General features: G+C 69.2%; 101 protein-coding genes, 2 tRNA genes, 1 other RNA gene, 1 pseudogene and 1 riboswitch (1 of these 106 running past the window's edge). Of the genes and pseudogenes, 45 read left to right on the top strand and 60 right to left on the bottom strand.

Annotation, left to right across the window (positions count from 1 at the left end; translation table 11 throughout):
• Both ACO2RJ_RS02290 and ACO2RJ_RS02285 read right to left on the bottom strand, forming a co-directional pair.
• Window positions 1–2,210, bottom strand: the 5' portion of a protein-coding gene (locus ACO2RJ_RS02290; RefSeq protein ID WP_423266393.1) for an ATP-binding protein. The gene continues 403 nt to the left of window position 1, outside the view; only the first 2,210 of its 2,613 coding nucleotides appear in the window; it begins with the start codon at window positions 2,208–2,210; the stop codon falls past the left edge of the window.
• Window positions 2,207–4,354: a two-component system response regulator gene (locus tag ACO2RJ_RS02285; protein WP_423266392.1), complete on the bottom strand. Its 2,148-nt coding sequence runs from the start codon at window positions 4,352–4,354 to the stop codon at window positions 2,207–2,209. Before ACO2RJ_RS02285 ends, ACO2RJ_RS02290 begins: the two co-directional genes overlap by 4 nt.
• 262 nt (window positions 4,355–4,616) lie before the next feature.
• On the opposite strand from ACO2RJ_RS02285, the gene ACO2RJ_RS02280 reads away from it, so the two are divergent.
• The 4 genes from ACO2RJ_RS02280 (at window position 4,617) to ACO2RJ_RS02265 (ending at window position 7,852) form a co-directional block, all read left to right on the top strand.
• Window positions 4,617–5,867 carry a TIGR03862 family flavoprotein gene (locus ACO2RJ_RS02280; protein WP_423266391.1) on the top strand — a complete coding sequence of 417 codons (1,251 nt, stop codon included), beginning with the start codon at window positions 4,617–4,619 and terminating at the stop codon, window positions 5,865–5,867.
• A 139-nt stretch (window positions 5,868–6,006) separates the two neighbouring features.
• A complete protein-coding gene (locus ACO2RJ_RS02275) occupies window positions 6,007–6,468 on the top strand; it encodes a VOC family protein (protein WP_423266390.1) in 462 nt (153 codons plus the stop codon).
• Window positions 6,465–7,547 carry an exo-alpha-sialidase gene (locus ACO2RJ_RS02270; protein ID WP_423266389.1) on the top strand — a complete coding sequence of 361 codons (1,083 nt, stop codon included), beginning with the start codon at window positions 6,465–6,467 and terminating at the stop codon, window positions 7,545–7,547. The genes ACO2RJ_RS02275 and ACO2RJ_RS02270 overlap by 4 nt, the downstream gene beginning before the upstream one ends.
• A 14-nt stretch (window positions 7,548–7,561) precedes the next feature.
• The gene (locus ACO2RJ_RS02265; RefSeq protein ID WP_423266388.1) at window positions 7,562–7,852 is read left to right on the top strand and encodes a MoaD/ThiS family protein; all 291 of its coding nucleotides are present in this window, start codon (window positions 7,562–7,564) and stop codon (window positions 7,850–7,852) included.
• A gap of 15 nt (window positions 7,853–7,867) precedes the next feature.
• Here ACO2RJ_RS02265 and ACO2RJ_RS02260 read toward each other — a convergent pair whose 3' ends face one another.
• The 16 genes from ACO2RJ_RS02260 to ACO2RJ_RS02185 form a co-directional block, all read right to left on the bottom strand.
• Window positions 7,868–8,119 carry a YARHG domain-containing protein gene (locus tag ACO2RJ_RS02260; protein WP_423268889.1) on the bottom strand — a complete coding sequence of 84 codons (252 nt, stop codon included), beginning with the start codon at window positions 8,117–8,119 and terminating at the stop codon, window positions 7,868–7,870.
• Window positions 8,120–8,296: 177 nt separating this feature from the next.
• The gene (locus tag ACO2RJ_RS02255) at window positions 8,297–9,652 is read right to left on the bottom strand and encodes a glutamate--tRNA ligase (protein WP_423266387.1); all 1,356 of its coding nucleotides are present in this window, start codon (window positions 9,650–9,652) and stop codon (window positions 8,297–8,299) included.
• The gene (locus ACO2RJ_RS02250; RefSeq protein ID WP_423266386.1) at window positions 9,642–11,318 is read right to left on the bottom strand and encodes an NAD+ synthase; all 1,677 of its coding nucleotides are present in this window, start codon (window positions 11,316–11,318) and stop codon (window positions 9,642–9,644) included. Before ACO2RJ_RS02250 ends, ACO2RJ_RS02255 begins: the two co-directional genes overlap by 11 nt.
• Window positions 11,319–11,409: 91 nt before the next feature.
• The gene (locus ACO2RJ_RS02245; protein WP_423266385.1) at window positions 11,410–12,795 is read right to left on the bottom strand and encodes a class II 3-deoxy-7-phosphoheptulonate synthase; all 1,386 of its coding nucleotides are present in this window, start codon (window positions 12,793–12,795) and stop codon (window positions 11,410–11,412) included.
• A 118-nt stretch (window positions 12,796–12,913) separates the two neighbouring features.
• Window positions 12,914–14,365, bottom strand: coding sequence for an MFS transporter (locus tag ACO2RJ_RS02240; RefSeq protein ID WP_423266384.1), 1,452 nt, complete (start codon window positions 14,363–14,365; stop codon window positions 12,914–12,916).
• A complete protein-coding gene (locus ACO2RJ_RS02235; RefSeq protein WP_423266383.1) occupies window positions 14,365–15,189 on the bottom strand; it encodes a CatB-related O-acetyltransferase in 825 nt (274 codons plus the stop codon). The genes ACO2RJ_RS02240 and ACO2RJ_RS02235 overlap by 1 nt, the downstream gene beginning before the upstream one ends.
• A 25-nt stretch (window positions 15,190–15,214) precedes the next feature.
• Window positions 15,215–16,579, bottom strand: coding sequence for a glutathione-disulfide reductase (gene gor / locus ACO2RJ_RS02230; RefSeq protein ID WP_423266382.1), 1,365 nt, complete (start codon window positions 16,577–16,579; stop codon window positions 15,215–15,217).
• A 136-nt stretch (window positions 16,580–16,715) separates the two neighbouring features.
• Window positions 16,716–17,228, bottom strand: a complete 513-nt coding sequence (locus ACO2RJ_RS02225; RefSeq protein ID WP_423266381.1) for a DUF2059 domain-containing protein — start codon at window positions 17,226–17,228, stop codon at window positions 16,716–16,718.
• Window positions 17,225–17,959: a ribose-5-phosphate isomerase RpiA gene (gene rpiA / locus ACO2RJ_RS02220; protein ID WP_423266380.1), complete on the bottom strand. Its 735-nt coding sequence runs from the start codon at window positions 17,957–17,959 to the stop codon at window positions 17,225–17,227. Before rpiA ends, ACO2RJ_RS02225 begins: the two co-directional genes overlap by 4 nt.
• Window positions 17,960–17,969: 10 nt before the next feature.
• On the bottom strand, window positions 17,970–19,424 hold the full coding sequence (locus ACO2RJ_RS02215; protein WP_423266379.1) for an NAD-dependent succinate-semialdehyde dehydrogenase: 1,455 nt from the start codon (window positions 19,422–19,424) through the stop codon (window positions 17,970–17,972).
• Window positions 19,425–19,519: 95 nt separating this feature from the next.
• On the bottom strand, window positions 19,520–19,705 hold the full coding sequence (locus tag ACO2RJ_RS02210; RefSeq protein WP_423266378.1) for a DUF2065 domain-containing protein: 186 nt from the start codon (window positions 19,703–19,705) through the stop codon (window positions 19,520–19,522).
• Window positions 19,702–20,616: a protease modulator HflC gene (gene hflC / locus ACO2RJ_RS02205; protein WP_423266377.1), complete on the bottom strand. Its 915-nt coding sequence runs from the start codon at window positions 20,614–20,616 to the stop codon at window positions 19,702–19,704. The genes ACO2RJ_RS02210 and hflC overlap by 4 nt, the downstream gene beginning before the upstream one ends.
• Window positions 20,613–21,878 (bottom strand): protease modulator HflK, encoded by a 1,266-nt coding sequence (gene hflK, locus ACO2RJ_RS02200; protein ID WP_423266376.1) that lies wholly within the window; start codon window positions 21,876–21,878, stop codon window positions 20,613–20,615. Before hflK ends, hflC begins: the two co-directional genes overlap by 4 nt.
• A 173-nt stretch (window positions 21,879–22,051) precedes the next feature.
• Entirely contained in the window at window positions 22,052–22,570 is a 519-nt protein-coding gene (locus ACO2RJ_RS02195) for a dihydrofolate reductase (protein ID WP_423266375.1), read from the bottom strand.
• Window positions 22,567–22,938, bottom strand: a complete 372-nt coding sequence (locus ACO2RJ_RS02190; protein ID WP_423266374.1) for a hypothetical protein — start codon at window positions 22,936–22,938, stop codon at window positions 22,567–22,569. Before ACO2RJ_RS02190 ends, ACO2RJ_RS02195 begins: the two co-directional genes overlap by 4 nt.
• Window positions 22,939–23,109: 171 nt before the next feature.
• On the bottom strand, window positions 23,110–23,904 hold the full coding sequence (locus tag ACO2RJ_RS02185; RefSeq protein WP_423266373.1) for a thymidylate synthase: 795 nt from the start codon (window positions 23,902–23,904) through the stop codon (window positions 23,110–23,112).
• Between the two features lie 177 nt (window positions 23,905–24,081).
• On the opposite strand from ACO2RJ_RS02185, the gene ACO2RJ_RS02180 reads away from it, so the two are divergent.
• The 7 genes from ACO2RJ_RS02180 (at window position 24,082) to ACO2RJ_RS02150 (ending at window position 27,958) form a co-directional block, all read left to right on the top strand.
• Window positions 24,082–24,345 carry a PepSY domain-containing protein gene (locus tag ACO2RJ_RS02180; RefSeq protein ID WP_423266372.1) on the top strand — a complete coding sequence of 88 codons (264 nt, stop codon included), beginning with the start codon at window positions 24,082–24,084 and terminating at the stop codon, window positions 24,343–24,345.
• Window positions 24,346–24,367: 22 nt separating this feature from the next.
• Window positions 24,368–24,726: a transfer-messenger RNA gene (gene ssrA / locus ACO2RJ_RS02175) on the top strand.
• A gap of 94 nt (window positions 24,727–24,820) precedes the next feature.
• Window positions 24,821–25,225, top strand: a complete 405-nt coding sequence (locus ACO2RJ_RS02170; protein ID WP_423266371.1) for a thioredoxin family protein — start codon at window positions 24,821–24,823, stop codon at window positions 25,223–25,225.
• A gap of 109 nt (window positions 25,226–25,334) precedes the next feature.
• A complete protein-coding gene (locus ACO2RJ_RS02165; RefSeq protein ID WP_423266370.1) occupies window positions 25,335–25,820 on the top strand; it encodes an SspB family protein in 486 nt (161 codons plus the stop codon).
• Window positions 25,821–25,923: 103 nt separating this feature from the next.
• Entirely contained in the window at window positions 25,924–27,315 is a 1,392-nt protein-coding gene (fumC, locus tag ACO2RJ_RS02160; protein WP_423266369.1) for a class II fumarate hydratase, read from the top strand.
• A gap of 50 nt (window positions 27,316–27,365) precedes the next feature.
• A complete protein-coding gene (locus ACO2RJ_RS02155; protein WP_423266368.1) occupies window positions 27,366–27,578 on the top strand; it encodes a DUF4169 family protein in 213 nt (70 codons plus the stop codon).
• A gap of 146 nt (window positions 27,579–27,724) precedes the next feature.
• Window positions 27,725–27,958, top strand: a complete 234-nt coding sequence (locus ACO2RJ_RS02150) for a ribbon-helix-helix domain-containing protein (RefSeq protein ID WP_423268888.1) — start codon at window positions 27,725–27,727, stop codon at window positions 27,956–27,958.
• A gap of 105 nt (window positions 27,959–28,063) precedes the next feature.
• Here ACO2RJ_RS02150 and ACO2RJ_RS02145 read toward each other — a convergent pair whose 3' ends face one another.
• Together ACO2RJ_RS02145 and ACO2RJ_RS02140 are read right to left on the bottom strand one after the other, a co-directional pair.
• Window positions 28,064–31,780, bottom strand: coding sequence for an AsmA-like C-terminal region-containing protein (locus ACO2RJ_RS02145; RefSeq protein WP_423266367.1), 3,717 nt, complete (start codon window positions 31,778–31,780; stop codon window positions 28,064–28,066).
• A 135-nt stretch (window positions 31,781–31,915) separates the two neighbouring features.
• Window positions 31,916–33,328 carry an FAD-binding oxidoreductase gene (locus tag ACO2RJ_RS02140; RefSeq protein ID WP_423266366.1) on the bottom strand — a complete coding sequence of 471 codons (1,413 nt, stop codon included), beginning with the start codon at window positions 33,326–33,328 and terminating at the stop codon, window positions 31,916–31,918.
• A gap of 135 nt (window positions 33,329–33,463) precedes the next feature.
• Here ACO2RJ_RS02140 and ACO2RJ_RS02135 point away from each other — a divergent pair, with 135 nt between their 5' ends.
• Window positions 33,464–33,943: a thioesterase family protein gene (locus ACO2RJ_RS02135; protein ID WP_423266365.1), complete on the top strand. Its 480-nt coding sequence runs from the start codon at window positions 33,464–33,466 to the stop codon at window positions 33,941–33,943.
• 57 nt (window positions 33,944–34,000) lie between these two features.
• Here ACO2RJ_RS02135 and ACO2RJ_RS02130 read toward each other — a convergent pair whose 3' ends face one another.
• Window positions 34,001–34,372, bottom strand: a complete 372-nt coding sequence (locus tag ACO2RJ_RS02130) for a DUF1236 domain-containing protein (protein WP_423266364.1) — start codon at window positions 34,370–34,372, stop codon at window positions 34,001–34,003.
• Between the two features lie 312 nt (window positions 34,373–34,684).
• Between ACO2RJ_RS02130 and ACO2RJ_RS02125 the strand changes: the two genes are divergently transcribed.
• From ACO2RJ_RS02125 to ACO2RJ_RS02085, 9 genes are all read left to right on the top strand, one after another.
• Complete coding sequence (locus ACO2RJ_RS02125; protein ID WP_423266363.1) at window positions 34,685–35,290, top strand: TadE/TadG family type IV pilus assembly protein; 606 nt, start codon at window positions 34,685–34,687, stop codon at window positions 35,288–35,290.
• A gap of 83 nt (window positions 35,291–35,373) precedes the next feature.
• Entirely contained in the window at window positions 35,374–35,964 is a 591-nt protein-coding gene (locus ACO2RJ_RS02120) for a TadE/TadG family type IV pilus assembly protein (RefSeq protein WP_423266362.1), read from the top strand.
• A gap of 57 nt (window positions 35,965–36,021) precedes the next feature.
• Entirely contained in the window at window positions 36,022–37,389 is a 1,368-nt protein-coding gene (locus tag ACO2RJ_RS02115) for a TadE/TadG family type IV pilus assembly protein (RefSeq protein WP_423266361.1), read from the top strand.
• Window positions 37,390–37,600: 211 nt separating this feature from the next.
• Window positions 37,601–39,964, top strand: a complete 2,364-nt coding sequence (locus tag ACO2RJ_RS02110) for an ATP-dependent helicase (protein WP_423266360.1) — start codon at window positions 37,601–37,603, stop codon at window positions 39,962–39,964.
• Window positions 39,965–40,056: 92 nt separating this feature from the next.
• The gene (locus tag ACO2RJ_RS02105) at window positions 40,057–40,890 is read left to right on the top strand and encodes an SHOCT domain-containing protein (protein ID WP_423266359.1); all 834 of its coding nucleotides are present in this window, start codon (window positions 40,057–40,059) and stop codon (window positions 40,888–40,890) included.
• A gap of 172 nt (window positions 40,891–41,062) precedes the next feature.
• Window positions 41,063–41,932, top strand: a complete 870-nt coding sequence (locus tag ACO2RJ_RS02100; protein WP_423266358.1) for a 50S ribosomal protein L11 methyltransferase — start codon at window positions 41,063–41,065, stop codon at window positions 41,930–41,932.
• A 106-nt stretch (window positions 41,933–42,038) separates the two neighbouring features.
• Window positions 42,039–43,859 carry an aminopeptidase P family protein gene (locus tag ACO2RJ_RS02095; RefSeq protein ID WP_423268887.1) on the top strand — a complete coding sequence of 607 codons (1,821 nt, stop codon included), beginning with the start codon at window positions 42,039–42,041 and terminating at the stop codon, window positions 43,857–43,859.
• Window positions 43,860–43,899: 40 nt separating this feature from the next.
• The gene (locus ACO2RJ_RS02090; RefSeq protein ID WP_423266357.1) at window positions 43,900–44,289 is read left to right on the top strand and encodes a DUF423 domain-containing protein; all 390 of its coding nucleotides are present in this window, start codon (window positions 43,900–43,902) and stop codon (window positions 44,287–44,289) included.
• A 263-nt stretch (window positions 44,290–44,552) separates the two neighbouring features.
• Complete coding sequence (locus ACO2RJ_RS02085; RefSeq protein WP_423266356.1) at window positions 44,553–46,040, top strand: DEAD/DEAH box helicase; 1,488 nt, start codon at window positions 44,553–44,555, stop codon at window positions 46,038–46,040.
• Between the two features lie 14 nt (window positions 46,041–46,054).
• Here the strand turns inward: ACO2RJ_RS02085 and ACO2RJ_RS02080 are convergent, their stop codons facing one another.
• From ACO2RJ_RS02080 to nhaA, 3 genes are all read right to left on the bottom strand, one after another.
• Entirely contained in the window at window positions 46,055–46,987 is a 933-nt protein-coding gene (locus ACO2RJ_RS02080) for an alpha/beta hydrolase (RefSeq protein WP_423266355.1), read from the bottom strand.
• A 116-nt stretch (window positions 46,988–47,103) separates the two neighbouring features.
• Window positions 47,104–48,054 carry an alpha/beta hydrolase gene (locus ACO2RJ_RS02075; protein ID WP_423266354.1) on the bottom strand — a complete coding sequence of 317 codons (951 nt, stop codon included), beginning with the start codon at window positions 48,052–48,054 and terminating at the stop codon, window positions 47,104–47,106.
• Window positions 48,055–48,262: 208 nt separating this feature from the next.
• The gene (gene nhaA, locus ACO2RJ_RS02070) at window positions 48,263–49,462 is read right to left on the bottom strand and encodes a Na+/H+ antiporter NhaA (protein WP_423266353.1); all 1,200 of its coding nucleotides are present in this window, start codon (window positions 49,460–49,462) and stop codon (window positions 48,263–48,265) included.
• A gap of 814 nt (window positions 49,463–50,276) precedes the next feature.
• Window positions 50,277–50,476, top strand: a riboswitch (cobalamin riboswitch).
• A 194-nt stretch (window positions 50,477–50,670) separates the two neighbouring features.
• On the opposite strand from nhaA, the gene ACO2RJ_RS02065 reads away from it, so the two are divergent.
• From ACO2RJ_RS02065 to ACO2RJ_RS02045, 5 genes are read left to right on the top strand one after another with little or no spacing between them, the layout of a single operon-like run.
• Window positions 50,671–52,626: a TonB-dependent receptor plug domain-containing protein gene (locus ACO2RJ_RS02065; protein WP_423266352.1), complete on the top strand. Its 1,956-nt coding sequence runs from the start codon at window positions 50,671–50,673 to the stop codon at window positions 52,624–52,626.
• Window positions 52,627–52,685: 59 nt separating this feature from the next.
• Window positions 52,686–53,282, top strand: coding sequence for a DUF7676 family protein (locus tag ACO2RJ_RS02060; RefSeq protein ID WP_423266351.1), 597 nt, complete (start codon window positions 52,686–52,688; stop codon window positions 53,280–53,282).
• The gene (locus tag ACO2RJ_RS02055; protein ID WP_423266350.1) at window positions 53,275–54,114 is read left to right on the top strand and encodes an ABC transporter substrate-binding protein; all 840 of its coding nucleotides are present in this window, start codon (window positions 53,275–53,277) and stop codon (window positions 54,112–54,114) included. The genes ACO2RJ_RS02060 and ACO2RJ_RS02055 overlap by 8 nt, the downstream gene beginning before the upstream one ends.
• Window positions 54,111–55,106: a FecCD family ABC transporter permease gene (locus tag ACO2RJ_RS02050; protein ID WP_423266349.1), complete on the top strand. Its 996-nt coding sequence runs from the start codon at window positions 54,111–54,113 to the stop codon at window positions 55,104–55,106. The genes ACO2RJ_RS02055 and ACO2RJ_RS02050 overlap by 4 nt, the downstream gene beginning before the upstream one ends.
• The gene (locus tag ACO2RJ_RS02045; protein ID WP_423268886.1) at window positions 55,106–55,900 is read left to right on the top strand and encodes an ABC transporter ATP-binding protein; all 795 of its coding nucleotides are present in this window, start codon (window positions 55,106–55,108) and stop codon (window positions 55,898–55,900) included. Before ACO2RJ_RS02050 ends, ACO2RJ_RS02045 begins: the two co-directional genes overlap by 1 nt.
• A 398-nt stretch (window positions 55,901–56,298) precedes the next feature.
• Here the strand turns inward: ACO2RJ_RS02045 and ACO2RJ_RS02040 are convergent.
• The 3 genes from ACO2RJ_RS02040 to ACO2RJ_RS02030 form a co-directional block, all read right to left on the bottom strand.
• Window positions 56,299–56,383: transfer RNA gene (locus tag ACO2RJ_RS02040), tRNA-Leu, on the bottom strand.
• A gap of 97 nt (window positions 56,384–56,480) precedes the next feature.
• Window positions 56,481–56,693, bottom strand: a complete 213-nt coding sequence (locus ACO2RJ_RS02035) for a hypothetical protein (RefSeq protein WP_423266348.1) — start codon at window positions 56,691–56,693, stop codon at window positions 56,481–56,483.
• Between the two features lie 173 nt (window positions 56,694–56,866).
• Window positions 56,867–57,601 (bottom strand): competence/damage-inducible protein A, encoded by a 735-nt coding sequence (locus ACO2RJ_RS02030; protein WP_423266347.1) that lies wholly within the window; start codon window positions 57,599–57,601, stop codon window positions 56,867–56,869.
• A 217-nt stretch (window positions 57,602–57,818) separates the two neighbouring features.
• On the opposite strand from ACO2RJ_RS02030, the gene ACO2RJ_RS02025 reads away from it, so the two are divergent.
• Window positions 57,819–58,664 carry an AAA family ATPase gene (locus ACO2RJ_RS02025; RefSeq protein ID WP_423266346.1) on the top strand — a complete coding sequence of 282 codons (846 nt, stop codon included), beginning with the start codon at window positions 57,819–57,821 and terminating at the stop codon, window positions 58,662–58,664.
• A 179-nt stretch (window positions 58,665–58,843) separates the two neighbouring features.
• Here ACO2RJ_RS02025 and ACO2RJ_RS02020 read toward each other — a convergent pair whose 3' ends face one another.
• Window positions 58,844–59,383 carry a PolC-type DNA polymerase III gene (locus tag ACO2RJ_RS02020; protein ID WP_423266345.1) on the bottom strand — a complete coding sequence of 180 codons (540 nt, stop codon included), beginning with the start codon at window positions 59,381–59,383 and terminating at the stop codon, window positions 58,844–58,846.
• 120 nt (window positions 59,384–59,503) lie between these two features.
• Between ACO2RJ_RS02020 and aroC the strand changes: the two genes are divergently transcribed.
• On the top strand, window positions 59,504–60,589 hold the full coding sequence (aroC, locus tag ACO2RJ_RS02015) for a chorismate synthase (protein ID WP_423266344.1): 1,086 nt from the start codon (window positions 59,504–59,506) through the stop codon (window positions 60,587–60,589).
• A 176-nt stretch (window positions 60,590–60,765) separates the two neighbouring features.
• Here aroC and ACO2RJ_RS02010 read toward each other — a convergent pair whose 3' ends face one another.
• From ACO2RJ_RS02010 to ACO2RJ_RS02000, 3 genes are read right to left on the bottom strand one after another with little or no spacing between them, the layout of a single operon-like run.
• Window positions 60,766–61,788 carry a YcjF family protein gene (locus ACO2RJ_RS02010; protein WP_423266343.1) on the bottom strand — a complete coding sequence of 341 codons (1,023 nt, stop codon included), beginning with the start codon at window positions 61,786–61,788 and terminating at the stop codon, window positions 60,766–60,768.
• Window positions 61,785–63,260, bottom strand: coding sequence for a YcjX family protein (locus tag ACO2RJ_RS02005; RefSeq protein ID WP_423266342.1), 1,476 nt, complete (start codon window positions 63,258–63,260; stop codon window positions 61,785–61,787). The genes ACO2RJ_RS02010 and ACO2RJ_RS02005 overlap by 4 nt, the downstream gene beginning before the upstream one ends.
• On the bottom strand, window positions 63,257–63,787 hold the full coding sequence (locus tag ACO2RJ_RS02000) for a SixA phosphatase family protein (RefSeq protein WP_423266341.1): 531 nt from the start codon (window positions 63,785–63,787) through the stop codon (window positions 63,257–63,259). Before ACO2RJ_RS02000 ends, ACO2RJ_RS02005 begins: the two co-directional genes overlap by 4 nt.
• A gap of 341 nt (window positions 63,788–64,128) precedes the next feature.
• Between ACO2RJ_RS02000 and ACO2RJ_RS01995 the strand changes: the two genes are divergently transcribed.
• The 3 genes from ACO2RJ_RS01995 (at window position 64,129) to ACO2RJ_RS01985 (ending at window position 66,253) form a co-directional block, all read left to right on the top strand.
• On the top strand, window positions 64,129–64,503 hold the full coding sequence (locus tag ACO2RJ_RS01995; protein WP_423266340.1) for an Hpt domain-containing protein: 375 nt from the start codon (window positions 64,129–64,131) through the stop codon (window positions 64,501–64,503).
• A gap of 235 nt (window positions 64,504–64,738) precedes the next feature.
• On the top strand, window positions 64,739–65,059 hold the full coding sequence (locus ACO2RJ_RS01990; protein WP_423266339.1) for a 2Fe-2S iron-sulfur cluster-binding protein: 321 nt from the start codon (window positions 64,739–64,741) through the stop codon (window positions 65,057–65,059).
• 165 nt (window positions 65,060–65,224) lie between these two features.
• Window positions 65,225–66,253, top strand: coding sequence for an NAD(P)/FAD-dependent oxidoreductase (locus ACO2RJ_RS01985; protein ID WP_423266338.1), 1,029 nt, complete (start codon window positions 65,225–65,227; stop codon window positions 66,251–66,253).
• Window positions 66,254–66,275: 22 nt separating this feature from the next.
• Here ACO2RJ_RS01985 and ACO2RJ_RS01980 read toward each other — a convergent pair whose 3' ends face one another.
• Together ACO2RJ_RS01980 and ACO2RJ_RS01975 are read right to left on the bottom strand one after the other, a co-directional pair.
• Entirely contained in the window at window positions 66,276–67,532 is a 1,257-nt protein-coding gene (locus ACO2RJ_RS01980) for a GNAT family N-acetyltransferase (RefSeq protein WP_423266337.1), read from the bottom strand.
• A 104-nt stretch (window positions 67,533–67,636) separates the two neighbouring features.
• A complete protein-coding gene (locus ACO2RJ_RS01975; protein ID WP_423266336.1) occupies window positions 67,637–68,815 on the bottom strand; it encodes a vWA domain-containing protein in 1,179 nt (392 codons plus the stop codon).
• Window positions 68,816–69,099: 284 nt separating this feature from the next.
• Here ACO2RJ_RS01975 and ACO2RJ_RS01970 point away from each other — a divergent pair, with 284 nt between their 5' ends.
• Window positions 69,100–76,305, top strand: coding sequence for a hypothetical protein (locus tag ACO2RJ_RS01970; RefSeq protein WP_423266335.1), 7,206 nt, complete (start codon window positions 69,100–69,102; stop codon window positions 76,303–76,305).
• A gap of 97 nt (window positions 76,306–76,402) precedes the next feature.
• Here the strand turns inward: ACO2RJ_RS01970 and ACO2RJ_RS01965 are convergent, their stop codons facing one another.
• From ACO2RJ_RS01965 to ACO2RJ_RS01940, 6 genes are all read right to left on the bottom strand, one after another.
• Window positions 76,403–76,897: a DUF6644 family protein gene (locus tag ACO2RJ_RS01965; RefSeq protein ID WP_423266334.1), complete on the bottom strand. Its 495-nt coding sequence runs from the start codon at window positions 76,895–76,897 to the stop codon at window positions 76,403–76,405.
• Window positions 76,898–76,911: 14 nt separating this feature from the next.
• Entirely contained in the window at window positions 76,912–77,259 is a 348-nt protein-coding gene (locus ACO2RJ_RS01960) for a DUF6152 family protein (RefSeq protein WP_423266333.1), read from the bottom strand.
• Window positions 77,260–77,372: 113 nt separating this feature from the next.
• Window positions 77,373–78,011 carry an ABC-type transport auxiliary lipoprotein family protein gene (locus ACO2RJ_RS01955; protein ID WP_423266332.1) on the bottom strand — a complete coding sequence of 213 codons (639 nt, stop codon included), beginning with the start codon at window positions 78,009–78,011 and terminating at the stop codon, window positions 77,373–77,375.
• Window positions 78,008–79,588: an MlaD family protein gene (locus ACO2RJ_RS01950; protein ID WP_423266331.1), complete on the bottom strand. Its 1,581-nt coding sequence runs from the start codon at window positions 79,586–79,588 to the stop codon at window positions 78,008–78,010. The genes ACO2RJ_RS01955 and ACO2RJ_RS01950 overlap by 4 nt, the downstream gene beginning before the upstream one ends.
• 24 nt (window positions 79,589–79,612) lie before the next feature.
• Window positions 79,613–80,434, bottom strand: coding sequence for an ABC transporter ATP-binding protein (locus tag ACO2RJ_RS01945; protein ID WP_423266330.1), 822 nt, complete (start codon window positions 80,432–80,434; stop codon window positions 79,613–79,615).
• A gap of 2 nt (window positions 80,435–80,436) precedes the next feature.
• On the bottom strand, window positions 80,437–81,582 hold the full coding sequence (locus ACO2RJ_RS01940) for an ABC transporter permease (protein WP_423266329.1): 1,146 nt from the start codon (window positions 81,580–81,582) through the stop codon (window positions 80,437–80,439).
• A gap of 111 nt (window positions 81,583–81,693) precedes the next feature.
• Here ACO2RJ_RS01940 and dgcN point away from each other — a divergent pair, with 111 nt between their 5' ends.
• From dgcN to ACO2RJ_RS01925, 3 genes are all read left to right on the top strand, one after another.
• Window positions 81,694–82,701 carry an N-acetyltransferase DgcN gene (gene dgcN / locus ACO2RJ_RS01935; RefSeq protein ID WP_423266328.1) on the top strand — a complete coding sequence of 336 codons (1,008 nt, stop codon included), beginning with the start codon at window positions 81,694–81,696 and terminating at the stop codon, window positions 82,699–82,701.
• Between the two features lie 47 nt (window positions 82,702–82,748).
• The gene (gene dgcA / locus ACO2RJ_RS01930; protein WP_423266327.1) at window positions 82,749–83,738 is read left to right on the top strand and encodes an N-acetyl-D-Glu racemase DgcA; all 990 of its coding nucleotides are present in this window, start codon (window positions 82,749–82,751) and stop codon (window positions 83,736–83,738) included.
• A 106-nt stretch (window positions 83,739–83,844) separates the two neighbouring features.
• On the top strand, window positions 83,845–84,669 hold the full coding sequence (locus ACO2RJ_RS01925; RefSeq protein WP_423266326.1) for a hypothetical protein: 825 nt from the start codon (window positions 83,845–83,847) through the stop codon (window positions 84,667–84,669).
• A gap of 9 nt (window positions 84,670–84,678) precedes the next feature.
• On the opposite strand, the gene ACO2RJ_RS01920 is transcribed toward ACO2RJ_RS01925, so the two are convergent.
• Complete coding sequence (locus ACO2RJ_RS01920) at window positions 84,679–85,707, bottom strand: glycosyltransferase family 4 protein (RefSeq protein ID WP_423266325.1); 1,029 nt, start codon at window positions 85,705–85,707, stop codon at window positions 84,679–84,681.
• A gap of 33 nt (window positions 85,708–85,740) precedes the next feature.
• Window positions 85,741–86,568 carry a UDP-2,3-diacylglucosamine diphosphatase gene (locus tag ACO2RJ_RS01915; protein WP_423266324.1) on the bottom strand — a complete coding sequence of 276 codons (828 nt, stop codon included), beginning with the start codon at window positions 86,566–86,568 and terminating at the stop codon, window positions 85,741–85,743.
• Between the two features lie 220 nt (window positions 86,569–86,788).
• Between ACO2RJ_RS01915 and ACO2RJ_RS01910 the strand changes: the two genes are divergently transcribed.
• Together ACO2RJ_RS01910 and ACO2RJ_RS01905 are read left to right on the top strand one after the other, a co-directional pair.
• On the top strand, window positions 86,789–87,274 hold the full coding sequence (locus ACO2RJ_RS01910) for a DUF2852 domain-containing protein (protein WP_423266323.1): 486 nt from the start codon (window positions 86,789–86,791) through the stop codon (window positions 87,272–87,274).
• Between the two features lie 149 nt (window positions 87,275–87,423).
• Window positions 87,424–88,203, top strand: coding sequence for an SDR family oxidoreductase (locus tag ACO2RJ_RS01905; protein WP_423266322.1), 780 nt, complete (start codon window positions 87,424–87,426; stop codon window positions 88,201–88,203).
• A 76-nt stretch (window positions 88,204–88,279) separates the two neighbouring features.
• Here ACO2RJ_RS01905 and ACO2RJ_RS01900 read toward each other — a convergent pair whose 3' ends face one another.
• On the bottom strand, window positions 88,280–89,632 hold the full coding sequence (locus ACO2RJ_RS01900) for an OmpP1/FadL family transporter (RefSeq protein ID WP_423266321.1): 1,353 nt from the start codon (window positions 89,630–89,632) through the stop codon (window positions 88,280–88,282).
• A 302-nt stretch (window positions 89,633–89,934) separates the two neighbouring features.
• On the opposite strand from ACO2RJ_RS01900, the gene ACO2RJ_RS01895 reads away from it, so the two are divergent.
• Together ACO2RJ_RS01895 and ACO2RJ_RS01890 are read left to right on the top strand one after the other, a co-directional pair.
• Entirely contained in the window at window positions 89,935–90,840 is a 906-nt protein-coding gene (locus ACO2RJ_RS01895; RefSeq protein WP_423266320.1) for a fumarylacetoacetate hydrolase family protein, read from the top strand.
• Between the two features lie 101 nt (window positions 90,841–90,941).
• Complete coding sequence (locus ACO2RJ_RS01890) at window positions 90,942–92,978, top strand: hypothetical protein (RefSeq protein WP_423266319.1); 2,037 nt, start codon at window positions 90,942–90,944, stop codon at window positions 92,976–92,978.
• Between the two features lie 41 nt (window positions 92,979–93,019).
• Here the strand turns inward: ACO2RJ_RS01890 and ACO2RJ_RS01885 are convergent, their stop codons facing one another.
• Genes ACO2RJ_RS01885 through ACO2RJ_RS01875 form a run of 3 tightly spaced genes read right to left on the bottom strand, consistent with a single transcriptional unit; the run spans window position 93,020 to window position 95,519 of the window.
• Window positions 93,020–93,628, bottom strand: a complete 609-nt coding sequence (locus ACO2RJ_RS01885; RefSeq protein WP_423266318.1) for a helix-turn-helix domain-containing protein — start codon at window positions 93,626–93,628, stop codon at window positions 93,020–93,022.
• A gap of 51 nt (window positions 93,629–93,679) precedes the next feature.
• The gene (gene thiD / locus ACO2RJ_RS01880; protein ID WP_423266317.1) at window positions 93,680–94,534 is read right to left on the bottom strand and encodes a bifunctional hydroxymethylpyrimidine kinase/phosphomethylpyrimidine kinase; all 855 of its coding nucleotides are present in this window, start codon (window positions 94,532–94,534) and stop codon (window positions 93,680–93,682) included.
• 43 nt (window positions 94,535–94,577) lie between these two features.
• A complete protein-coding gene (locus ACO2RJ_RS01875; protein ID WP_423266316.1) occupies window positions 94,578–95,519 on the bottom strand; it encodes a DMT family transporter in 942 nt (313 codons plus the stop codon).
• 185 nt (window positions 95,520–95,704) lie between these two features.
• Between ACO2RJ_RS01875 and ACO2RJ_RS01870 the strand changes: the two genes are divergently transcribed.
• The gene (locus ACO2RJ_RS01870; protein WP_423266315.1) at window positions 95,705–96,142 is read left to right on the top strand and encodes an acyl-CoA thioesterase; all 438 of its coding nucleotides are present in this window, start codon (window positions 95,705–95,707) and stop codon (window positions 96,140–96,142) included.
• A 6-nt stretch (window positions 96,143–96,148) separates the two neighbouring features.
• Here ACO2RJ_RS01870 and ACO2RJ_RS01865 read toward each other — a convergent pair whose 3' ends face one another.
• The 9 genes and pseudogenes from ACO2RJ_RS01865 to ACO2RJ_RS01825 all read right to left on the bottom strand — a co-directional run bounded on the left by ACO2RJ_RS01865 (window position 96,149) and on the right by ACO2RJ_RS01825 (window position 105,549).
• A complete protein-coding gene (locus ACO2RJ_RS01865) occupies window positions 96,149–96,880 on the bottom strand; it encodes a phosphatase PAP2 family protein (RefSeq protein ID WP_423266314.1) in 732 nt (243 codons plus the stop codon).
• A gap of 174 nt (window positions 96,881–97,054) precedes the next feature.
• Window positions 97,055–97,315, bottom strand: a pseudogene (locus ACO2RJ_RS01860) (formate dehydrogenase subunit delta); the annotation flags it as partial.
• A gap of 2 nt (window positions 97,316–97,317) precedes the next feature.
• Window positions 97,318–98,163, bottom strand: a complete 846-nt coding sequence (gene fdhD / locus ACO2RJ_RS01855) for a formate dehydrogenase accessory sulfurtransferase FdhD (protein ID WP_423266313.1) — start codon at window positions 98,161–98,163, stop codon at window positions 97,318–97,320.
• Window positions 98,163–98,585, bottom strand: coding sequence for a hypothetical protein (locus tag ACO2RJ_RS01850; RefSeq protein WP_423266312.1), 423 nt, complete (start codon window positions 98,583–98,585; stop codon window positions 98,163–98,165). Before ACO2RJ_RS01850 ends, fdhD begins: the two co-directional genes overlap by 1 nt.
• A gap of 63 nt (window positions 98,586–98,648) precedes the next feature.
• Window positions 98,649–101,489, bottom strand: coding sequence for a formate dehydrogenase subunit alpha (gene fdhF / locus ACO2RJ_RS01845; protein WP_423266311.1), 2,841 nt, complete (start codon window positions 101,487–101,489; stop codon window positions 98,649–98,651).
• A gap of 10 nt (window positions 101,490–101,499) precedes the next feature.
• A complete protein-coding gene (locus tag ACO2RJ_RS01840) occupies window positions 101,500–103,065 on the bottom strand; it encodes a formate dehydrogenase beta subunit (protein WP_423266310.1) in 1,566 nt (521 codons plus the stop codon).
• Window positions 103,062–103,568: a formate dehydrogenase subunit gamma gene (locus tag ACO2RJ_RS01835; RefSeq protein ID WP_423266309.1), complete on the bottom strand. Its 507-nt coding sequence runs from the start codon at window positions 103,566–103,568 to the stop codon at window positions 103,062–103,064. The genes ACO2RJ_RS01840 and ACO2RJ_RS01835 overlap by 4 nt, the downstream gene beginning before the upstream one ends.
• A gap of 101 nt (window positions 103,569–103,669) precedes the next feature.
• Entirely contained in the window at window positions 103,670–104,587 is a 918-nt protein-coding gene (locus ACO2RJ_RS01830; protein ID WP_423266308.1) for a LysR family transcriptional regulator, read from the bottom strand.
• 164 nt (window positions 104,588–104,751) lie between these two features.
• Complete coding sequence (locus ACO2RJ_RS01825) at window positions 104,752–105,549, bottom strand: DUF4394 domain-containing protein (RefSeq protein ID WP_423266307.1); 798 nt, start codon at window positions 105,547–105,549, stop codon at window positions 104,752–104,754.
• A gap of 226 nt (window positions 105,550–105,775) precedes the next feature.
• Here ACO2RJ_RS01825 and ACO2RJ_RS01820 point away from each other — a divergent pair, with 226 nt between their 5' ends.
• The 3 genes from ACO2RJ_RS01820 to ACO2RJ_RS01810 all read left to right on the top strand — a co-directional run bounded on the left by ACO2RJ_RS01820 (window position 105,776) and on the right by ACO2RJ_RS01810 (window position 107,386).
• On the top strand, window positions 105,776–106,489 hold the full coding sequence (locus ACO2RJ_RS01820; RefSeq protein WP_423266306.1) for a glutathione S-transferase N-terminal domain-containing protein: 714 nt from the start codon (window positions 105,776–105,778) through the stop codon (window positions 106,487–106,489).
• Between the two features lie 136 nt (window positions 106,490–106,625).
• On the top strand, window positions 106,626–106,922 hold the full coding sequence (locus tag ACO2RJ_RS01815) for a DUF883 family protein (RefSeq protein ID WP_423266305.1): 297 nt from the start codon (window positions 106,626–106,628) through the stop codon (window positions 106,920–106,922).
• Window positions 106,922–107,386, top strand: a complete 465-nt coding sequence (locus ACO2RJ_RS01810) for a phage holin family protein (protein WP_423266304.1) — start codon at window positions 106,922–106,924, stop codon at window positions 107,384–107,386. The genes ACO2RJ_RS01815 and ACO2RJ_RS01810 overlap by 1 nt, the downstream gene beginning before the upstream one ends.
• Before the next feature lie 71 nt (window positions 107,387–107,457).
• Here ACO2RJ_RS01810 and ACO2RJ_RS01805 read toward each other — a convergent pair whose 3' ends face one another.
• Both ACO2RJ_RS01805 and ACO2RJ_RS01800 read right to left on the bottom strand, forming a co-directional pair.
• On the bottom strand, window positions 107,458–107,772 hold the full coding sequence (locus ACO2RJ_RS01805) for a hypothetical protein (protein ID WP_423266303.1): 315 nt from the start codon (window positions 107,770–107,772) through the stop codon (window positions 107,458–107,460).
• A 152-nt stretch (window positions 107,773–107,924) separates the two neighbouring features.
• Window positions 107,925–108,344, bottom strand: a complete 420-nt coding sequence (locus ACO2RJ_RS01800) for a DUF2147 domain-containing protein (RefSeq protein WP_423266302.1) — start codon at window positions 108,342–108,344, stop codon at window positions 107,925–107,927.
• A gap of 411 nt (window positions 108,345–108,755) precedes the next feature.
• Here ACO2RJ_RS01800 and ACO2RJ_RS01795 point away from each other — a divergent pair, with 411 nt between their 5' ends.
• On the top strand, window positions 108,756–109,022 hold the full coding sequence (locus ACO2RJ_RS01795) for a sel1 repeat family protein (protein ID WP_423266301.1): 267 nt from the start codon (window positions 108,756–108,758) through the stop codon (window positions 109,020–109,022).
• A gap of 97 nt (window positions 109,023–109,119) precedes the next feature.
• A tRNA-Ser gene (locus tag ACO2RJ_RS01790) sits at window positions 109,120–109,211 on the top strand.
• Between the two features lie 78 nt (window positions 109,212–109,289).
• On the opposite strand, the gene ACO2RJ_RS01785 is transcribed toward ACO2RJ_RS01790, so the two are convergent.
• The 4 genes from ACO2RJ_RS01785 to ACO2RJ_RS01770 all read right to left on the bottom strand — a co-directional run bounded on the left by ACO2RJ_RS01785 (window position 109,290) and on the right by ACO2RJ_RS01770 (window position 111,599).
• Window positions 109,290–109,538, bottom strand: coding sequence for a hypothetical protein (locus tag ACO2RJ_RS01785; protein WP_423266300.1), 249 nt, complete (start codon window positions 109,536–109,538; stop codon window positions 109,290–109,292).
• Window positions 109,539–109,758: 220 nt separating this feature from the next.
• Window positions 109,759–110,208: a hypothetical protein gene (locus tag ACO2RJ_RS01780; RefSeq protein ID WP_423266299.1), complete on the bottom strand. Its 450-nt coding sequence runs from the start codon at window positions 110,206–110,208 to the stop codon at window positions 109,759–109,761.
• Window positions 110,205–110,519, bottom strand: coding sequence for a hypothetical protein (locus ACO2RJ_RS01775; protein ID WP_423266298.1), 315 nt, complete (start codon window positions 110,517–110,519; stop codon window positions 110,205–110,207). The genes ACO2RJ_RS01780 and ACO2RJ_RS01775 overlap by 4 nt, the downstream gene beginning before the upstream one ends.
• 444 nt (window positions 110,520–110,963) lie before the next feature.
• Complete coding sequence (locus ACO2RJ_RS01770; protein WP_423266297.1) at window positions 110,964–111,599, bottom strand: hypothetical protein; 636 nt, start codon at window positions 111,597–111,599, stop codon at window positions 110,964–110,966.
• Between the last annotated feature and the right edge of the window lie 245 nt (window positions 111,600–111,844).

Below are 111,844 nucleotides of genomic sequence, written 5' to 3'. Positions count from 1 at the left end.
ACGATATCGTCATCGACGACCTCCGCGGCGATCTCGGCGTCCGTGTCTCCGGGCTGGGCGGGGGCCTCGGAGGGAAGGTTTCCGAGGCCGACGATCTCGTCGATGATGGCGATCAGACGATCCGGCTCGATCGGCTTGTGCAGGCAGGCGTCCATCCCCGCCTCTTCGCACCGGGCGCGCGCCTCGGGCGTCGCGTCCGCGGTGAGCGCCACGATCGGAACGCGCTTCTTGCCGATCGAGGCGAAGCGATAGAGCTTCGTGCATTCGATGCCGTCGAGCACCGGCATGTTGACGTCCATGAGGACGAGGTCGAAGGCGCGTTCGGTCAGCGCGTCGAGCGCAAGCTCGCCATTGTCCGCGAGGCGGACCTCGTGCCCGGCACGCTCGAGCACTTTCGAGATCACCTTCTGATTGGTCCGGTTGTCCTCCGCCACGAGGATGGAGAGGCGGCGCGCGGCCGTCACCGGGGCCGTGGAAGGCGCCTGGCGCGCGCCGATCGCGGCGGCGGAGACAGCCGCGAAGCGAAGCGCCCGCTGCAGCGCCTCCCGGTCGGGATCCGGCCGGAGCGTCGCCGTGCAGGCGAGCCTCAGGTCGAGATCGGGGAGGCCGTCGTCCATATGCGTGTCGATCAGCGCGGCTTCGAAGGCGTCCCTCTCGGTCGCCGCTCGAAGCGCCGCGATCAACGCCTCGCCGTCGGGGACCGCGCCGCGGCCGTCGGCGACCACCACGAACCGGGACCGGGGTCCGGGAGCGCCGGCCTTCAGAACGCCGACCGCCTGGCGCACGCCGACCGCGGCGGCGGCCGTCACCCCGGCCTCGCCGAGCGTAGCGACGAGCGCCTCGGCGCGCTCGGTGGAGGCGGCGAGAGCGAGCACCCGCGCCGGCGCGGGGCCTCTGGAGAGGTCCTCGGTCGATGCGGCCGGAAGCTCGAGCTCAAACCAGAAGGTGCTGCCGAATCCGGGCGTGCTCTCCACGCCGATCCGGCCGCCCATCAGCTCGACGGACTGCTTGCAGATCGCCAGCCCGAGGCCGGTGCCGCCATGGCTGTTGATCACCGTCTCGTCGGCTTGGGTGAAGCTTTCGAAGATGCGTGACCGCGCCGCGGGCGCCACGCCGACTCCGGTGTCGGCCACCTCGAACCGCAGCCGCTGCCGCCCGTCGGCGGATGATCCGAGCGCGTCGACGGCGATCGAGATACCGCCGGTCTCGGTGAATTTGACGGCGTTGCCGGCGAGGTTGATCAGCACGTCGCGGATCTGGCGCGCGTCGCCCCGCAAGGCGTAGGGCGTCCGCGGCGTGACATGGACGCCGAGCCTCAGATTCTTGGCGCGGGCCTGGTTCACCAGCATGTCGCGCGCTTCGACCACCAGAGCGTGCAGATCGAAGTCGCCGATCTGCACCGGCATGCGGCCCGCTTCCAGTCGGCTGAACTTCAGCAGCTCGTCGATCAGCCCGAGCAGCGCGCGCCCGGCGTCGCCCGCGGTTCGCGCCATGTCGCGCTGCTCGTCGTCGAGCCGGGTCCCTTCCAGGAGCTCCGTCATGCCGATGACGGCGTTGAGCGGCGTCCGGAGCTCATGGCTGACGCTCGCGAGGAACAGGCTCTTCGCCCGGCTCGCCTGTTCCGCGGCGCTTTTCGCCCGTGACAGCTTGCTGATCAGCGTTCCGGCATAGGCCGGCAACACGACGAGGCTGGACAGGAGGCCGATCGAGAGCGGCAGATTCTGAGACCAGAACGCCGTCGTCGCGATCACCGCGGAAAAGCCGGCGATCGCGGCGACCGCCGTCGCGCCCAGCGCCTGGACGCCGAAGCGGAAGCCGTTGCCGAAGATGATCCAGAGATAGAACGGGAACAGGACGGCGGTCACGTCGCCGCCGAGATGGAGGCCGTAGGAGAGCAGCCAGCAGTCGACGAGCATGCCGGCGAGCCGCCGCGCCCGCTGGCGCCCCGGCCGCAGCCAGAGATGGGCGAAGAACAGGCCGGCGCAGCTCGCGTAAACGATGGCGAGGATGTGGGCGGGCTCGCTCGCGGACGGGTTCATCGACGTGTAGGCGAGGATGAGCAGGCTCGCCCACACGCGGTTCAGAACGATCTCATGCTCGCCATTGGCGCTGCGCGGGATCGCGGAGAGCATGCCTTTCAGCACGAGCCTCCAGCCGCTTTGACGCGGCACAGGCTGCTCCCCCGTCCAGTCGCCGAGCTTGTCGCTCATGCCGTCCGCACCAGCAGCGTCTCGCGCCGCACGAGATCGACGAAGTCGGTCGAGGACATCGGTCGGCCGAAATAGAAGCCCTGCACTTCGTCGCAGCCTTCGCCTCTGAGATGGGCGACCTGGGCCGCGGTCTCGACGCCTTCGGCGATCACGTCGAGATCGAGGCTGTGTCCGAGATTGACGATGGCGCGCACGATCGCGGCGTCGTTCACGTCGTTCTTCAGGTTGTCGATGAAGCTGCGGTCGATCTTGAGGCGGTCGACGGGGAAGTTCTTGACGTAGGCCAACGACGAATAGCCGGTGCCGAAATCGTCGATCGAGAACGTCACGCCGCGCTCCTGAAGGGCGCGCAGCTGGGCCACGACGCTCCCGGTGTCCTGCAGAAGGATCGTCTCGGTGAGCTCCAGCTCGAGGCGGTTGGGGTCGAGCCCGGACTCCTCCAGCGCGTCGAGCACGACTTGCTGGATGTCGACCTTGCGGAACTGGACGCCGGACAGATTGACCGCGATCCGCAGCGGCGGCAGGCCGGCCCGCGGCCAGCTCGCCGCCTGGGCGCAGGCCTCTCGAAGCACCCATTCGTTTATGGGAACGATCAGGCCGCTCTCCTCCGCGCGCGGGAGGAACTCACCGGGGGCGATCAGATCGCCGTTCTCGCGCCGCCAGCGGATCAACGCCTCCGCCCCGACGATGCGGCCGTTGGCCAGGGAGACCTGCGGCTGGTAATGCAGGATGAATTCGGAGCGCGCGAGCGCCCGGCGCAGATCGCTTTCGAGGACGGTGAGCGCCCGGACGCTGACGTCCATGTCGGCGGCGAAGGATCGCGCGCCGTCGCGTCCGTCGGCCTTCGCGCGGTACATCGCGAGGTCGGCGTTCTTCAAGAGCTCGTCGAAGTCGAAGCCGTCGTCCGGAAACATCGCGATGCCGATCGACGCGGACGTCGCGATGTCCTCGCCGTCGAAGCGGAAGGGCTCCGCGAGGGTCTCGCGGACGCGCTTCGCAAGCTCCATCGTGTCTTCGGCCGAGCCGACATTCGCTTGCAGGATCGCGAATTCGTCGCCGCCCAGTCGGGCCACCGTGTCGGTCTCCCGCACGGTCGCGCGCAACCGGTCCGAGACGGCGCGCAGCAGCCTGTCGCCGACATGGTGGCCCAGGACGTCGTTGATGCCCTTGAAGCGGTCGAGGTCGAACAGATGGAGGGCGAACTTCCGCTCGGCCCGTCGGGCGTGCGCGATCTCGTGCCGCACGCGCTCATGCAGCAGCGCCCGGTTCGGCAGATCGGTGAGGATGTCGTGATGCGCGAGGTGGCGGAGATGGCCCTCGGCGTTCTTGCGGTCGGTGATGTCGAGCGAGGTGGTCAGCACCGCGACGACAGGCCCCTCAACGCCGCGGAGCGGCGCCTTGGTCGTCAGAAAATAGCGGCGCTCGCCCGCATGGTCGACGATCTCCTCCTCGAAGCTGGGGAGGGGAACGCCGCTCTCCATGATCAGCCGGTCGAGCGCCGCGCTGCGGCCGCCATGTTCGGGGCCGAAGATCTCGTTCGCGGTGCGGCCGAGCAGCGACGCCGGCTCGACGCCCTTCATCGAGGCCTGATAGGCGTTCACGAAGATGCAGCGTCCGGAACGGTCGGACGCGCTGATCATCGCGGGCAGCGTGTCGATCACCTGGGCGAGGCGCTCCGAGGAATCGCGCATCGCCTGTTCGCGCGACCGTTCGCTGGTTCGAAGCTCATCCTCGAGGCTGAGGGCGCGGCCCGCGATGAGCATCTGCTGCCGTCGCATCTTCAGCAGATTGCGCGCCCGGGTCAGAAATTCGTGGTGGTCGACGGGGCTCTGGAGGAAATCGGTCGCGCCCGCCTCCAGCGCGCTCAGCCGGAACGAGCGCTCCTCGTAGACGGTCAGCACGACGACCGGCACGTCCTCGCAGCCCTTCAGCTGTCGAAACCGCCGCGTGAACTCCGCGCCGTCGAGCTCGGGCATCTTGAAGTCGGTGACGACGAGGTCGGGCGTCTCCTCCGCCATCGCGGCGAGAGCCTCGAGAGGGTTCCCGTACGTCTTCACGGTGACGCCCGGCTCGATCGAGGCGGCGAGCTTGGCGAAGATGTTCCGGTTGGTGACCCGGTCGTCCAAGATGCAGATCAGCGCCATAGCCTTAGCCGAAGCCTCTTGCGCCACCGCGGACATCCGCCGGGTCCGGCAGGTATCGATGTGGCCCGTATCCGAAGTCTCGGCTGGACGAAGCCGCGCCCAACTAGTGCGGTTCGAGCCCGTCTGATTTAGCAAGTTCGCCTTAAAGAAAAGCGAATCGATCTCGCACCATTGTCCGCCCCCTGATCCGGCGGACGTCAGAAGGCTCGCCGCTCGTGACGAGGCATCGACTTCGACCCGACGTCATGGCCAGGAGCGCAGCGTGACGAGCGACGGGCCGGCTCCTCAGGCGGCGGTGGTCGGGGCAGGTCCGGCCGGCCTGATGGCGGCCGAGCGTCTGGCGGCCGCGGGCTGCGCCGTGACCGTCTACGATCGGATGCCCTCCCCTGCCCGCAAGTTCCTGCTTGCGGGGCGCGGCGGATTGAATCTGACCCACTCCGAACCGATCGACCGTCTGCTCGCCCGCTATGGCGAAACCACGCCGGCGCTCGAACGCGCGGTGCGCGCCTTCCCGCCGGAGGCGTTGACGGCGTGGTGCGAGGGGCTGGGCGTCGAGACCTTCGTCGGTACGAGCGGGCGCGTCTTCCCAAAGAGCCTGAAAGCCTCCCCACTTCTGCGCGCCTGGCTGAGGCGGCTGTCGGCGGCCGGCGTCCGCATTGAGCTCCGCCGGCGCTGGACGGGTTTTGACGGGGACGGCGGCCTGACCTTCGAGACGCCCGAGGGCGCTTATGTCGTGCGGCCGGACGCCGCCGTGCTGGCGCTCGGCGGCGCGAGCTGGCCGCGGCTCGGGGCCGACGGCGGCTGGGTCGCGCCGCTCGAGGCGGCAGGCGTCGAGATCGCGCCGCTCAAGCCCGCCAATTGCGGCTTCGTGGTTCCCTGGTCGGCGCAGGTCCGCGAGCGGTTCGCAGGCGCGCCGATCAAGCGGGCCGCGATGACCTTCGAGGGCGTCACCCGGCGCGGCGAGGCGATCGTGACGTCCGACGGGATCGAAGGGGGGCTGGTCTACGCGCTGTCGGCCCGGCTGCGCGACGCGATCGCCCGCGACGGAGAGGCCCGTCCCACGCTCGATCTGCGACCCGACCTCTCCGTCGAGGCGCTGGCCGCGAAGCTGGCCGCTCCGCGCGGCGGACGCTCGCTCTCGACGCATCTGCGCAAGGCGGCCGGACTGGCGCCCGTCGCCGTCGCGCTGCTCCGGGAGGCGGGCGCGCCGCCGTCCGACCCGGTTTCGCTCGCGCGGGCGATCAAGGCCGCGCCGCTGCGGCTGATCGCGCCGACCGGCCTCGAACGCGCGATCTCCACGGCCGGCGGGGTCCGGTTCTCGGCCCTCGACGACGCCTTCATGCTCAAGGAGCGCCCCGGCGTGTTCGTGGCGGGCGAGATGCTGGACTGGGAGGCGCCGACGGGCGGCTATCTCCTGCAAGCGACGTTCTCGACCGCCGTCGCCGCCGCGGACGGGGCGGCGGCGTGGGCCTGGCGGACGCGCGGACGTCCATCCAGCTCCGAGCGCGTCTAGCGCGACGAGGGGCGCTGGGCCAAGTTGAGGCCTCCCGAGCGGGCGGGCCTCGCGGCCCCACATTATTTCCCGGAGGGCTGTCGGCTCCGCGGCGCCCCGTTCGTCCTGAGGTCGCGTCACGCATCCAAAGGAGGCTCACATGACGACCGCCGCTCAGCCGGTCGCTTCCGCGATCAAGCCCTATCTGTTCTTCGACGGACGATGCGAAGAGGCGATCGAGTTCTACAAGCAGGCGCTTGGGGCGGAGGTGCTGATGCTGCTGCGCTTTCGCGACAATCCGGACCAGCCGGAGCCATCCGACGCCTGCATGCCGCCGCCCGGCTCCGCCGACAAGATCATGCACGCCTCGCTGATGATCCGCGGTTCGGAGATCATGATGTCCGACGGCATGTGCGGCGGGTCTCCGACCTTCAACGGCGTGTCGATCTCGCTCAGCCTTCCCGATTCCTCTGCGGCGGAGACCGTCTTCGCCGCGCTGTCCGAGGGCGGGCAGGTCCAGATGCCGCTCGGCCCGACCTTTTTCTCCCCGATCTTCGGCATGACGGCCGACAGGTTCGGCGTGAGCTGGATGATCGGCGTGCCCGGGGGGACCGGGTCGTGACCGTCCACACCCTCGTCCTGCTCGGCACGAAGAAGGGCGTGTTCGTCGCCGAGAGCGACGGCGCGCGAACGACCTGGTCGCTCCGCGGACCCTATTGCGACACGTGGCCGATCAACCATGTCGTCGGCGATCCGGCGACCGGCGCCATCCATGCGGCCGGCGGCAATGAGTGGTTCGGCCCTGCCGTCTGGACCTCGCTCGATCTGGGCGCGAGCTGGACCCATTCGAGCCGCGGCCTCGCCTATGACGAGGGCGCGGAGCCGGTGAAGGCGGCCTGGAGCCTCGCGCTCGGGCACGGCCGGCTCTATGCCGGCGTCGAGCCGGCCGGCCTGTTCTACAGCGAGGATGTCGGCCTCAGCTGGAGCCATGTCGACGGCTTGCAGAAAACCCCGACGCGGTCCGAATGGACGCCTGGCGGCGCCGGCCTGATCCTGCACTCCCTCGTGCCGCATCCGGACGATCCACGGCAGATCTGGGTCGGCGTGTCGGCCGCCGGCGTGTTCCACACCGCCGACGGCGGCGCGACCTGGGAGCCGCGCAACCGCGGGACGCGCGCCGACTTTCTTCCCGAGGGCCAGAACTATCCCGAGTTCGGCCAGTGCGTGCACTGCCTCGTCATGGCGCCGGGCCAGCCGGACCGGCTCTATCAGCAGAACCATTGCGGCATGTACCGATCGGACGACGGCGGGCGCTCGTGGACGAGCATCGAAGCCGGATTGCCCTCGAGCTTCGGCTTTCCGGCGGCGGCTCATCCGCGCGACCCGGAGACGCTGTTTCTCGCCCCGCTCAACGGCGACACGGCAGGCCGCTACATGCCCGACGCCAAGGCCGCGATCTGGCGGACGAGGGATTCCGGCTCCCGCTGGTCGTGCGAACGAACGGGCCTGCCGCAGGAAAACGCCTTCCTCAACGTTCTGCGGCAGGCGATGACGACGGACCGGCTCGACCCCGCCGGCGTCTATTTCGGCACCGGCTCAGGCGAACTCTACGCCAGCGCCGACGAAGGCGAGACCTGGGACTGCGTCGCGCGCCACCTACCCTCGATCTCGTCGGTCGAGACCCTGGTGCTGGAGCGATAGCCGGAGCGGCCGCCATGACGGACGGATCTCACGAGGGCGGCGAGGTTCTGGTGCGGCTGCCGGCCCTGCTCGTCGGCATGTTCCCGGGCGCCGACCGCCGCGTCCGGCTCGCGGCGCGGTCCGTCGCCGAGATGGTCGACGAGCTCGACGCGCGCTGGCCCGGCATGCGCGACCGCATCTGCGACACCCGTCCCGCCATCCGCCGCCACATCAACGTCTTCGTGGAGGGGCGGAGGGCCAGTCTGGACACGCCGCTGAAGGCGGGCGCCGACGTCTTCGTCCTGACCGCGATCAGCGGCGGCTGAGCGCGGCGCCGCGCGTCAGCGGGGGCACCGGTTCGCGCGCTCCTGCGCCTGGATTTCGGCGACCTTCTTGCGATCGCGCGGCGAGAGCGGCACGTCGGCCATCTCGTCATACTTGCAGCCGGCATTGCCGAAAGCCTTGATCGCCTTGGTCGTCTTGAAGCAATAGCCGGCGTCCGCATACACCGCGTTGCGTTCGGCCCAAAGCTCGTCGCACGGGAAGTCGGCGAACGCAGGGGCGGTCGACATCACCAAAGCGACGCACCCCATCGAAATTCTTTTCACGACCACGCTCCTACGAAATAAAACTATGGTCAGCACGTATATTCCCTCAAGAAAATCAATCCGTATTTGTCCGTACCCCGATGGAATCATCGTGGGCGAACGTCCCGAAGGACGGCGGCGGCGACGGGAGGCACGCCGCGCGCGGCTGGCGCGGGGTTGTGTTCAAGAGGAGGCGGACAGCCGCTCCAGCGCCCGCTCGCGCCCGATGAAGGGCAACAGCCGCGCGAGTTCGGGGCCATGCGGCCAGCCCGTCAGCGCCAATCTCATTGGCGCGTACAGCGCTCGGCCCTTGCGGCCCGTCGCGGCGCCGACATCGGTCGTCCAGGCCTTCCAGGTCGCGTCGTCCCACGGCTCGGCCGGAAGACGGCGGGCCGCCTCGGCGATCAGGTCGGAATCTTCGGCGCGTGGCCTTTCCGCGCTCTCCGGCAGCGGTCCGGTCGCGATCCGCCACCAGTCCGTCGCCTCCGCGAGCGTCCTGAGGTTGCCGCGGACCGTCTCCCAGAATACCGCCCCTCCCCCGACGCCGAGCGCGGCGAGGCGGGGAGCGACGTCGGCGAAGGCGAGGCCATGCACGGTCTTCGCCGACAGCGCCGCGAGCTCCTCGAAATCGACTCGCGCCGGCGCGCGCGACAGCTTCGCGAGATCGACCAGCTGGGCGAGCTCGTCGAGCCCCGCGACCGGCCGCACGGCTTCCGCGGAGCCGATGAGGACGGCGTAGGCCGCGACCGCAAGCGGCTCGATCCCTTCGGCCCTGAACGACCGCAGCGACAGACTGCCGGCGCGCTTCGAAAGTCCTGCGCCCTCGGCGGTCGTCAGCAGATTGTGGTGCGCGAAGGCCGGAGGCTCGGCGCCGAGGGCTGCGAACAGGTCGAGCTGCACGGCGGTGTTCGCGACGTGGTCCTCGCCGCGCACCACCTCGGTCACGCCGAACTCGGCGTCGTCGACCACGCTCGTGAACACGTAGAGAAAGCCGCCGTCGTCGCGCGCGATCACCGGATCGGACAGGCTGTCGAGGTCGATCTCTTGGCGTCCGCGGCAGCCGTCTTCCCAAGCCGCGCGTCCGCCCGACAGACGGAAGCGCCAGTGCGGCCGCCGCCCCTCGGCCTCCAGAGCGGCGCGCTGCTCCGCGGTGAGCTTCAACGCCCGTCGGTCGTAGACCGGCGGCAGATGGGAGGCGCGCGCGAGCCGGCGGGCGCGGTCGAGCTCCTCCGCCGTCTCATAGGCTGGATAGAGCCGCCCCGCCGCCTTCAGCCGCTCAAATGCGGCGCCATAGCTGTCGGCCCGTTCGGACTGGCGGGCCTCGAGGTCGGGGGCGAGCCCAAGCCAGGCCAGATCCTCGCGGATCGCCGCGACATATTCCGGCTTCACGCGGGCGGCGTCGGTGTCGTCGAGCCGAAGCAGCAGGCGCCCGCCGCGCCTTCGCGCGAGCAGCGCGTTCAGCAGCAGCGTGCGCGCGTTGCCGAGATGGAGATAGCCGGTCGGCGACGGCGCGAACCGATAGAGAGGTCTATCCGACATCGCGGAACCGGTTGACGATGGGGTAGCGGCGGTCGCGGCCGAAGTTCCGCGCGGTGACCTTCACGCCGGGCGCCGCCTGCCGGCGCTTGTACTCCGCGAGATAGAGCAGCCGCTCGACCCTCCGCACGGTCTCTTCGTCATGGCCCGCGGCGATCAGGTCCGCGACGCGCTTCTCGTCGTCCACGAGCCCGATCAGGATCGCGTCGAGCTCGTCATAGGGCGGCAGGCTGTCGGCGTCCGTCTGGTTCTCCCGAAGCTCCGCCGTGGGCGCCTTGTCGATCACGTTGACGGGGACGACCTCGCCGTCCGGACCCAGAGCGTCGGTCGGCCTCCACGCGTTGCGCAGTCTGCAGAGGCGGAACACCTGGCTCTTGTAGAGATCCTTGATCGGATTGAAGCCGCCGTTCATGTCGCCATAGAGCGTGGCGTAGCCGACCGACATCTCGGACTTGTTGCCGGTCGTGACCACCATCGGCCCGAACTTGTTGGAGATCGACATCAGCAGCGCGCCGCGCGCGCGGCTCTGCAGGTTCTCCTCCGTCACGTCGCGCGCGGCGCCTTGAAACAGGCCGGCGAGCGCGCTTTCGAGGCCGAGCACCGCCGGCTCGATCGGCAGCGTGTCGTAGCGCACGCCGAGCGCCTTCGCGCAGGCCGCGGCGTCCGCAAGGCTCTCGCTCGACGTGTAGCGGTAGGGCAGCATCACGCAGTGGACCTTGTCCGCGCCCAGCGCGTCGACGGCGATCGCCGCGCACAGCGCGGAGTCGACGCCGCCGGACAGACCGAGCACCACGCCGGGGAAACCGTTCTTCCCCACATAGTCGCGAAGCCCGAGCACGCAGGCGCGGTAGTCGGCCGCGTCGTCCTCCTCCACAACGTCCATGGGCCCGTCGAGACAGCGCCAGACGCCGTCGCGCCGCGTCCAGGCGACTGTGACCAGCTGCTCGTCGAACGCCGCCATCTGGAAGGCGAGAGACCCGTCGGCCTGCAGCCCGAAGGAGGCGCCGTCGAACACGAGTTCGTCCTGGCCGCCGACCTGGTTGAGATAGATCAGCGGCAGCCCGCTCTCGACGACCCGCGCCGCCGCGACGTTCTGCCGGAGATGGGCCTTGCCGCGCCAGTAGGGCGAGCCGTTCGGCGAGAGCAGGATCTCCGCGCCGGTCTCGACGAGGCAGTCGACGACCTCCTCGGTCCAGAGGTCTTCGCAGATCGGCGCGCCGAGGCGAACGCCGCGAACCGGGATCGGCCCCGGCAGCGGTCCCGGCGTGAACAGGCGCTTCTCGTCGAACACGCCGTAGTTCGGCAGCTCCACCTTGTGCCGGACGGTCTGGACCTTGCCGCCGGCGAGATGGGCGACCGCGTTGGTGAGGTCGGCCCCGTCGCGCCATGGCAGACCGATCAGGACGTCCGGGCCGCCGTCCCCGGTCTCCGCGGCGAACTCCTCGCAGGCGGCGCGGCAGGCGTCCTGGAACGCCGGCTTGAGCACGAGGTCCTCCGGCGGATAGCCCGCGAGGAACAGCTCGGAGAACAGCACGAGGTCGGCGCCCTGGAAGGCCGCCTCCGCCCGCATCTCGCGCGCGATCTCGAGATTGCCGCGGATGTCGCCGACCGTCGGGTTCGCCTGCGCGAGCGCGATGCGGAGCGTGTCGGGCGCGGAGGATGCGGGCATGGCGCTCGTCTAGCGCGCGCCGGCCGCCGCGGCAATCGGAGCGGCCGCGCCCTGTTCGACGCGGTCGCCCCCAACATGCGCAGCCGCGGCGTTACTCCGCCGCCACCACGTGCTTGCGGCCGCGGGCCACCCGCTCCTTCTTGAGCTCCTCGGCGACCAGGAAGGCGAGCTCGATCGCCTGTTCGGCGTTGAGCCGCGGGTCGCAATGGGTGTGGTAGCGGTCGTGGAGATCGGCGTCGGAGATCGCCCGCGCGCCGCCGGTGCATTCGGTGACGTTGCGCCCGGTCATCTCGATATGGATGCCGCCGGCGTGGACGCCCTCGACGCGGCAGACCTCGAAGAACGCCTCGACCTCCTGGAGGATGCGCTCGAACGGCCGCGTCTTGTAGCCCGAGGGCGACTTGATGGTGTTGCCGTGCATCGGGTCGCAGGACCACACGACCTTGCGGCCGGCCGTCTTCGCCGCGCGCATTAGGCCGGGCAGATGGTCGAACACCTTGTCGGCGCCGAAGCGCGCGATCAGCGTCAGCCGGCCCGGCTCATTATCGGGGTCGAGCTTGTCGATCAGCTGCATCAGCGCGTCGGGCTTGAGCGACGGTCCGCATTTCAGGCCGATCGGGTTCTTCACGCCGCGGGCGAACTCGATATGGGCATGGTCGAGCTGGCGGGTGCGGTCGCCGATCCACAGCATATGGCCGGAGGTCGCGTACCAGTCGCCGGTGGTGGAATCGACGCGCGTCAGCGCCTGCTCATAGCCGAGCAGCAGCGCCTCGTGACTGGTGAAGAAGTCGGTCGTCCTGAGCTCCGGATGGGACTCCGGGTCGATGCCGCAGGCGCGCATGAAGTCGAGCGCTTCCGCGATCCGGTCCGCGACCTCCTGGTAGCGGCCGGACTGCGGGCTCTCCTTCACGAAACCCAGCATCCACTGATGCACGAAGTCGAGATTGGCGTAGCCGCCATTCGCGAAGGCGCGCAGCAGATTGAGCGTCGCCGCGGACTGGCGGTAGGCCTCGATCTGCCGGCGCGGATCGGGGATCCGCGCCTCGGGCGTCGCCTCGGTGCCGTTGACGATGTCGCCGCGATAGATCGGAAGCTCCACGCCGTCGACGACCTCGGTCGGCGCGCTGCGGGGCTTGGCGAACTGGCCGGCGACGCGGCCGACTTTCACCACCGGCGACGCCGCGGCGTAGGTCAGCACCACCGCCATCTGCAGCAGCACGCGGAAGAAGTCGCGGATGTTGTCGGCGGAGTGCTCGGCGAAGCTCTCGGCGCAGTCGCCGCCCTGCAGCAGGAAGGCCTCGCCCTCCGCGACCCTCGCGAGCTGGCGCTTCAGCTTGCGCGCCTCGCCGGCGAACACGAGCGGGGGAAAGGTCGCGAGCTGGGCCTCCGCAGCGCCGAGCGCCGCGAGATCGGGATAGACCGGCGACTGCTCGATCGGCAGATTCCGCCAGCTTGAAGGGCTCCAACGCTCCGACATTTCCAGCTCCATGACGTCTCTCGAGCGACCCTTTCGGAAACGACGAAGCGTCGCCCGACCATGTCATATGGCCGCTCGTGCGCGCGGCTTCTAGCACCGCTCGGGAAACGCCGCCACCTCAGCCTGGCGGAGCCGGCGGCTCGTGGCTGTCCCGCAAGGGCCGTTCCGGCATCGCCGCGAGGCAGGCGAGCGCGCCGAGCGTCGCGAGCGCCGCGGCCGCGAAGGCCCAGCGGAACCAGATCGGCTCGATGGCGAAACCGACGCCCGCGCCGCCTTCCGCGCCCATCCCCGCCCCCAGCACGATCGCGCCCAGGATGGCGACGCCGGCGGCCGCGCCGAGCGATCGCATGAAGGCGAGCAGTCCGGTCGCCGCGCCGAGATCGTGCCGCGCGACGGCGTTCTGCACGGCGACCGTGCCGGTCGGGAAGATCGGCCCGAGGCCGAGCCCGTAGAGGAACAGCAGCGTCTCCGCCAGAAGGAAGGATCGCGTCTCGACGGTCGCTGCGAGCGCGACCAGCGATCCGATCGCCAGCACATGGCCGAACAAAGCCGGTCGCCGGTACCGCGTCAGCTTCGGGATCACGCGGCCCGTGACGGCGGCTCCGATCACGGTTCCCGCGGCCATGGCGATCAGCCCGATCGCGGCGACGTCGGGCCCGACGCCGTTCATGGTCTCGAAGTAGATCGGCACGATCGTCGTCAGCCCGACGAAGCCCGCCATGCCTAGGGCGATCGCGCAGGTCCCGCGCGCGACGACGCGATCCCGCAGCACGCCGAGCGGGATCAGCGGCTCGGCGAAGGTCGCGAGGCGCCAGCCGAACAGCGCGGTCGCGACCACGGCCGCGGCGGCGAGCCCGAGCACCGTGGCGGAGCCCCAGTCGCCGGTCATGCGTCCGATCGAGAGCGCGAGCATGGCGAGCGACGTCGCCGCGACGACCAGGACCGCGCCGGGAACGTCGAGACGATGAGGACGCGGTACGAAGGGCAGATCCTTCAGCGGTCCGTACATCATCGCGAGCGCGATCACGCCGATCGGCAGGTTGATCCAGAAGATCAGCGACCAGTGCAGATGCTGGGCGAACACGCCCCCGACCAGCGGGCCGCCGACGCTCGCGGTGGCCCACACCGCGGAGATCTGGGCTGCGTAGCGGGCGCGCTGCTTCGGCGGCACGAGATCGCCGAGCACCGTCTGGGCGAGCGCGATCAGTCCGCCGCCGCCGAGCCCCTGCAGCGCGCGGCCGGCGATCAGCACCCAGAGGTTCGGCGCGAGCGCGCAGACCACCGAGGCCGCCATGAACAACATCACGCCGAAGAAAATGACCGGCCGGCGGCCATAGATGTCGGCGACCTTGCCATAGAGCGGGGTGACGGCCGTCGCGGTCACGAGATAGGCCGAAATCACCCACGGCAGATGCTGGAGGTGACCCAGGCTCTGCCCGATCGTCGTCATCGCCGGCGCGACGATCGTCTGGTCGAGCGCCGCGAGCAGCATCGCGGTCAGCACGCCGACGATGATCTTGCGCTTGCGCGCGTCATCCAGCGCGACGGGGCCGTCGGGCCGCGCATCCATCAGGACGGAGCCACGTCTGCGACCGCCCCAAAGCCCCATTCCGTTCGCGAGAGTCGGCGGAGCGTCATGCGGGGGAAGGCGTCCGAACCGGCGCCGCGGCCGCGTATCGCGGCGATCGCGGCGCGGACGTCGTCGAACCTCACGCCGGCGAGGCTCGCCGGCCGGAAGCGCGGCCAGTTCAGTTCGGCGAGCTCGGCGATCACGTCCGGCGGAAAGCGGAAGCGCAGATGCCGGGCGGGAACCCCGGCGACGATCGCGTAAGGCGGCACGTCCCGCGTCACGACCGACCCGGCGGCGACGATCGCGCCGTTTCCGATCCTTACGCCCAGCCTCAGCTGCGCCCCCGCGCCTATCCAGACGTCGTCTCCGATCACGACGGGCTTGCGCGCGCGCAGCTTCGGCGGGATCGGCGGATAGTAGTCGTCCGGCTTCACCGGCTCGTAGAATGAAAGGAAGCCCTTCTGGAACTGGAAGGGGCTCGTGCTGAGGAAATCGGTCGGGTGCTCCCCGTCGCCGATGCGGCAGCCGGGCGCCACACTGCAGTAGCGGCCAATCGACCCCACAAAGCGCAAAGACGAGCCGCGAACATAGGAATACGCGCCGATCCTGAGGTTGCACTTCACCGACGTCGGGCCGTCGAGGGAGGTGGGCGCCTCCCAGGTGACGGACTTTCCGATGGCGAGCGCGTCGAGCGACGCCAGCGCCAGCCCGGCCTTGCGAAGCTCCTGCAGCGCGCGCGTCTTGTCCGCGGCGCGATAGATCACGCCCGATTCGACGCCCTCCGCGCCGGACTCCCGGCCCGGCTCTGCTTCGGACGCGCTCATCCCGTCCGCCGCCGCGCTCGGATGGTCATCCCGCCCATTTCGTCCGGAGCGTCACGAGCTCCTCGGCAGAGCTTGGATGAAGCGCCATGGTCGCGTCGAAATCGGCCTTGGTCGCCCCCATCTTCACCGCGATCGCGGCGATCTGGACCATCTCGGCCGCGTCTTCGCCGACGATGTGGACGCCGAGCATCCGGTCAGTCTCGGCGTCGACGACGAGCTTCATCAGCACCTTGTCGTCGCGGCCCGACAGCGTCGCCTTCATCGGCCGGAAGCGGGTCTTGTAGATGTCGATCGCGCGGTCCGTCATCCGAGCTTCGGCCTCGGTCAGACCGACGGTCCCGATCTCGGGCGTCGAGAACACCGCCGTCGGGACGTTGGCGTGGTCGACGGTCGTCGGCTTCGATCCGAAGACGGTGTCGGCGAAGGCGTGACCTTCGCGGATGGCGACCGGAGTGAGGTTCAGCCTGTCGGTCACGTCGCCGATCGCGTAGATCGAGGGGACGTTGGTGCGCGACGTCGTATCGACCATGACGGCGCCGTTGTGGTCGCGCATCACGATCGTGTCGTCGAGCCCGAGGTCGTCGGTCAGAGGCGCGCGGCCGATCGCGAGCATCACCTCGTCGACCACAAGCTGCGCGCCCGCCTTGGTGCGGACCAGTTTGGAGCCGTCGGCGTCCGCTTCGACCCGCTCGATCTCGTCCTCCAGAAGCACCGCGACGCCGCGCTTCTCCAGCCCCATGCGCACTTCGTCGCGCAGATCGTCGTCGAAGCCGCGCAGCAGCTTGTCGCCGCGGTGGATCAGCGTGACCGCGGAGCCGAGGCCGGCGAAGATGCCGGCGAACTCGATCGCGATATAGCCCCCGCCCACGATCGCGATCCTTGATGGGAGCTTGGGCAGATCGAAGGCTTCGTTCGACGAGATCGTCAGCTCGGCGCCGGGGAAGTCGCCAGGGTTCGGGCCGCCGCCGGTCGCGATCAGGATCACGCGGGCGCTCAGCCGCGTGCCGTCCGCCAGCCGCACGGCGTTCTGCCCGTCCAGCCTGGCGCGCTGCCGGTGCACGACCACGCCGGCCTTGACGAGATTCGTCTCGTAGATCGCCGAAAGCCGCGCGATCTCCATGTCCTTCGCCGCGATCAGCTCCGGCCAGGAGAAGGTCGGCGTCCCGCCGATCGTCCAGCCGAAGCCGCGCGAATCCTCGAAGGCGTCGGGAAAGCGGCTGGCGTAAACCAGCAGCTTCTTCGGCACGCAGCCGCGGATCACGCAGGTGCCGCCGATCCGATACTCTTCCGCGATCGCGACCCTCGCGCCGTGGCCGGCCGCGATGCGCGCCGCGCGGACGCCGCCCGAGCCCGCGCCGATGACGAAAAGGTCGACGTCATAGTCCGCCATCGGACGGGCGCTCCTCGCGCTAGATCGGAAAAGCGCGCCGCATCCGAGGGTGGGCCGAGCGTGCGCTCATCGCCCCGCGGCGACGTTCATTGGGGTGAGGCGCGTCCGACGGCGGAGCGCCGCCGGAAGGCGCGGGTCACATGTCTTGGCCGCGCTTCTTCAACTCCTGGCGCACCCGCGTGATGATGTCCTGACTCATCTGGCGGCTCCAGACCTGCGTGCGGTCATAGCTCGCCTGCAGGATGCCGGGAAGCTGATCCACGAGCTTCGCGCCCGTGGGCGTCTTGTAGAAGGCCGTGATCTCTTCGAGCTCCTTCGCGGTGAAGCGCTGGGCGTAGACCGTCGCGATGTCGTTCATCAGCGCTTCGCGGCGCTTCTCGAACTCCGGCGTCAGCGTCGCCATCACGGCGTCGAGATCCTTGCTCAGCTCCGGTCGCGTACGGCTGAGCGTGCGCTTCGCTTCGTCCATGAAGATCGGCACGATGTTGTCGAGGCTCTGCTCCGCGCCCGACACCTTGAAGACCTCGCGCGCGGCGGCGAGCTGCTGCGCGTCGGGCGCCGGGGCCTGAGCATGCGCCGCGCCCATCTGGGCCATGGCGAACAAGGCCGCCGTCGCGGCGACGCGGCGTAGTCGCTGGCTGGACGTCATGCGATTCTCCTCGAAGCTTCCTCCGCCGGTCGGCTCGCCGGCTCGATCGTCTCCACCCCGTTCGGGCCGGCGACGATCGCGATATCGGCATAGCCGAGGAAGAGCCCGTGCTCCACCACCCCCGGAATTTCGCAGAGCGCGGCCGCGAGCGCCTTGGGGTCGTCGATACGGCCGAAATGGGCGTCGAGGATGTTGTGCCCGCTGTCGGTCACCACGGGGCACTCGTCCTCCGACCGGCGCAGCGTCACCTGGCCTTTGAGGCCGAGCCTCGCCGCCAGCGCTGCGATGGCGCGCACCGTCGCCTCCTTGCCGAAAGGCACGACCTCGACCGGCAGCGGAAAGGCGCCGAGCGTCTCAACCCGTTTGGAGGAGTCGACGATGACCAGCATGCGCGAACTGGCGTAGGCGACGATCTTCTCGCGCAGCAGCGCCGCTCCGCCGCCCTTGATGAGGTTGAGCTCCGCGTCGACCTCGTCCGCCCCGTCGATGGTGAGATCGAGCTCCGGCGTCTCCTTCAACGTGGTCAGCGGCACGCCGTGACGCTCCGCAAGTTCGCGCGTCGATTCGGAGGTTGGCACCCCTTTGACGTTGAGGCCCTCGGCTACCTTTTCGCCGAGCAGTTCGATGAAGATCGCGGCCGTCGATCCGGTGCCGAGGCCGAGCTTCATGCCCGGTTCGACATGCGCGAGCGCGGCCTTCGCCGCGGCGCGCTTCAGGTCGTCAGTGCTCAAGACGTTCCTTTCAGCCGGCGAGACCGGCGACGAGCAGATATTTGATGTCGACGAACTCGTCGACGCCGCGCTGCGAACCTTCGCGGCCATGACCGCTTTCCTTCACGCCCCCAAAGGGCGCGAGTTCGGTCGAAATCAGACCTGAATTGATGCCGACCATGCCGTATTCAAGGGCCTCCGCGACGCGGAATACCCGTCCCACGTCGCGCGCATAGAAGTACGCGGCGAGGCCGAACTCGGTGGCGTTGGCGTATTCGATCGCTTCTTCTTCGGTCTCGAAGCGAAACAGGGGCGCGACGGGGCCGAACGTCTCTTCGCGCGCGACCGCCATGTCTTGCGTGACGTCGGCGAGAACCGTGGGTTCGAAGAACGTGCCGCCCAAGGCGTGGCGCTTGCCGCCCACGACGATGCGCGCGCCCTTCTCCGCCGCGTCCGCGAGGTGGCGCTCGACCTTGTCGATCGCGTCGGGCGTGATCAGCGGGCCCTGCGTCACGCCGTCCTCGACGCCGTCGCCGACCTTCAGCTTGGCGACGGCCGCGACGAGCTTCTCGAGGAAGGCGTCGTACACCTTGGACTGCACGTAGATCCGGTTCGCGCAGACGCAGGTCTGGCCCATGTTGCGATATTTCGAGACCATCGCGCCTTCGACGGCGGCGTCGAGGTCGGCGTCGTCGAACACGATGAAGGGCGCGTTGCCGCCGAGCTCGAGCGCGACCCGCTTCACGCCGGACGCGGCCTGGCGCATCAGGATCTTGCCGACCTCGGTCGAGCCGGTGAAGGAGACGACGCGCACCGCCGGGTGGGTCGTGAACACCTTGCCGATCGACTCGGCGTCCTCGCCGGTCACCACCGAGAACACGCCCTTCGGGACGCCGGCCTCGTCGGCGAGCTTGGCGAGCGCAAGAGCAGTCAGCGGCGTCTCCATGGCGGGCTTCACCACGAAGGTGCAGCCGACCGCCAACGCAGGCGCGCATTTGCGGGTGATCATGGCCGCCGGGAAGTTCCACGGCGTGATCGCCGCGACCACGCCCGCGGGCTGCCGCAGCACGAGGATCCGGGCGTCGGCCCGATGCGTCGGCAGGGTGTCGCCGCCGACGCGCTTGGCCTCCTCGGCGTAGAACTCGACGAAGGAAGCGGCGTAGGCGATCTCGCCCTTGGCTTCCGCGAGCGGCTTGCCCTGCTCGCGCGTCATGATCAGGGCGAGGTCGTCGGCGTTGGCGATGATCAACTCATACCAGCGCCGAAGGATCGCCGAACGTTCCTTGGGCAGCTTCGCCGCCCAGGGCTTGAATGCCCGCTCGGCGGCCTCGATCGCCGCCGTCGCGGCGTCCGCGCCGAGGTTGGGCACGCGGCCGACGACCGCGCCGGTCGCAGGGTTGGTCACATTCTCCGACGGCTCGCCGACGAAGACGCCGTCGATATAGGCCCGCTCGACGAACAGGGAGGGGGCGTTGAGACCATCCATGCGACGGAGGCTCCTCTCTGAGAAGGCCGCGGTCTAGCATGGCCCGGACGCACGGCGCCAGACCCGCCTCCCCGGCCGGACAACAGCCTTTGGGTTCAGCCGCGCACGAGCCAGACGATGAGCAGGCCGAGCGCGGCCGCAGCCACGCCGAGCCCGCGCAGCGTCCCTTCGGGCGTCGCGATCATGTTGCTCGCCGCCTTTTTGGCGGCGCCAGGCGCCGCCGCGAACATCAGCCCTTCGATCACGCAGACCAGGCCGAGCGCGGCGACGAAGTCGCTCATCTCGCGAGCGGCGCGCCCGGCTGCGGCTGCGGCTGCGGCTGCGGCGTGACGCCCGACGGCTGCTCGAAGTAGCGGAAGAACGGGCTGTCGGGCGCGAGGATCAGACGGGTGCCGCTCTTCAGGCTCTGCTCATAGGCCTGCATCGATCGATAGAACGAGAAGAACTCCTGGTCCGATCGGTAGGCGTCCGCGAGCAGCCGGGTCTTCTCGGCGTCGCCCTGACCGCGCAGCACTTCGGCGTCGCGGTTCGCTTCGGCGACGATGACCTGCGCGTCGCGATCCGAGCGGGCGCGGATGCCCTGCGCCTGCTCGGCGCCGCGGGCGCGGATCTGGGCCGCCTCCTGCGCGCGCTCGGACTGCATGCGCTCGAACACCGCCTTGGAGTTCTGGTCGGGCAGATCCGCGCGCCGAATGCGGACGTCGACGATCGTAATGCCGAAACGGTCGGTCTCCCGGTTCGCCTGATCGCGGATGCGGGCCATGATCTGATCGCGGCGGTCGCGCACGATCTGCTGGAAGTTGTTCGAGCGGATCGCCTCGAGCAGCGCGTCGGTCAGCACGTTTGTGAGCCGGGCGTTGGCCTGCTCGACGGTCCCGACCGCCTGCCGGAACCTCAGCGGATTGGTGATCTTGTAGCGAGAGAAGGCGTCGACCACGAGGCGCTTCTGGTCGTTCGTGGTCGCCTCGCGCTCAGGCATGTCGAGGTCGAGGATGCGCTTGTCGATGCGGGTCACGCTCTCGATGAAGGGCATCTTCACGTGCAGTCCGGGCTCGGTCACGGTCGCGACCGGTTGGCCGAGGCGCAGCACGATGACCTGCTCGGTCTGGTTCACCTGGTAGAAGGCGCTGTAGGCGACGAAGAGCGCGGCGAGCGCGAGCGCTCCAAAGAGACCTCCGAAGACGCGGTTCACTGGGAGGCTCCCGCCGACTGGCCGGAACGCTGCGGCTGCTGCCCGCGTCCCTGGCCCTGCATCTGGTCAAGCGGCAGGAAAGGCACGACGCCCTGCCCGCCGGCCTTCGGATCGATGATCACCTTGTCCACGCCTCCGAACACCCGTTCCATCGTCTCGAGGAACAGGCGCTGGCGGGTGATGTCCGGCGACTTCTTGTATTCGGTGACGATCTGCGAGAAGCGCGAGGCCTGACCCTGCGCCTCGGCGACGGTCGAAGCCTTGAAGCCCTCGGCCGCCTGTATCGCCTGGGTCGCGCGGCCGCGCGCTTCGGGCACCACCCGGTTCGCGTAGGCCTGCGCCTCGTTGGTCAGGCGGATGCGGTCGGCCTGGGCCACCTGCACCTCGCGGAAGGCGCTGAGGACTTCGCCCGGAGGCGCGATCTTCTGAAGCTGGACCTGAGTGATGTCGACGCCGGAGCGATAGCTGTCGAGCGTCTTCTGCATGAGCTCGCGCACCGCCGCGGCGGTGACGGCCGCGGGCTGGACCTCCTCCTGAGGACGCACCGGCTCGACGGCGGGAGCTCCCGGCGCCGGCGTGGGCGCCGCGACGTCCGTCTCCGGGGTCCCTTCGGTCAGGATCTGCTGCAGCCGGGAGCGGCCGACGACCTCGCGCATCGCGCTTTCCGCGACCGCCTTGATCGTGCTTTCGGGGTTCTGCAGATTGAACAGATAGTCCGCGGCGCCGCTCGGTCGCCCGGTGGCGCCGTCGGCGGGCTTGATCACCCACACCACGGAGAAATTGACGTCGACGATGTTCTCGTCGCCGGTCAGCATCAGGCTTTCCTGAGGCACTTCCCGACTGGACGTGCGGGCGCCGGCAGCGGCGCTTGTGCGCATGCCGACCTCGATCGAGTTCTGCGTCGTGACCTTGGGCGTCAGGACGGTCTGAATCGGATAAGGCAGATGGTAGTTCAGGCCTGACTGGGTCGTTTTGACGAATTTGCCGAACTGCATGACGACGCCTTCTTCGTCAGCTTCGACCCGATAGAAACCGGAAAGACCCCAGGCCACCGCCGCCACCACGGCGAGCGCCAGCACGCCGCGGCCGCCCCCGCCGCCGCCGGGGAGCACCGCCTTCAGACGTTCCTGGCCGCGTCGCAGGAGCTCTTCCAAATCCGGAGGAGTCGGACCCTGCTGCTGGGGCCCCTGCCCCCACGGTCCGCCCGGATTGTTGCGCCAGGGGCCACCGCCGCCGCCGCCACTCTGGTTGCTCCAGGGCATCGATACTCCTTAGCAGCTTTCGCGCGGCGCCCGCGCACACCCCGTCGGGGGCGCAGCGGATATAAGCGTCGCCCTCTCGGCCTACAACGCGAAGCGTCGCCGTCGATGACGCTCGTGGCGCCCCGGCGCGGAGCCGTCAACCACCAAACGGCGCCCGATCGATCACGTCCCGCTCAGGCGCTCCGCACGCGGACGAGATCCCGGAAGGTGAAGGCGTGGTCGTCACGTCCCCCGGCGACATGCTCCTCGCGGAAGGTCTCCCGCCATTGGGAGGCGTCGAACTCCGGGAACAGCACGTCGCCCTCGGGCCACGCGTCGACCTCGGTCAGGTGCATTCGCGACGCCTTCGGGATCGTGAGCGCGTAGATCTCACCGCCACCCGCCGACACGATCTCGTCGGCGTCCATCTCCTCGGCCAGGGCCTCGGCGAGGCCAAGGGCGTCGGCGAGCGTGTGCGCCACATGGACGTTCGGCTCCTTGAACGCGCGGTCGCGGGTCATCACGATCGTCTCGCGGCCCGGCAGCGCGCGACCGATCGCTTCGTGATTGCGCCGGCCGACGATCAGCGGCTTGCCGAGCGTGATCGCCTTGAAGCGCTTGAGGTCGCTCGACAGCCGCCACGGCATGTCGTTGTCGCGGCCGATCACCCTGTTCTTCGCGACGGCCGCCACGATCGCGATAGGAACGCTCACTCGACGACGCGTCCCCGAAGGCAGAGCGGGTTCCAGAGCGCCTGGACCGTGCGCGTCTCATCCGCGCCGAGCGTCTCGATCGCGGCGTCGCCCGCATTGTAGCGGTAGACGAACCGTACGAGAGACGGCTTGTCGCGCCCGATATAGATGGTGGCCTGGCCGCAGACGGCCTCGTCCTTGCCGTTGGTGCGGCGCCGGAAATTCTCGAAGCCGAACCGCGCCGGCTGGCCGGCGAAGTGGCTCTTCAGCTTCTCGCGCAGCGCCTGTTCGGTCTGCGTGAAGATTTCGCCCGTGCTTTGCGCCGAGGCCCCCACGACGCCCGCCGCCATCACCGCGGCCGACAGGGCCGCAACCGTCCTGAAACCCATCGCCGTCCTCGTCCTCGTCCCCAGGCGCGCCGCGACGCGCGTCATCCGTGACCCCTTGAGTCGCGCGAGCGCGGCTCCGTTCCACGCGATACACCGTCCAGCCGTCCGTCGCTACGACTCATGGCCTCTACTGGACCGTCGGGGCGCGCCCGCTTTTCGCTCCGGAGGCGCTCACACCGCGATCGGCGCCCTGATCGGCGGATGCGGCTCGTAGCCCTCGAAGGCGACGTCCTCATAGGCGACGTCGAACAGGGAACGCCGCGCCGGATCGAGGCGCAGCGTCGGCAGCGGCCTGGGCTCGCGACCGAGCTGCTCGCGGGCCTGGTCGACATGGTTCAGATAGAGATGCGCGTCGCCGAAGGTGTGGACGAAATCCCCGACGCCGAGATCGGCGTCGCGCGCGACGAGATGCGTCAGCAACGCATAGGACGCGATGTTGAAGGGCACGCCCAGGAAGACGTCCGCCGATCGCTGATAGAGCTGGCACGACAGCCGGCCGTCCGACACGAAGAACTGGAACAGGCAGTGGCACGGCGCGAGCGCCATCGCCGGCAGATCGGCGGGGTTCCACGCCGACACGATCAGCCGCCGCGACGACGGGTTGCGCTTCAGTTCGGCCAGCACCTCGGCGAACTGGTCGATCACCCGGCCGTCCGGCGCCGCCCAGGAGCGCCATTGCTTGCCGTAGACGGGGCCGAGATCGCCGTTCGCGTCCGCCCACTCGTCCCAGATCGTGACGCCGTTCTCCTTGAGATAGCGGACATTGGTGTCGCCGCGCAGGAACCAGATGAGTTCGTGGACGATGGACTTCAGGTGCAGCCGCTTCGTCGTGACGAGCGGAAAGCCTTGCGTCAGATCGAACCGCAGTTGGGCCCCGAAAACGGACAGCGTGCCGGTGCCGGTCCGGTCCTCCTTGCGGACGCCGTGATCGAGGATGCGGCGCAGGAGGTCGAGATAGATCTGCATATCGGTCCTTCAGAACGCATGCCGCAGTCTAACCCGGGCGCGCCGTGCGCGCGCGGCCGGACCGCCATGATGCACAGCCTCGCGATGGTCGCTTGATAACGCATCTGTGATGCAAAGGACTGAGCGTCACGGTTTGGACTGGCGTTATACCAATTCAAGCGATCCAAAGGAGGTCCGATGCCGTCGCGCATCGCAATCGCCGCATTGCTCGCGGCCCTGTCGCCAGCGCCAGCGTTTTGCGCCGCGGGGCACGGCGCGTCGACGACGATCAGCCGCCAGCAGGCGCTCGAGCTCGCGCGGAAGCAGGGCATGGCCACCATCTACGAGATGGAGCTCGAGCAAGGACGCTGGGCCCTGGACGGCAACGCGGCCGACGGGCGCCATATCGAGCTCGACCTGGACGCCCGCACGGGCGAGATCATCCAGATCAAGCGCCACTGACCTGGAACGCCGCCTGCGCCTGCCCCTTTCGGTTCGGCTCCTGATCGCTTATATTCCGAGCGCCGGAGATATCCGGCTATGGCGATAAACGGCCGCCGCAATAAACCCTTCGGACCCGGGGGCAGTACCCGGCGCCTCCACCAAAGCCTGCGATCGTGGCGCAGGTTTCGGCGGGGGCGAAACAGGATCGACGGGGGCGTAAAGGGCGGACTTTTGCTCGGTATTGTTCCGCCGTTATCGGGCTTTTCTATAGTTGCCAACGACAACTATGCTTCGGTTGCGCAGGCCGCGTGAGCGGTTTGTAAAACCACGCCTAAAGTCCTGATGGTCTAGCAGCTATCGGGCGGGGTTCGGAGGTACCTGGCAACAGAAACCTCCACTTCCTTCCAACCTGATTCTTCGTCACGTCGGCCGGATCGCCTCGCATCCGCCGTGAAGCGCGCGCGTATTGATGGGACCTGTTCGGAGAGGGCCGATGTTCACTCGCCGCATGCTGTTCGCATTCGTCGCGGCGGCGGTCCTCGCGGCCGGTCCGGCGCGCGCGTCGCAGCCCTTCGACCCGGCGGCTTTCGCCGCGGCCAAGGCCGCCGGCGGGATCGTCGTGGTCCATGTCGCCGCGCCCTGGTGTCCGATCTGCCGCGCGCAGAAGCCGATCCTCGCCAAGCTCGCCGCCCAACCGCGCTTCGGGGACCCCGCGATCTTCGAAATCGACTTCGACAATGACAAGCCGTCCGTCCGCAGCGTCGGCGCGCGGCTGCAGAGCACGCTGATCGTCTACAAAGGCGAGCGCGAGGTCGGCCGCACCGTGGGCGACCGCGAGGAAGGCTGGATCGAGGAGCTGTTCGAAAAGGCGCTCGCCGCCCCTGCGGCGCCCCGATGATCGCGCTTTCGTGCGCGACGAGCGGTCGCGATGTTTTCCGCCCGCCGAATCCCACTATGTAGCCTGTATGAGCAGCGTTCCGCCCGCCCCGCCCCCGGCCGAAGATTTCATGCGCTACGATCTGCTGACGCAGAAGGCGTTGCGCGGGGTCGTCCGCGACGTGCTGTCCCGCGTCGCCCGCGAGGGCACGCCGGGCGAACATCACTTCTACATCTCGTTCCGGACCACCGATCCGGACGTGCGCCTCTCGACGCGCCTGCGGGAGCGCTACCCCGCCGAGATGACGATCGTGCTCCAGCACCAGTTCTGGGACCTCGAAGTCACCGAGGACCGCTTCGAGGTCGGCCTGTCCTTCGGGAACGTGCCGGAGCGGCTCGTGGTGCCGTTCGCCTCGATCGTTGGGTTCTTCGATCCCTCCGTCCAGTTCGGCCTGAAATTCGACAACCCCGAAACCGGGGATGAGGAGCAGGAGCTCGCGCCCCCGGACCCTGCGAAGGCGGACGATGGGCCGCCGGAGGCTGCGGCGCCCGAGGAGAGCGCGCCCCCGGAGGGCGGCGCCCAGGTCGTCAGTCTGGACAAGTTCCGGAAGAAGTGACGCCGCCGGCCCCGGTCGTGACGGGCGTCGGGATCGCGTGCTAGGGAGCGCTCGCGCGGCAAACGGCCGCGTGTCCGTGGACCCAGATGCGAAAGCCATCGAGATGACCGAGACCCGCACCGAGACCGACAGCTTCGGACCTCTCGAGGTCTCCTCCGATCGCTATTGGGGCGCCCAGACTCAACGCTCGCTGCAGAACTTCAAGATCGGCGGCGAGACGATGCCGAAGCCGCTGATCCGCGCGCTCGGCGTGATCAAGCGCTCGGCGGCCCTGGTCAACAAGGAGTTCGGCGATCTCGCGCCCGACCTCGCCGACGCCATCGCCTCCGCGGCCCAGGAGGTGATCGACGGCAAGCTCGACGATCATTTCCCGCTCGTCGTCTGGCAGACCGGCTCGGGCACCCAGTCGAACATGAACGCCAACGAGGTCGTCTCGAACCGCGCGATCGAGCGCCTCGGCGGCGTGATGGGCTCGAAGACGCCGATCCACCCGAACGACCACGTCAACATGAGCCAGTCGTCGAACGATACGTTTCCGACGGCCATGCACATCGCGGCCGCGGAAGAGATCGAGAACCGCCTGCTGCCCGCCCTCGCTCACCTTGAACAGGCGCTCGACGCCAAGGCGAAGGCGTTCGAGCACATCATCAAGATCGGCCGCACCCACACCCAGGACGCGACGCCGCTCACGCTCGGGCAGGAGTTCTCCGGCTATGTCGCGCAGGTGCGTCTCGGCGCCGAGCGCGTGCGCGACAGCCTCAAGCACCTCTATCCGCTCGCTCAGGGCGGCACCGCGGTCGGCACCGGCATCAACGCCCGGGTCGGCTTCGCCGAGAACTTCGCGGCGAAGGTCGCCGAGATTACAGGGCTGCCCTTCGTCACCGCGCCGAACAAGTTCGAAGCGCTCGCCGCTCACGACGCCTATGTCTACGCCCACGGCGCGCTCAACGCGCTCGCCGCCGGCCTGTTCAAGATCGCGAACGACATCCGCTTTCTCGGCTCCGGGCCGCGCTCCGGCCTCGGCGAGCTGAAGCTGCCGGAAAACGAACCGGGCTCGTCGATCATGCCCGGCAAGGTCAACCCGACCCAGTGCGAGGCGCTCACGATGGTGTGCGCCCAGGTGTTCGGGAACCATACGACCGTCACCTTCGCCGGCAGCCAGGGGCACTTCGAGCTCAACGTGTTCAAGCCGGTGCTCGCCTACGCCATGCTCCAGTCGATCCGCATCCTCGGCGACGCCGCCGTCAGCTTTGCGGACAATTGCGTGGTCGGCATCGAGGCGGACGAGATCCGGATCGCCGACCTGATGAGCCGCTCGCTCATGCTCGTGACCGCGCTTGCCCCGACCATCGGCTACGACAACGCCACCAAGGTCGCGAAGACCGCGCACAAGAACGGAACCACCCTGCGCGAGGAGGCGGTCAGGCTCGGTTTCGTCTCGGCGGAGGATTTCGACCGGATCGTGCGACCTGAGACGATGATCCGACCGACGTAAAGGCGCGGGACGATCGCGCGTCGCGGAACCTCGATTTTCCCGGCGAGGGCGTGTACAAGTCTTTCGACATGTCTGAGATCGTCAACCTGCGGCACGCAAGGAAGCTTCGTGAACGCGCGAAGGCTGCGTCTCAGGCGGCGAAAAACCGGGCGCGCTTCGGGGCGCGCAAGGTGGACAAAGATCTCGAGGCGGCTCGCCAGGCGCAGGCGGAGCGGCGTATCGACGGTCATCGTCGCGAGAACGGGGGCGACGCGGACACATGAACGAACTTATGAAGACGGTCGCCATGGGCGATTCGGTCGAACCGACGTCGGCCGTGGCCGTGCGCACGCAAGGCGCCGAAGGCATCGTCGTGCAGGAGCTCCTGTCCGACGGCGAAGAGCCGTCGACGCAGGAGTTCAATCCGGACATCGTCAAACGGTCGATCGTGGTCTCCGGCCACAAAACCAGCGTAAGCCTTGAAGACGCGTTCTGGCACGCCCTGAAGGACATCGCGCGCGAGCGCGAGCAGTCGCTGCGGAGCTTGGTGGCGGAGATCGACGGCGGACGCCGTGGCGGCAATCTGTCGTCGGCGGTCAGGCTGTTCGTGCTCGACCATTACCGCCGCCGCGCCGGCGCTGCGCTGAGCGTAGCCGGCGTCTGAGCGCCGCGCGGTTTCGAGCAGCGACCACGGGCTCGTTCGCGCCGAGAGCAGGCGACGAACGGGGCGCCGCAGGGAATTCCAGCCGAACGTCAGGATATGAACGCGTCAGCGAGTCGCCGGGCTGAGGTCCAGCGGAGGTGACGTCGGAGGAAAGACGCCCGTCGGAGGTCGCGTGCGGTCAGTCGGCATGGCCGCAGCCCCGCCGGAGGAGTCGCCGAAGGCGCCGCCGAGCGGGCTCGGCCGTGGAGCGGCGGGGCGCGCGAGAGGCGGCGTGATGTCGAGCGCGGGCGGCAGGCCCGGCGACGACGGTTGCTCCGCCAGCGGTCGAAGGTCGAGTTCACGCCGTCGGCGAGCCTCCTCCGCCTTCAGCCGCGCTTCCTCGACTTTGCGCCGTTCGGCCTCCTCCTTCAAACGGGCTTCTTCGACCCGCTTGCGCTCCTCCTCCCGCGCCCGCTCCTCTTCGGCGCGCAGCCGCGCGAGCCGCGCCTTCTCGCGAAGCTCGGCCTCCATCGCTTCGATTCGCTTGGTCTCGCGTTCCACCGCCCGCACGGACAGCCAGCTCGTGAGGGACGTGGCGTCGATCCGGCGCTTCGGATCGGCCGCCGGCCCTTCGAAGGATATCCCGACCTGCGGAGCGTCGGGGCGGTTCGGCCCGAGCGTCAGGTCGGCGTCGAGCGTCAGGCGCGCGAGATCGAGCGCCACCGCGCCGCCGAGCCGGCCGCCTCCGTTTTCGGCGGTCACTGCGCCGGACCGGAGGATTCCTCCGGTCAAGGTGAAGGGCACTGCGACACGATCGAAGCTCAGGTCGCCGCCCGCGAGATCGCGGTCGAGAGCCTCGGACACCTTCATGGCGTCGAGCGCAAGCCCAGCCTCGATTCTCGGTTCGATCCGGTCGATCGCCGCAGGGTCCAGTCCGCGCAGCCTCCCGTCCCGGACGATGGCGGTTCCCGCGCCAGTCAGCGTCGCGGCGATGGCGGCGACGGTGCGGCCGATCCCTTGCGCCTCGACCTTCAGATCGAGGGCGCCTGTAAACGGCGGCGCGCCTCTGGCGCGGGAGGCAAGCTGCTCGGCGCGCGCGCCGGTCATGTCCGCCGTGAACGACACCGTGGCGTCAGAGTTGGACCGGCCGACCTTCATCGCGCCGGCGAGACGACCGCCGCCGAACGTCGCGGAGAAGTCTCCAACCTCGACCCCGTTGGGCTTCAGCGCGAGGGTGAAGCGGGCGTCATGCGCGATCTGCCCGGCGCCGAACGGGAGGGTGTCCGCGGTGACGTCGAGACGCCCGTTCAACCCGCGCGCGGGCGACGGGCCGAACGGCGCAGCCGGCCACACGGTCCTGCGCGACTGGGTTCCCGGCGCGAGCGCCTCGGGCGACAGCGCCAGCGCGACGAGGGCCGCGAACGGCGCTTCGTCCAGCGAGACGGCTCCCCAGAAGCCTTTCTGCGGATCATCGGGGATCGTCAGGCGGCCCGTGAGCTTTCGTCCGGCGACGACCCCAGACACCCCTTCGAAGCTCGCCTGATCCGCGGAGAACGACGCCTTGGCGGAAAGCGACGCGGGCAAAGGCGGCGTCACCCCCGGCGTCAGCCGCCCGAGCGCCTCCCCGAGCGCGGCCAGATCCTCCGCCTGCGCCGTCAGGTCGCCGGACGCAGACACGCCGACGATCGGCGCGACCGCCAGCGCTCCGCGGCCCGCGATCTCGAGGCCGAACGCCTTGAGGCGGCCCTCTCCCTGCATGCCGCGCGCGGGCGCCCCTGCCAGCTTGATCGCGATCTCGCCTCCCTTCGCGGTTGCGAGAGGGCTGAGCTCGACGCCCATCAGCGCCGCAAGACGGCGGCCGTCGGACGTGGCCAGCCTGACGTCGACGTCCGCCTCGGCGTCGAGCGAGACGGCGGTCGCGGACGCCCGGGCGTCGAGCGTTCCGCCGGCCGCATCACCTTTGACGGCGATCCTGCGCCCGTCGCGCCCGGCCGAGAGCTCCACCGCGAGCTTCAGGGGCGCCAGCGCCCCGGCCCGCGCGGCGAAGGCCGCGAGCGCCGCCTCCGGCGCCCCGGCGCTCCGCGCCAGCGTGACGAGCGGCTCGACCCGGCGCGCCGCGACGTCGAAGGTGAGCCGTCCCTCGGGTCCGTCCGGCCCCGACGCGATCCGTCCGGCGCCGCTCAGAGCGGCGCCCTCGGCGTCCGCGACCGTGAGGAGCTTCACGTCGAGCCCGCTATCGTCGAGCGATCCGTCGATCGAGACGCCGTTCATGCGCACCCCGCCGAAGACGAGGGCTTTGGCGTCGAGCGCCAGCAGCACGTCGGTCGAACCCGCGCCCCTCAGGGCGCCCGCGACCAGGCGATCGACGCCGAGCGCGTCGAGATCGATGCGGTCGGCTTCGAGCGCCGCCTCGAGGCTTGCGCGCTCGCCTCCGCCGGCCGCGCGCCATGAGAGACGGCCGCTCGATCGCGCGCCGTCGGTGACTAGAACGGCGTTTTCGATCGCGACGGAGTCGGGGCGGGCCCGGACGTCGCCTTTCACGGCGAAACTGCGCACCGGCGCGCCGCCGGGCTCCTGGCCGCCGGCGAGCCAGCGGCGAAAGCCATTGACGTCCTCGGAGGCGAAGTCGACCTGGCCTGCGAAGCCCGGCCCGGTGTCCGCGAAAGCGAGAGCGCCCGAAGCTTTTACGGTCGTGCCGGCGGGCAGCGCGGCGGAAGCGCGCTCGATCCGCCAGCCGCCCTCCGAGGCGACGAGAACCGTCGAGAGATCCTGCACGACGTCCCCCGCGAGCACGAGGCCGCGCACGCCGAGCGCCAGTCGCCCATCGAGGGTCGGCCGCAGCGCCGCCGGGAACAGATCGGCGAGAGCTGAGACCAGATCGCCGGGCGTCGCAGCGCGCGAGCCGCCGATCATGCGGTCGACGTCGATCTGGCGCGTGTCGAGCGCAAGGTCGAAGCGCGGCTTCGCTCCGAGCGTGACCGAGCCGCGGCCGCTGAGGCGCACGCCGCTGTCGTCCGGTCCGTAGGACGCGTCGAGCTCTTCGACGCCGACGCGCGCGGCGTCCACCTTCACCTTGCCGGCGATCCGCCAGGGCTTGGCGTCCGAGCGCTCGTCGCGGCGCGGGGCGGGCCGCGTCAGCACGGCCGCGCCCTCGAAGCTCGGGCGCGGGCCAAGCTTCAGCGCGCCGTCGAGATCGAAGGTTTCCGGCCGTGCGTCCGGCGCGACGCTGAGCTTGACCCGGATCTGGCCGGATGGGTCGGTCCTGCCGGTGGACAGCCGGACGGCGCCGCGCCTGCCGGCGGCGCCGGCGGCCCCCTCGAATCGGAACGGCCCGGCGAGCGAGCCCGCCTCCGCGATCCCGTCGATGCGCTCGACCGTGAGCGGCCCTGCGGCCGTGAGCGCCACAAGGGCGCCGTCGACGATCTCGGCCCGGTCGAACGAGATGCGGTCCGCGTCGGTCTTGCGGGCTGCGGCCGAGAACGGCGTCCCGACCGAGCCGTCCGGAGCGACGGCGAGCGTCAGCCGCGGCCGCACGGCCTTGACGCGCTCGCCCTTGAACTCGCCGCGAAGCAGCGCGCCGAAGGACAGGGTGATCTCGACCTCGGCCACGCTCAGCCGGCGCTGGCCGTCGCCGGCGGTCAGGTCGCGGAAACGGAGATAGGGGCTCGGCAGCAGCCGCGCGTCGACCGCGCCCGCCACTTTGACCGGCACGCCGAGCAGCGCGCTCGCCTGCGTGGCGAAGTCGTCGCGATAGGCGTTCCAGTTGATGAAGTAGGGGCCGATCAGCGCCGTCAGCAGCGCGAGGACGAGCGCCAGCCCCAACCCGGTCAGAAAGTTGTTCAAGGCGTCAGTCCGGCCGATCCAAGCGCGAATCTGCGCGTCAGCCGAAGACGCCGGCCGGCGCGCTGCGAAATGTCAGGTGCGGCGGGCTCGCGCGCCGCGGCCTCGCCGTCGCGGCAGTATACGGATGCCGGCGGGCTACGGAACGACGATCTTGCCGGGGTTCATGATGTTGTCGGGATCGAGCGCCCGCTTGATCGCCCGCATCGTCTCGAGCGCGACCGCCCCGTGCTCGGCCTCGAGATAGCCCATCTTGGCCTGGCCCACCCCGTGTTCGCCGGAGCAGGCGCCGCCGAAGGCCAGCGCGCGCTCCACGAGCCGCGCGACGAAGGCCTTGCAGCGCTCGACCTCGCTCGCGTCGCCGAGATCGATCAGAAGCTGGCAGTGGAAGTTGCCGTCGCCGACATGGCCGACGATCGGCGAGATCAGTCCCGACGCGGCGATGTCGGCCTGCGTCTCGCCGAGGCAGCGCGCCAACGCCGAGATCGGCACGCAGACGTCGGTGACGACGAGCCGCGTTCCCGGCCGCATCGCCCCCGCCGCCCAGAAGCTGTCGTGCCGGGCCTGCCAGAGTCGCGACCGGTCCTCCGCCTTCGTCGCCCACTCGAACGGACCGCCGCCATTCTCGGCCGCGATCTCGGCGAAGCGCGGGGACTGCTCGCGCACGGAGGCGTCCGAGCCGTGAAACTCGACGAACAAGGTCGGAACTTCAGCTAGCGACAGTTTCGAATACGCGTTGCAGGCGCGGATCTGGACCTCGTCGATCAGTTCGATCCGCGCCACCGGCAGGCCCGACTGGATCGTGGCGATGGTGGCGTCGCAGGCGGAGGCGACGCTCGGAAACGGACAGACCCCGGCCGCGACCGCCTCGGGAAGGCCGTGCAGACGCAGCGTCACCTCGGTGATGACGCCGAGCGTGCCCTCGGAGCCGACCAGCAGCCGGGTGAGGTCGTAGCCGGACGCCGATTTCCGCGCTCGCCCGCCGGTCCGCACGATTTCGCCGGACGCCAGCACCGCAGTCAGGCCGAGCACGTTCTCCTTCATGGTGCCGTAGCGCACGGCGTTGGTGCCGGAGGCGCGGGTCGCGGCCATGCCGCCGATCGAGGCGTCGGCGCCGGGGTCGATCGGGAAGAACAGCCCGGTGTCGCGCAGGTGCTCGTTCAGCCGCTTGCGCGTCACGCCCGCCTGGACCGTGACGTCGAGATCCTCGGCGTGGACCTCCACCACGTCGGTCATCTCCTCGGTCGACAGGGAGACGCCGCCGAACGGCGCGTTGACATGGCCTTCGAGGGATGAGCCGACCCCGTAGGGGATCACCGGCACGCCCCAGCGCGCGCATATGCGCACGATCTCCGCGACCTCTTCCGTCGAATGCGGGAACACGACGGCGTCCGGCGGCTGCGGGGCGATCCAGGTCAGGGTGTGGGCGTGCTGCTCGCGGACCGCCGCGGACGTCGTGAAACGCCGACCGAATCTCTCCGCGAGGGCCGCAAGCGCGCTGTCGAGCGCGGTGCCCAGGGGGCGGCTCCGGGATGGCGCGGCGGTTGGCATGCGGCGACTCGGCGACAAGGTGGCTCGGGCGCGTTCAAACACGCGTGGCCCGGCGCGAAACTAGCAGAGTTTCGCGTCGTCGCCCCGTTGGCTAAATCAGCGACGCTTTCGCCGATTCCTCCCGGAGCCAGCATTTTGACAGCCGACGCCTTCGTTACGCCGCCGCTCAAGATCGAGCCGTGGTTCCTCGACTATAACGGCCACGTCAATATGGCCTACCATGTCGTCCTGGCCGACGAGGCCCTCGACATCGCCTTCACGCCGTTCAAGGGCGGCGCCGGCTACGTCGAACGGCGCGGAATGACGACCTTCGCCGGCGAGATGCATGTGCGCTATCTCCGCGAGATCGCGATGGGCGACGTGATCCGCGGACGCGTCTTGATGGTCTCGAGCGACGCCAAGCGGGCGGTCTGGGCGATCGAACTCGTCCGAGGCGACGGCGAGGTCGCGACGACCGTCGAGGGAGTCTCGCTGTCGGTGTCGATCGAGACCCGGCGCGTGGCCCCGTGGCCGGACGACGTCAGGGCCCGGATCTGCGCCGCGGTCGAACGCGACTCGGCGGCCGTCGGCCGCCTGGATTGGCTCGGCCGTCAGGTGTCGATGAGCCGGAACTGACGCGAAAACGCCCCGCGCGTTTCCGCGCGGGGCGTCGTCACCCGAAGGTGGCGATCGTTACTCGACGACCTCCACGACCTTCCGGTCGCTGTCGACGATGTAGCGCTTCTTGTTTACGACCGTGTAGCTGTAGTCGGAGTCCGGGACGCGGTGGACCTCCACTGTCGAAGGCAGCGGTTTGCCGACGACGACCTCGCCGTCATAGGCGACGGACGGCGCATCCTCTTCAACCACGTACTGCCGGACCTTCTTCGGCGGGGCGATGGCCGTGCCGACCACCCCTCCCGCCACGGCGCCGGCCGCGGCCCCGACAGGGCCGCCGACCACAGCGCCGGTGGCCGCGCCGCCTGCGACGCCCGCCGCCGTGCCTTCCTGGGCATATGAGGCCGTCGGCGCCGCGAGGCCGAGAGCCACTACGAGTGCGATCATGCTGGAGCGCATGTGACATCCTCCAGTTTTGGCCGCCCGCGGGAAAAACAGCCAACGCTGCGGATGGTTCCACCCAGCCTGCCCCGTGGGGGCGTCTGGGCGTCGGTCAGATCGTATCCTGACAGGTTTCCTAAATTGATCGTCGATGGTTAAATTCGAGAGGAACCTTTAACCTGCTGCGCCTGCGTTCTCATCGCGCTGATGGTTAACCACTACTCTAAAATTCGTCGATTGATTCAACGGCTTCTTAAGCGGTGCGTGCGATAACGCGACGCAGGGGGATGCATCCGCCCTCCGGACAGTGGCGACGACATGCGGCATGGCTCAATCTTGAAGGCGATGGGGGCGTCGGCCCAGCGCTTCGCCACGCGCCTCGCGCGTCGCACCGAGGGCGCCACGGCGATCGAATTCGCGGTCGTGGCCGTGCCGTTCTTCGGCTTCATGCTGCTCATCATCCAGGTCGGTCTTTACCATTTCAGCCTTCAGTCGCTCGACTTCGCGACGCGCACCGCCGGCCGGAAGATCATGACCGGACAGGTCTCGACGGCGATCACCTCCGCGGGGGCGTTCAAGACGCAATTGCTCTGTCCCAACGTTCTGTGGGGCCTCTCCTGCGAAAAGCTGATCGTGAACGCCTATCGCGTGACGAAAAGCTCGGACGCCGGCACGTCGAGCGGCGTCTACGCCTTCATCAACGCCCAGCAGAAAGCGATGAACGCGCCGGAGGCGGACCCGAAGCAGCAGAGTTTCTGCCTCGGCGCGCCGGGCGATTACATCTTTCTCGACGTCGCCTACCCCTATCCGAACTTTCTCGGGGCCCTGCTCAAGGCCGACGCGGACGCGACGACGCTGATGCGCTCGACGACCTTCGTCTTCAACGAGCCCTTCAAAACGGCGAGCGCGTCCGGCAAATGCTGAGCGACCCCAAGCCTTCTCCGACCGCACGCTTCGGCCGCCGCGCGGCCGGTCTGGCCCGGCGCTTCTCCCGCGCGCGGAGCGGCGTGTCGGCCGTCGAGTTCGCCCTCCTCGCGCCCATCCTGGTGACCATGCTGGGCGGCGCCGTGGAGATGAGCGGAGCGATCACCGCGGCGAACCGAGCGACTTACGTCGCCGACTCCCTCGCCGAAATGGTGTCGCGCGTCGACCATACGATCACGGCGACCGAGATGAAGAACTTCGCGGTCGCCGCCTCGCTGGTCGACCCGGACATCGTTCGCTACGCCAAGGAATCCGGCAAGGACCTCGAGAAGTCCTTCAAGGTTACGGTCACGAGCGTTCAGTTCGACAAGAAGGTGGCGTCCTGCCAGAGCGGCTGCTCGTATGACGCGAAGACCGTGTTCAGCTACAGCCTGAACGGCGTGGCGCGCTCCTGCGGCAAGCTGGCTCCGGCGACCGGCGAATCGTCGAGCGCGGACGGGCTGCCCGCGGACGTCTACGGCCCCGGCTCGCTGGTGATGGTCGAAGTCGAGACCTTCTACATGCCGGTCATGCCGATCCGCCTTTCCGAGACGATCTCGTTCAAGCGCTCGGCCTACTTCCGCCCGCGCTACCTCTCCCGCATCAATTACGAAAACAACTGTCCGGGTTACTGAGCAACCTCCACCAATGGTCGCCGCGACATCGCGCGAACCAGCATCGGACGAAACGAGATGACGATGCTTCGAAACGCCCGCCCCAGCCTGCCGCGGCGCCTCGCGTCCGACAGGCGCGGCAACGTCGCCATGATGTTCGGGCTCATGGTCCTGCCCATGCTCGGCGCGGTCGGTCTCGCGATCGACTTCGGGACCATCATGACAGCCCGCACCAAGGCGCAGATGGCGGCCGACGCCGCCGCCCTGCAAGCCTCCGGCGTGGTCCGCGAACTCATCAAGGACAGCGACGGCAGCGACGCGTCGACCACGGCGGCGATCGCCGAAGGCAAGCGGCGCGGCGACCTGCTGTTCAAGGCGCACGCGGACAAGGCGTCGCTGAAGGACTACACGATCGACACCGTCGTCAAGCGCGACGGACAGAACATCACCGCGACGGCGAATTTCACAGTCCGCACAGCGACCTATCTCGCGACGCTGTTCAGCAAGGAAAGCTTCACCGCCGCCGGCGACGCGGTGTCCTCGAGCTCGCTGCCGGCCTATTCGGACGTCTACTTCGCGCTGGATATCTCCCAATCGATGGGGATCGCCGCGAACCAGTCCGAGATGATCCGCATGTACAATGCGGAGGCGAAAACGAAGACGGGCTTCCAGCAGACCAAATGCGTGTTCGGGTGTCATGCGGTGGAAGGCGATTACAAAGAGTCCTTCATGGATACGGCCGTCCGCAACAACATAACGCTTCGCATCGACGTCCTTCGCAATGCGACGAAGAGCATCATCCAGACGGCGCGGACGGATTCGGAAGCCGCTAAGATCTACCGAATCGCCCTCTACACGATGCACATGAAGGCCGACGGCAGGACCCCCGAGTTGAAGGCGCTTTCGAACATCGAGAGCAGCCTGACTTCGACCGCAAATGCGGCCGACCGCATCACGCTCGGCGTCAGCAAAGGAAATGACTACAACGACACCTTCATCGACGAGCAACTAGCGACGCTCGCTCCGATCGTCGGTAAGTCCCAGGACGGCTCCAGCCAGAAAAAGTCCAAAAAATACGTCTTCATCGTCACCGATGGCGTGCGGGACGTGCCCTCTCCGCGAAGATCGCCTGCCGAATGCAAGCAATACAGCAACCGATGCACCGGCCCGATCTCGACGGCGTCGTGTCAGGCCATGCGCGACAACGACGTGACGGTCGGCGTGCTCTATACGACCTATGTTCCGATACGACCGATCGATCCTAAGGAAGACGACTGGTACCAGCTTCAGGTCGTCAACACCGGAGCGAAAGAGAAGGCGCCCCAGGCCTTGCAGCAATGCGCCTCGCCCGGCTGGTTCTTCGAAGCCACAGACGACGTCCAGCTCAAGGCCGCGATGGCGAAGATGTTCGAGCAGACGACGCAGGCGCCGACGCTCACGAACTGAACGCCGGCCCAGCCGATCGCGACGCCCGCCGAGACCCCTCCGGCGGGCGTTTTTGCGTTCAGCGCGGCGACGGCGCCAGCGCCGGCGGCCGGGCGGCGCGCTCCCGGCCTCGCAATTCATCCTCCGCGGCGCCATTTTGCAGCGCTAGTCCGGGCGTCCGAATCGCCAGCGCGTCCCGCGCGCGCCGGAGCCCCGCGGAGCCACATCGCCTTTGTCCGACTTCGACCTTCGCGACGACGACCTCGTCCCCTCCCCGCGCCCCGGCGGCATCGCCGCGCGGGCGGCGGCGGTCGCGCGCTCGGGCGGCCCGGATTATCTCGCCGGGCTCAACCCCGAGCAGCGCGAGGCCGTCGAGACGCTGGACGGGCCGCTTCTGGTGCTCGCCGGGGCCGGCACCGGCAAGACCCGCGTGCTCACCACCCGCATCGCCCACATCCTCGCGCTCGGAAAGGCGCGGCCCTTCGAGATCCTCGCGGTCACCTTCACCAACAAGGCCGCTCGCGAGATGCGCGAGCGGGTCGGCCATCTGCTGGGCGCCGCGGCCGAGGGCATGCAGTGGCTGGGCACGTTCCACTCGATCGGCACCCGCATCCTGCGCCGCCACGCCGAGCTGGTCGGGCTGCAGTCGAGCTTCACCATCCTCGACACCGACGACCAGATCCGCCTGCTGAAGCAGGTGCTGTCGGCGGAGAACATCGACGACAAGCGCTGGCCGGCGCGCCAGCTCGCCTTCGCGATCGACGGCTGGAAGAACCGGGCGCTCGCGCCCAAAGACGTGCCGGCCGGCGAGGGACAGGCCTACGCCAACGGCCGCGGCGCCGAGCTCTACGCGCTGTATCAGGCCCGCCTGAAACAGCTGAACGCCGCCGATTTCGGGGACCTGCTGCTGGAGGCGATCCGCCTGTTCCGCGAGCATCCGGACGTGCTGGCGCAGTATCACCGCCGCTTCCGCTACATGCTGGTCGACGAGTACCAGGACACCAACGTCGCGCAGTATCTGTGGCTCCGGCTGCTGGCGCAGGGTTCGAAGAACCTCGCCTGCGTCGGCGACGACGACCAGTCGATCTACGGCTGGCGCGGCGCCGAGGTCGAGAACATCCTGCGCTTCGACAAGGATTTCCCGGGCGCGAAAGTGGTGCGGCTCGAACGCAATTACCGCTCGACGGGCCACATCCTCAACGCCGCGTCGCATCTGATCGCGAAGAACGAAGGCCGGCTCGGCAAGACGCTCAGGCCGCAGACCGAGCTCGGCGAGAAGGTGACCGTCGCCGGCGCGTGGGATTCCGGCGAGGAGGCGCGGGCGATCGGCGACGAGATCGAGGCGCTGCAGTCGAAGGGCTGCAAGCTCGACGACATGGCGATCCTGGTGCGCGCCTCGTTCCAGATGCGCGAGTTCGAGGAACGCTTCGTCACGCTCGGCCTGCCCTACCGCGTGATCGGCGGCCCGCGCTTCTACGAGCGCGCCGAGATCCGCGACGCCATGGCCTATCTGCGGGTCGTCGCGAGCCCCGCCGACGCGCTCGCCTTCGAGCGAATCGTCAACACGCCGAAGCGGGGCTTAGGCGACGTCGCGCTGAAGCAGATCACCGAGCGCGCCCGCGCGGAGGAGATCACGCTGCCCGAAGCCGCCCGTCGGCTGTGCGACGCGGGCGGGCTCAGCGCGAAGCCGCGCGCGGCGCTGAAGCAGCTCGTGCTGTCCTTCGACCGGTGGTCGGGCCTGGTCGACAAGGTCCCGCAGACCGAGCTCGCCGAGATCGTGCTGGAGGAGAGCGGCTACACCGACATGTGGTCGAAGGACCGCACGGCCGAGGCTCAGGGACGGCTCGAGAACCTGAAGGAGCTGGTGCGCTCCATGGAGCCGTTCGAGAATCTGCGCGGCTTCCTCGAGCATGTCTCGCTCGTCATGGACGTCGAGGGCGCGCGGGGCGAGGACGCCGTCACCATCATGACGCTGCACGGCGCGAAGGGGCTGGAATACGACACCGTCTTTCTTCCCGGCTGGGAAGAAGGTCTGTTCCCGCACCAGCGCTCGCTCGACGAGAACGGCCGCGCCGGCCTCGAGGAGGAGCGGCGCCTGGCTTATGTCGGCCTCACCCGCGCGCGCCGCCGGGCCAAGGTGTGGTTCGCATCGAACCGCCGCATCCACGGGCTGTGGCAATCCTCCGCGCCGTCGCGCTTCCTCGACGAACTGCCGGAAGCCGACGTCGACGTGCTCGAGGCGCCGGTCGCCTATGGCGGCCGGGCGCAGGGCGTGGGCGGGGCCTACGGGGCGAGTCGCTTCGACCGGGCGGAGCCTTTCGCCTCGACCTACGAGACCCCGGGATGGCGGCGCGCGCAGGAGCGCGGGACTGCGCCCTCCCCCGGCCCCGGCGCCCGCCGCGGCGGGCCGATGACGATCGAGGGCGAGCTCGTCGCCTCCTCCGCCGCGAAGTCGGGCTACGCGCGGGGCGCACGCGTGTTCCACCAGAAATTCGGCAACGGCACGGTGGTCGCCGTCGACGGCAACAAGCTCACGGTCGCCTTCGACAAGGCCGGCGAGAAGCGCGTGCTCGACGGGTTCGTGCAGGCGGCGTGACGCCTTGCCGCCGATCCAAATCGGCCCTTCATTCCTCTACGCGGGGCGCTTCGGCGTCCCATATGCCGGACACCTGACACGAGGGATCGACCATGCAGCCGCTTTGGACGGAGGACGCGAGCCGCGCGATCGGCGAGATCGCGCGCCGCAACGGGTTCGGCGAGGGCGCCGGCCTTGCGATGGCCGAGGCGCTCGCCGCGAGCGCCGGCTCGATGGCGCAGTTCCATCATTCCGACCTCGGCGGCATGGGCCAGTGGTCCCGCGGCGGGATGCTGATGATTGGCGACATGTTCAACAGCAGCCTGAAGGCCCGCGTCGGGGCGCTGGCCGACGATCTCGCGGACGCGATGGCGCGCGGGGCGATCGTCGCGCGGCGTCCGGCCGATGGCGAAAACTCGTCCGGGTTCGGGCAGTGGTGGCCGGAGGAGCTCGGCTCGCCATCCTCTACCGGCGCGCAGAACGGACGGCGCTACGCCGTGTTCCCGGCGGAGCGCCGCCTCGCTGTGGAGCGTGACGGACGGGTCGTCCTCTACGACACCGGCGATCACCGCATCGGCGGCGCGTCCCAGCAGCAGGGCGGGCATTCGACACTGAGCTTCTCGACCGACCGCGGCTCGATCGGCGTCGAGGATCTGAGGGAGGTCGGCGTCGCCGACAGCGCCGCGCCTGAGGCCGAGCCTGCGCGGACGCAGCCCGCGCCCGACTGGGCGACGCCTGCGCCGACGACCGAGACGCCGCGGGACGCTGCGCCGGCCTATCCTTACGCCCCGGAGCCGCGCGAGGCCTCCTCCCCATCGCCCGCGAGCGGCGCAGAGGGCGCCGATCCCGTCGAACTCATCCGCAAGCTCGCCGCGCTGAAAGACGCCGGCGTGCTGACGGAGCAGGAGTTTCAGGCGAAGAAGACCGAGTTGCTGGCGCGCATCTGAGGACGGTCCGTCCGCGACCGGGCGACCCGGCCGGCGGCGCCCGCCGGCGAGCGGAGCGTCCCGCCGCCGATCGGTCGTTCCCCTTTGCGCGCGCAGCCGCTATGGGTCCCGCGCCCCGAGGCGTGGGGCGGAGTTCGAATCTCCCGCGCCGCCGTCTGGATTCTCGAAGCCGATGCCAACCCCCCTCGTCCGCCTGCGCCTCGACGAAGCGACCGCGAAACGCGTCGCCGACGTGCTCGAGGACGTCTTCGCCTTCGGGGAAGTCTCGATCTCAGCCTTCGAGACTTCGAAGGACGATTGGACGGTCGAAATCTTCGGCGGCCCCGAGACTCCCGTCGAGGAGCTCGCGCAGGGCGTGAGGGAGGCGCTCGGTCCCGAGGCGACCGGCGTGGTCGAGGCGGTGACGATCGACGAGGCCGACTGGATCGCGAAGAGCCTCGAGGGGCTGAAGCCGGTGCCCGCCGGCCGGTTCGTGGTCCACGGCGCGCATGACCGCGACAAGATCCCTCCGGATGTCATCGGCATCGAGATCGAGGCGGCGCTCGCCTTCGGGACCGGTCATCACGGCACCACGCGCGGCTGCCTGCTCGCGATCGACGAGCTGCTCGGCGAGCGGCGCTTCGAGCGCGTGCTGGACCTCGGCTCCGGCACCGGCGTGCTCGCGATCGCGATCGCGCTTGCGCAGAAGGCGCCGGCGCTGGCGACCGACATCGACGAAGTCTCCGCCCGGATCGCGCAGGAGAACGCCGAGGCGAACGGCGCGGGCTCGTTCGTGCAGTCCGTCCATGCGACCGGTTTCGATCACCCCGTCTTCGCCGATCGCGGCCCGTTCGATCTGATCGTCGCGAACATTCTCGCGGGACCGCTGGTCGACCTCGCTCCCGAGGTCGCGGCTCATCTCGCGGATGGCGGCCGCGTGGTGCTCTCCGGCCTGATGAACGCCGAGGAGGACCGCGTCCGGCAGGCTTACGCGGCGCAAGGCCTGAACGTGCTCGACGCGAAGCGGCTGGAAGGCTGGTCGACGCTGACGCTCGCCAGATAGGTCGTCATGGTCCGGCTTGACCGGACCATCCATCTCGGGCGTAGAGGGTCCACGGTCCATGATGGGTTCTCCGGTCAAGCCGGAGGACGACGGCGAGCGCAATCCAATGTTCGAAGCGAAGTTCCAGTCCTTCGACGAGACCGCCGATCCCTCGCAGGGCGCGCCGCGGCTCGCGGCGCTGCGGGCCGAGCTGCGATCCCGGAGGCTCGACGGGTTCCTGCTGCCGCGCGCCGACGAGCACCAGAACGAGTATCTGCCGCCGTCGGCCGAGCGGCTCGCCTGGCTGACGGGTTTCACCGGCTCCTTCGGCTTCGTGATCGTGCTGCCGACGAAGGCGGCTTTGTTCGTCGACGGGCGCTACGCCGTTCAGGCGCGCACGCAAGTCGACATGACCGCCTTCACGCCGGTCAACATCTCCGACGAAACGCCATCGGACTGGCTGAAGGCGAACGCCGAGCGGGGCCAGAGGATCGGCTACGACCCCGAGATCCACACGCTCGAGGGGATCGAGCGCTTCGAGGCCGCGGCGAAGGCCGCCGGCCTTACACTGATCGCGCTGGACGGCAATCCAGTCGACGCGCTCTGGACGGACCGACCGGCTCCGCCGCTCGCGCCGGTGGTCCCGCACGACGAAGCGTTCGCCGGCGAAAGCGCGGCGTCCAAGCTCGATCGTCTGCGGGCGGAGCTCGCAAAGGCGAAGGCCGACGCGCTGCTCGTCACCGACGCGCATTGTCTCGCATGGCTGTTCAACATTCGTGGCGGCGACGTCGCGCACACGCCGCTGCCGCTCGGCTTCGCGATCGTGCCCGCGGCGGGGCGGCCGGACCTGATCCTGGACTGCCGCAAGCTCTCGAACGCGGTCCGCGCCGCCCTCTCCGAGACGGCGTCGCTTGCGGAGCCGCACGACCTCGACAGCGCGCTGCAGGCCCTTGGCGCGCAGAGGAAGACGGTGCGGCTGGACCCGTCGGGCTCAGCGGCCGCCTACGCCCGCACGCTCGAAAAAGCCGGCGCCACGCTCCAGCGCGGGCCGGATCCCATCGCGCGACTGAAGGCGGTCAAGAACGCGGCCGAAATCGCCGGCGCGCGCGCCGCCCAGACGCGCGACGCCGTCGCGCTCTGCCGCTTCCTCGCCTGGCTCGACGCCGAGGCCCCGAAGGGCGCGCTCGACGAGATCGGCTGCGCCGAGGCGCTGGAAAGCTTCCGGCGCGAGACCGGGGCGTTGAAGGACGTCTCGTTCCCCTCGATCTCGGCGGCCGGGCCGAACGCCGCTTTGCCGCATTACCGCGTGACGCGCGCCAGCAACCGCAGGCTCGAGACCGGGTTCTACCTCATCGATTCCGGCGCCCAGTATCAGGACGGCACCACCGACGTCACCCGCACGGTCGTCATCGGCGAAGCCTCCGCGGAGATGCGCGACCGCTTCACCCGCGTGCTCCAGGGCCACATCGCCATCGCGACGGCGGTGTTTCCGAAGGGCGTGAGCGGCGCGCAGCTCGACGCCTTCGCCCGCCGGCCGCTGTGGGACATCGGGACCGACTTCGACCACGGCACCGGCCACGGCGTCGGCTCCTACCTGTCGGTGCATGAGGGGCCGCAGCGGATCTCCAAGCTCGGGACCGCCACGCTCGAGCCCGGCATGATCCTGTCGAACGAGCCCGGCTATTACCGCGAGGGCCATTTCGGCATCCGGACCGAGAACCTGCTGCTGGTCGAAACCCGCGACATCCCGGGCGCCGAGAGAGAGATGCGCGGCTTCGAGACCCTGACGCTGGCGCCGATCGACCGCCGAGCGATCGAGACCGACTTGCTGTCGAAGGCCGAGCGCGCCTGGCTCGACGCCTATCACGCGCGCGTCGCGGCCGAGATCGGCCCGCTGCTCGACGCCGGCGCCCGCGCCTGGTTGGCCGCCGCCTGCGCGCCGCTGTGACGCGTTGCGCTCGGTGGCGGAACCCATAGGTCCCTGGACGATGTCACGCTCCACCATCAGCCTCGTCGCCGTCGCGGGCCTCTACGGCGCGATCGGGGTCGCCACGGCGGCCGCCGCCGCTCATCTCGCAGGCGACACGCGGCTCGCGACGGCCTCGAACTTTCTTCTGCTGCATGCGGCGGCGATCCTCGGCGCGGTCGGGGCCGGCGGAGCGCTGGGGCTCGGCCGCTTCGCGACCGTCCCCGCCTGGCTGCTCGCGGCTGGGGCCCTGCTCTTCTGCGGCGATCTGCTGGTGCGGGTCGCCTTCGGCGCGAGCCCTTTGCCGATGGCGGCGCCGACCGGCGGGACCCTGCTGATCGTAGGCTGGATCGCCTTGTCGATCGGCGCGGTCTGGGGCGGCCTGCGAGCCGCCCGACGCCACGTCGGCTGACCCTCGAACTGCGTCCGTTCACCACGCTGGTCGCCCACAACTTGACTTCTGCGGCGTTGCGCTGCACATAAGTCTCGAAGATTTTTGATGAATCTTCTTGCGACTCGGCCGCGTGACACCGGCTAGCCGGACCTGCCGAGCGCCACGAACGACCATCTGACAGCCCAGATCACGCGGGGCGCGTCCTTTACGCACCCGCCGTCTTCGCGCATCCCTTGTGGGTTCGGCGCGACCGCACGGCTGCACCTGAAAGACCCCCAGATTTGACCACTTTCACCGAGCTTGGCCTCTCCGCGCCCGTCCTTAAGGCGCTCGCGTCGGAAGGCTACGAGACCCCCACCCCGATCCAGGCGCAGGCGATTCCCGCCGTGCTCGCCGGCCGGGACCTGATGGGCATCGCCCAGACCGGCACCGGCAAGACCGCCGCCTTCGCGCTTCCCATCATCGAGAAGCTTGTCTCCAACCCGCGCCAGCCCGCCCGCCGCGGCTGCCGCGTGCTCGTGCTGTCGCCGACGCGCGAGCTCGCCAGCCAGATCGCGGAGAGCTTCCGCGCCTACGCCCAGAACCTGAACCTCAGCGTCGCCGTCGTGTTCGGCGGCGTCGCGGCCGGCCCCCAGGTCCGCAAGCTGTCCGGCGGCGTCGACATTCTCGTGGCGACCCCCGGCCGCCTGCTCGACCATGTCGACGGCAAGATGCTGCGCCTCGACCAGGTCGAGCATTTCGTGCTCGACGAAGCCGACCAGATGCTGGACCTCGGCTTCATCCACGCCATCCGCCGCATCGTGCCGATGCTGCCGCACCGGCGGCAGACGCTGTTCTTCTCGGCGACCATGCCGAAGATGATTAAGGACCTCGCGGACACGCTCCTGACGAACCCCGAGACGGTCGCCGTCACGCCGGTCGCCAAGACCGCGGACCGCGTCGAGCAGAACGTCGTGTTCGTCGAGCAGAACGGCAAGAAGGCGGTTCTGGCCGAAATCCTGTCCTCGCCCGAGCTCACGCGCGCGCTCGTCTTCACGCGCACCAAGCACGGCGCCGACAAGGTCGTGCGGCAGCTCGCGGAAGCCGGCATCGATTCCGCGGCGATCCATGGCAACAAGAGCCAGCCGCAGCGCGAACGCGCGCTCGGCTCGTTCAAGACCGGCCACATCAAGGTGCTGGTCGCGACCGACATCGCGGCGCGCGGCATCGACGTCGACGCCGTGAGCCACGTCGTGAACCACGACGTGCCGAACGTCGCCGAGGCCTATGTCCACCGCATCGGCCGCACCGCGCGCGCCGGCGCCGAGGGCGTCGCCATCACGCTCGTCGCCAATGACGAGCGCGCCTATCTCCGCGACATCGAGCGGCTGATCAAGCAGTCGATCCCGACCAGCGACCGGCGTTCGCCGGCTGGCATGGCGGAGCCCGAAGGGGCCGGCGCGGCCTCCAAGGCGGGCGCGCGGCAGGGCCAGCGTCCGAACAATGGCGGCCAGCGTAACGGCGGCGGCGGACGCGGCGAAAACGGCCGTGGCGCGCCTCGCCAGGGCGGCGACGGCAAGGCGCACGGCGAACAGCGCCGGGCGGGAGCCGGCGCCGGACCGAGCCGTCACCGTGCGGACGGCCCTCGTCCGGACGCGCGTCGCGCCGATGGCGTCCGCGCCGACGGCGACATCGCGAAGATGTCCTTCATGAAGCCTTCCGGCGGCCGGCCTGACCGGCGCCGCCGCGGCGGCCGCCCGAACGGCGAGCGCTCCGCCGAACACGGCTGACGCGTCCGTCGCGCCTACTTCGTCGCCGTCCGCTTCGCGGCGGCGGCGACCGGCGCCCCGCAGGTCGGGTCGAGACGCGGCCCGAGCCAGGCGAGCGCGGGCGCGAGCTCGCGCCGCCACAGCGCCCATTCATGCCGTCCGCCGACGATCCGCAGCGTGCTGTCGACGCCCCGGCGGAGCAGCGCCAGATGGAGCTCGGTCGCGCCTTGCACGATCCCGCCGGGATCGCGGTCGCCGGCGTCCAGATAGACGGCGGGCTTGGGCGCTCCGCCGAGGCCGAGCCTCGGCGCCTTCAGAAACAGATTCCAGGCGTTGAAGCGGGCCGGTTTGAACGGCGTTCCGAACGCGCCGTCGTAAAGCCGCTGCGCCCGCCTCATCCGCGCGGTCATATGCGGCGCGATCGGCGGGGCGATGCTGCCGGACAGGCTGATCGCGGCGCCGTAGGACCGCGGCCGGCTGAACGCGAACAGCAGAGCGCCGTAGCCTCCGGTCGACAGGCCCGCGACCGCCCTGCCCTGGCGGCAGTCGGCGGTCGGCAAGGCCGCGTCGACGGCGTCGACGAGATCGCGCGTCAGCGCGGTCGCCATCGCGCCGGCGCCGCCGCGGTCGTGGTTGTCGACGTACCAGCTGTCACCCGCGTAGGGCATGACGACGACAGTCGGCGGCAACTTGCCCGCGGCGATCGCGCCGTCCATCGTCTCCGCGAGCCTGCCCGCGTCGAGCCAGTCGGCCTCGCCGGGGCCTCCGCCATGCAGAAGATAGAGCACCGGCCAGCGCGCCCCCGAGGGCGGCGCCTCCGCCGGCCGATAGAGGTTGTAGCGGATGGGATGACCGAGGGCGGGGCTCGGCGCCGCGAGGCCGCGCTCGACGATGCCGCCGGCCCGGACGGGAGCGGTCGAGCAAAGGACTGCGGACGCGGCGAGCGCCGCAAGACGACGGAAGCGCATGGGCGACGCTCGTTCTGCGGCGACCGGGACGGTTCGCGACAGCGCGGCGAAGCTCGCCCAGGCGCGATCCCGACAGGCTAGCGCTGCGGCGCAGCATCCGTCGCCGCGCGAAAACGTCACGGGCTCGCAGACTCGCTCGGAACGTCGCCCGGCCGGTTGGCCACGTCGCGCCGGCACCCGGGATCGAGCCGCGGTCCCAGCCAGCCAAGGCCGTCGGCGAGCTGCCGGCGCCACGTGTCCCAGTCATGTACGCCCGGCCCGATCCGCAGCGTGCTGTCGACGCCCGCGCGCAACAGGTCCACATGGAAGCGGGTGAGGCTCTGCAGGAGCCCGCCGCGGTCGCGATCGCCGATGGCGAGGAAGATCGCCGGCTTCGGCCCCGGCTTGCGCGGAAGCGATCTCAGCAGGACGAACGGGTTCCAGGCGTTGAACCGGCCGCGCTCGAGCGGACGCCCGAACGCGCCGTCATAGAAGGCGTCCGCGCGCTCCAGCCGCGCGCGGTCGCCGGCCTCGATCGGAGGCGTGATCGCTCCGGCGAAGCTCATCGCGCCGACATAGAGGCCGGGATCGGCGAGCGCGAAGGTCACGGCGCCGTAGCCGCCCATCGAAAGCCCGCCGACGGCCCGTCCCTCCCGGCAGGCGGCGGTGGGAAAGCGGGCGTCGATCGCGGCGACGAGATCGCGCGTGAGCGCGGTCTTCATCATGCCCTGCCCGCCGGGATCGTCATTGTCGACGTACCAGCTGAACGGCGCGACGGGAATGACCACGAGCGAGGGCGGAATCACGCCGTCGGCGACCGCGCGGTCGATCACCTCATAGACGAAGCCCTGGTCGAGCCAGTCGGACTCGCTCGGCCGGCCTTCGAGCAGATAGATCACCGGCCAGCGCGCGCCCTCCGCCGGCGGCTCGGCCGGGCGAAAGAGATTGTACGCGAGCGGCCGGCCAAGCGCCGGACTGAACGCCGTCTGGTTGCGCTCGACGACGCCCGCGCCCTGAGCGCCGGCGGGGACCGCCGCGGCGAGCGCGAGACACAAGCCGGCGAGAATGCGTCGGGCGAAGCGCGGCACGTTCGGACCTTGGTGACGGCGGGAGATCGATCTCGGCGGACATAGCGCGTTTCGCGCGCTTTGGCGCGGCGCGGGAGCGCATCGCCCTCACCGCTCGCATGTCGAGGACCGAAGCGGCCGGGCGATCCGCACGTCGCCTGACGCACGATCCCTTCATGCGCGCCGCCGTTCGGCGTGAGGGAGCATGAGGCGAAGCGGCCGCGGGCGCTCATGCGGGCCAGGGCTTCAGGGCGGGCTCCGGCTTCGAGACCCGCAGGATCAACCAACCGACGACGCCCGAAGTCAGCGAGCCCAGCAGGATGCCGACCTTCACCTCGTTCTGCAGCTCGACGTCGGAGGCGAAGGCGAGCAGGCCGATGAACAGGCTCATGGTGAAGCCGATGCCGCACAGCATCGACACCCCGAGAAGTTGCGACCAGCTCGCGCGCGCCGGCAGGCAGGCGTAGCCGAGCCTGATCACGAGCGCCGCGCTGCCGAACACGCCGATCAGCTTGCCGAGCAGCAGCCCGAGCGCCACCCCCAAAGTCAGCCGATCGGTGAGCGCGTCGGTGGTCATGCCGGCGAACGACACGCCCGCGTTGGCGAAACCGAAGATCGGGATCACCACGAACGGCACGAAGCCGTGAAGGGCGTGCTCGAGCCGGTGGAGCGGCGACTGCTCCATGTCGTCGATCTTGCCCGGCGTCGGCTTCAACGGGATCGCCAGGGCCAGCGCGACGCCTGCGAGCGTGGCGTGCACGCCCGACCGCAGCACCAGCACCCAAAGCAGGGCGCCCAACAGCAGGTAGGGCGCGAGCGCGGTGACCCCGCGCTTGTTCATGACGACCAGCGCGGCAACGACCGCGGCGGCGCCGGCAAGGTCGTAGGTCGAGAGGTCGGCTGTGTAGAACAGCGCGATGATAATGACGGCCCCGAGGTCGTCGATGATCGCGAGCGCGGTCAGGAAGATCTTGAGCGAGGTCGGAACGCGGTCGCCGAGCAGGGACAGCACGCCGAGCGCGAAGGCGATGTCGGTCGCGGCCGGAATCGCCCAGCCGCGCAGCGTCGCCGGGTTGTCCCAGTTGAGCGCGGCGTAGATCAGCGCCGGGACGACCATGCCCCCGAGCGCGGCCACGCCCGGCAGGATCCGGCGCGACCAGGTCGAGAGCTGACCATCCAGCATCTCGCGCTTGATCTCCAGTCCGACGAGCAGGAAGAAGATCGCCATCAGGCCGTCATTGATCCAGTGCGCGACGCTCAAGGGCCCGACATAGGCGTGCAGCGCCGCCTCGTAGGCCCCCCCGAGCGGCGAGTTCGCCACTGCCAGCGCCGCGGCCGCGGCCGCCATGAGCACGAGGCCGCCAGCGGCGCCCCCGTCGAGGAACGCGCGGAGCATGGAGATGGGACGGCGCAGCGGGGCGAGGGTCATGGGCGCTCGGTGTTGGAGGATGCGACCGCATAGGTAGGCTCCTCGCTGCGGGGTCAACTCGAGCCGAGATCACGTTGGGGAGAAGGATCGTCGGGCGGACGTGCCCCCTCACCGTCGCGTGCGGCGCCAGATTGCGCGACGGGCCGGACGGCGCCCGGTCGCGATCGCATCGCCCTTGCATTCGGACGCGGCGGGAGCCGTCGTCCTGAGACCCTGGTGCGGACGGCGGGAGAACTAAATCACATTCACCGTCGCGCCAAGATACCGTAAATGTCTTGACGATCTAGGGGTTATCGCCACAAGCACCTGCCACAAACCGTCGAGACAAACGACGCAGGTTCGTGGCGCTTCCTCTGGCAAGGACACCCTACCTCATCCGGCGCGGCGACAGCTGGTGGAGGCGGATCGTCGTTCCGTCGACCCTGCGCCCGCTCATTCAGAAGAACGAGCTGACCCGCGCCCTTGGTCCGGATCGGCAGGCGGGCATCACTACCATTCTGGTGCGTCTTCGATCATGGGAGTTATGTTTTCCCGGCCATCAAGTTAACGGGAGTGCAGGTCGAGGGCGGGTTGAGTTACATCGAAAATAGCTTTTCTCGAATTGCTGAACCACGTCTGTGGATGTCACTTGCTTACAAGTTCTTGGGTCAAAATAGATGACGAAGAGGTCCGATACTTTTCGGGACCGTGGACTTCGCTCTCTGTTGGTCGCCCACGTCGCGCGTCCTTGGATCCACGTGATGACGTGATCACGGTCGGACGCCGTCCACGGGGACGCGGATCGGTCATCGATTGACTCCCGCCACATTCTCGCCATAGCGTCCGCCGCGACGGTTCCCCTCGGGGATCAAAAGGGAACGCGGTGCGGGTCTCATGACCTCATGCCGCGGCAGCCCCCGCTACTGTAAGCGGCGAGCGACTCTGTCATCAGCCACTGGACCACTTCGGTCTGGGAAGGCGATGGAGCCGCAGCGACCCGCGAGCCAGGAGACCTGCCGTCAGTCGTGTGGTCACACGCGAACGCGTCGGGCGGGGTGCACCGATGGTGGGCGAACCGTCGGGCGTGGCGACACGCGTGATCGGCAAGACCTCGAGTTCGCGGTGACGTGCCACTCGTCCCGCTCGGGGTTTCGATGTCCACCCTTTCTCTCCCCTCACAGGGCACGTGCGCGCGCCTGACCGCGCTCGCAGTCGCGTCCGCTTGCCTCATGACCGACGCCGACGCGCAGACCGCGCCCGACGCCGACGTCACGCAGCTCGAAGAACTCTCCGTCACGGCGAACCGCGTCGACGGCCCGCAGGCCGCTGTCGGAAGCGCCATATCCTCCATCTCCGGAGAGGAGCTGGAGCAGCGTCAGATCCGAGTCGTCTCCGACGTGCTGCGCGAACTGCCCGGCGTCGCGGTGAACCGCACGGGACCGGCCGGCGCCGCCACCGCCGTCCGGATCCGCGGATCGGAGGCGAACCAGACGCTCGTCATCGTCGACGGCATCCGCGTGAACGATCCCGGCACGAGCGGGGAGTTCGATTTCGCCAACCTCCTCAACCTGGAAGTCGAACGCGTCGACGTGCTGCGGGGACCGCAGAGCGCGCTCTACGGCTCGGACGCGATCGGCGGCGTGATCAACATCGTGACGCGAAAGGGCGAGCCGGGACCGCCCCGGTTCCGCGCCAGCATCGAGGGCGGCTCCTTCAAGACCATGACCGGGACGGCCTCGGTGTCAGGCGGAACGGAGGCCTACGATTTCCTGTTCGCCGGTCAGGGCTTCAGCACCCGAGGCGTCTCGACCGCAAGCCGGTTCGACGCCGTCGTGCCGACGCGTTCGCTGGATCATGACGGCTATAAGAGCGGAACGGGGCTCGCGAAGGTTTCGGTGCGGCCGACGGAGGCCCTCGAGTTCACGGGCGTCGCCCGCTACACCGAGTTCGACGCCGACCGCGACGGCTTCGGCGCGACGTCGGACGGCTATCCGTTCGCGGCAGCGGTCGATAATCGCGACACCGAGAAGGGCAAGCAGTTCTTCGGCCGCGCGCAGGCCAAGGCGACGCTGCTCGGCGGCGCCTGGGACCACATCCTCGGCCTGTCCTACACGAACCAGGACCGCCGCAGCTTCGCCGGCACGGACCTCAAGACCTACGCCTCGCTCGGCGAGATGACGCGGTTCGACTACCAGACCAACGTCCGCTTCGAGACCCAGGGCGCGCTGCCGGCGAGCCATGTGCTGACCTTCGGCGCCGACCACACACGCGACGCGGTGAAGAGCTTCACAGCCTTCCCGTTCCCGGCCGACGCCCCGAACCCGCTCCGCAAGCACATCGATAACGCCGCGCTCGTCGGCCAATACCAGATCGGTTTCTTCGAGAAGTTGTTCGTCACCGGCAGCGTCCGTCGGGACTTCAACGACCGCTTCGAGGAGGCGACGACCTATCGCTTCGCGAGCGCCTACACCTTCGACCAGACGAAGACCAAGATCAGGGGGTCGTGGGGCACCGGCGTCAAGAACCCGACGACCTTCGAGCTGTTCGGCTTCTCCGGCAATTACGTCCCCAACAGCGACCTCAAGCCCGAGCGCGGCGAAGGCTGGGACGTCGGTGTCGACCAGCCGATCTGGGACGACCGGATCGTCATCGACGCGACCTACTTCCAGCAGCGCGTGAGGGATCTGATCTCGAGCGAGACGGTCCCCGATCCGGGCGACCCGACCGGCTTTGTGAACCGGCCGATCAACCTCGCCGGCACGTCGAAGATCGACGGCGTCGAACTCGGTTTGACCCTGAAGCCGATCAACGGGCTGACGCTGCGCAGCGCCTACACCTTCACGGACGGCCAGGACGCGACCGGCGCGACGCTCGTGCGCCGACCCACGCACATTGCGAGCTTCAACGCCAACTACGCGTTCCTCGATGACAGGGCGAACGTCAACCTCGGCGTCATCTACAACGGCCGACAGCGCGATCTCGCCTATGACGCCGCGACCTTCGCGCGGACCAGCGTTCCATTGAAGGCCTACACGCTGATCAGCCTCGCGGCGTCCTACAAGCTGCACCAGAACGCCGAGATCTACGGGCGGGTCGAGAACCTCTTCGACAAGAATTACGAGGAGGTCCTGACCTACAACACGCCCGGGCGCACTGCCTATGGCGGTCTCAAGGTCTCGTTCTGACGACGCCGGCCGCCGGCCTGTCGTCGGCGGCAGCCCCTCTCCACGATCAGGGTAGCGCTATGCCTGAAGAGACAATCGTGCGGCGTGAGCCGACCGAGATCATCCGGGACGACAACGGCGCCGTCAGGCGCGAGATCTGGGCGCTGAACGTCGACGAGCCGACGCTCGAGGCGTTCCTGCGCGACGTGTTCGAGAACCACTGGGCTGGCATCCGGTTCGGTCCGCTGATCGAGGGAGCGGCCTATGAGTGGCGCTGCCCCGGCGCGCCCGAGAAGATCGGCCTCCTCGACGGCTACCTCACCGTCATGTTCGGCCATGGCGGGCACTTCCACCTGTGCATCGGCGAGAACCGCGGCTCGGAGCGTTTTCCCGTCGCGCCCGAACTGACGCGCCGGCGCAAGCCCTCGAAGGCTCAGCTGTTCCGCAGTCGCGGGCGCGACGGCAAGCCGGTGACTTGGGGCTTCGAGATGTGGAACGGGGCCGGCGAGCCCATGATCTCGATCTTCTTCGCCAACCCCTTCATCGAGGACGACGACAGCCTCTCAGCGACGCCGGACTTCTCGCGGCTCGCCACTTGGCGGGCGATCTCGAAGCGCTGGCTCTGCCGCGACCCCGAGGCGATCGACGCGGAGGGGCGTGGTTTCGCCCATGGCTGAGCGCCTTCTCGCGGTCGCCCTCGCGCTGACGCTCGTCGGCCCATGGTGTGAATCAGCAGCGGTCGCGGCTCCGGCGCGCGTGGTCTCGATCAACCTCTGCACCGACGAGTTACTGGCGCAGCTGGGCGATCCCTCGCAGATCGCCTCGGTGACTTGGCTGTCGACGGTCTCGGCCGGATCGAACGTGGCGGACCTCGTGAAGAGCGTGCCGCAGAACCGCGGGCTCGCAGAGGAGGTCGTGGCGGCGCAGCCCGATCTGGTTCTCGCCGGTCGCTACGCCGCGCGCGCGACCGTTTCGGTGCTGAAGCGCATCGGCGTGCCCGTCGTCGACGCCGACGCGCCGCGGACGCTCGACCAGGTGAGAACGGAGATCCGCCGGCTCGCGTTCGCGATCGGCCATGCCGACCGCGGCGAGGCGATGATCGTAGAACTGGATCGCCGGCTGGCGCGCCCGGCGACCGCCCCCGAGCCGAAGTTGCGGGCCGCGGTCCTGCGCCCGAACGGCTTCACCGCGGGTCCCGGCTCGCTCAGCGATGAGCTGATGCGACGCGCAGGGCTCGTGAACGTCGCCGCCGAACTCAAGCTGGACAACTACGGTCAGCTGCCGCTGGAGACGATCATACTGGCGGGCGTCGACCTGCTGATCGTCGACGGCGACCGCGCCGGGCCGCCCGCGCTCGCCACCGAGATTCTGAAGCATCCAATCCTCGGGCAGTTGGGCGAACGGGTGCGCGTGGTGAAGATCCCGCCGAAGCTCTGGACCTGCTATGGGCCGAGCATCGCCGACGCCTACGACATCCTGGTCGACGCCGCGGCTGGAGGCGGTCGGTGACCGCCCCGTCTTACCCTGCGCTCGCCGGCGCGCTGGCGGCGCTGCTGACGGCAGCCTTCGTCGCTTCCGTCGCGATCGGTTACGCGCCGGTCGACCTCCCAGGCGCGCTCGGCGACCTTGCCGCCGGCAAAACCTCACTCGGCTCGCTGGTGCTGGTGGAGCTGAGGCTGCCGCGAGCCATCATGGGAGCGCTGGTCGGGTTCAGCCTTGGGCTGGCCGGCGCCGCGATGCAGGGGCTGCTGCGAAATCCTCTCGCCGACTCGGGCGTGATCGGGGTCTCGGGCGCAGCCGCCTTCGGCACGGTGATGGCGTTCTACTCTGGCCTCTCGGGGACCTTCGGGCTAGCGCTGCCGATCGGCGGCGTTCTGGGAGCCGGCCTCGCGGTCGCGCTGCTCTACGTGCTCGCCGGCCGCGGCTCAGCGACCATGACACTGATCCTCGCGGGCGTCGCGATCAACAGCCTAGCGGGCGCGCTGACCGCGCTCGCCCTCAATCTCTCGCCGAACCCCTATGCAGCGATGGAGGTGATGTTCTGGCTGATGGGATCGCTTGCCGACCGCAGCATGGACCACGTCCTGCTCGCGGCGCCGCTGCTCGCCCTCGGCTGGTTGATGATCCTCGCCTCCGGCCCGGCGCTCGACGCACTGACGCTCGGCGAGGACACAGCGACGAGCCTCGGCTTCGATCTGGGCCGCGTGCGGTTGCTGCTCATCGTCGGGACGGCGCTCGCCGTCGGCGCATCGGTCGCGGCGACCGGAGCGATCGGCTTCGTCGGGCTGGTGGTCCCGCATCTGCTACGTCCCCTTGTCGGCGGACGGCCCGGACGGCTGCTGCTGATCTCCGGCCTCGGCGGTGCGGCGCTGGTTCTCGCCGCCGACATCGGCGTGCGGCTGGTCGGAGTGCGTCCGGAGTTGAAGCTCGGCGTTGTGACCGCGCTCATCGGCGCGCCGTTCTTTCTGTCGCTGCTGTGGCGGCTGAGGCGTGAGGCGTGATGGAGATCGCCGCCCAAAACCTCACCGTTCGGCTCGGCGGAGCGCCACGCGTTGATCGGGTCTCGCTGACCCTGCGGCCCGGACGGCTCGTCGGCCTAATCGGCCCGAACGGCGCCGGCAAGACCACGTTGTTCCGGGCTCTCGCGGGCTTGCGCGAGCCCGACGAGGGCGAGGTGGTCTATGATGGCCGTCCGCTCGCAGTGCTCGGCCGTCGCGCTCTCGCGAAGCGCCTCGCCTATCTCGAGCAGGCCTCGGAGGCGCACTGGCCACTCCGTGCCGACCATGTCGTCGCACTCGGCCGCCTGCCGCATCGTCGCTTTGGTCGCGCTGTCCTACCCAGTGACGCCGCGGCGGTGGACCGCGCCATCCGGGCGGCCGACGCGGACGGGTTTCGCGAGCGCCCGATGCATGCGCTCTCCGGTGGCGAGCGCGCACGCGTTCTCCTCGCGCGCGCCTTCGCGGTCGAGAGCGAATGGCTGCTCGCGGACGAGCCGGTCGCGGCGCTCGACCCCGCGCACCAGCTCGGCGTGATGGAGACCCTCTCCGCAGCCGCGCGCCGGGGCATGGGGGTGGTCGTGGTCCTCCACGACCTCACGCTCGCAAGCCGCTTCTGCGACCGGCTCGTGCTGATGGCGCAAGGCCGGGTCGTCGGGGACGGCGCGCCGGCGGAGGTGCTCACCGACGCCGCGGCGGCGGCGGCGTACGGCGTGACGCTCGCTCGTGCCGACTCCCATGGCGAGCCGCTTATCGCCCCGTGGCACCGCATCGATCCAACTTCGGGAGAGACCCTATGAACGAGGCGCAGGCGTTGCTCGAGCGCCATCTCCTGTCGCTGGATCGATCGTGCGGAGTTCGGCCAGCCGGTCGGCGAGCGGCCTGCCGTCTGAGGCGAGCGACGCCGCCTGCCGGCGAAACGTCTCGCGACGCTCCTCAACCAGCGGCCCGACCGCGCGGGCGATGATCAGCGAGACAAGCTCCTCGGGCGTGTAGTAGCTGCCGCCCGCGGCCGGGCCGTTCCTCGGGCTGATGGCTGAGCCCGAAGATCACCATCGCCATCACAGAGTCGGGGATCTGAGCGCGATCGAGGATCGGCGAGGCGGACGCCTCAACAGGCCGCCATTGTAAGGCGGGATGCCGAGATCGTCGTTGCCGGCCGACACGGCTCTGAAGATCGCCTGGAGGCGTGGCATTCTGGTGCGGACGGCGGGACTCGAACCCGCACGCCTTGCGGCGCAAGATTTTAAGTCTCGTGCGTCTACCGGTTTCGCCACGTCCGCAGGCCACCGGTATCGCAGATAAAAAAAGCGCGCCGCAAGCGGCGCGCTTTGAGGTTCCTGCGCGGGAGGATTGCGCAGGGGGGAGGAACTGGAAAAATCAGAAGCGGTACGGCGGCCGAAGCACGTCGGCCTTCTCGACGCCGAGCGTCTTCAGGTCGGCATAGGCCGGCGCGCTGCGCGCGTCGACGGCGGAGGCCACACGTCCCGCCGCCGCGAGGATGGCGAACGTCTCGCGAACCTCCGCGACGATCTCATGGAAGCCAAGGGACGGCGTGGGCCGGCCGATGGCGAGGGACAGATTGCGGGCCACTTTTATCTCCAACGGTTACGAGGCGTTCGCCTCACGGGGTTGAAGATAAGCGCCCTGCCGCAGCGCACAATGCGCGAAAAATCCTGGTATGCCATGCGATTTGTGCATGGCTCAGGTCCCATTCTTTCGTCAAATCTTTATAATCGATCCGACTTTCGTCGCAAATCTCGCCTTTAGCGCAGCTCTGAGAGCATGGCTTCCAAAGCGGCGCGGGCGGCGGCCAGCGCCTCGACGTTTCGCGACCGCAGCACGATGTTGGTGTTAAACCGGTCGCCTTCCACGAAGGGGTAGCTGCCGATCGCGACCTGCGGATGCGCCTTCTGGACCGCCGCCAGCGGGATCGCGATGTCGCCCTCCTTGGCGTCGGCGCGCACCGTCTCGCTCTCGAGCTTCACGCCCGACCTCAATTGGGGGGCCACGACCGACAGCATCGCCTTCATGATCGACGGCACGCCCGCCATGACGAACACGTTGTCGAGCCGGAAGCCTGGCGCCTTCGACACGCTGTTCGCGATCAGATCGGCCCCGACCGGGATCCGCGCCATGCGCAGACGTCCCTCGTTCAGGTCGGCGGGATTCGGAAAGCGCTCCTGCAGCATGGCGATCGCGCGCGGATCATGGTCGATGCCGACGCCGAAGGCCGCGGCGACGGCGTCGGCGGTGATGTCGTCATGGGTCGGCCCGATGCCGCCGCAGGTGAAGACGTAGGTCACGCGCGCCCGGAGCGCGTTCACCGCCTCGACGATCGCCGCCTGGTCGTCGGCGACGACGCGGACCTCCTTGAGGTCGATGCCGAGCCCGGTCAGGGTCTCGGCGATGTGGCCGCTGTTGGTGTCCTTGGTGCGGCCCGACAGGATTTCGTCGCCGATCACGACGACGGCGGCGGTGACGGATTCGGCTTTGGACATGGCTGGGCCTCGGGGAGGCTGGGAAGCTAGCGGACGGCGCGGGCCGCGCAAGCTTCGGGGATTCTTCCCAGGGCGGACGGCGGCGGAGCGCCCGAAGCGGCTCCCGCCGAAGATTCCTCGCGAACGGCTCGGTTTCGCGGCCATAAGGCCTAGATGTCGCGCGTCCCGACGCGCTATGGCCAACCGACCACCTGTCCGGGACGGAGCGACCTCCTCGATGCGCTTTGAAGGCACCAGCGACTACGTCGCGACCGACGACCTCAAGATCGCGGTCAACGCCGCGATCGCGCTCGAGCGGCCGCTGCTGGTCAAGGGCGAGCCCGGCACCGGCAAGACCGCCCTCGCCGCCGAAATCGCCAGGGCGCTCGGGGCGCCGATGCTCGAGTGGCACGTGAAGTCGACCACCAAGGCGGTTCACGGGCTTTACGAATACGACGCCGTGGCGCGGCTGCGCGACGGCCAGCTCGGCGACGCGCGCGTCAACGACATCGCGAACTACATCCGCAAGGGCCCGCTGTGGACCGCCTTTGAGGCGCCGGCCCGGCCCGTCCTGCTGATCGACGAGATCGACAAGGCCGACATCGAATTCCCCAACGACCTGCTGCGCGAGCTCGACCGGATGGAGTTCTCGGTCCACGAGACCGGCGAGACCATTTCGGCGCGCGAGCGGCCGGTGGTGATCATCACCTCGAACAACGAGAAGGAGCTGCCGGACGCTTTCCTGCGCCGCTGCTTCTTCCACTACATCCGCTTCCCCGATCCGGAGACCATGGCCGCGATCGTCGAGACGCATTTTCCGGGGCTTAAGAAACGGCTGCTCTCGGAGGCGCTGCAGCTGTTCTACGAGGTGCGGGACGTGCCAGGCATCCGCAAGAAGCCGTCGACCAGCGAGCTGCTCGACTGGCTGAAGCTGCTGCTGATCGAGGACATCTCGCCCGAGACGCTGATGGAAAAGGACCCGCGCAAGGCGATCCCCCCGATGCACGGCGCCCTGCTGAAGAATGAGCAGGACGTCCAGCTGTTCGAACGCCTCGCCTTCATGATGCGCCGCGGGCAGCGCTGAGCGCGATCACGTCGCCCGGAATCGTTCAGTCGCTCAGTCGCAGCCGTCGTTCCGGGCTCGTCCCGGAACCCATTTCCGCTGCGTCTTCAATGATATGCCGCCGGCGGCGGGAATGGATCCCGGGACAAGCCCGGGATGACGGGCGAGGATCTTTCGCTTCAAAGCGAGGCGATCGCGCTCTAGGACGACAGCTCGAGCGTCTTTTCGAACACCGCGAGGCCGGTGACGCAGTCCTCCATCGCGCGGCGGGCGCGCGGTCGGGGGCAGTCGAGCGCCTTGGCGACGGTCTCGAGCCGATGGTTGGGCACGTCCTTCACCCGCGACTGCGCGAAGCGCATGGCGCAGACCGTCGTGGTCGGCGCCTGCAGGCCCTCGCGTTCGGCCTCCGCGACCAGGAAGGCGTGATCGAAGCCGATGTTGTAGGCGACCAGCGGATCGTCGCCGACGAAGGCGAAGAAGCCGGCGAGCGCGTCCTTCGGCGTCGGAGCCTCCGCGAAGGCGGCGTCGTCCAGCCCGGTCATGGCGCGGACGAAGGCTGGAATCGCGCGGTCGGGCTTCACCAGAGTCTGGAAGGTTTCGAGTTCGCCGGTCGCCCGGTCGAAGCGCAGCGCCGCGATTTCGATGATGCGGTCGCGCTTCGGCGTCAGTCCCGTCGTCTCCAGATCGAAGAAGACATACGCGGTCTCGCCCGCGGCGATGCTTTCGAGAGGCGTTGACATCGGGCTACTCTGGACTGGCGCTTCACGGTTTATGCTGGCTGGGGACGCGCGGCGCAATCGCAAAGCGCGTCGAATTCACGGCTTTTCCGGGCGGGCGGGCCATGGCATAGGCTCGCTGCCATGTCGCACAACAGCTTCGGCCACCTGTTCCGTCTCACCACCTTCGGCGAGAGCCACGGTCCCGCGATCGGCGCGGTGGTCGACGGCTGCCCGCCGCGGCTGACGTTCCGGCGCACGGACGTGCAGGCGGCGCTCGACCGAAGGCGGCCGGGACAATCCCGCTTCACCACCCAGCGCCGCGAACCGGACGAGGTCGAGATCCTCTCGGGCGTGATCGGCGACGCGGACGGCCTGCTCACCACGACGGGCGCGCCGATCGGCCTGCTGATCCGCAACGTCGACCAGCGGTCGAAGGACTATTCGAACATCGCCCAGCGCTACCGCCCGGGACATGCCGACTACGCCTATGACGCCAAATACGGCGTGCGCGACCATCGTGGCGGCGGGCGCTCCTCCGCGCGCGAAACCGCGTGCCGCGTGGCCGCGGGCGCGATCGCGCGGCTGGTCATCCCGGAGATCCGGATTCGCGGCGCGCTGGTCGCCATGGGCGCGATCGAGATCGACCGCTCGCGCTGGGACTGGGAGGCGGTCGGCGACAATCCGTTCTTCTGCCCCGATCCGATCGCGGCGCAGGAGATGGAGGGCTATCTTGACGGCGTGCGGAAGGCCGGCTCCTCGGTCGGCGCGACCCTCGAGATCGTCGCCGAAGGCGCGCCTCCGGGGCTTGGAGCTCCGATCTACGGCAAGCTCGACGCCGACCTCGCCTCGGCGATGATGAGCGTCAACGCCGTCAAGGGCGTCGAGATCGGCGCCGGCATGGCGGCGAGCCGGCTCACCGGCGAAGCCAACGCCGACGAGATGCGGGCGGGCGAGGACGGCCGCCCACGGTTCCTCTCAAACAACGCCGGCGGGGTGCTCGGCGGCATCTCGACGGGGCAGCCGATCGTCGTGCGCTTCGCGGTGAAGCCGACCTCGTCGATCAACACGCCGCGGCGGTCGATCGACGTGACGGGCGCCGAGGTCGACGTCTCGACGCAAGGCCGCCACGACCCCTGCGTCGGCATCCGCGCGGTTCCCGTCGGCGAGGCGATGATGGCGCTGACGCTCGCCGACCACATGCTGCGCCACCGCGGGCAGGTGGGATGAACGTCGCCTGCGGCTGCGACGAAAAGCGCCGTCCGGGCTGACCGGCGTCAAATCCAGTTCACGGCAGGCGCCGTAAGGCTGGCCACCTCGCGGCCGATCTTCAGGCGGCGAAGCACTGCGACTAATCCTCCCGCCGGCGCGTGCAAGCAGTCCTCGCGTCGGCGGTTTTTTTTCGCTCAGCGGCCGCCGACGTCGAACAGATTGCCCGCGACCTCCCGCACCGTCGGCGCCTTGCGCTCGACGAAGGGCATCGGTCGACAAACCGCCATGGCCGCCAGCCCGACGCGGGCGGTGAGCAGACCGTTCAGAACGCCCTCCCCCAGCCGCGCCGAGAGCTTCGCGGCCAGCCCGTGGCCGACCACCTGCTCCAGCAGGCCGTCGCCGACGCCCATCCCGCCCGTGACCGCGAGATGCGCGCCGACATGCTTGGCGAGCTTCAGGAAGCCGAGCGCGCCGGGACGTCCGCCATAGATCGCGCCGATGCGGCGAATGAGGCGCGTCGATTCGACCAGGACGAAGCCGAGGTCGACGATCGCGCGGGGCGACACCGCGGTCACGACGGAAACCCGCTTGGCCGCGTTCGCGATGGCGCGCGTCGCCTCCCGGTCGAGCGGCTCCATCAGCTCGCGCTCGACGATCCTCAGCCGGTCCGGCCCGTCGATGATCTCGTCGGCGTGGCTCGCGATGGCGGCCCGCGCGCGCGCCGTTTCGGGCCGTCCGACATAGATCGCGACGACCTCTTCGACGACGGCCTTGGCCTTCTTGTCGTCGTCGGCGCGGTGGGCCTCGTCGGCTGCGGTCCTCAGATCCTCGATCGTGTTGAGGCGCATCAGCGCGAGGGCCTCGCGGCCAATGATCGCGAGCCCGGCGAGCGCCGCGAGCGCCGCGAGGCTGAGCGCGATCCATCCGAGCCAGTCGGAGCGCGCGAACAGATCCTCGACCACCCGGGTCGCCCACAGGCCGAGCGCGAGGCTCGCGAGGCCGCCGAGCGCGCTCCAGAACAGGCCGCCGAGCGAGACGCCCTTTCTTCGCGGCTTCACCGGAACGGCGGCCGGCTCCGGTCCGACGTCGAAGGCGTCGGGCTGCGGCGTGACGACGACGCCGCCGCGGGAGGCCGACACCGTCTCATCCGACGAGCCGAGCACGACGGAGGGGTCGTTCAGCCGGAAGGTGGCCGGCCTCCGTGGCGGTTCACTCATATCAGCGCGTCCCCGATCAGGAACTCGATCGTCCGGTCGAGCCGGATGTGCGGCAGTTGGGGCGGTCGCTCGGAGGCGAGAATCTTCGGCGGACGGAACTTGATGAACCGGAGGTCGCCGCCATCCTCGCGCGCGGCGCGGCCGACATAGCCGCCCGAGCGCAGAGCGACCTCCGGATCGGCGGGGAGATCGCCCGGAAACACCGCGATCTCCTCCTCCCCGTCGAACACCTGCCCGTTCGAACGCTGCCCCTTTTCCGGGACGCCGATGATCACCGGTAGTTCGTCCCGGCCCTGCCGGGCGCTCGCCTCGCGCGTCGCGCGGACCGCCGCGAGCGCGACGACGTCGACCGCCGCCCCGCCGAACTCGGCCCGTTCGATCGCGCGGCCGACGAGCCGGCGCAAAATCGCCTCCAGCCGGTCGTGGCTGGTGTGGTGAAGATGATCGGCCTTGGTCGCGGCGAACATCAGCCGCTCCACGCGCGGCCGGAACAGGCTCGAGAGCCAGGAATTCTGGCCGTGGCGGAAGGCGGCGAGCACGTCCGTCATCGCCGTCTCGAGGTCGGCGACGGCCTCGGGCCCCGCGTTCAGCGCCGCAAGGGCGTCGACCAGCACGATCTGACGGTCGAGCCTTGCGAAGTGGTCGCGGAAGAACGGCTTCACGACCAGCGTGCGATAGGCCTCGTAGCGCCGCTCCATCATCGCCCAGAGCGAGCCGGACGGCGCGTCGCCCTCCGCCGGAATCGTCAGCGGCGCGAAGGTCAGCGCAGGGCTGCCCTCCATGTCGCCGGGCATCAGGAAGCGGCCGGGGGGCAGCGTGGAGAGCGCGACGCGGTCGTCCCGGCCGGCGCGCAGATAGGCGGTGAACTTCGCGGCCGCTTCCCGCGCGACGCTCTCGTCGGCCGCCGCGAGCGGATCGACGGTCGCGAGATGCGCCCGCCACTCCGCTGCGATGGGCGCGCGCGTCGGGCCTTCGCTCGACAGCAGCGTGCGCGTCGACCAGGTGCGGAAGTCCTGCGAGAGCAGCGCGAGATCGAGGAGCCACTCGCCGGGATAGTCGACGATGTCGAGCGTCAGCTTGCGTCCCGGACGCGAGCCGCTGAGGAACCCGCCGCGGCTTTCGAAGTCGACGACGACGCGAAGCTCCGAGATGCGGCGCGTGGACTCGGGCCAGACGCGGTCGGGCCCCGTCAGAGCGCGCAGATGGGTTTCGACCTCGAAGCGCGGCACGGCGTCGTCCGGCTGCGGGCTGAGGCGCGCGCCGGCGATGCGGCCTTGCGCATAGGCGCGGAAGGACGGGAGCCGGCCGCCATGGACGAGAGCCTGGACCAGCGCCGTGAGGAAGACCGTCTTGCCCGCCCGCGACAGGCCGGTGACGCCGAGCCTGAGCGTCGGATCCAGCGCGCCGGCCGCGGCGTCGGCGAGACTGCGCGCGACAATCCGCGCTTCGTCGATCAGCCCGCCGAAGCTCATGCGGCCTCGCCGATTCCCAACAGCTTCGGGGTGACGAAGCGATCGAGCCGGGCCGAGTGGGGCGCGATGTCGGCCCAGCCGTCGGCGGCGAAGTCGAGAACGGCGATCGCGGCCGTCGGGAACTTCTCCGAAAGCGTCCGGCGCGCCTCGGAGTCGCCTTTCGAAGCAAGTAGTTCTACGAACTGTTCCAACCCCGGGTTGTGACCCAAGATCAGCAGCGTCTGAACTTCAGCCGGCGTCGCCCTCACCGTTTCGAGGAGCGCTTCCGGGGTGGCCATGTAGATGCCGTTGTCGAACCGGACCTTCGGCTTTTCCGGGAACGCCGCCTTCGCGAGCTCCCAGGTCGCGCGCGCGCGCTTCGCCGTCGAACAGATCACCAGATCGAGCTGGAACGCCCGGCCCGCGAGCCACGCGCCCATCGGACCCGCCGCTCTCCTGCCCCGCGTCGAAAGCCCGCGCTCATGGTCGTCGCGATCGGCGTCCGACCAGTCGGACTTGGCGTGTCTGAAGAGAATCAGTCGGCGCATGGTGCTCCCGGTCGGCGCTTCGGCGCGCCTCACCGGCGCCGTCACGCAGGTGGGGGGCCGTTCGGACTTTCTCAACCCTGTTTGTTCACGGCTCGGAAACCCTCACGGGGCGAACGGTGAAGGGCGACGCGACGCGGTGAACAGGAAATGAACGCCGCGTTCGGATCCAGTTCAATGCCGGCCCGGCATCTTGGAGAACGTGGCGGAAATGTCACTGCCTACGGAATGATACAATTCGTAGCGATCGTTGAACCTATCGCGCCCAAGTTTCGACCATAGAGGCGCGCAGTAACAAAGAACGGCCCACCGCGTACCCTGGTGGGATGGAGCGTGAAGTCATCATGAGCACCATGCAGCAATATGAACAACGAGCGGGCGGCTCTTTCGCCTCGGCGATCGACGTCCATCACCTGAACCGCCAGACGATGGGCGACCGCGCCCTGGAGCGCGAGGTCCTGGAGCTTTTCCGCCGCCAGGCCCGCATCCTTCTCTACCGCTTCGAGGCGCAGACCAACCCGGTTCAGCGCGCCGATCTCGCCCACACGATTAAGGGCTCGGCCCGGGGCGTCGGCGCCAATCGCGTGGCCTTCGCGGCGGAGGAGCTGGAGCGCGCGGCCAAGGCCGGAGAGCCCACCGGCAAGGCGCTCGCCGAACTCGCCGAATCCGTAGCCGAGGTAACCTCCGCCATCGAGCTTCGGTTCGGGATCGACGGCTGATCGTCTGCTCCGGCCGTCCGCGCTTGAGGCGCGAGGGCGCACGCGCCCTCATCCGCTGGCGCGCTCCCGCGAAACGCTCTAAGGAGCCCGCGCGGCTGGCCGCGTCTCGCTGAGGCGCGTCGGACGTCGACGCGGCAGGCTCGCATCGCCGACCCGCGCCGAATGACGAGGATCCGTGCGGCGGCGCGCTTCAGCGCGACGTCCCGGGCTCCAGCGACCTTGCGAGCGGCGGGCCATGGCTAAAATCACCTTCATTGACCAGTCCGGCGAGCAGCGGACCGTCGACGCGGAACCCGGCTCCACCGTGATGGAGGCGGCGATCCTCCACGACATTCCGGGCATCGAGGCCGAATGCGGCGGCGCGTGCTCCTGCGCGACCTGCCACGTCTATGTCGACGACGCCTGGACCGAAGCGGTGGGCGGTCCCGAGCCGATGGAAGAGGACATGCTGGACTTCGCCTTCGACGTCCGGCCCACCAGCCGCCTGTCCTGCCAGATCAAGGTCACGCCGGCGCTCGATGGGCTCGTGGTGACGACCCCGGAGCGGCAAGGCTGATCCCGCGGCCCGTAAAATACACATATGTGTACTGTAATAATTTGCATTTTCCCCGACCGAGGCGTCTTTTAATCCGTCCGTCGATGCTTTAGAGGATCGCGCGACCGTTCGCCCGGCCGGAGGCCCGCCCTCCGCAGGGCCCGATTGACGCATGATCAGGACGCCATGACCGAGACCATCACGACCGACGTCGTTATCGTCGGGGCCGGCCCCGTCGGCCTCTTCGCCGTGTTCGAGCTCGGACTGCTCGACATCCGGGCGCATGTCGTCGACATCCTGGACAAGGTCGGCGGCCAGTGCGCCGAGCTCTACCCGGAAAAGCCGATCTACGACATTCCCGGCCTGCCGATCGTCACCGGCCAGGGTTTGACCGACAATCTCATGGAGCAGATCAAGCCGTTCCATCCGACCTTCCATCTCTCCGAGATGATCGCGAGTCTCGAGAAGACCGAGGACGGCCGCTTCCTGCTGACCACCGACGCCGGCACGCGCTTCGACGCGAAGGTGATCGTGATCGCGGCCGGCGGCGGCTCGTTCCAGCCGAAGAAGCCGCCGATCGAGGGCATCGACGCCTATGAGGCGAATTCGGTGTTCTACGCTGTCCGAAAGATGGACGTGTTCCGCGGCAAGAACGTGCTGATCGTGGGCGGCGGCGACAGCGCGCTCGACTGGACGCTCAACCTCGCTCCGGTCGCCAAGCGCGTCACGCTGATGCACCGCCGGGACGCGTTCCGCGCGGCGCCCGACAGCGTCAACAAGATGCGCGCGCTGGTGGAGGCCGGAACCGTCGATCTCGTGTTCGGCCAGGTCACCGGCCTCGTCGGCAAGGACGGCGTGCTGGAGGCAGTCGAGGCCAAGCTCAGCGACGGCAAGAGCCACACGATCGCAACCGACGCGATGCTCCCCTTCTTCGGCCTCACCATGAAGCTCGGACCGATCGCCGACTGGGGCCTCAATCTCGAAGAGAACCTCATTCCCGTCGACACCGAGAAGTTCGAGACGACGACGCCGGGCATCTTCGCGATCGGCGACATCAACGCCTATCCCGGAAAGCTGAAGCTGATCCTGTCGGGCTTCCATGAGGCCGCGCTGATGGCGCAGGCGGCCGCCCGCCACATCGATCCGTCGCGCCGCATCGTGTTCCAGTACACGACGTCGTCGACCAATCTGCAGAAGAAGCTCGGCGTCGCCTGACGGCGCGCCGGACGAGACTCGATCAGCGGGCGCCGGCCCGAAGGGCGGCCCTGCCGAGCCGGCAGCGCAGCCCGGCCGGCATGGCTTCGAGCGCCTCGCGCAGCGTCGGGCGCAGACGCGTCAGCCAGGCTTCGACATAGAGGCGTCCCGCGAGCGTCACGGGCGCCACGAAGTCGTGGACCGGCACGGTCCCGTTCGACCACTGTCTCTTATAGGCGTCGGCGGGCGCCAGCAGGTCGTATCTGTCGATCCCGTTGGCGCGGCACCAAGCCAGCGTCTCCTCCATCAGCGTCTTGCCGGGGCTGAAGGCCTCCAGCGGCTCCGCCACCGCGCCGAGATAAGCGTGATAGGCCCCGCCGTGGACGAGGCCCACTTCGTAGGCGGCCGGTTCGCCGCCCACCGTCAGGCGGAGCGCGACGACGGATCGGCCGTCGTCGGCGTCCGCGGCGAGGCGGGCGAAAACGTCCGCCGCGTTCGGATCGCCGATCACCGCGCTGACGAAGCCGCGCCGCGCCAGCCATTCGCCCTTGGCCGCGAACGCATCGCGGATCATTCCGATCGCTTCCGGCCCCCGCCGGGCGTCGAAGACGAGCGGCCCCTTTTCGGCGAGGCGTCGCCGCGAGCGCGCCCGTTCGCGGCGCTGTTTCGCGCCGCCGATCTCGAGCAGCAGCGCGTCGACCGAGGCCGCCGCCGTCAGATCCGCATAGGGCGCCTCGAGCGACCGGCCGACGACCTTCGCAAGGGACGACAAGGCGGGCAGGAGGGCGGCGTCGGCGCGCACGCGGCGAAGCTGAAGCGCGTCGATCCCGGCCTGAGCGACCAGTCCCTCGAGCGCGAGCCGCGCCGCGCGCGAGGGGGCGCCGCTCGCGAGAAGCGCGTCGCCATACTGGGCGAGCGGGTCCCCAAGGAAGCTCGCGACGCGCAGCCCGCCGCGCCGCGCGATCACGACCGGCAGGATGCACTCGGCGCGCCCGCCCCGCTCCACCACCGCGACGACGACCTCTTCGCCGCGCGCCTCGTGATACGCCGCGGCCGCGCGCGCGAAGCCGAAGCTTTGGAACGCCGAGACGCCGCGGGCGGAGCCGGCGATCTCGCGCCATGCGGGCTCCAGGGCCGCGATGGCAGCCGCGCCGCGCCTCACCTGCGCGAGGGTCTCGGCGCGTGCGGGCGCCTTCGACCGGCCGCTCTGGCGGACGCCCAGGAGCGAGAGCTCAGCCGACGCGAAGGCCAGCGCCGCATCGATCAAGGGAACGACCTCGCCGGCCGAAGAGAGCCCCATAAACATCGCGCCTCGGATCTCCGCCTCGTTTGCGAGGCGGAAACGCCTCACGCCGGCATTTTAACCCTGACGCGTTCGTCGTCGCCGCGTTTCTTAATTCTTCGTTAACGCGCCAGCGCCCGCATCGCCTGCTCCAGGCCTTCGAGGGTCAGCGGATACATCCGGTTCGCGACCAGCCGACGGACGATGGCGACCGACTCCGTCCAATTCCACTGACTCTCCGGCAGCGGATTGATCCAGGCGACCTTCGGAAAATGCTCGACGAGCCGTCGGATCCAGACCTGCCCGGGTTCGGCGTTCATATGTTCCACCGACCCGCCCACGCTCACGAGTTCGTAAGGGCTCATCGAGGCGTCGCCGACGATCACCAGCCGACAGTCGGCCGGAAAGCCTCGGAGCAGGTCGAAGGTCGGCGTCGCTTCGGTCCGCCTGCGCCGGTTCTCCCGCCAGACGGATTCGTAGACGCAGTTGTGGAAGTAGAAATGCTCGAGCCGTCGGAATTCCGTCCGCGCGGCCGAGAACAGCTCTTCGCAGACGCGGACGTGCCAATCCATCGAGCCGCCGACGTCGAGCAGCAGCACGACCTTGACGCCGTTGCGCCGTTCGGGGCGCATGCGCACGTCGAGCCAGCCCTGGCGCGCGGTCCCCTCGATGGTGCCGTCGAGGTCGAGTTCGTCCGGCGCGCCGGTGCGCGCGAACCGGCGAAGCCGCCGCAGCGCGACCTTGATCGCCCGCGTGCCGATCTCCGCGCCGTCGTCGAGGTCGCGGAATTCGCGCTTGTCCCAGACCTTCACGGCCTTGGAGTTGCGCCCCTCGTCCTGACCGATGCGGATACCCTCGGGATTGTAGCCATAGGCCCCGAAGGGCGACGTGCCGCCGGTCCCGATCCATTTCGAGCCGCCTTCGTGCCTGCCCTTCTGCTCGGCGAGGCGCTGACGCAGCGTCTCCATGAGCTTGTCGAGGCCGCCCATGGCCTCGATCGCCGCCCGCTCGTCCGGGGTGAGCAGCTTTTCGAGCCGCTTCGCCAGCCATTCCGCCGGGATCTCCGCATCCTCGAGCGCGTCGGCCAAGCTCTCGACGCCCTGGAAGACTTCGCCGAACACACGGTCGAACCGGTCGAAGAAGCGCTCGTCCTTGACGAGGCAGGCGCGCGCGAGAGCGTGCAGTCCCTCCAGCTGGCGGCCGGCGAGATCGGCGTCGAGCGCCTCCAGAAAGGCGAGATGCTCGCGCAGCGACACCGGCACGCCAGCTCCGCGCAGCGCTTCGAAGAACCTCAAAAACATGTCCAAGAGCCTCTCGGGACCGCGAACATGGTGAACAACCCGTTAACGACGTTTGCCAATGGCGGGATTCCGCGGTTCTCTATAGCCGCGTTCGCCGATAGCATCGCCGACGCGAGGAGTATGCCCCGTCGGGCGAAGCGGCGCACGCGGGGCCACCAATGGTTTGTCAGGCGGGATTGATACGTTTGTTCAAGTGTTAGCGACCGTTCCTTAACGGGCGAAGGGAACAAACGGACCCTCCAAAGCGACCGATGAGTATGGTGTACGGACGCGAGGCGACGACAATGGCGAATGCGAACCCGTCGAAGGACCCGGCTGAGGCGGCCCTGTCCGCGATCGAGGAGGCGCTGAATCTCGTCGCTCCCGACGCGCAGGCGAAAGTCGAGTCGCCGGCGAGGACCGAGCCCGATCTGACGGCGACCAAGCCCGCGGAAGCCGGTCCGGTCGCAGCGCCTGCGGCGCCCGAGCGACGTCCGGCGCCCGACCGTTCGGGCCGCAGGGCTCCCGCCAACGACGACGCCCGCTCCTTCGCTCACATCGTCTACGCCCTGCAGCGCAAGCCCTCGCGCGCGCCGTTCGTTCTCGCGGCTGTGGCGTCGCTCGTCTGGGCCGCTCTCGGCGCGCTCTACGCTTATGCGGTGATCGGCCTTGGCCGCACGGAGCTCGCCCTGAACGACCCGGGCGTGCAGGCGCAGCTCGCGATGGCCCTGCTCGGAACGCTCGCGCCCATCGTGTTCTTCTTCATGCTCGCGACGATGTCGTGGCGCAGCCAGGAGATGCGCCTCGTCGCCCGCTCGATGACGGAGGTCGCGCTGCGTCTCGCGGAGCCGGAGACGGGTTCGACCGAGGCCGTCACCTCGCTCGGTCAGGCGGTGCGCCGCGAGGTCGCGGCGATGGGCGACGGCATCGAGCGCGCGGTCAGCCGCGCCGGAGATCTCGAATCTCTCGTGCGCGGCGAGGTGTCCTCGCTCGAGCGCTCGTTCCATGACAACGAAATCCGCGTCCGCACGCTGATCTCCGAGATCCAGGCGCAGCGCGACGCCATCGACGGCAACGCCGAACGGCTGCGCGAGACCATCGCCGGCGCCCACGATCTGCTGGCCCGCGACCTGAACGCCGCCGCGGACGCCCTCACCGCCAATGTGACGGAGACCGGGTCTCGTCAGACCGAACTGCTCAGCGCCAAGAGCGAAGAGCTCGCCGCCGCGATCGCCAGGGCCGGGGAAGACATGCTCGCCGCGATCGGCGGCCGCGGCGCAGAGGTGATCGAGCGCCTGGCGTCGAGCGGCTCCGAGGTGTCGCGCGACATCGACGAGACCGGCCAGCGCCTCGTAGACGCCATCGCCGAACGCTCCGACGCCTCGCGCGTCGCGATGATCGAATCGAGCGAGGCGCTCATCCGCTCGCTCGAGGACCGCACCACGCTGCTCGCCGACCGTCTCGCCGCCACCGGCGCGGATTTCGACGACCGCATCACGCGCACCGCCGACGAGACGACGAGCGCGCTCGGGACCCGCGGCGACGCCGTGGTGTCGAGCCTGGAGCGCACCGGCGAGGCGCTCGCCAACCACCTTGCGGAGCGCTCGGAGGCGTTGATCGAGCAGCTCGATCGCACCGGGACCGGCGTGACGGAGGACTTCTCCAGCCGGGCCGCAAGCCTGATCGAGCGCCTCGACCGCACGGGCGCCGGCGTCGTCGAGGAGCTGTCCGAGCGCGCCGCGGCGCTCGCCGAGCAGCTCGACCTCACCGGCTCCTCCGTGACCGAGAGCTTCGCGACGCGCGCGGAGGAGATCACGACCGCCATCGGCGCCGCCGGCGCCTCGTTCCACGAGGGGCTCGACGACCGTTCGCGCGACATGCTCGACGCGCTTGCGTCCCGCTCGGTCGAACTCCAGGGCTCGTTGAGCGACGCCGGAACCGCGTTCCACGACGCCATGGATTCGCGCGCCCAGGCGCTGATCGAAACCATCGGCGAACGCGCGCAGGCCCTCGTCGCGGCGCTGGACGACCGTTCGCGCGAGCTGTCGGACACGCTCTCGGCCACGGCCGCCGCCATCACCGACGACTTCGGATCGCGCGGCGACGACGCCATGGAGCGCTTTGCGACCACCGCGACCCGGCTGAGCGACGACTTCGCCGCCCGCGGCGCCTTGTTCGCCGAAGGCCTCGACCGCACCGGCGCCGAGGTCTCGGACGCCTTCGCCGAACGCGCGGAGCTCGTCGTTCGGGCCCTGTCCGAACGCGCCGAAGAGGCGATGTCGGCGCTCCGGGACGTCGGCTCGGACGTCGAAAGCTCGCTCGCCGTGCGCACCGCCGACGCAGCCGAAGCCCTGCGCGTCGCAAGCGAGCGCATGGTCGAGGCGCTGGAGTCGCGCGGATCGGACATCACGACCCGGCTCGACGAGACCGGCGGCAAGCTCGCCGAGGAGATCGGCTCGCGCGGCGGCGATCTCGCCGATCGCCTCGCGGAGGCGAGCGCGCGGATGCACGACGCCATCGTCGTCCATGGCGGCGATCTCGAGCGGCGCTTCGGCGAGAACGGCGAACGCATCGCCGGCCTGCTGGAGGCCCAGGGCGAGGACGTCGCGAGCCGCATCATGTTCGCGAGCGACCGGGTGCATGACGCGATCGTCGGCCGCGGCTCGCAGATCGAAAGCGACTTCGACGAGGTCGGCGCACGCATCGTCGCCGCGATCGACGGACGGGCCCAGGAGGTCCGCGACACCATCGAGAACGCCGGCGTGACCATCGCCGACGTGCTTTCAGAGCGCAGCGCAATTCTCCTCACCAACCTCGGCGACACCGCCGAGCGGATGCACGACGTCGTCGTCAACCGCGGGGACGATCTCGACCGTCGACTGAAGGCGAGCAGCGAGCGGCTCGCAGAGACGATCGACGTCCGCGCGAAGGCGGCCGAGTCGGCCCTCGACAACGTCGCCGACAAGGTGGTCTCGGGCGTCGATCATCGCTTCAAGGCCTTCGAGGAGCGTCTGACCGCGACCGGCGAGGCGATCGGCGAGGTCATCGCCGACCGTGGCGGAGCGCTCTCCGAGACGCTGAGCGAAACCGCCGAGCGCATCCACGAAACCGTCGTCGTTCGCGGCGGCGACCTCGAGCAGCGGCTCGCCGCCTCCGGCGACCAGCTCAGCGCCAAGATCGACGCCCGCGCGCTCGCGGCGGAAGCGGCCTTCGACGCCGCGACCGGCCGGATCGGAACCGGCGTGGAGGAGCGTCTCAAGGCCTTCGAGGAGCGTCTTGCGACCACCGGCGCATCGGTCGCCGACATCATCGCCGACCGCGGCGGAGCGCTGGCGGAGACGCTCGGCGAAACCGCCGAGCGCATCCACGAGATCGTCGTCGTCCGCGGCGGCGACCTCGAGCAGCGCCTGACAGCCTCGGGCGACCAGCTGAGCGCCAAGATCGACGCGCGCGCCGTGGCGGCGGAGGCGGCCTTCGACGCCGCGACCGGCCGCATCAGCACCGGCGTCGAGGAGCGCCTCAAGGCGTTCGAGGAGCGGCTGTCGTCGACCGGCGCCTCCGTCGCCGACATCATCTCCGCCCGCGGCGGCGAGCTCACCCGCCACATCGGCGACACCGCCGAACGCATCCATGGCGCGATCGTCGTGCGCGGCGGCGAGCTCCAGCAGCGGATCGCCGCCGCCGAAGGACGGCTGATCGAGGCGCTCGGCGAGCGGGTCGTCGCCGCCGAATCCGCCTTCGAGCAGGCGAACGCGCGGGCGGGCGAAGGCTTCGACGACCGGATCAGGATGTTCGAAAGCCGCTTCGACAGCGCGGGCCAGAGCCTCGGCGATCGCCTCGCGGGCGAGATCGCGAATGCGGAGCGCATGCTCCAGGAAGCGGCGAGCCATGTCTCGACGCGCATTGAGGACGGCGCGGCGAACGCCCGCACCACCTTGGAAGGCTCGGTCGTCGGCGTCAGCGGCCTGATGGATACGCGCGTGGCGACGCTGCGCGACCAGCTCGACCGCATCGTCGTCGAGATCGGGGCCATGGTGGCCCAGCGCGGCGAAAAGGTTGGCGAAGCTTTCGCGGTCGCCGCCCAGCAGCTCGGAGACGCGATCTCCGCGCGCGGCGGCGCCGTGACCGAGGAGCTCGCCAGCCACCTCGCGCGTCTCGATCAGACCTTCGGCTCGCACGGGCCGGCGCTCGTCGACCGTCTCGCGGGGGAAAGCGGACGGTTCGCGGAGATTCTCACCGACAGCGTCGCCGCCGCCGAGAACCGGCTCAGAGGCGAAGGCGGCCGGCTGTCCGCGGCGATCGCGGATCGCCTGGGCGCCTTCGACGGCCGGATCGCCGAGCTTGACGGCGCGTTCGTCGATCGCCTCGACAATTTCGATCGCCGGATCGCCGCCTTCGACGCCGCCTCGCGGACCCATATCGAAGGACTGGACCAGCGCGTCGCGACCGTCGGCGAGGAGCTCGGCTCGCGCCTCGGTCAGTTCGGCGAGAAGGTCGCCTCGCTCGACGGCCAGATCGTCCGGCTCGACGACGCCCTCGCCGGCCGGGTCGCCGCGATCGACGAGAAGGTCGCGGCGATCGACGCCACGGTCGGCTCCCAGCTCGGCCGCATCGACGTCAAGATCGCGACCCTCGACCGGATCATCGGCGAGCGGCTCGGGGCCTTTGACGGCCGTGTGTCGGCCTTCGACGAGACGCTCGGCAGCCGGATCGAGGCGTTCTCCGAACGTGTCGGCGCTCTCGACGGCTCGCTCGACGAACGCCTTTCGGCGATCGGCGATCGGGCCGGCGCGCTCAGCGCCGCCGTGGCGGCGAGCCTCGACGGCTTCGAAGAGCGCGCACAGGGCCTGACCGGATCGCTGTCGCGCCATGTCGACGGCTTCGACTCCAAGGCCGGCGCGCTGGAGCGCTCGCTGTCGGAGCGCGCCGACGCCTTCGCGGCGCGCGCCGCCGATCTCGACGCGTTGCTCGCGAGCCGCTTCGGCGCCTTCGACGACCAGGTTTCTTCGCGCATGGGCGATCTCGCGCTGTCGCTCGAGAGCCGCATCACCCGGATCGACGACGGCCTGAGCTCGCGCACCCGCGCTCTCAACGACACGCTGGCCCAGCGCACGCTGGAGCTCGCCCGGACGCTGGGCGAAGGCTCCACCGCCGTCACCGCGGCGCTTGCCCAGCGCGCGGCGGAGTTCGCGGCGACCCTCGCCGCCAGGACCGACGATCTCGTGGCCTCCTTCGACGGCAAGGCGGAAGCGGTGAACCGCGCGCTCGGCGCCCGGGCGATCGAGGTGGGCGACACGCTCGACACCCGCATCGCGCGCTTCGAGATGACCATCCTCGGCCGACTGGATTCGGTCGCGACCTCCCTCGACCAGCAGGGCGACGGCATCGCCGACCGCCTGAGCGGCCGGGTCGAGACCGTCGCTCAGGCGCTGACCCAGGTGTCCGCCAAGGTCGAAACCGAGCTCGCCCGTTTCGCGACCGAAATCGCGGATCAGCTGACCTCCCGCATCTCAGAGCTGTCGGGCGCGATCGAGCGCGACGGATCGGGCCTGATCGAGCGGCTCGCCAGTCAGGGCGGCGCCGTTTCGCGCGAGCTGTCCTCGGTCGGGGAGACCGTGGTCGGGCAGTTCGACGCCCGCGCCGCGGCGTTGGCCGAAAGCCTCGGCGCCCGCGGAGAGTCTCTGCGCCAGACCCTCGACTCGCTGAACGGCGAGCTCGTCTCGACCTTCGAGACCCGCGGCGCGACGGCGATCGCGAGCCTCAACCAGGTCGCCGACCGCCTCCGCCTGACCTCCCAGCGGCTTGGCGAGACCATGGGCTCGGAGACGGCGAAGGCCGTCGAACAGCTCGACGGATCGAGCGCCAAGCTGCAGGAGGCGGTCACCGAGGCGACCTCCACCCTCGCCCGCACCATCTCGCGCGAGAGCAAGCGCGCGGTCGGCGAACTCACCGAGACGCAGACGGCGCTGACGGCCGAACTCGCCGACACGCTGACCAAACTCGGCGACGCCAACTCGGCGCTGCAGACGCTGATCGACGGCGCGAGCCGGAAGCTCGGCGCGGTCGAAAGCGATCTGTCGAGCCGCGTCACGGCCTTCGAAGAGATCATGGCCGACATCGCGGAGACGACGACACGGACCGGCGAGCGCGTCGGCGGCCAGGTCGCCTCGCTGCGCGACGTCTCGACCTCCGTGCTGGAACGGGTCAGCGATCTCGCGCGTCAGCTCGAGCAGCAGACCCAGGCCATCGCCCAGGTGACCGACACGCTGGACGGCGCGCAAGGCCGCCTCGCCGGCGAGCTTGAGGAGCGCCGCAACGCGCTCGACACCCTCGCGACCGGGCTGACCGCGAAGGCCCAGGAGCTCGGCGGCGTGCTCGAGGCGTTCTCGACCTCGATCGACGGCGCGCTCACCCGATCCGAACAGCGCGCCAAGGCGGTCGCCGAGGGCCTCGCGGCCCAGGTCGGCGCCACCACCCAGTCGATCGCGAGCGAGTTCGAAAAGGTGCGCGAATCCGGAGAGTCCGAGCGCAAGAAGACGACTTCGGCGCTCAAGGCCGCGAATGACGAGGCCGCGCGCGAGATCGGCCGCATGCTCAGCGAGGCCAGCGGCAAGTTCGGCGAGGTGGCCCGCGACATGCGCGGCATGACGGCCGCCATCCAGTCCGAGCTCGACGAAACCCGCGAACAGCTGCGCCGCGGCGTGCTCGAGATGCCGAAGGAGGCGGAGGAGAACGCCGCCGAGCTGCGCCGGGTCGTCGCCGATCAGATCAAGGCGCTGAACGCGCTCGGCGAGATCGCCGCCCGCCACGGCGCGGCCTACGACGTCGCGGAAGCGCGGCCGGTCCGCGCCGCGGCGGGAGGTTCGACCCCGCAAGCGGCGCCTGCGCCGGTCGCGAAGGCGGCGCCGCCCGCCCCGGCGGCTCCGGCGGCCGCCGCTCCTGCTCCTGCTCAGACGCCTCCGCCCCCAGCCGCGAAGGCTCCGGCGGCCAAGGCCCAGCCCCCGGTCCGGGCCGCGCAGGGCCCGCGCGCCGTAATGCCGAAGGCGGACGACACCGCGAGCTGGATCTCCGGCGTGCTCGCTCGCGCGTCGCAGGACGACGGGCCGATCCCGTCTCCGGCGAAGCCCGCCGCCGTTCCTGCAGCGCCCCGGCCGCCGGCCCAGGCGATCGAATCGCTCGACAGTCTCTCGATCGACATCGCCCGGATGATCGACCATCAGGCCGTCACCGAGCTCTGGGACCGCTATCGCCGCGGGGAGCGCAACGTCTTCACCCGCCGGCTCTACACCATGCCGGGCCAGCAGACCTTCGAGGAGATCAAGCGGAAATACGCGGCCGAGCCGGAGTTCCGCGCGACCGTGGACCGCTATGTCGCGGAGTTCGAGCGGCTTCTCGACGAGGTCGCGCCAGGCGGCCGGCAGGACGCGCTGGCGGAAAGCTACCTGACCTCGGAGACCGGCAAGGTCTACACGATGCTCGCCCACGCCGCCGGCAAGTTCGAGGCGCGGTAAGGCTGCAGACGCCGCCGCACGGCCCGCGCGGGCTCTTCCGCGCGGGACAGTCCAAGCTAGGCTGAGGCGGCCGGCCGAGCGGGGCCGGCGCCGGCCGTCAGAAATAGGCGATGAGACGCCCGAGCGCCGCGACTGTCATCCAGAGCGCGATCGAGGCTGCGGCCTGCGCTTTGGCGACCGCCGGACCGTCAACGTCCCAGGTCGCGTAGCGACTCCGCCAGAGCACGCGGAACAGCAGGGCGTTTGCGACGCCGACCGCGACCAGCGCGAGCTTTGCGATGACAACCGTGCTGACGGCGAGCGAGCGGGCGTCGGCGGCGAACATCAGCGGGCCGCTCACCGCCATCAGCGCAAAGCCGATCAGAGCCGGCGGCGTCAGCAGGCGGGCCGCGGCTTCGACGGTCACCTGCCCTCGCCCGAGACCGATCAGCCTGAGGTCGAGCAGGGCGATAGATCCGACGAGCAGGACGAGCCCGAGCAAATGTCCAAGGTTCGCGACGGGATAGGCGAACATGGACTGTCGCATGAACAGACCGAAGCCCGAGGCTTCGAGCGCCTCGGCCCAGGCGGGGGCTGCTGCGGCATGCTCCATGACGGCGTGAAACGTCAGCGGAGCTCGACGGTCTTGCCGCCGGCGATGACGCGTTCGGCGCGCATCTCGGTCGCGACGCGGGTGCTGGGATAGCCGATGACGGTCACGGTCTGGCCGACGGCGATGTCCTCCTCCTTGAGGCCCCGCGCGCTCATGCGCGACGGCGGCGCGAGCACCGCCTCCCAGCGCTTGCCGTCATGCTCGAGGAACACCGCGCCGTGCGGATTGCCGTAGGAGGATTCGAGGACGGCGCCCTTGAGCGTCAGCGTCCTGGTGGAATCGTAGCCCGACCATCCGTGATGGGCGAGCGCGGGCGTCGCGATCAGAGCGCCGACCGCGGCGGCGCGAAGGATGAGGGTCATGGGCTTTGCGCCTCCGTTGTCGACACGGAGAGTGGCGTGCGGCAGCGCGGAGGCAACGGCGGACGGGATGACGCCTCCGTGAGCGTTTGGCGAAGCCGTCCGCAGGAGAGACGTTACGACCGCTTCCCGGCCCACACCGCGAGCGCGGTGAGCGTCTCGCCGAGCGCTCCGTTCAGCGCGAGGCTTGCGGCGGAGCCGTTGAGAGCGCCGCCGACCGGGCGCCGAGCCGTGAAGACTTCGCCGGCGACGATCTTGCCGGTCTTGTCGTTGACGATCTTGGCGGTGAACTCGACGGTCGCCTGACCGGTCGCAGCGTCGATTTCGAAGGCGCGCAATTCGCTGATGAGCTGGTAGTCCACGCTCAGGCGGTCGCCGGGCCGTCCGACGCTGCGCAGGCGATTTGCGTTCTCGAAGGTCTCGATCATCCGGGCCTGCACGAGCTTCGGCAGCCGGTCCGACCATTGCGCGTCGGGCAGGTAGGTCACCTCCCCTGCGCTCGGCTTCACGACGATGCGCTGGCCGTCGATGACGGCGACCGCGACCGGCTCGGCGACGATGAGGTTGCCGCGCCCGCCGCTGGATTTCGGCAGGTTGGACGGCGCCGTCAGATCGTAGGTCGCGGGCGGCTTGCCGCCGCCGAGCAGGCTGGCGCAGCCTCCGAGCGCGACGATCGCTGCGGCCAGACCGGCGAACGCGAAGCCGCGCGCGAGCATGCGGGGCCGATTCTGAAGCGCGGCGGCGGTGTCGATCATCGGCCTCGGTACTCCGGGACGCCGCCGTTCCCGCCGAACAGGAACTGGCGCGGATTGCGCTTGAGGTCGTTGATGACGCCGTCGAGATTGTTCAGCGTGCGCCGGCTGTCGGAAACGAAGCCCTGCAGGTCGCGCGAGCCGGAGCTCGACAGCCGGCTCACCCCGGCCGCGATCTCGGCGGTGCGGCCGTCGAGCTTGATCGCAAGCTCCCGGATCGCCTGGCTCGTCTTCTGGAAGTCCGCGATCGCGCCTTGCGCCTCACCGCTCCCGACCAGCTTGCGCGCGTCGTCGAGCAGGCCGTCGAGCTTGTCGGCGGTGCCGGTCAGCCGACCCGAGACGTCGCGCGCGTCGGCGACGATCTGGTCGACATTCGCCGCGTTACGGCCGAGCGCCTCGGCGAAGCGGCTCACATTGTCGACGGTCGCGCGCACCTTCTCGCCGTCGATCGCCGAGATCGCGCGATCAAGGCTCGCGACCGTGCGGTTGATGGTCGGCCCGTCGATCGAGGTCATCAGCCCGCTGAAGCCGTCGACGGCGCGGTTGATCTTGTCGGGATCGACCGCGGCGATCACGCGGTCGGCGTTGCGCGTGGCCTTGTCGATCGAGTCGAGCGTGCTCGACACCTTCGCCGGATCGATCGACTGCAGGACTTCGGTGAAGCGCTGGACCGAGGCGTTGACCTTCGCCGGATCGACGGCGGCCACGACCTCCTGCACGTTGCGCAGCAGGTCGTCGACCCGGACGCCCGAGCCGCGCAACTGCTCCGCGAGGCCCGCGACCTGCTCGATCGCCTTTTCGACCTGCGGGCCGGCGTTCTTCAGCGATTCCGAGAAGGCGACGGCGTTCGTCATGGTCTTGTCGACCTTGTTGACGTCGACGGCGCGGACGAGATTCTGCACGTCGGTCACAAGCGGCACCAAATTGTCGGCGAGCACGCCGATCTGACGCGCGGCGACGCCGGTGCTCTGCAGGAAGGTCTTGAGGTCGTCGGAATTCGCCGACAGCGCCGCGGTGAACTGCTCGACATTCTGGAGGGATCGCTCGATCGAGCCGCGCGAATTGCCGACAAGCCCCTGAATGTCGCCGAAGGTGGTCTGCGCCTGCTGCAGCACGGTGCGCGCGCCCTCCAGGATGTCCTGGAAAGCCGAGGATTCGGCGACCAGCACGGGGGCGTTGTTCGGGTCGCCCTGCTCGGTCGTCACCAGCGGAAAGCTCTGCGCGGTCTGGGAGCCGCCGGTAAGCTGGATGACCGCCCCGCCCGTGAGGCCGGTCATCTCGAGCCGCGCGCGGGTGTCGGTGCGGATCGGGGTGTTCTTGAACACCTCGATGCGGGCGACGACGCGGGCCGGATCCTGCGGGTCGAAGTTGAGATTGGTGACGTCGCCGACCCGGATGCCGTTGAACAGCACCCCGGAGCCCGGCGTGAGACCGGAGACCGCGCCCTGGAACTGCACCCGGTAGATCGCGCGCTCGCGGTTCTTCCCCTCGCCCGCGAACCACCAGACGAAGGCGAAGGCCGCCGCGAGCACGAGCAGCGTGAAGGCGCCCACCAGGGCGTGATTGGCGCGGGTCTCCATGAGCCTATTCGTCCCCGCCAGAAATCATGCCGCAGCCGCTCCGGCGCCGGCCGCGCGCGCCCGCTCCCCGCGGAAGTACTCCTTCATCCAGGGGTCGTCGTTCTTGACCATCTCTGACATCGGACCGATCGCCAGCACCTTGCCGCCTTTGAGCGCCGCGATTCGATCGCAGGCCGTCGTCAGGCTGTCGAGATCGTGCGTCACCATATACACGGTCAGGCCGAGCGCATCCTTCAAAGTCATGATCAGCCTGTCGAACGCGTTCGCGCCGATCGGATCGAGTCCGGCGGTGGGCTCGTCGAGGAACACGATGTCCGGGTCGAGCGCAAGCGCGCGCGCCAGCGCCGCGCGCTTGATCATGCCGCCGGACAGCTCGGAGGGGAGCAGGTCGGCCGACTCGGGCTTTAGCCCGACCAGATCGATCTTCAGGCGCGCGATCTCGTCGCGCAGCTTCGGTCCGAGCTTGGTGTGTTCGCGCAGGGGCATCTCGATGTTCTGCTTCACGGTCAGCGAGGAGAACAGCGCGCCCTGCTGGAACAGCACGCCCCAGCGCCGTTCGATGGCGAGCCGTTCCGCGTCGCCCAGCTGATCCATGTTCCGCCCGAAGACCTCGACGACGCCGGCGCGTTTGGGCGTGAGGCCGATGATCGCGCGCAGCGACACCGACTTGCCCGTGCCGGAGGGGCCCACGACGCCGAGAATCTCGCCCCGCCGGACGTCCAGGTCCATGCCGTCGATCACGTTGCGTTCGCCGAACCCTACGACGAGCCCGCGCACCCGGATCACGAGGTCGTCGGCGCCGCCGTACTGCGGGACGTCCGGCGCGCCGTCTTCGGGCGGGCCCATCGTCAGATCCCCATGGCCGCGAACATCATCGCGAAGACGCCGTCGAGCACGATCACCACGAAGATGGACTTCACGACGGACGCCGTCGTGCGCGATCCGAGCGATTCCGCGGAGCCTTGGACCTTCGCGCCCTCGGTGCAGGCGATCAGCCCGATCACCATCGCCATGAACGGCGCCTTGATGATGCCGACGAAGAACGTCTGCAGCGAGAGCACGTCACGGAGGCGCTGAAGAAAGGTCTGCGGCGCGATGTCGGCGTAGACCCAGGCGACGAGGCCGCCGCCGGTGAGCGCCGCCATGGAGGCGATGAAGGACAGCATCGGCAGCGCGATCACGAGCGCCACGATGCGCGGCATCGCGAGGATCTCGATCGGATCGAGACCCATGGTCTTCAGGGCGTCGATCTCCTCGCGCATCTTCATGGAGCCGATCTCGGCCGTGAAGGCCGAGCCCGACCGGCCGGCGATCATGATCGAGGTCAGCAGCACGCCAAGTTCGCGGAGCACGAGGATGCCGAGCAGGTCGACCACGAACAGCGTCGCGCCGAAGTTCCGGAGCTGGAAGATCGACTGCTGGGCGACGATCGCGCCGACCAGGAACGAGATCAGGGCGATGATCGGCACCGCGCGCAGGCCGACGCGATCGAGATGGCTGACGGTGGCGGTGAAGCGAAATCTCCAGGGGGCCAGAATCAGGCGGCCCGAGGCGGCCACGACCGCGCCAAGGAATGCGGCGCCCCGCGTGATGTCGGCGCCCATCTCGACGACGCCGGCGCCGAGGTCGGCGAGCGCCGTGATCGGGCCGGATTCGGCCTTGGACGGCGGCGGGGGCTCCCGTCCGCGCCCGCGAAGGGCGTCCATGAGCCGCTGGTGCTGAGGCTTGATGCCGTGACGCTCCGCCGCGGCGCCTGTGGATTCGGCGGCCGCGCAGAGTCGCTCCACGAGAAGCGCGCCGACGGTGTCGAGCCGGTCGATCTCGGAGAGGTCGACGACCACGCGCTTTCCCGAAGCCCGCGAGAAATCGAGCGATTCGATCCGGCGCTGCAGAGTGTCGCCGGTGTCGGCCGTCCAGGGCCCGAGCGGGGTCAGCACGAGGCCCTCGTCGAAGGTCTCGACCTTTAGGTCGGCGACGTCGTCTTCAACCCGCAACCGCTGAACGCCCGTGACTCCGGTCTGGCAAGCGCCTTGCTCCCGACCGTCCGACGCTACTATTCATCCCTGTCGCGGCCTGTCGAGCCGAGGGCGACCCGGGAGAGGCCGTTGGAGATCACGAAGCCCTACCTGTTGTTTCTGGGCGACGCCCCTGACCAGCTCGCCGCCAAGACCGCGGCGGGCGTGGTGGACTGGCGGCCCGACTGGTGCGTCGGCCAGATGCGGCTGCCGGGCTGCGGGGCCGATGTCGGGCTGGACGAGCTCGATATTTCAGCCGCCGCGGCGCGCGGAGCCAAGACGTTGGTGATCGGCGTCGTCAATGCGGGCGGCGTTTTGCCCGACCGCTGGATCGACGCCATCGTCGCGGCCATCGACGCCGGCATGGACGTCGCGAGCGGCCTGCACATGCCGCTCGCCGCCGTTCCACGCATCGCGGAGGCCGCCCGGCGCACGGGACGCCAGCTGCACGACGTTCGCCTGTCGCGGGAGCGCTTCAAGACCGGCACGGGCGAGAAGCGTCCGGGCAAGCGGGTGCTCACCGTCGGAACGGATTGTTCGGTCGGCAAGAAATACGCCGCGCTCGCGCTCGAGGCGGAGATGCGGTCCCGCGGGCTCGACGCGGAGTTCCGGGCGACCGGCCAGACCGGCGTGCTGATCGCGGGACGCGGGGTCGCGATCGACGCCGTCGTCGCCGACTTCATCTCGGGCGCCGCGGAATGGATCACGCCGGCCGCCGATCCCGACCACTGGGACGTCGTCGAGGGTCAGGGCTCGCTGTTCCACCCGTCCTTCGCCGGCGTCACGCTCGGGCTTTTGCACGGAGCCCAGCCGGACGCGTTCGTCGTCTGTCATGAGCCGACGCGCAAGACGATGCGCAACGTCAAACACCCGATCCCCCCCATCGGGGCGGTGATCGAGGCGACGGTCGCGGCCGGCCGGCTGACCAATCCGGAGATCCGCTGCGTCGGGATCGCGATCAACACCGCGGCCTTGAGCGAAGGCGAGGCGCAGGCGGCCCTCGACGCGGCCTCCACGGCCCACGGCGTGCCGGCGAGCGATCCGATCCGGTTCGGAATGGCCACGATCGTCGACCGCCTGCTCGAAGAGGTTCCGTGATGCGGGCGCCCACTGCGTCGCCCTGCCCGGCGCGCGGGGGCGGATAGATGCCGCCCGTCCTCACGTCGCGAATCGAGCGCTGGCCGATCGCCGGCGCCTTCACGATCGCCCGCGGATCGGTGACCGAGGTGGTCACCGTCGTCGCCGAGATCGTCGACGGGACGCATCGCGGGCGGGGCGAATGCCGCCCCTACCCCCGCTACGGCGAAACGCCCGAGGGCGTGAAATCGGAGATCGACGCGCTCGCCGAGGCGATCGGCGGCGGGCTCGATCGCGCCGCTCTTCAACGGCGTCTGCCCGCCGGCGCGGCTCGCAACGCGCTCGACTGCGCGTTGTGGGACCTCGAGGCCAAGCGCGCCGGCGTCTCCGTGGCGACGCTCGCCGGATTGCCCGAGCCGGAGCCGCTGATCACGGCCTACACGCTGAGCCTGGGCTCGCCCGGCGACATGCGCGAGGCCGCGCGATCCGCCGCTTCCCGCCCCCTGCTCAAGGTCAAGCTCGGCGGCTCGGAGGGGCTTGATCCGGAGCGGCTGGCGGCCGTCCGCGAGGGCGCGCCGGACGCCGAACTCATCGTGGACGCCAACGAAGGCTGGACCGGCGCGGCGCTCGCGCGCAACCTCCGGGCCTGCGCCGCGGCGCGCGTCACGCTCGTCGAGCAGCCGCTGCCGGCCGACGACGACGCGGCGCTGGCCGATGCCGAGCGGCCGATCCCCGTCTGCGCGGACGAGAGCGCGCATGACCGGGCGGGCCTCGCCGGCCTGATCGGCCGCTACGACGCGATCAACATCAAGCTCGACAAGACCGGCGGCCTGACCGAAGCGCTGGCGCTGGCCGACGCGGCCCGCGCGGCCGGGCTCACCGTCATGGTCGGCTGCATGCTGGCCTCGTCGCTCGCGATGGCGCCGGCCGTGCTGCTGGCCCAGGGCGCCGCTGTGGTCGATCTCGACGGCCCGCTGCTGCTCGCGCGCGACCGCGAGCACGGGCTCCGCTACGACGGGAGCCGGATGTATCCGCCGACTCCCGCCCTCTGGGGTTGAGCCTACGTATTTTTCCTCTTTTCGCAGCTGCGAAGATGGACATAGACTAAGTCGAAGGGCGCGATGGGAGCCGGCGGCGGCGCCCCGCGCCCGGAGCTTGCGTCGCATGGCAGCAGCGTCCGGCCCTCGCACCAACGACGATTACGACGCCCTGGCGGCGGCGGTGATGGAGACGGAGCGCGGTCGCTGGTTCCTGGCGGAGTTCGCGCGCCGCAACCGCGCGGCCGACACGGCCGCCGTTCTCGACGCGATGGCGGGTCTTGAGATGCGGCTGGCGGCGGAGCGCCTCGAGCGCGCCGCTCTCCCGTCTCACGACGTCGGACGCATGGCGGTCGCGATCAGCAAGATCGCCGTGCGAGCCGCGTTTCTGAGGGCGGACCTCGAAGGCCCGGCGCCGAGCGAGCGCCGCGTCGCCCGAGCCCTTCGCCACCTCGCGCTGCTTGATCGCCTCATCACGGGCGCGGCGTCCGCCGCCGCGGGCGCCCTGAAGACCCAGTCGCGGCTGGCGGCGGGCCCGCCGGGCGTCGCATCGACCCCGGCGCCGGACATCCCGCGCTTCGTGCACGCCGCAGAAAGCGCGCTTCCCCTGCCCGACCTCTCCATGGCGACCGTGTCGGCGGACCCCGAGCTGGAAGCGGCGCTGGCGGCCGTACTGGCGACGACCGGGGCCGCTAGCCCCGGGGACGCCGCTGAACAACCCCTCGACGACGCCGCCGAGATCGGCCATGCGGACGCGCCGGCCCCTGAGGCGCCGCGCGAGCCTGAGCCTCCGTCGCTCCCTGCCGAACCATCCGAAGGACTGGCCGCCCTCCTCGTCGCGGACGACCCCGCCCCGTCGCGCTCTCCGGAGCGTCGGAGGCTGCCCCTCGCCTGGACGCCGTCCTTCCTGGAGGGGCCGCCGGACGACGACCGGTCTCCTCAGCCGGCCTGATCCAGCCTTCTATGTCGCCCGCTTCGGCGGCGTCCGCGCCAGCACCGAGCGGACATTTTCGACGAACATCCGCGCCGCTTCTCCCCAACCATGCGACAGCGCCACCGAGCGCGCGCGGTCCTTCGGGATCGCGAGCGCGGCGAGCGACGCCGCCCGCAGGTCCTGATCGAGAGCGCCGGCTCCGGTTCCCTCCAGGATGTCGCGGGGCCCTGTCACGGGGAACGCCGCCACAGGCAGGCCGCTCGCCAGAGCCTCCAGGATGACGATCCCGAACGTGTCCGTGAGGCTGGGAAACACGAACACGTCGGCTGACGCGTAGGCGCGGGCGAGCCGCTCGCCTTCGAGCGTGCCGGCGAAATGCGCGTCCGGGAAGGCCGCCGCCAGTTCCGCGCGCGCCGGCCCATCGCCGACGACCACCTTTGAACCCGGCAGATCGAGCTTGAGAAAGGCCTCGAGGTTCTTCTCGGCCGCGATTCTGCCGACCGAGAGGAAGATCGGCCGGGGGAGGCCGAACTCGTCGGCGCCGGCGATCGGGCGGAAACGCTCGGAATCGACGCCGCGGGTCCAGGGCATCAGGCGCAGGAAGCCGCGCGCCTCGAGGTCGCGCCTCAGGCTCTCGGTCGCGACCATGGTTCCGGCGCCCGCATTGTGAAAGCGGCGCAGCCAGGCGTAGGTCCAGCGTTCCGGGACGGGAAAGCGGCGCCGCAGATATTCGGGAAAGCGCGTGTGGTAGCTCGTCGTGAAGCCGAGCCCCGCGCGCAGGCAGGCTCGCCGCGCGGCGAGGCCGAGCGGCCCTTCGGTCGCGACGTGCACGTGGTCGGCCTCCGCCGCCGCGATCATCCCGGCCACCACCGAGGTGCGGGCGAGCGCCAAGCGGATCTCGGAATAGGTCGGCATCGGCAGCGTCCGGAAGCGATCCGGAGTGAGGAGAACGATCTCGGCGCCGAAGGCCGGCGCCTCCTCCGCCAGGTGTTCGATGGTGCGCACGACGCCGTTGACCTGGGGCCGCCAGGCGTCCGTCACCACCAGAACGCGCATCGCCCGAGCACCCCTCCAGGCCGCCAGCCGTGATCAGGCGGCGACGGCCGTCCCCGTCGCCTCGGGCTGCAAAGTCGGCGTTTTCACCGCCTTCTGCTGCGTCCAGCGGATCAGCTCCAGCCGACCGTCGTCATGTTCGACGACCGCCGTGCAGCTTTCAACCCAGTCTCCGACGTTGACGTAGGAGACGCCGTTCATGTCGTGCATCGCGGCGTGATGGATGTGGCCGCAGATCACGCCGTCGACCCCGTGCTTGTGAGCCTCGGCCGACAGGGTCGTCTCGAACTGGCCGATGAAGTTGACCGCGTTCTTGACCTTGAGCTTTGCCCAGGCCGACAGCGACCAATAGCTGAAGCCGAGCTTCCGCCGCACGAGATTGAGGTAGGTGTTCACGATGAGCGCGGTCTCGTAGGCCCAGTCCCCGAGCAGCGCCAGCCATTTCGCGTGCCGCACCACCATGTCGAACACGTCGCCATGGATCAGCAGGTAGCGGCGGCCGTCGGCGGTTTCGTGGATCGCGGTCTCCACGACGTCGATGCCGCCGAAATGCGTGCCGTAGTAGCTGCGCAGGAACTCGTCGTGATTGCCCGGGATGTAGACGATCCTCGAGCCCTTGCGGCCCTTGCGCAGTATCTTCTGCACGACGTCGTTGTGGGTCTGCGGCCAGTACCAGCTCTGCTTCAGCCGCCAGCCGTCGATGATGTCTCCCACGAGATAGATGACGTCGGCCTCGTGGACCCTGAGGAAGTCGAGCAGCAACTCGGCCTGGCAACCCTTGGTCCCCAGGTGGATGTCCGAGATGAACAAAGCTCGGAAGCGACGCGCGTCAGGCTCGTCCGTCACTGATGGGCCTCCCGTCATCCGTGCGCCCCGCAGTTAAAGCCGATTCGTCTCGACCGTGTGACGCGCCGGTCCGCTCGAAAATGGGGCGTAGATCCGAGTTTGGCCATGCAGTCGTCGCCAAACGACGGCTGCGGCCACGAGCGAGAACGCGCAGCCTTGAACGATCCCCCGCCCGTCGCCAGATTTACGGTAAGCCCCCACCGCCCGGCGTCGCCGGCGGCGTGTTCTGGAGACCGCAATGACTTCGAACCCTTCGCTGGACGACGCGACGTCCGCGATTCCCGGCGTCCCTCATCGCTGGACCGCGCTCACCATCGCGTTGATGGTGATCGGCTTTATCGTCTTCTGGCCGCTCGGCCTCGCCGTCATCGCCTATGTGCTGTGGGGCGAGCGGATCATGGCCTATTGTCGCGGCGGCCAGGCCAACGGCGCCGTCGACGGCTTCCGCAAAGCGGCCGAAGACGTGGCCGCCAGCTTCCGCCGCGGCGCGCCCTTCGGCGGCGCGTGCCGCACCGCAGGATCCGCCGGCTCGCGGAAGACCGGCAACGTCGCCTTCGACGCGTGGCGTGAGGCGGAAGCCGCCCGGATCGACGCCGAACGGAAGAAGCTCGACGAGACGACTGCGGCGTTCGAGGCGCATCTGCGCGCAGAACGCGGCGCCTTCGACGAGAGCCGGCAGCGCGAGGAGTTCGAGCGCTTCATGTCCGGTCGCGGCCACGCCTGACGGCGCCTCGCACGCCAGACGATCTTTCGGAAAGCCGGCCTTCGGGCCGGCTTTTTGCCGACCGCTCGGCTTTACCCCGCGCCCCGCGCGCCTTAGCTGGCTCCCATCGGCGGCGCGTGAACGTCGTCTCAAGGAAGCGGGAGCACCCCATGGATCTCGGCATAGCGGGACGCACGGCGATCGTCTGCGCCTCAAGCAAGGGGCTCGGCCGGGCCTGCGCCGCCGCCCTCGCGGCGGAGGGCTGCGCCGTCGTGATCAACGGGCGGGACGGCAAGACGCTCGAGGCGACCGCGGCGGCCATTCGCGAAGCGACGGGCGCCGACGTCACCGCCGTGGTCGGCGACGTGGCGACCGCGGAGGGACAGGCCGCCCTGCTCAAGGCTGCGCCGAACCCGGACATCCTCGTCAACAACAACGCCGGGCCGCCGCGCAAGGATTTCCGCGAGCTCGATCGCGACGCGATGCTGAAGGGCGTCATCGCCAACATGGTCACGCCGATCGAGCTGATCCAGCAGGTGATCGACGGGATGGCGGAACGTGGCTTCGGCCGCATCGTCAACATCACCTCGGCGTCGGTGAAGGCGCCGATCGTCGGCCTCGACCTGTCCAGCGGGGCGCGGGCCGGGCTGACCGCGTTCATGGCGGGCGTCGCCCGCACCGTCGCGCACCGCAACGTCACCATCAACGCGATCCTGCCGGGAATGTTCGACACCGACCGCCTGCGCGGCGGGTTCCCGGCCGAGGCCAAACTGTCCGGACGGACGGAGGAGGAGGTCGCGGCGAGCCGAAAGGCCGGCGTGCCCGCGAAGCGCTTCGGCGATCCGGACGAGTTCGGCAAGCTCTGCGCCTATCTCTGCTCGGCGCAGGCCGGCTACGTTACCGGACAGAACATCCTGATCGACGGCGGGAATTTCCCCGGGGCGTTCTGAACGGACGAGCGGACAAAGCGAGGGGCCGGCCTCCCCCGAAGCCGGCCCCTCCCCGACGCATCGCCCCCGCGACGCGTCAGTACTTGGTGACGAGGACCGGAGCGGCCTCTCCGCCGAACTTGTAGCGCAGCGCGGCCGAGACGATGTGGACGTCCGACTTCGCTTTCGCGTCGAAGCTGATCGCAGCCGGCACCGGCGAGGGGTAGGCCTCCTTGATGTCGGACTTGCCCGGCACGAAGACGTAGGAGTAGCCGAGGTCGAACGCGATCTTTTCGCTGTATTTGTAGGACGCGCCGGCCGACAGCCACCACCGGTCGTCGTCGGGAATGCGGGCCGAGCGGTTCTTGTCGTCGATCGGCGACCATTCGTAGCCGACGCCGGCCCGACCGGTGAAGGCCGGGGTGAACTTGTATTCCGCGCCCCCGGAGAGGAACCAGCCGTCATTGTAGTTGAACGGCAGCGTGGGCAGCGGCACCGCGGCCGGTCCGCCGCGCGCCTTCACCTTGACGGTCGACAGCCGGCTCCAGTTTGTCCATTCGCCGCCCGCCAGCAAGGTGAGCTCGTCCGTCACCTGCTGGCGCACGCCGACCGAGACCATTTCGGGGAGGGTGACGTCCGCCTTGATCTTGCTCGGGAGCTTGCCGCCCGTCAGAGGATTGAAGACGTGCAGCTTGCCTTCGAGATTGTGTTCGATCTTGGAGCGGAAGCCGACGCCGATCTCGGTCGCGGAGGTGGGCTTCACGGTGAAGCCGGCGGTGAAGCCGACCCCGACGTCGTCGCCGCGCAGCGTCGCGCTGGGCGCGCCGGGCGTGATCGCCAGCGCCTGGCGCAGGCGAATGTCGAGATACTGGATCTGGACGCCCGCCGCGACTGAGAACCACTCGTTGACCTTGTAGCCGATGGTCGGCGCGGCGTTGACGGTGAGGACCTTGGACGAGCGGTTGAGCAACTGCCCCGCCCAGTCGTGCGACGGATCGGTCGCGAGACCGAACGGCGTGTTGATCGACAGGCCGATCGCGACCTTGTCGTTCAGGCGGTAGGCGTTGTAGCCGGACGCCAACACGGCGTTCTTGCCGATGTCGCCGCCGTCTCCCGTCGCCGCCGCCCCGCCGGTGATGAGCGACAGCCCGCCCTTGGTGGCGTCGCTGACGGTGACGTCGGAGCTCGGAAGCACCGCCGAGATGTGCTGCTCGCCCTGGAAATGCTCGACCTGGTTCACGACGGCCGGGTTCCAGAACATACCGGAGATGCTGTCGCCGCCGCCCGCCGCCATGCCCGCGAAGGACAGGCCCTGCCCCGTGGCGCTTTGCTCGCGCAGGCCGAACGCCCCCGCCATGGCCGCCGTCGACGCTCCGCTCGCGAGCGCGACGGTCAAAGCGGCCGTGGCGAGGCGGGCGTGGCGGCGGCGAAGTCCGATGCTCGACATCATGTCGTCCCCAAGGTCGCCGGCCCTACGGAAGCGCCGGTCGTTCAACCGCCGACGCTTTTTCGGCCGGCGCTTGTGACAGGTTGCGGACGGCCCGCCCGACCCGCAACCATTTTGACCCAATGGCGCCGCGGTTTCGCCCAAAGCGTGGCCGCGAAGCACCACACCTGCATACGACCAAGGCGCCGCGACCGGCGGTCGCGCCTGATTTTCAGGCTGCCGCGCGCATCAGCCTGAACGCGCGGGGGGAAATGGCCTAAGACGACTGAGCAACGTCGATTGCGAACAAGAATAGGGAGAGGTTCATGAAGCTCGTGCGATTCGGAGAAGCGGGCGCCGAGCGTCCTGGATTGATCGACGCGTCCGGAACGCTGCGCGACCTGAGCGCCGTCGTGCCGGACATCGCCGGCGACGCGCTCACCGCGCGCGGATTGGAGCGCATTCGGGCCGCGAACGCTTCGGGCCTGCCGGAAGGGCCTGCCGAAGCGCGGCTCGGCCCCTGCGTGGGCGGCGTGCGCAATTTCGTCGGGGTCGGCCTCAACTACGCCGACCACGCGGCGGAGACCGGGCTGCGCATCCCGCGCGAGCCGATCCTGTTCAACAAGGCGCCGAACTGCATCGTTGGGCCGAACGACGACGTCATGCTGCCCAAGGCGCATCAGAAGGTCGACTGGGAGGTCGAAATCGCCTTCGTGGTCGGCGACCGGGCGTCGAACGTCGCGGAGGAGGACGCGCTCGGCCACATCGCCGGCGTCTGCATCTGCAACGACGTCACCGAGCGCCATTTCCAGACCGAGCGCTCCGGCCAATGGACCAAAGGCAAGGGATGCCCCACCTTCGGCCCGCTCGGTCCGTGGCTCGTGACGCTCGACGAAGCCGGCGATCTCGACGCCCTCGACATGCATCTCGATCTCAACGGCCGCCGGATGCAGACCGGCACGACCTCGACGATGATCTTCAAGATCCCGTATCTGCTGAGCTACATCTCGACCTTCATGACGCTCGACCCCGGCGACGTCGTCACCACGGGCACGCCTCCGGGCGTCGGCATGGCGATGGATCCGCCAGTCTTCCTGAAGGCGGGCGACGTCATGCGCCTCGGCGTGACGGGGCTCGGCGAGCAAGAGCAGACCGTCATCGGGCACCGGGCCGCCGAGGACAGCCGCGGCTCGAACGCCTACCGGTCCGGATTCGACATTCCCCGTTCCTGAAGGAGCCGCGCCGACGGCGTCGTCCGGCCGTCATCTCCCTGAGCCATACGCGGGTCGGCTAACGACCGGAGTTTCATCCGGTCGAACAGGGGGATTTCGGCATGGTCGACACGGTGATCGCTCGGAGCGACACGCGGAACGAGCGGCTGGACATGAGCGGCGCGGACTCGCTGCGCGTGAACGGCGTCTTCTCCGTAGGCGATGAGAACCAGGCGGTCCGTTTCGGCGCCGCGACCGAGGGCGCTCTCATCGTCAATCGGGGGGTCCTCGAGAACGTCGCCGACGACGGCCGCGCGATCAGGTTCGAGACTGAGATCGGCGAGGCGCTGACCGCGCGGATCGCCAATTTCGGCGACGTCCGGTCGGCGAACGACGCGGTCCAGATCCAGGACGGCACGCTCGCCGCGGGCCGGCTCACCATCGACAACGCCGAGGGCGCGGAGATCGTCTCGGACGCCGGCCAGGCGCTCGACCTCGCCGACGCCGGCGGCGATTTCGTTCTGGATCTGGCGAACGCCGGCAAGATCATCGGCGAAACCAATGACGGCGTGCGGATCGGTTCGTTCACCGAGATCGTCAACGCAGGGATCATCGGCGGCGGTCGCGCCGACGGTTACGACGGCAGCGTGGACGGCGTGCAGTTCGAGGAAGGCGCCTCCGGCTGGATCCGGAACGACGCGCCCGGCGCCCTGATCTACGGCGACCGCCACGGCGTCAACGCCGACGAGGGCACCACGATCACCGTCGTCAACGGAGCGGGCGCGCGGATCGTCGGACACAACGGCTCCGGCGTCGGCTCCGACGGGTCCGCGACCGTGATCAACCGCGGGAGCATCATCGGCGCCTTCAGCGATTCGGAAGGATCGGACACCAACGGCTCGACGCCCGGAGCGGAAGACGGCGGGGGTCCGGACGGGATCAACGACGGCGACGGCGACGGCGTGGACGTCGACGGCTTCGCGACCATCCAGAACTACGGCGTCATTCGCGGCACGGGCGCAGGCGGCAACGGCTCCGACGGCTTCGCCAACACCGCCGAGGGCATCGCCGCCGGCGGCGGCGTGATCGAAAACTTCGCCGGAGCGACGATCGCCGGCGCCGGCCTCGGCATTCTCATCGACGACAGTTCGCGCGGTAACGCGCCGTTCCTGACGGAGGTCGTCAATCACGGGACGATCACGGCCGGCTCGGGCGCGGCGATCAAGATCGTCAGCAGCCTCGACGACGCGATCGAGAACGCCGGCCTGATCCGCGGAGGCGACGGGGTCGCCGTCGAATTCGGCTCGGGAGACAATCATCTGTCGATCGCGGACGGATCGAGGATCGTCGGGCTATCGATCGGCGGCGACGGCGTCGACACGCTGTCCTATGGCGGCTTCACCCGGCCCGTGACGGTCGAGCTCGCCTCCGGCGAGGCCACGGGGGCCGGCGGGGTCGAAGGCTTCGAAAACGTGACTGGCTCCCGCGTCGGCGACCGCATCTCCGGCGACGACGGCGCGAACCGGCTCGACGGCGCCGGCGGCGCAGACACTTTGGCGGGCGGCGACGGCGACGACGTCTATCTCGTCAACGGTCTCGCGGACGTCGTGCACGAGGCGGCGGGGAGCGGTCACGACACGGTCCTGGTCGGGTCGTCCTTTCGTCTCGCGGCGGGCGAAGAGATCGAGGCGATGCGGCTCATGTCCGCCCAAGGCGGCGCCCTGGTCGGCAACGCCTTCGACAACCGGCTGACCGGCGCGGCCGGCGAAGACGTGCTGAGAGCGGGAGCCGGGAACGATACCCTCATCGGCGGCCGCGGCGCGGACACGATGACCGGCGGCTCCGGCGAAGACGTGTTCGCCTTCACGACCTCGCTCGCCCGCGGCCAGGCTGACGTGATCACCGACTTCGCGACCGGACGCGACACGCTCCGGCTCGACGACGCCGTCTTCCTCGATCTGGCCGTCGGCGCGCTCTCCGACGACGCCTTCACGTTCGGCGTCGTCGCGCGGGACGCTGAGGACCGCGTGATCTACGACCAGGCGAGCGGCGCTCTGCTGTTCGACCGGGACGGCTCGGGCGAGGACTTTTCGGCCGTCAAGTTCGCCGAACTGCAGCCGGGGCTGGCGCTGTCCGCGTCGGACTTCACGATCGCCTGAACCGGGCGGGATGGACCGCGCCCGCTGATCGGCGAGCGCGGTCAATCCATCACGGCAGCCTTCATGATGCAGACCATCGTCGCCCGCATCGGCTGTTTCCCGACGACGCGAATGACATGGGGCCGATCGCAGCGGTAGCGCAGCGTCTCGCCGGCCTTCACGCTCTCAACATGTCCGCCGATCTCCACCTCGGCCTCGCCGGCGTGGACCGACAGACATTCGATCGATCCGCGCTGGTGCGCGTCGGATTCGAGCGACCCGCCGGGGTCGGCGGAGACGTCGTACCACTGCAGCCACTCGACGGTCTTGATCCAGCCGATGATCGCGAGCCTGAACTTGCCGTCATGCGAGGCCAGCATCGGCGTGTCGGCGCTGCTGAGCTTCTCGACGAAGGGCTCGTCGTCGGCCGACGCCAGGACGCGGTCGATCGAGACGTCGAGCGCCTGGCTGAGGCGCCAGATCGTCGCGAGCGTCGGATTGGTCTCGTTGCGTTCGATCTGGCTGATGATCGACTTCGCGACCCCGGACTGCTCCGCGAGCTCAGACAGGGAGAGGTTGTACGCCTTGCGCAGGCGCTGAACCGTCTTCCCGAGCTGCCCCGAGACGACCTGCGCGCCGCTCTCGAGATCCGTTCGCGCACGCCCGGCCATCGGCGGCCTCCGTTTGGTAGTTCGAACGCCTGTTCGACGTACCGGACGAACCTAGTCGGCGGCGTCCCCGCGCGCAAGGCGCGGCGGCGCAGAGCCGTCGCCGGGCCACAGGCCGACGAAGTGATGGACCGGACCATGGCCCGACCCGACGTCGAGCTCGTCGGCGGCGGCGATGGCGGCTGCGACATAGGCTTTGGCGAGCCCGATCGACTGGACCAGCGGCAGGCCGCGCGCAAGCCCGGCAGCGATCGCGGAGGACAGGGTGCAGCCGGTGCCGTGCGTGTTCCGCGTCGGCCGGCGCGGACCGGCGAAGCGGGTCACGGCGTCGTCCTCATCGATGAAGACGTCGACGCTTTCGGCGCCCGAACCATGACCGCCCTTGACCAGGACCGTGCGCGCGCCGAGCGCCCGCAGCGCCCGACCCTGCTCGGCCATCTCCTGCTCGTCGCGCGCGACCGCGCAGTCGAGCAGGGCGGCGGCCTCCGGCAGGTTCGGCGTCAAATTCAAAGCGAGCGGCAGGAGGCGCCGGCGCAGCGTGTCGACCGCATCCTCGGAGAGCAGCCGGGCGCCGGAGGCCGCGACCATGACGGGGTCGATCACGATCCTCGTCGCGCCATGCCGCAGGAGGCTGTCGGCGACCGCCGCGATCGAGTCGGAGCGCGACACCATGCCGATCTTCACCGCGTCCACCGCGAGATCGCTCATGACGGCGTCGATCTGGGCTGAGATGAAATCCGGCGGCGCGTCGTGGATCGCCGTGACGCCGCGGGTGTTCTGCGCGGTCAAGGCCACCAGCGCCGAGGCGCCGTAGACCCCGAGCGCGGAAAACGTCTTGAGGTCGGCCTGGATTCCGGCGCCGCCGGAGGAGTCCGAGCCTGCGATGGTCAGCGCGATCGGCGTGGTCATTGGGCGGTGATAGCGAGGGCCGGAGCCCGAGCCAAGAGCCGCGTCAGGCCATCGGCGACGGCGGGCTCGCCTTTCGCACGCGCGCCCGCTTGATGCCGAGCTGGCGCTCGCGGATCACCACCGCGACGCTCGACATGACGACGATCGCCCCGCCCACCAGCGTCCAGCCCGAGGGCAGGTCGCCGAAGGCGAGGAAGCCGATCGCGAGCGCCCATAGGATGGTGGAATATTCGAAGGGCGCGATCAGCGAGGCGTCGGCGAGCCGGTAGCTTTCCGTGAGGAAGATCTGCGCGACGCCGCCGACCACGCCGACGCCCACCAGCAGCGCGGCGATGCGGACGTCCGGCCAGACCCAACCGAACGGCAGGGTCGCGAGCCCGATCACCGCGGACCAGATCGAAAAGTAGAAGACGATGGCGCCGGTGCCTTCGGTCTGGGTCAGGCGGCGGATCTGGATCATGGCGCTCGCCGTGAGCACGGTGGCGCCGAGGGCGAAGGCGACGCCGGCCGCGGTCTCGTCGACAGGCCCCTTCCCCGTGACGACGTCCGCCAGCGCGCCAGAACGAAGCTGCGGCCACAGCATGACCACCACGCCGACAAGGCCGACCGCGACCGCCGTCCAGCGAATTGCGTGGATGCGCTCGCGGAGCAGGACGGCGGCGAACACAACGGTGATCAGAGGGGCGGCGTATCCGAGGACGGTCGCGTCCGGCAGCGGCAGGCGCGCGAGCGCCGCGAACAGGCAGAACATCGACCCGACGCCCACGAGGCCCCGCAGCATGTGGCCGAGCGGCCGCCTGGTCGCGAGCGCCGAGCGGATCGCGCCGCGCCAGGCGAGCCAGGCGAGCAGCGGCGCGAGCGCGAAGAACGAGCGCGCGAACACGATCTCCCCCGTCGGCGCGTCGTGGCCCACGGCGCGGATGAGCGCCGCCATCACCGTGAACAGCAAGGCGGAGATCAGTTTGAAGGCGATGCCGAGATACATGCAGGGCGGGGGGAACAGGCGTTGCTGGCGAGGGCGGTCGCGGCCGTAGCCGGCGCGCGGCGACCTCCTAGCACGCTCTCAGTCTTTTAGAAGACTCCGCTGCGGGACGCTGCCCCGCATGGCGGCTTGCCCCGGCCGGATCGAGCCGCTAGGCCTCGGCGCGCCCCTTGTCCCGGAGCCTGATCATGAAACCGCAGGCGCTGCCCCGGTCGGCCTATGGTTTCCACCATCGCCTCACGACGCGTTGGGCGGACAACGACGTCTATGGCCACGTCAACAACGCGCTCTACTACAGCTTCTTCGACACCACCATCACGGCCTATCTGCTGCAGGCGCAGGCGCTCGGAGCGGCCGACGGCGACGTTCGGATCTACGTCGTCGCGAGCGACTGCGCGTACTTCAAGGCGTTCTCCTTCCCGGAGATCGTCGAAAGCGGGCTTGCGGTCGCCGCAGTCGGCCGCACCAGCGTGACCTGGAGGATCGGCCTGTTCGGCGAGGGCGAATCTGAGCCGAGAGCGCAGGGACGCTTCGTCCATGTCTGCATAGACCGCGACAGCCAGACCCCTCGCGTGTGGCCCGCCGTGTGGCGGGAGGCGTTCGAACGCCTCAGGCCGCCGGTCTGACGGCTCTCAGGAGCCGCGTTCGGTCTCGTTGTCTTTCGGCCGCAACCAGCGCGCCACGATCCAGCAGGCGAGCGCCCAGGCCGCGCCGAGGCTCCAGCCCGCGAGCACGTCGGTCGGGTAATGCACGCCGAGGAACACGCGGCTGACGCCGATCAGCAGCGTGAGGAACCCCGCGACCGCGAAGATGAAGCCGCGCACCGTCCGGCGCCGTTCGGTGCGCGCGAGCAGCGCCCCCAAGGTGAGGTAGGTGACCGCCGAGGCCATGGCGTGGCCGCTCGGAAAGCTCAGCGAATGCACCGTCACGAGATGGTCGACGAGTTCCGGCCGTGGGCGCGCGAAGGCGTTCTTGAGAAGGCCGGTCAAAACGGCGCCGCCCGCCACCGACGCCAGGACGAGAGCCGCGTTGGCGTAGCGGGCGGTCACCAGCAGGTAGCTGACAACAAGGGCTGCGATCAGCGTCAGTACGGTGACGCCGCCGAGACTCGTCACGTCGATCATCGCGGCTTCGAGCCATTGGGGGCCGATCGGTCGCTTCAGATCGCCGGGCGCGCGCAGCGCAAGCAGCACCGCGTCGTCGAAGGCGCGCGTCTCGCCCTCGGCCATCTCGTCGGCGATGTGCACAAAGGCGAAGGCGAGGCCTGCGCAGGCGCAGAACGCGACCAGCGGCGCGAACTCCGGCAATTGCCAGGACGGCGTCCAGCGCGGGAAGGAGAACAGCGGTTTGTCGTCGACGCTCACGCGGCTGAAGCTCCTCGCCCGTATGTCAGACGAGCGAGATAGGCCGCGGCGCGGAAAGAGCCAGCGCGCTCAGCCCAGACCTTCCTTGGTGACCTCCGGCGGCGCCTCGCCGGCGCGCTGCTGGCCGGTCTCGACCTTCTCGGCCTCGCCACGCGTGGCGCGTTTGCCTTCGGCCGCCTGCTTGAGCTCGACCAGCGCCTGGCGCACCTCCGGCTCGAGGCCGGTTCCGCCGGTCTCGTCGATGTGCCGGAAGATCTCGGCGCGCATCCGCGGGTCCCAAAAATGCTGGATATGGTCGAGGATGCCCGGCACCCGCTTGCCCTCGGGCTGGCTCCTGAAAAACCAGCCGATCTGGTTGCCCATGTAGATCAGGCGGTCGAGCGTCGTCTTGTGCGCGTGCTCTTCGTCGTGATGCGCGGCGGCCGGCTGGCTCATGGTCATGCTGCTCCTGGACGCGCGGCGGACGCCGCCGCGCCGTCGCTGACGCGATGCGGATGGGTGAAGACTTCGAAGCCGTCGTCGCGGGCGATGGCGACCAGAGTGATCCCCGCCTCCTCCGCCATGCGGACGCCAAGAGCCGTCGGGGCCGAGACGGCGACCAAGAGGCCGACGCCGATGACTGCGGCCTTCTGCACCATTTCGAAGGACACCCGGCTCGACAGCACGACGAAGCCGTCCGAGGCGTCCGTCCCGGAACGGGCGAGACAACCGGCGAGCTTGTCGAGCGCATTGTGGCGGCCGACGTCCTCGCGCGCCGCGACGAGCCCTGCGGCGGGCAGATAAAAGCCGGCGCCGTGGACGGCGCGGGTCTCGAAATTCAGCGTCTGGGCGCGCGACAGGGCGTCGAGCGCGGCGTGGATGTCGGTCGCCGAAAACCGAGCGTCCGCCACGACATGACGGGCCGGCTTCACGGCCTGCTCGAGGCTGTCGACGCCGCACAGGCCGCACCCGGTCGGGCCGGCGAGACTGCGGCGACGCGAACCGAGACTCCGGGATGGGTCCTTGGCGAGCCACATGCGGGCCTCGAGCCCGAGTTCGTGGGCGACGATCTCGAGGCTCTCGATTTGCCCGGCGTCCGCGACGATCCCTTCGGTCAGGCTGAAGCCGACGGCGAAGTCCTCGACGTCCTGCGGGGTCGCCATCATCACGGCTTGCGTCGAGCCGTCATAGACCAGCGCGATCGGCGTCTCTTCCGGCGTCGCGCGCTCCGACGTGTCGCGCAACGCGCCGTCGCGCCAGACGGCGCGGGAGATGCGAACGACGGGGGAAGAGATCTTCACCATCAGTTCTGAAGGCCAATCATGCTGTCTCTGGATGGCGCCCGATAGCCATGCAGCTCGGCGTACACTCTCAGTTGCCGTGAACGATCACGCAGCGACAACCACTCCGGCAGAGCCAAAATCTTGGCGGGATCGCTGTCGATCTCCGTGTCCACGACCACGCGGTCCACGCATTCAAGTCCTTCGATAAACTCCGCAAGCCGCATCACAAGCATCGCGTCGTCACCGAACTCGACAACCGCCAGTTTTAGCTGCTCCTTGGCATCCGCATCGCCGAAAACCTGCTCCATAAGTTCGTCGAAGTCAGTGACTGACGTCTGGGACCGGTCGCCGTCGATCCAGGCAGCGCGGACCGCTCCATCCTCTTCGATAAACTTGGCGTAGGCGATGATCTGGGGAAGCCAGACGTCTCTCAGATCAATCATCGTCTTATCCTGAATGCGATCCCGGATCGACGCTGACGCGCCGTCCGGGATGCCGATCCAAGATTACTCGGCCGCTTCCGCCGTGATGCGGCGGCTGAGCTTCGAGTGCTCCTCATACTCCTCCTGCCACGCGGACGGACCGTTCGAAGGCGCCACCTGCACCGCGGTCACCTTGTATTCCGGACAGTTGGTCGCCCAGTCGGAGAAGTCGGTGGTGATGACGTTCGCCTGGGTGCTCGGGTGGTGGAAGGTCGTGTAGACGACGCCCGGCGCGACGCGGTCGGTGATCAGCGCGCGCAAGGATGTCTCGCCGGCGCGGCTGCGCAGTGTCACCCAGTCGCCGTCGCGGATGCCGCGATCCTCGGCGTCGACCGAGTGGATCTCAAGACGATCCTCCTCGTGCCAGCGCGAGTTCTCCGTGCGGCGGGTCTGCGCGCCGACATTGTACTGGCTGAGGATACGGCCGGTGGTGAGCAGAAGCGGGAAGCGCGGCCCGACCTTTTCATCCGTGCCGACATACTCCGTGATGACGAAGTTGCCCTTGCCGCGCACGAAGCCGCCGATGTGCATCGTCGGAGTGCCCTCGGGCGCCTTCTCATTGCACGGCCACTGGATCGAGCCGAGCTTGTCGAGCTTGTCGAACGACACGCCGGCGAAGCTCGGCGTCGTGGCGGCCACCTCGTCCATGATCTCGGACGGGTGCTCGTAGTTCATTTCATAGCCCATCGCCTTGGCGATCAGCAGGGTGACCTCCCAGTCGGCGTAGCCGTTCTTCGGCGCCATCACCTTGCGCACGCGCTGAATGCGACGCTCGGCGTTGGTGAAGGTGCCGTCCTTTTCGAGGAAGGAGCAGCCCGGCAGGAAGATATGGGCGTAATTTGCGGTCTCGTTCAGGAAGAGATCCTGCACGACGACGCATTCCATCGCCTTGAGGCCGCCGATGACGTGCTTGGCGTCCGGATCGGACTGGGCGATGTCTTCGCCCTGCACGTAGAGGCCCTTGAAGGTGCCGTCGACGGCGGCGTCCAGCATGTTCGGAATGCGCAGACCCGGCTCCGGATCGAGCGGCACGCCCCACAGCTTCTCGAACACTTCGCGGGTCTGGTCGTCGGAGACGTGGCGGTAGCCGGGATATTCGTGCGGGAACGAGCCCATGTCGCACGAGCCCTGCACATTGTTCTGCCCGCGCAGCGGGTTCACGCCGACGCCTTCGCGGCCGATATTGCCGGTCGCCATGGCGAGGTTCGCGATCGCGAGCACGGTCGTCGAACCCTGGCTGTGCTCCGTGACGCCGAGACCGTAATAGATCGCCGCGTTCCCGCCGGTGGCGTAGAGCCGGGCGGCCTCGCGGACGAGACTGGCGGGCACGCCGGTGACGAGTTCGGTCGCCTCGGGCGAGTTACGCTCCTCGGCCACGAACTCGGCCCAGGGCTGGAAGGTCTCGAGGTCGCCCTGCTCGCGCACGAACTGTTCGTTGATCAGGCCTTCGGTCACGATGACGTGGGCCATCGCCGTCACGATCGCGACGTTGGTGCCGGGCTTCAGCGGCAGATGATACTCCGCGCGGATATGCGGGCTCTTCACGAGGTCGATGCGGCGCGGATCGATGACGATCAGCTTCGCGCCCTGGCGCAGACGCTTTTTCATGCGGCTCGCGAACACGGGATGACCGTCGGTCGGGTTCGCCCCGATGACGAGGATCACGTCGGACTGCTCGACCGAATCGAAGTCCTGCGTGCCGGCCGACGTGCCGAAGGCGGTCTTCAGGCCGTAGCCGGTCGGCGAATGGCAAACGCGGGCGCAGGTGTCGACATTGTTGTTGCCGAAGCCGGCGCGGACCAGCTTCTGGACGAGGTAGGTCTCTTCGTTGGTGCAGCGCGAGGAGGTGATGCCGCCGATCGACGACCGGCCGTACTGGCCCTGGATGCGCTTGAACTCCGACGCCGTGTGCTCGATCGCCTCTTCCCAGGAGACCTCACGCCACGGATCCGTGATCTGGGCGCGGATCATCGGCTTGAGGATGCGGTCCTTGTGCTGGGCGTAACCATAAGCGAAGCGGCCCTTCACGCAGGAGTGGCCGTGGTTCGCCTTGCCGTCCTTGTACGGCATCATGCGCACGAGCTCGTCGCCGCGCATCTCGGCCTTGAAGGTGCAGCCGACGCCGCAATAGGCGCAGGTGGTGACGACCGAGTGCTCGGGCGTGCCGATCTCGGCGACCGACTTCTCCTGAAGGGTCGCGGTCGGACAGGCCTGCACGCAGGCGCCGCAGGAGACGCATTCGGAGGTGATGAACGGCTCGTCCATGCCGGCGGACACGCGGCTGTCGAAGCCGCGGCCGGAGATCGTCAGCGCGAAGGTGCCCTGCACCTCCTCGCAGGCCCGGACGCAGCGCGAGCAGACGATGCATTTCGAAGGATCGTAGGTGAAGTAGGGGTTCGACTCGTCCTTCTTGGAGACGATGTGGTTCTCGCCCTCATAGCCATACCGGACCTCGCGCAGACCCACGACGCCGGCCATGTCCTGCAGTTCGCAGTCGCCGTTCGCCGAACAGGTCAGGCAGTCGAGCGGGTGATCGGAGATGTAAAGCTCCATCACCCCCTTGCGCAGCTGCTTCAGCCGCGGCGTCTGGGTCTTGACCACGATGCCGTCGGCGACCGGCGTGGTGCACGAGGCCGGCGTGCCGTTGCGGCCCTCGATCTCGACGAGGCAGAGCCGGCAGGAGCCGTAGGCCTCCACCGAGTCCGTCGCGCAGAGCTTCGGGATCTCGTTGTTGAGCTCCATCGCGGCCCGCATGATCGAGGTGCCCTCGGGCACCGAGACCTTCTGGCCGTCGATGGTGAGCGTCACCCGCTTCTCCGCCGGAGAGGCGGGGGTGCCGAAATCGATTTCCTGGATGAGGGCCATGGGTTCCTCCTCATTCCGCCGCTTCGGACAGGGCGGCGCCGCGTCCGAAGTCTTCGGGGAAATGGGTGATCGCGCTCATCACGGGATAAGGGGTGAAGCCGCCGAGCGCGCACAGTGAGCCGAGCTTCATGGTGTGGCACAGGTCTTCGACGACCTGCAGATTACGTTCGCGGTCCTGGCCCGCGATCACCTTGTCCAAAGTCTCGACGCCGCGCGTCGACCCGATGCGGCAGGGGGTGCACTTGCCGCAGCTCTCGATCGCGCAGAACTCCATCGCGAAGCGCGCCTGCCGGGCCATGTCGACGGACTCGTCGAACACGACGACGCCGCCATGGCCGATCAGGCCGTCCTTCTTCGCGAAAGCCTCGTAGTCGAATTCGGTGCCGAACAGCGCCCGCGGGAAATAGGCCCCGAGCGGACCGCCGACCTGCACCGCCCGGACGGGACGACCGGTGAACGTGCCGCCGCCGACGTCGTCCACCAGTTCGCCGAGCGTGATGCCGAAGGCGACCTCGAACAGGCCGCCATATTTGATGTTGCCGGCGAGCTGGATCGGCATGGTGCCGCGCGACCGGCCGAACCCGACCTCCGCATACGCCTTGGCGCCGTTCGCGAGAATGAAGGGGACCGAGCAGAGCGACACGACGTTGTTGATGACGGTCGGCTTGCCGAACAGCCCCTTATGCGCCGGCAAAGGCGGTTTGGCGCGGACGAGACCGCGCTTTCCCTCGAGGCTTTCGAGCAGCGACGTCTCCTCGCCGCACACATACGCCCCTGCCCCGACGCGGACCTCCATGTCGAAATCATAGTCCGAGCCGGCCACCCTCGAGCCGAGATAGCCGGCCCGGCGCGCCGCCTGCACGGCCTTGTTCATGGCGGCGATGGCGTGCGGATATTCCGAGCGGCAGTACACGTAGCCCTTGGTCGCGCCGACGGCGAGGCCGGCGATCGTCATGCCCTCGATGAGCGTGAAGGGGTCGCCCTCCATGATCATGCGATCGGCGAAGGTGCCGCTGTCGCCCTCGTCGGCGTTGCAGACGATGTATTTCTGCTGGGGCGGCGTCTGCGCGACGGTTCGCCATTTGATGCCGGTCGGAAAGCCCGCGCCGCCCCGCCCGCGCAGCCCGGAGTCGAAGACCTCCTCGACGGTCGCCGGAGCGCCGAGCTCGATGGCGCGCTCCAGGCCCTTGTATCCGTCATGCGCCTTGTAGTCGTCGATCGACGTCGGATCGACGATTCCGCAGCGCGCGAAGGTGAAGCGCTGCTGCCGCGCGAAAAACGGGATCTTCTCGACGTTGCCGAGCGAGAGCGTCCCGCCCTGCCCTTCGAGCAGGCCGCCGTCGATGAGCGTCTCCACGTCGCGCGGCTTGACGGGACCGTAGCCGACGCGGCGGCCGAACGGCGTCACGACCTCGACGAGCGGTTCGAGCCAGTGCATCCCGCGCGAGCCGTTCCGCACGATCTGGACGTCCAGTCCGCGCGCCTGGAACGCCTCGGCGAACGCCTTCGCCACCCGGTCCGCGCCGAGCGCGACCGCGGCGGCGTCGCCGGGCACATAGATTTTCGGCGCGCTCAAGACCGGCACTCCGCAGCGATCTCGGCGATCGCCTCGTCGTCGAGGCGGCCGACCAGCTGGCCGTTCACCATCGCCGCGGGCGCGCAGGAACAGAGGCCGAGGCAGTAGATCGGCTCCAGCGTCACCTGCCCGTCGGGCCGGGTCTCGCCAAAGCCGCAGTCGAGGGCCTGGGCGACCGCCGCCGACGTGACGTGCCCGCCCGCGGCCTGGCAGGCTTCCGCCACGCACACCTTGACGATGTGCTTGCCGGCCGGCTCGTGCCGGAAATCGTGATAAAAGGTCAAGGTGCCGTGCACTTCCGCGCGCGAGAGGTTCAGCGCGTCCGCGACCATCGGCACCGCGTCCTGGGGGACGTAGCCGAAGGCCTCCTGGAAGGCATGCAGAATCGGCATCGTCGCTCCTTCGAGAGCGATGTGTTCTGCGATGATCTCCGAACCGCGGGCGGGGCTCCACGCCTCGTGCCGACCGCGTGCGGCGGCGTATCCCACTGAGCCGGTCGACATGGCCGCGCTCCCTCCAAATAGAATTCTTCTTATCGGGAAATGTGGGCCTCAATTACCTCCGGATCAATGGGCGCGTCCCGTCGCTTGATAGACGACTTCTATCACTCCTCGGCGCGGACGGAGGCCTGGAGTCCTTGCTTCGCCGCCAGCGCCCGCGCCTCGCTCACCAGGGCCTTTGTCGCCGGAGTCATCGGATCGCGATGCGGCACCACAAGCCCGACGGTGTGCACCACCTCCGGCTCCACGATCGGAATCGACCGCACGTTCGGCGGCAGCCCCATCACCTCCCCGAAGGTCTGGGGCATGACGCTCGCCCAGGCCCCCGTGCGAACGTGGGTGAACAGCACGACGGTCGAATTCGACTCGAGGGTCGGCGCGGGCGCCGCGCCGGCCTCGCGCAGCAGGCCCTCGATGATCCGGCGGTTCTGCATGTCGGGCGTGAGCAGACAGAGGGGCACCCGTCCGACCTCGCGCCAGGTGACGACCTCGCGGTCTCCCAGCACGCCGTCTGCCGCCGTGATCAGACGGTAGCCCTCTCGCCAGATCGGGACGGCCGAGACGCGCCCGATCGGTTCGTTGTCGAGATAGGTGATCCCCGCGTCGATCTCGAGATTGTCGAGCGCCGTGCCGATCTCAAGCGAGGTCCGGCTCAGGATCGTGAAGCGCACGTCGGGGTGGCGGGCGCGATACGGCGTGGTGAGTTGGGCCACCATCGGCAGAGCCGTCGGGATCGCCGCGATCCGGAGATGGCCGACCACGCCGCGTTTCAGCGCGTCGATGTCCTGCCGCATCGCGCGGGCGTCGCCGACGATGCGGCGCGCCCATTCCAGCGTGCGTTCGCCCTCGGGCGTGAACCCGTGAAACCGCGAGCCGCGCTCAACCAGACGGACGTCCAGCGTGTCCTCGAGCTGCTTGACGCCGGCCGAAAGCGTCGGTTGCGTCACGCCGCAGGCCTCGGCGGCCCGCCCGAAATGGCGCTCCTGGGCGAGCGCAAGCAGAAAGTCCAGTTTGTCGAGCATGATCGGTCCGAAAGGCGACGCTTTGCGTCAGACCCGGACAGAATAGCGGTCCGGGCGGCCAAACGCACCCGCCATCGACTTGACGGCCCCACGCCCCGACGTCGCAGGGGCAAGGGCGGAGCGGCGGCCTCGTCCGGCCGCGCTCCGCCCTTCTCGCCTGAGCGTTACTTTGCGGGCGCCCACGCGATGTCGATGATGTCGCCCGCCACGTCGAGTTTGCCGGCCTCGCGCGTCTTGCCCGTCGCGAGATCGACCGAATAAAGCGCGCCGCCGGTCACGAGCCAGGCCGCGGTCGCGCCGTCGTCTCCCGTGACGATGTTGAAGGCGACCGGTCCCGAAATCGACACGCCGAGCTTTCCGATCGCCGAGAGGACGCCGTCGTTCGGCGGCGCCTGCATCAGCAGCGCGGGAATCGTCGCGTCGATGTCGTAGAGCGCGGTCTTTTCGGGCTTCTTGCCGGTGATCGAATTCGTGTAGGCCCCGGCGACGACGTTCGGCGTCTCGCCCTTGTGCATGTCCTTTTCCGCGAACTTCAACGGACCGTCGACGGTCGCCTTGCCGTCATCGACATTGACGCGGAGATTCACGCCCTTGTCGGTCATCACGCGCAGACGGTCGGCGGCCGGATTGAAGTCGACGGTCACGGTCGCGCCGTCGGCCAGCTTTTCGCTCAGCGCGCTCTTCTTGGCCGCTGCGCCGGTCTTCATGTCGATTGTGACGATGTCCCCCGTCGCGGTCAGCCCGTAGAGCATGCCGTCCGCCGGCCGGACATCCACGCCGACGAGCGATTCGACCCCGGTCACATCCATCTTGGCGGTGGTCTTGAGGCTATCGGGATCGATCACCGTGAGGCTTTTGGCGCCGGAGAGCGCGATCAGGCTCTCGGCGGCGGCGGGCGCGGCGCATAAGGCGCTCGCGGAGCAAGCGGCGAGGGCGATGGCGGATCGTGCGAAAGGCGTCATGGCGGCGTTCCCTTTGTCGGTTTGACGCGCCGCGGGTTCGACGCTTCACACCCGGTACCCGCCGTCGACCTGTCCGGGTGCGGCCCGCCGAATGCCGTTTGCGTGATTGCGACGGACAGGCGGCGCGTTTCGCGCCTTGCCGCGCCTACGCGGCTGACTACCTTGGAGCCCGACACCCTCGCCCGGGCTTCGCGCACGCTGCGCGCCAACATTCAGGACACACGCCATGGCTGAAGCCTTGATCCCGCCGATCGATCTCTACTACTGGCCGACGCCGAACGGCTGGAAGATCACGATCATGCTGGAGGAATGCGCCCTGCCCTACCGGATCGTTCCGGTCAACATCGGCAAGGGCGACCAGTTCAAGCCCGACTTCCTGAAGATCTCGCCCAACAACAAGATGCCGGCGATCGTCGACCCGGCGGGGCCCGGAGGCCAGCCGATCTCGGTCTTCGAATCCGGCGCGATCCTGCAATATCTCGGCCGGAAGACCGGCAAGTTCTATCCGGCGGACGAGCGCAGGCGTCAGGAGGTGGACGAATGGCTGTTCTGGCAGATGGGCGGATTCGGTCCCATGCTCGGCCAGATTCATCACTTCCTGAACTATGCGCCGGAGAAGATCCCTTACGCGATCGACCGCTACGTCAATGAGGGCCATCGCCTCTACGGCGTGCTGGATGAGCGCTTGAAGGACCGGGACTATGTCTGCGGCGACTACTCGATCGCGGACATGGCGATCGTCGGCTGGGCCAAGCTGTGGGAAAAGCAGGGCCAGGACATCGCGGAGACGCCGAACGTCAAGCGCTGGCTCGACACGATGCTGGCGCGGCCGGCCGTCGCGCGCGGCCTCGCGGTCGCGGTCGACCAGCCCAAGGCGGATCTCGCGACCGACAAGGAGGCTCAGAAGGTGCTCTTCGGACAGCGCGCCCGACGCGCCTGAGGACGAACGCCGGAACGAGCGTTCGGCGACGGACGTTGCGACATCGACGTCCTCGGGCGGGCAATCCCGGACGAACGCCATATGTGCCCTTCACGGTCGACGGGCCTTAAGAACTCACACGAGGAGACTGCATCCCATGTCCGACACCCTACCCGGCTCCGGCGACACCCTGCCCGGCGGATCCTCCCTCGAGGGCGACCTCGCAAACCTGAAGGCGGACGTGGCGAAGCTCACGGACACGCTTTCCACGCTGCTGTCCGACGGCGCCGCGACCGCGCGCAACGCCGCGCGCGAGGGCGTGGACACCGCCCGCGACAAGGTCGCCACCGCGGCTGACGACCTGAGCGCCGCCGTCGAGCAGAACCCGCTGACCGCCGTGCTCGTCGCGCTCGGTCTCGGCTACATCGTCGGCGCGCTCGGACGGAGGCGCTGATGCTCCGCCTGCTGCTTCAGGCAGGCCTCGGATTTGCGACCTTCGACATCGGACGGCGCATCGCCCGGCTGAAGAGGCAGGCGCTCTTCCTTTCGATCGCGGCGCTGCTCGGCCTGCTCGGGCTCGGCGCGCTGACGGCTGCGGCCGTCGCCGCGCTTGAGCCCCGGTTCGGTCTCCCCGTCGCCGCCCTCATGGTGGGCGGCGGGCTTATCGTCGTCGCCGGGATCGTCGCCTGGGTCGGGTCGTGGGAGCGCAGGCCGGTTGCGCGCGGCCCGGCCGTCGTGGATCGCGTCCGGGCCGAAGTCGCGGCGGCAGGCTCCGCGCTGTCGTCCACGCGCAGGAGCAGGCCGGTGCATGATACGGCCCCATTGCCTGTTCGGCCCCCGGGCGCGCGGCGAAAGAGGGCGCTGAACATGACGCTGATCGCGGTGCTGGCGGGGATCGTACTCGGCCGCCGGCTCTAAACGCGCCGTCAATCAAAACAAAACGCCGCCGCGGCCCGTGCCGCGGCGGCGTTTTGTCATTCAACCGGACGTCAGTTCGACGTGTCGGTCGGCGCGGCCTTCTTCTTCGGCTCGGACGAGGTCGACCCCATCGACGGACCGGCCGGCTTCGCCGATCCGTTCTCATTCGTGGAGTTCTGAGTCGGCGCGGCCGTGGACGGCTCGCTCGCCATGCCGGAGCCCTGATTCGTGACCGGCTTGTTGCTCTGGTTCTCGTTGGTCGAGTTCTGGGTCGCGGACGGACGCGAGCCCGATCCCTCATTGGTCTGAGCCTGGGCGATCGGCGCGGCGAGCGTGGCTGCGGCGAACGCCGCCGCGGCGGCGAGGCTCATAACGGTCTTCATCATCGATGCTCCTGCAATGTCGGCCGCCGCGCATCGAACGAGGCGCAGGCGGATGCGTTCACTGCCTCAAACGCGGCGGAGCACAGAAGGTTTCGACCAGTCCGCTCGCCGTCACACACGTAGATTTGCGGAGAAGCACGGAACAATTCCGTGCGCTACTTCGCGCGCGTCCAGATCTGAGTCTTGCAGATCAATCCGCCCAGTGCGCAGCCCTGCACCTTGAGCTTGTCGCCGCCCTGCTCGCTCATATAGGCCTTGTAGGTCTTGCCGTCCTCTGGATTGTAGATCTTTCCAAGCCACTGGTCGCCTTGCGGCGCCATCCCGGACAGCAGCGATATTCCGACGATCGGCCGCGTCCGCTTCGAGGCGTCGACGTTCCGGATGTCGAGCTTCGGGCCGCCCTCCGGAGCGTTCGGCTCCTTGAGGGACAGGACGGTGGCGCACAGGCCGCCGCCGCAGTCGGCGATGCGCACCCGGGCCTTGCCCTCGGCGGTGTTCCACGTGCCCGCCGGATCGGCGGAGGCGACGGCGCCGGACAGCGCGACCAGCGCAACGGCGATGGCGAAGCGGATCATGGATGTGCTCCTCGCATAAGACGGCGCGCCGGCGTTCGCGCCGCCGGCGTCGTTCGTGTCCGCACTGTGCCTCCGCTTTCCCGCCCGCGGAAGGACCACGGAGGATCGAACCGATCGCGCGCCGGGCCGCTTAATCCCGTGGGATGGTTGCCGCGGGATGAACGCCGGCGTCCGCCGGTTTCGCGTTCGACCAAGGCCCCGCCTCAGCCTCTTGGCTTCGCACGGTAAAGGATGTGCGAAATTTACGTACTGTTTTCAGATCATTCAATTTGTATTCATCTCGACTTTTAAGCAGGCGGTAGAACAGGTTTGCTCATAGTCGCCTTCAACGCGAAGGCATCGTTTAAGGTCTTCGCAAGCAACGGCCCAAGCCGGGAAATGGCTGGGTCCAGGCCAGACGGGGACAGGCAGATGGCGCGGTATGAAATGTCTTCGATCGACTGCGGCGCGATGGGCGCCGTGGCGACCGGCACGGTGTTCCTCCAGCTCGGGCTGATGCACGCGATCGGCCGCGTCGCGGCGATCGACCGGGTCGCCGCCCACAAATGGTTCAACCTGGCCGCCCGGGAGGGCGTCGCCGAGGCCGCCCGGCTGCGCCGGGAGCTCGCCGCCGAAATGACCGCCGCCGAGATTGCGGACGCCCAGCGCGGCGCGCGCGAATGGATCGCCGCGAACTGACGGCGAAGGCGCGACCCGACGTTTCCCCAGCGGCGCCGGCGCCGCGTTCGCGCGATGCGTTGACCGCCCGAACGCGCCCGTGTACCCCTGCCGCCACGGAGACGTGGCCGAGAGGCTGAAGGCACTCGTTTGCTAAATGAGCAGACCTGGAAACGGGTCTCGAGGGTTCGAATCCCTCCGTCTCCGCCACTTCACGAGCTAACACGCTGATTTGGCTACGTATTTTATGACGGGGCCGTAACGCCCCGCCAACCTACCCGCCCACCTTCAGGTGCGCTTTTGCACGACCTGAAGCGTCGTTTTCCGTCGTCGCTTGGACGGCTTCGGTTCCGCGTTGACAGAGACCAGCGTCGGGGGAGTCCCCTCGTTCATGATGTCGCGCTCGAAGTCCCTATAGAGCCGCGCCATGACGCTGATGGCCTGCCGACGGGGCATTTCCTTGAATGTCGTGAGCATGATCTGAGAAGCGGCGTGCGCCACCATATACAGTTGGACACCGATCGGATCGTCACCCATCGGTCGACACTCAGCGCGGTAAGCGCCGCCTCGACCGCGTCGACTTTCTCGTTGAGCATGTCGAGCGTGAGCCGCATTGCGTCGGCGTCGTCCGTGCCGCTTCCAACCTCGCCCAGCGCGAGCCATGCGACTTTCGAGAGCGCGCGGATTTCATGCAGCACGCCGTCAATCGACACTTCGCGCTCGCGTCCGCAGGGGAAGGATAGAACCGAGCGCTTGCTCATGGCCGCGCCCTCAACGCGCAGGTCTCACTGCGCTTGGCGGCGGCCCGCCGGTTCCGCTCGATGACGTCGGAAAACCGCTGCCGATCTCGCTCTATAGCCTCCCGCACCGCGGGGTCGCGGTTGGCGAGACTGCCCGCGTTGCAGTGTTTTTCCTTCCAGCGCAGGGCGCCCACATCCGGAGCAGGAAGCAATATTTGGCGGCGGACATGCTCGATGAGCAACTCGAACGCGAGACGCGCTCTCTCCTCCAGAAGCCGCGTGCCTGGATCATCCTCGCCGTACTCCTCACGGGCGATCCACAGCTCGCAATCCGCTGCTAGGCGGCGATGATCCGCAAGATCAACATATCGAATCGACCGCCTCCACGATGCGCAGTCGACCCGCTCGGAACGCCGCGGCTGACAGGAATCCGTCGCGTCGTTGTTGACGATGAGAGTGAGCGTCATGGGCGCGCCCTCGAACCGATCCGCTTGGCTGGGACGGACGGTCGCCACTCTGGCGTGGCGGGGCTGGCGTTGGCCTCGCTATCGTCGTCACGCTCCGCGGGGTCGTCTTCCCCCGCGTCGAGAGCGTCGCCTTCGTCGAAGTCCTCCATATCCTCGGCGACCGCGTCGATCTCGTCTAGACCGTCGATCAAGCGAGTGATCAGGTCGCCGATCTTCGTCCGTGCCTGACGATAGCGGCCAAGTTCGTCGACAATTTCCGCATTGAGGCTTTCGAGGCGCGCCGTATGGGCTGAAAGGCCGATGATCGCCATCGCAGCGCCGTAGGGCGCGGCCAAAGCCTTATGATCGTGGTGCATGTTCGTCTCTTAGCTGCGGGTTTCCACACCCGTGCCCGGAAACGGCCCGAGCAGCCGGGGGGTGGAAACGTGGCTAAGAGACACGTCGGCACGCTTTTAAGGGTTTACCCCTCTGGACATGGCGCACCGCCCCCGGCCATACTCTGGCCAGGTTGAGGCGCGCCCGCCAAGGCGCGTCCATACGGATCGGAGCCGCCAAGCTCCTACCCCGTGCTACGCGGACGCCGCCAAGCGTCCCGCGTGCTTCTTAGCTCCGGGTTTCCACACCCACGGACGAAGCTACACTTGTTCGCGCCAATGACAAGCCGCCGACCCCGCCAAGGGTCGCGAGCTTGCGCGCGTGGTGACACGGTACGGTGCGCTATACGCTTGATCGTAATCTTCCTAGGGGCCTTGATCCTACGCTGCCGCCGGAACCGACGCGCCGCAGATCTCCCCGATCCTATCGTCCCAGCGGTGGACGCAAGTCACCGGCGACACGCCTCGCTCGGTGATCTCGGCGTGATAGATCGCGCCGCCAATCGCGGTCCCGCCCGCGATCTCCATTTGGCGCGCCCTATCCAATACACCTACGCCGTCTGAAGCGCGGAAGGTCGAAAGGTCTGACGGAAGCGCCGCCGGGTCGCCCGTAGTGAAGGCGGCGACCTCATAGACGGACCCGCGTTCGACACCGGCCATCCCGTCATGCATCGCGCGGAAAAGCAGGCGAGGCCGACCAAGCTCCTCCGACCAGCCACCTATCAGCAGCTCGTTGTCCATGTGGACCGCTTCGTCCATGACGGTATCGAAGCGGTCGAGGATCGCCCCCAGGTCGCCGATTAGCTCGTCAAAGTCCCGCACGGCTTCGCAGACCATCGGAAAGAGCAGGTTCGCCACGAGCGCCCCACGCGCGACAAACGCGGCGTTGAGCCGAGGAATGGGAATAACCTTCGGCATCACGCCTATCAGCACGCCCGGCTGTCTGGCGTGAAACACGCCGCCGTCGCTCATGAGATGTAGGCGGTTCTCCATGACGACGCCGACCATGGCGCTCATCGGCGAGGAACCCTCAAGATCATGCCGCCGGATACCGATCCATCCGCGCGCCGGACAACTGGCGCGACCAGCGGTGCAGCCACCCCAGCGACAGCCGCGCTGACGCCGGCTCCAGTCAAGAGTGAGACCACAAGGGGGGTGACAATGAAATCCGCCCGCGCGGGCGTCATAGACGCCAAGCACATCGCGGCGCACAGAAGTCCTTTAATCGCGTTTCGCATCAGTAATCCTGCCTTAGTATGTTC

It is taken from the genome of Hansschlegelia sp. KR7-227 (genome assembly GCF_049446035.1).
In the GTDB taxonomy this organism is placed as follows: domain Bacteria; phylum Pseudomonadota; class Alphaproteobacteria; order Rhizobiales; family Methylopilaceae; genus Methylopila.
The sequence above is the reverse complement of the archived record's forward strand: the minus strand, read 5'-3'. Positions and strand labels throughout refer to the sequence as shown.

Coding starts and splice junctions, on each gene's coding strand:
- ACO2RJ_RS01990 (WP_423266339.1), top strand. CDS start 64,739: ATGGCTAAAATCACCTTCATTGACCAGTCCGGCGAGCAGCGGACCGTC.
- ACO2RJ_RS01920 (WP_423266325.1), bottom strand. CDS start 85,707: ATGCGCGTTCTGGTGGTGACGGACGCCTGGCGGCCCCAGGTCAACGGC.
- hflK (WP_423266376.1), bottom strand. CDS start 21,878: ATGCCCTGGAGCAACCAGAGTGGCGGCGGCGGCGGTGGCCCCTGGCGC.
- ACO2RJ_RS02105 (WP_423266359.1), top strand. CDS start 40,057: ATGCAGCCGCTTTGGACGGAGGACGCGAGCCGCGCGATCGGCGAGATC.
- gor (WP_423266382.1), bottom strand. CDS start 16,579: ATGGCGGACTATGACGTCGACCTTTTCGTCATCGGCGCGGGCTCGGGC.
- ACO2RJ_RS02010 (WP_423266343.1), bottom strand. CDS start 61,788: ATGAGTGAACCGCCACGGAGGCCGGCCACCTTCCGGCTGAACGACCCC.
- ACO2RJ_RS02235 (WP_423266383.1), bottom strand. CDS start 15,189: ATGAGCGCGTCCGAAGCAGAGCCGGGCCGGGAGTCCGGCGCGGAGGGC.
- ACO2RJ_RS01785 (WP_423266300.1), bottom strand. CDS start 109,538: ATGGGTGACGATCCGATCGGTGTCCAACTGTATATGGTGGCGCACGCC.
- ACO2RJ_RS01985 (WP_423266338.1), top strand. CDS start 65,225: ATGACCGAGACCATCACGACCGACGTCGTTATCGTCGGGGCCGGCCCC.
- ACO2RJ_RS02060 (WP_423266351.1), top strand. CDS start 52,686: ATGCCTGAAGAGACAATCGTGCGGCGTGAGCCGACCGAGATCATCCGG.
- ACO2RJ_RS01950 (WP_423266331.1), bottom strand. CDS start 79,588: ATGGAGACCCGCGCCAATCACGCCCTGGTGGGCGCCTTCACGCTGCTC.
- ACO2RJ_RS01975 (WP_423266336.1), bottom strand. CDS start 68,815: ATGTTTTTGAGGTTCTTCGAAGCGCTGCGCGGAGCTGGCGTGCCGGTG.
- ACO2RJ_RS02090 (WP_423266357.1), top strand. CDS start 43,900: ATGTCACGCTCCACCATCAGCCTCGTCGCCGTCGCGGGCCTCTACGGC.
- ACO2RJ_RS01925 (WP_423266326.1), top strand. CDS start 83,845: ATGGCAGCAGCGTCCGGCCCTCGCACCAACGACGATTACGACGCCCTG.
- ACO2RJ_RS01890 (WP_423266319.1), top strand. CDS start 90,942: ATGGTCGACACGGTGATCGCTCGGAGCGACACGCGGAACGAGCGGCTG.
- ACO2RJ_RS01885 (WP_423266318.1), bottom strand. CDS start 93,628: ATGGCCGGGCGTGCGCGAACGGATCTCGAGAGCGGCGCGCAGGTCGTC.
- ACO2RJ_RS02030 (WP_423266347.1), bottom strand. CDS start 57,601: ATGTCCAAAGCCGAATCCGTCACCGCCGCCGTCGTCGTGATCGGCGAC.
- ACO2RJ_RS01895 (WP_423266320.1), top strand. CDS start 89,935: ATGAAGCTCGTGCGATTCGGAGAAGCGGGCGCCGAGCGTCCTGGATTG.
- ACO2RJ_RS02095 (WP_423268887.1), top strand. CDS start 42,039: ATGTTCGAAGCGAAGTTCCAGTCCTTCGACGAGACCGCCGATCCCTCG.
- ACO2RJ_RS01970 (WP_423266335.1), top strand. CDS start 69,100: ATGGCGAATGCGAACCCGTCGAAGGACCCGGCTGAGGCGGCCCTGTCC.
- ACO2RJ_RS01770 (WP_423266297.1), bottom strand. CDS start 111,599: ATGAGCGCCATGGTCGGCGTCGTCATGGAGAACCGCCTACATCTCATG.
- ACO2RJ_RS01830 (WP_423266308.1), bottom strand. CDS start 104,587: ATGCTCGACAAACTGGACTTTCTGCTTGCGCTCGCCCAGGAGCGCCAT.
- ACO2RJ_RS01870 (WP_423266315.1), top strand. CDS start 95,705: ATGAAACCGCAGGCGCTGCCCCGGTCGGCCTATGGTTTCCACCATCGC.
- ACO2RJ_RS02130 (WP_423266364.1), bottom strand. CDS start 34,372: ATGATCGCACTCGTAGTGGCTCTCGGCCTCGCGGCGCCGACGGCCTCA.
- ACO2RJ_RS01900 (WP_423266321.1), bottom strand. CDS start 89,632: ATGATGTCGAGCATCGGACTTCGCCGCCGCCACGCCCGCCTCGCCACG.
- ACO2RJ_RS01780 (WP_423266299.1), bottom strand. CDS start 110,208: ATGACGCTCACTCTCATCGTCAACAACGACGCGACGGATTCCTGTCAG.
- dgcA (WP_423266327.1), top strand. CDS start 82,749: ATGCCGCCCGTCCTCACGTCGCGAATCGAGCGCTGGCCGATCGCCGGC.
- ACO2RJ_RS02165 (WP_423266370.1), top strand. CDS start 25,335: ATGCGCTACGATCTGCTGACGCAGAAGGCGTTGCGCGGGGTCGTCCGC.
- ACO2RJ_RS02285 (WP_423266392.1), bottom strand. CDS start 4,354: ATGGCGCTGATCTGCATCTTGGACGACCGGGTCACCAACCGGAACATC.
- ACO2RJ_RS02100 (WP_423266358.1), top strand. CDS start 41,063: ATGCCAACCCCCCTCGTCCGCCTGCGCCTCGACGAAGCGACCGCGAAA.
- ACO2RJ_RS01815 (WP_423266305.1), top strand. CDS start 106,626: ATGTCCGACACCCTACCCGGCTCCGGCGACACCCTGCCCGGCGGATCC.
- ACO2RJ_RS01810 (WP_423266304.1), top strand. CDS start 106,922: ATGCTCCGCCTGCTGCTTCAGGCAGGCCTCGGATTTGCGACCTTCGAC.
- ACO2RJ_RS02115 (WP_423266361.1), top strand. CDS start 36,022: ATGACGATGCTTCGAAACGCCCGCCCCAGCCTGCCGCGGCGCCTCGCG.
- ACO2RJ_RS02260 (WP_423268889.1), bottom strand. CDS start 8,119: ATGGGGTGCGTCGCTTTGGTGATGTCGACCGCCCCTGCGTTCGCCGAC.
- ACO2RJ_RS01955 (WP_423266332.1), bottom strand. CDS start 78,011: ATGATCGACACCGCCGCCGCGCTTCAGAATCGGCCCCGCATGCTCGCG.
- ACO2RJ_RS01960 (WP_423266333.1), bottom strand. CDS start 77,259: ATGACCCTCATCCTTCGCGCCGCCGCGGTCGGCGCTCTGATCGCGACG.
- ACO2RJ_RS01805 (WP_423266303.1), bottom strand. CDS start 107,772: ATGATGAAGACCGTTATGAGCCTCGCCGCCGCGGCGGCGTTCGCCGCA.
- ACO2RJ_RS02045 (WP_423268886.1), top strand. CDS start 55,106: ATGGAGATCGCCGCCCAAAACCTCACCGTTCGGCTCGGCGGAGCGCCA.
- nhaA (WP_423266353.1), bottom strand. CDS start 49,462: ATGACCCTCGCCCCGCTGCGCCGTCCCATCTCCATGCTCCGCGCGTTC.
- ACO2RJ_RS02185 (WP_423266373.1), bottom strand. CDS start 23,904: ATGCAGATCTATCTCGACCTCCTGCGCCGCATCCTCGATCACGGCGTC.
- ACO2RJ_RS02250 (WP_423266386.1), bottom strand. CDS start 11,318: ATGCCCGCATCCTCCGCGCCCGACACGCTCCGCATCGCGCTCGCGCAG.
- ACO2RJ_RS01825 (WP_423266307.1), bottom strand. CDS start 105,549: ATGACGCCTTTCGCACGATCCGCCATCGCCCTCGCCGCTTGCTCCGCG.
- ACO2RJ_RS01995 (WP_423266340.1), top strand. CDS start 64,129: ATGAGCACCATGCAGCAATATGAACAACGAGCGGGCGGCTCTTTCGCC.
- ACO2RJ_RS02265 (WP_423266388.1), top strand. CDS start 7,562: ATGACGGACGGATCTCACGAGGGCGGCGAGGTTCTGGTGCGGCTGCCG.
- ACO2RJ_RS01795 (WP_423266301.1), top strand. CDS start 108,756: ATGGCGCGGTATGAAATGTCTTCGATCGACTGCGGCGCGATGGGCGCC.
- ACO2RJ_RS01875 (WP_423266316.1), bottom strand. CDS start 95,519: ATGTATCTCGGCATCGCCTTCAAACTGATCTCCGCCTTGCTGTTCACG.
- ACO2RJ_RS02065 (WP_423266352.1), top strand. CDS start 50,671: ATGACCGACGCCGACGCGCAGACCGCGCCCGACGCCGACGTCACGCAG.
- ACO2RJ_RS02080 (WP_423266355.1), bottom strand. CDS start 46,987: ATGCGCTTCCGTCGTCTTGCGGCGCTCGCCGCGTCCGCAGTCCTTTGC.
- ACO2RJ_RS01910 (WP_423266323.1), top strand. CDS start 86,789: ATGACTTCGAACCCTTCGCTGGACGACGCGACGTCCGCGATTCCCGGC.
- ACO2RJ_RS02140 (WP_423266366.1), bottom strand. CDS start 33,328: ATGCCAACCGCCGCGCCATCCCGGAGCCGCCCCCTGGGCACCGCGCTC.
- ACO2RJ_RS02125 (WP_423266363.1), top strand. CDS start 34,685: ATGCGGCATGGCTCAATCTTGAAGGCGATGGGGGCGTCGGCCCAGCGC.
- ACO2RJ_RS02190 (WP_423266374.1), bottom strand. CDS start 22,938: ATGGGTTTCAGGACGGTTGCGGCCCTGTCGGCCGCGGTGATGGCGGCG.
- ACO2RJ_RS01965 (WP_423266334.1), bottom strand. CDS start 76,897: ATGGAGCATGCCGCAGCAGCCCCCGCCTGGGCCGAGGCGCTCGAAGCC.
- ACO2RJ_RS01775 (WP_423266298.1), bottom strand. CDS start 110,519: ATGGCGATCATCGGCCTTTCAGCCCATACGGCGCGCCTCGAAAGCCTC.
- ACO2RJ_RS01915 (WP_423266324.1), bottom strand. CDS start 86,568: ATGACGGGAGGCCCATCAGTGACGGACGAGCCTGACGCGCGTCGCTTC.
- ACO2RJ_RS02020 (WP_423266345.1), bottom strand. CDS start 59,383: ATGTCAACGCCTCTCGAAAGCATCGCCGCGGGCGAGACCGCGTATGTC.
- ACO2RJ_RS02240 (WP_423266384.1), bottom strand. CDS start 14,365: ATGGATGCGCGGCCCGACGGCCCCGTCGCGCTGGATGACGCGCGCAAG.
- ACO2RJ_RS01905 (WP_423266322.1), top strand. CDS start 87,424: ATGGATCTCGGCATAGCGGGACGCACGGCGATCGTCTGCGCCTCAAGC.
- ACO2RJ_RS02180 (WP_423266372.1), top strand. CDS start 24,082: ATGCCGTCGCGCATCGCAATCGCCGCATTGCTCGCGGCCCTGTCGCCA.
- aroC (WP_423266344.1), top strand. CDS start 59,504: ATGTCGCACAACAGCTTCGGCCACCTGTTCCGTCTCACCACCTTCGGC.
- ACO2RJ_RS01945 (WP_423266330.1), bottom strand. CDS start 80,434: ATGGGCCCGCCCGAAGACGGCGCGCCGGACGTCCCGCAGTACGGCGGC.
- fumC (WP_423266369.1), top strand. CDS start 25,924: ATGACCGAGACCCGCACCGAGACCGACAGCTTCGGACCTCTCGAGGTC.
- fdhF (WP_423266311.1), bottom strand. CDS start 101,489: ATGGCCCTCATCCAGGAAATCGATTTCGGCACCCCCGCCTCTCCGGCG.
- fdhD (WP_423266313.1), bottom strand. CDS start 98,163: ATGGTGAAGATCTCTTCCCCCGTCGTTCGCATCTCCCGCGCCGTCTGG.
- ACO2RJ_RS02210 (WP_423266378.1), bottom strand. CDS start 19,705: ATGAGCGACTTCGTCGCCGCGCTCGGCCTGGTCTGCGTGATCGAAGGG.
- ACO2RJ_RS02245 (WP_423266385.1), bottom strand. CDS start 12,795: ATGTCGGAGCGTTGGAGCCCTTCAAGCTGGCGGAATCTGCCGATCGAG.
- ACO2RJ_RS01835 (WP_423266309.1), bottom strand. CDS start 103,568: ATGTCGACCGGCTCAGTGGGATACGCCGCCGCACGCGGTCGGCACGAG.
- thiD (WP_423266317.1), bottom strand. CDS start 94,534: ATGACCACGCCGATCGCGCTGACCATCGCAGGCTCGGACTCCTCCGGC.
- ACO2RJ_RS02225 (WP_423266381.1), bottom strand. CDS start 17,228: ATGACGTCCAGCCAGCGACTACGCCGCGTCGCCGCGACGGCGGCCTTG.
- ACO2RJ_RS02215 (WP_423266379.1), bottom strand. CDS start 19,424: ATGGATGGTCTCAACGCCCCCTCCCTGTTCGTCGAGCGGGCCTATATC.
- ACO2RJ_RS02055 (WP_423266350.1), top strand. CDS start 53,275: ATGGCTGAGCGCCTTCTCGCGGTCGCCCTCGCGCTGACGCTCGTCGGC.
- ACO2RJ_RS02275 (WP_423266390.1), top strand. CDS start 6,007: ATGACGACCGCCGCTCAGCCGGTCGCTTCCGCGATCAAGCCCTATCTG.
- ACO2RJ_RS02170 (WP_423266371.1), top strand. CDS start 24,821: ATGTTCACTCGCCGCATGCTGTTCGCATTCGTCGCGGCGGCGGTCCTC.
- ACO2RJ_RS02000 (WP_423266341.1), bottom strand. CDS start 63,787: ATGCGCCGACTGATTCTCTTCAGACACGCCAAGTCCGACTGGTCGGAC.
- ACO2RJ_RS02025 (WP_423266346.1), top strand. CDS start 57,819: ATGCGCTTTGAAGGCACCAGCGACTACGTCGCGACCGACGACCTCAAG.
- ACO2RJ_RS01850 (WP_423266312.1), bottom strand. CDS start 98,585: ATGATTGATCTGAGAGACGTCTGGCTTCCCCAGATCATCGCCTACGCC.
- ACO2RJ_RS01800 (WP_423266302.1), bottom strand. CDS start 108,344: ATGATCCGCTTCGCCATCGCCGTTGCGCTGGTCGCGCTGTCCGGCGCC.
- ACO2RJ_RS01820 (WP_423266306.1), top strand. CDS start 105,776: ATGGCTGAAGCCTTGATCCCGCCGATCGATCTCTACTACTGGCCGACG.
- ACO2RJ_RS01980 (WP_423266337.1), bottom strand. CDS start 67,532: ATGGGGCTCTCTTCGGCCGGCGAGGTCGTTCCCTTGATCGATGCGGCG.
- ACO2RJ_RS02005 (WP_423266342.1), bottom strand. CDS start 63,260: ATGAGCTTCGGCGGGCTGATCGACGAAGCGCGGATTGTCGCGCGCAGT.
- ACO2RJ_RS02255 (WP_423266387.1), bottom strand. CDS start 9,652: ATGTCGGATAGACCTCTCTATCGGTTCGCGCCGTCGCCGACCGGCTAT.